The sequence below is a fragment of the Streptomyces bullii genome (genome assembly GCF_042657145.1).
GTDB lineage: Bacteria > Actinomycetota > Actinomycetes > Streptomycetales > Streptomycetaceae > Streptomyces > Streptomyces bullii.
On sequence record NZ_JBHSNY010000012.1, the window covers coordinates 1 to 113,385 of the forward strand.

A 113,385-nucleotide genomic window follows, 5' to 3' on the forward strand; every position below is an offset into this window, starting at 1 on the left:
TTCATAGTGTTTCGGTGGTCATAGCGTGAGGGAAACGCCCGGTTACATTCCGAACCCGGAAGCTAAGCCTTACAGCGCCGATGGTACTGCAGGGGGGACCCTGTGGGAGAGTAGGACGCCGCCGAACAATCATTGAGAAAGCCCCGCATCGTATGATGCGGGGCTTTCTGCATTTCTGTATGACAGCCGACGGGCATTTCATTGGCCGTATCCAACCGTTGACATGGCCAGGACGCCCCCCTACCTTCGAGGCGTTCGGAAAGCGCTTTCTATCCGGGGAGGTACCTCATGAGATCGTCCTCGTTGACCCTGGCGCTCGTCCTCCTGGTCAGTGCCCTGGGGCTCGGCGGCCAGGCTGCTGCGGACGGGTCTGCCGCGGCGCCGCTGGCCGAGACGGCTCCCACCGGCTTCGCCGCCGTCAACGCGCTGGGGCAGAACGGCACCACTGGTGGAGCCGGTGGGCCGACGGTCACCGCGACCACGTCCGAGCAGTTCCTGCGGTACATCGACACGGTCGGGCCGCTGGTCATCAAGGTGCAGGGCACCATCGACATCAGCAGCAAGCAAGGCGTGCGGCCGAACAAGACCATCATCGGGGTCGGTACGTCGGGCGTCATCAACGGTGGCGGACTGGACTTCTACCGCTCGTACAACGTCATCGTGCGCAACATCAAGTTCACCAACGCCGAGGACGACGCCGTCAACGTCGGGCGGGAATCGCATCACATCTGGATCGACCACAACGAGTTCGTCGCTCCCGTCGACGGTGCCCTCGACATCAACCGGGCCGCCGAGTACGTCACCGTGTCCTGGAACTGGTTCAACAAGACCGACAAGAACATGCTGATCGGGCACTCGGACGGCAACGGCGGTCAGGACGCGGGGAAGTTGAAGGTGAGCATCCACCACAACTTCTTCGACGGGTCGAAGCAGCGCAATCCGCGGGTGCGGTTCGGTGAACCCGTGCACGTGTACAACAACTACTACCGGAACAACGAGTTGTACGGGATCGCGTCGACGATGAACGCCGGCGTGCTGGTCGAGGGGAACTACTTCGAGAACGTCCCCCATCCCTGCTACTCGGCCAGTGGATACGCGGACTCCGGCCCGGGTCGGCTGGTGCAGCGCGGCAACCAGTTCGTCGGGTCCGGGACCTGTGAGGCCAACGGCAGTGTGACCGAACCGCGGACCTTCTACGCGTACACGCTCGATCCGGTGGCCAACGTGCCCTCGCTGGTGCGGGCCGGGGCCGGCGTCGGGAAGATCGGCGCCTGACGGTCGCGTGGTGCACAGCCCGGCCCGGGTCTGCCCGCGCCGGGCTCGTGGCGCCGTCTAGGGTCGGGGACATGCGCTACGACCTCGTGATCTTCGACAACGACGGGGTGCTCGTGGACAGCGAGCCCCTCGCCAACGCCGTACTGGCGGCGTACCTGACCGAGTTGGGCTACCCCACGTCGTACGAGGACTCCGTGCGCGACTACATGGGCGGGTCCGTCCACCGGATCCACGACACGATCCGCGAGCGGCACGGGGCGGAGCTGCCGGGCGAGTTCGACGAGGAGCTGCTGGTGCGGACTCTCGCCGCGTTCGAGCGGGAGCTGCGGCCGGTGGCCGGGGTCGCGGAGGTGCTCGGCGCGCTGCGGGACGGCGGTGTGGCGTACTGCGTGGCGTCGTCCTCGCGCCATGCGCGGATCCGGTTCGGCCACCGGACGACCGGGCTCGACCGGTGGTTCGACGACGGGCGTGTCTTCAGCGCCGAGGACGTCGGGCGGGGCAAGCCGGCGCCCGATCTCTTCCTCCACGCGGCCTCCGTCATGCAGGCCGCGCCCGAACGCTGTGTCGTCGTCGAGGACAGTCCGCTCGGCGTGCAGGCGGCGCTGGCGGCCGGCATGGACGTCTACGGGTTCACGGCGATGACGCCCGCGGCGCGGCTCGCCGGGGCCACGCGGCTCTTCTCCGACATGGGAGAACTGGGCACTCTTCTCAAAAGCTGAGCAGTATTCACCTTCCTCTACCGGGGAGTAGGCGTGGGCCCTACGCTGTGCCGCCATGACAGACGGGTTGGCCGGTCTGCCGGTCGGACTGCGGCGCGGCCGGGCGGCGCTGGCGTTCAGCTTCCTCGCGCAGGGTGTCGCCTTCGCGCTGCTCGTGACGCGGATTCCGGCCGTCCAGGACCGGTACGGCGTCTCCGACGCGCTGCTGCCCGTGTTCCTGGCGGCCGTGCCGATTCTCGCCGGTGCCGGGAGTGTGCTGACCGAGCGGCTGGTGAGGCGGGTGCGGCCGAGCCGGGTGCTGCGGTGGTCGCAGCCCGTCGTGCTGCTGGCGCTGCTCGGCGTCGGGGCCGGGGAGCGGATGGTGGAGCTGGGCGTGGCGCTCGCCGCCTTCGGGCTCGCGGTCGGGGCTCTGGACGCGTCGATGAACATGCTCGGGGTGAGCCTGCAGCGGTCGTACGGCCGCAGCATCATGCTGAGTTTCCACGCGGCGTACAGCCTGGGCGGGATCGGCGGGGCCTCGCTGGCGTGGGTCGGGGCGCACTGGGATATGGCGTTGTGGGTGTCGTACCTGCCGGTCGTCCTGGTGCTGCTGCCGGCCGCTCTGCTGGGGAGCCGGTGGTACGTCGACGGCGGCGGCGAGCCCCTGGGGCCGGGGGAGCCTGGGGCCGGCGGGGCCGTGGGGTTCCGGTGGCTGCTGCCCTTCTGCCTGGTGATGTGCTTCGCGTACATCGGGGACTCGACCGTGTCCAACTGGAGCGCGAAGTACTTGCAGGACGTGCTGGGGAGCTCGGAGCAGCTGGCGACGGTGCCGTACAACGTCTACATGGTCACCACGCTGCTGGGGCGGGTGATCGGGGACCTGGGAGTGCGGCGGTTCGGAGCCGCGGCGGTGGTGCGGGGCGGGGCGCTGGTGGCGGCGGCCGGGTTCGCGGTGGTGGCCGTCGCGCCCGGGGCGTGGGTGGGGATGCTCGGGTTCACGCTGCTGGGGGTGGGGCTGTGCGTGCTGGTGCCGCAGACCTTCGCGGCGGCCGGGCGGCACGCGGTCGACAGGTACGGCCCGGGGGCGTCGGACGCGGCGGTCGCGCGGCTCAACGTCTTCAATTATGTGGGGTTTTTGGTCGGTTCGCCGTTGGTCGGGGCGCTCGGGGACGCGTGGAGCTACCGCGGGGCGATGCTCGTGCCGATGGTGTTGGTGCTGGTGACGCTGGTGTACGCCAGGTCGTTCGCGGCTCAACCGGACCGATACGGTGGCGGGCATGAGCGGCCGCGCACAGCTGATGTGGGACGAGGCAGTAACGGGCTATGACTTCGGTCCGGGACATCCGATGGATCCGGTCCGGCTCGCCCTGACCCGGAAACTGGTCGACGCCTTCGGGCTGGACCGGGATGTGGAGGTCGTCGCCGCGAAGGCGGCCGGGGAGTCGACGCTGCGGCTCGTCCACCGGGAGGACTACATCGAGGCCGTGAAGGCGGCTTCCCTGGACCCGGGGTCGGCGGACCAGTCGTACGGGCTGGGCACGCTGGACGATCCGGCGTTCGCGGGGATGCACGAGGTGTCCTCGCTGATCGCCGGGCAGTCGGTGGGGGCGGCGGAGGCCGTGTGGCGCGGGGAGGTGCTGCACGCGGTGAACTTCGCGGGCGGGCTGCACCATGCGATGCCCGGCGGTGCCTCGGGGTTCTGCATCTACAACGACGCGTCGCTGGCCATCGCGCGGCTGCTGGAACTGGGGGCCGAGCGGGTCGCGTACGTGGACGTCGACGTGCACCACGGGGACGGTGTCCAGGCGGCGTTCTGGGACGATCCGCGGGTGCTGACGATCTCGTTGCACGAGCATCCCCGGACCCTGTTCCCGCAGACCGGGTGGCCGGAGGAGACGGGTGGCGACGCGGCCGAGGGGTCGGCGGTCAACGTCGCGCTGCCGGCGGGGACCGGGGACGCGGGGTGGGTGCGGGCGTTCCACGCCGTCGTGCCGGAGCTGCTCGCCGAGTTCCGGCCGCAGGTGCTGGTGACGCAGCACGGGGCCGACACGCATTTCGAGGATCCGCTGGCGCACCTGGCGGTGTCGCTGGACGCGCAGCGGGCCGTGCAGGTCGCCTGTCACGACCTGGCGCACGAGTACGCGGACGGGAAGTGGGTCGCGCTGGGCGGCGGTGGATACGCGGTGGTGGACGTCGTGCCGCGGTCATGGACGCATCTGGTGGGCATCGCCGCGGGGCGGGCCGTGGAGCCCGAGGCGATGATTCCCGAGGCGTGGCGGCAGGAGGTGTTCGCACGGACCCGGCAGTTGGCGCCGGCACGGATGACCGACGGGCGGTGGCCTGTGTCGTGGGCGTCGTGGGACGCGGGGTACGACCCCGCCGACCGCCTGGATCAGGCGGTGTTGGCGGCGAGGCGGGCGGTGTTCCCGCTGCGGGGGCTGCTGCCCTGAGGGGTCGGCGTCGGCGGTGCGACGCCGGCTGTGGCTGGGTCTCGGACGGGCGGACTGCCTGCGGCTGGGGCGGCGGGACTGCCGGCCGCTGGGTCGGTGGGGCTGCCTGCGGCGGGCGGTACGGCCGAGTGACTGGGTGGCTGGGCGGGACGGCGGTCGAAGGGCGGGGCGGGGGGACGACCGAGTAACTGGGCGGCTGGGCAGCTCAGCGGTCGAACGGCTTGGCGGCTTGGCGGCTTGGCGGCACGGCGGTCGAGCGACGGGACGACCGAGTAACTGGGCGGCTGGGCGGCAGGGGCGTCACGGCCGTAGAGCGGTGGGACGGTCGAGCGGCACGGCGGTCGGGCGGCGGGACGGCTGAGCGGCACGGCGGTGGAACCGGGTGGGCGAAGAGCGGGGCGGTCGAGCGGTTGGCGGCAGGGCAGCACGACGGTCGAGCGGCAAGGGGGCGGGACGGAGTGGCGCGACGGCCGAGCAGAGCGGCACGGCGGTCGAACGGCGGGACGGTCAGCGGCTGAGCGGCTGAGCGGCTGAGCGGCAGAGCGGCTGCGCCGCCGGACAGCAGTCCGACAGAGCCGCCGAGCCGCCGAGCCGCAGAACCGACGGGCGGTTGCGCTAGGCCGACCGTGCGCTGTCCCCGGGTTCTTGGGACACCCGCGCCGAGTGTCCCTCACCATCGACCTGTGCTCACCCCCCAAGCCCTTCGCGCCCATCTCCTGGCCGCCCGGCTCGCTGGGACCGTGGCGACACCGCGTGAGGAGAGCCTGCGCAGTTACCGGCTCTTCGCCGCCGGGGACCCCCGGGTGCGCATCGGCATCGATCCCGAACGGTCCTGGGGGCAGCGGGAGCTGATCGAGCTCATGGCGGACAGATGTGGGGTTTCGGCCGATCCTGGGCGGACTTCCGGCCAGGATGTGATCGATCCTGGTCGTACTTTGACCGCTCTGGACACCTTCGCGGAGCGGCTCGCGGAGGCCGCGGAACGCCGGGCGAGCATCCTGCTCGGTACCGGGCACCCCCATCGCCTGCTCGGCTTCTACGTCGCGTTGGCGGACGCGCTGTCGGCGGCGGGATGTACCGTCCTCACCCCGGCGCAGGGTCGCTGTGTCGACATAACGACCCGGTTCGGCCTACGTACGTACAACCTCGCCTACGTACGAGGAGTCGCGCTGGTGCGGGCTCCCGGCACTGAACGCCCCGGTTGTGAGCCCGGCGCACACAGCCACTCGCCGCTGCCGGTTCGTCTTGCGCTGGCCGCCGCGGCCGACGCCGGCGGGCCGCTGCCCGAGCTGGTGATCGGAGACCACGGCTGGGTCTGCGGAGCAGGTCAGCTGGGGTTCGAGGCCATCGGACTCGCCGATACGGACGACCCCGCGCCGTTCGTCGGAGAGGCCGAGGGGTCCGTGTCCCTCGTCGTTCCACTTGATGACGGGGTGCGGCCTGCTTACTACCGGCCGCTGACCCGCTACGTACTCAATCGGGCGTGTCTGTCACAGTAGGACGCCGATGGGTGCACCTCTTCCCCACTCGCATCACCCGCCCCTAGTCTGGGGAGTGAGCACGCAGCGACGAAGAGTCACCGGAAGGGGAAGCCGGTGGCCGTCGAGTGCGGAAGGTTCAGGTGTGTCATGGCTGGAGACCAGAGGCCTCTGAATGAGGTCGTGTTCCTGACCGTGGCGGAGGTCGCCACGGTGATGCGAGTGTCGAAGATGACCGTGTACCGCTTGGTGCACAGCGGTCATCTGCCCGCCATCCGAGTGGGGAGGTCGTTCCGCGTGCCGGAGCAGGCGGTCCACGACTACCTCCGCGAGTCGTATGTGGGGGTGGAGTCGGCCTGACCGGCGGCCCGGTGGGACCCCTCAGGGCACGCAGTGGGGTCTCTCCGGACCCTCGATTACGAGCTCGGCGCTCGGTTGGGTAGGCTAGCCCCTCGTAGGTCGTGTGGGCCCATGGCGCCCAAACAACCGAGTGATGAGAAGTGAGCGAGGGTAGTCGTGGGCTCTGTTATCAAGAAGCGGCGCAAGCGGATGGCCAAGAAGAAGCACCGCAAGCTGCTCAAGCGCACGCGTGTGCAGCGTCGTAACAAGAAGTAAGTTCTCGACGCGTCACCGCGAGAGCGTGCTGTGGCCCCCCACCACCGGTGGGGGGCCACACGTGTGTCCGGAGTCCTGGTGCGGCGGGTCGAATCCTGTGCGTCCCTCTGGACCGGCACCCTTGCTGATCTGGTCGTACGTCCCGCTGTTCCCGTCACTTGGTGCAGTGGGCGGTCATCACAGCGCAACATCAACCCGCTAAGTTGGCCCCACGGGGGAACGCGGCGGGATACGACGTTCTGGAAGGAAGGCGCTGATCTTGGGCAAGGTCGTGCTCGTGACCGGAGTGGCCCGCCAGCTGGGGGGCCGGTTCGTACGACGGATCCAGCGTGACCCCGAGGTGGACCGGGTCGTCGCCGTGGACGCGGTGCCGCCCGAGCACCATCTGGGCGGCGCCGACTTCGTCCACGCCGACATCCGGCAGCCGACCATCGCGCGGGTCCTCGCCGAGTCGGGCGCCGACACCGTGGTGCACCTGGACGTCACGGGCACGCCGCTGGGCAGCGGCAACCGGGCCTCCCTGAAGGAGACCAACGTCATCGGCACCATGCAGCTGCTCGGTGCCTGCCAGAAGTCCCCGAACGTGAAGCGGCTGGTGGTCAAGTCCAGTACGAACGTGTACGGGTCCGCGCCGCGCGACCCCGCCGTCTTCACCGAGACGACCCCGCCCAAGTCCCTGCCCAGCGGCGGCTTCGCCAAGGACACGGTCGAGGTCGAGGGGTATGTGCGCGGGTTCGCGCGGCGCCGGCCCGATGTCGCCGTGTGCGTCCTGCGGTTCGCCAACATCCTGGGCCCGGCCGCGGACACGCCGCTCGCCTCGTACTTCGCGCTGCCCGTCCTGCCGACCGTGTTCGGCTATGACCCGCGGCTGCAGTTCGTGCACGAGGACGACGTGATCGAGGTGCTGCGGATCGCCTCGCACGAGCCCCGGCGGGGCACGCTCAACAGCGGCACCTTCAACATCGCCGGCGACGGCGTCCTGCTGCTCTCGCAGTGCTCGCGGCGCCTGGGCCGCCCCACCGTGCCCCTGCTGCTGCCCGCGGTCACCTGGGCGGGCTCGCTGGTGCGTACGCTAGGAATGACGGACTTCTCGCCGGAACAGATCCGGCTGCTGACCCACGGTCGGGTGGTCGACACGACCCAGATGCGCGAGACGCTGGGATTCCAGCCGAAGTACACCACCGCGGAGACGTTCGCGGACTTCGCGCGCAGCCGCGGACCCGGACTCCTTCCGCCGGAGGCCCTTGCGGGGGCCGTCGACCGGATCGCCGCGCTGCCCGTGCTGGGCGGCAGCCACCCCCCGACGCAGAGCGCCAACTGAGGAGCGCATCAACGATGGCGGACGCCAAGGTCATTCCGTTCGACGACGACCGGTCCCGCGGGAGCGCCGTGCCGCGCCCGCCGCGGCGCCGGAGCGCGGGCAGCAGGCGCCAGGGGGCGGAACCCGCACGTGTACGTGACGTCCAGCCCCTGCCCGCCAGGGCTGTTCCGCAGGATGATGTTTCCGTGACACATGAGGAACCGCCGCCGGACGCGCCCCGGGAGGCCCGGGAGGACGGCGGCGGCCTGGAGCGGCGCGTCGCCGGCGGCCTGGCCTTCCTGCGTCGCCGCCTCACCGGGGACTACGAGGTCGACGACTTCGGCTACGACGAGGAACTCACCGACCAGGTCCTGATGTCGCTGCTGCGCCCGGTGTACGAGAAGTACTTCCGGGTCGAGGTGAAGGGCATCGAGAACATCCCGTCCGAGGGCGGCGCCCTGATCGTGGCGAACCACTCCGGGACGCTGCCGATGGACGGCCTGATGATGCAGGTCGCCGTCCACGACCACCACCCGGCCGGCCGCCATCTGCGCCTGCTCGCCGCCGACCTGGTGTTCATGCTGCCGGTGGTCAACGAGCTGGCCCGCAAGCTCGGCCACACCCTGGCGTGCGCGGAGGACGCGGCACGGCTGCTGGAGCAGGGCGAGCTGGTCGGGGTGATGCCGGAGGGCTTCAAGGGCCTGGGCAAGCCCTTCGCCGACCGCTACAAACTCCAGCGCTTCGGCCGCGGCGGCTTCGTCTCCACCGCCCTGCGCGCCGGGACACCGATCATTCCCTGCTCGATCGTCGGGGCCGAGGAGATCTACCCGATGATCGGGAACGCCAAGACGGTCGCGCGTCTGCTGGGATTCCCGTACTTCCCGATCACACCGACGTTCCCGTGGCTCGGTCCGCTGGGCGCGGTCCCGCTGCCCACCAAGTGGACGATCCAGTTCGGCGAGCCGATCCCGACGGACAGCTATCCGCCGGAGGCGGCCGAGGACCCGATGCTGATGTTCAACCTGACCGACCAGGTCAGGGAGCAGATCCAGCACACGCTGTACAAGCTGCTGGTGCAGCGCAGGTCGGTCTTCTTCTGACGGCCTTTTCTGGCGGCCCTCCACTGGCGGCCCTCTTGGAGGGGCTTCGCCTGGCGGTCTTGTGAGACGCCGCGCCTACGACAACGGCCGTGCGTACGGCAGCGGGGGCGCCCCTCGTGAGAAGGGGCGCCCCCGCTGCCGTACGGGCCCGTCGTCTAGTCGGTGTCCTGTTCCTCGATGCCCAGATCCGGCAGCAGGCCGGGGAGGAGCGGCGGGAGCGTGACGTCCGGCTGGGTTGTCGGTGTGCTGCCGCCCGTGGAAGGCGACGCGCTGACGTCGCTGTCCTTCGGCGGGTCGAGCAGTCCGCCGGTGTTGCCACCGAGCAGGCCGTCGCTGACGCCGCCGGATTCGGCCGACCGGCTCGGGGCGCCGCTGCTGGTGCCGCGGGTGTCGGTGCTGCCGGTGCTCGGGGCCTGGGAACGGTCCGTGGCGGACGAGTCGGTGGGCGCCGTTCCGGACTCGCCCTGCCGCCGGTCCTCTCGGCCGCCGTCCTGGGCCGGGGGCTGGGGGAGCAGGGACTGCAGGGGGGCGACGTCTTCGTCTATGGCGTCGAAGACCGACGACACCTGCTCGCTGACGTCCACGAGCTGGGCGGGCAGCCGCTCGCGCAGGGCGCCCCAGGTGTCGCGGTGGGAGCGCGAGAAGGTCGACAGCGTCTGGATCGGGCCCAGGGAACCCGGGTCGCGCTCGTACGCCTCACGCAACAGCCGGTGGCCCTCCGACGCGTCGTGCCCCATCCCGGACAGGGCGCGGCGGACCTCGCCGAGGGTCTCGTGGTCGAGGGAGCCGGTGCGGCCGCGCTCCATCAGCCGACGGGCTTCGTTCAGCCGCGTCGAGGCCTGGTCGAGGTAGACCCGGCCGCGCTCGTCGTCCCCGTCGGCCAGGCCGCGTTTGACGTCCTCGATGCCGAGCTTGAGGGCGTAGAGCGAGTCACCGGGCAGGGCGTCGGAGCTGGCGGCGGCGACTCCGCCGAGGGCGCCCGCGGCCACGCCGACGCTCAGTCCGCCCGCGGTGAGGCCCTTGGCCAGCCGCGACCGGGGCCGGAACCTGCCGAGCGGGCTCGCCCGGTGAGCGCCCCGCGCCCGGGTGGACCTCTGCCCGGGCACCGAAGGATCCGCCGCTCCGCCCGCCGCGGTGCCCTCCTGCAGCATGGCCTCGAACGCGGCGACCAGCTGCGCCCGCTGGACGACCTTGACCTCGGGGTCCAGCTCCGGTTTGGGCAGCGCGTCCAGACCGGAGGCGAGCGCCAGGAGACGCGTCTGCTCGGGCTGGTCCGCAGCGGCCGGGGCCGGTGCCGATCCTTCGGACTGCTCGGCCGCCGGGCCCCGATCGGACTGCTCCTCCAGGGCCTGGGCGAAGGCGTTCGCCCGCCGGTGCGCCGATACGTTCGCGATCACTGGCGGCACCTCCTCTCGTCATGACGGTCGACTCCCCAGGGGATCCTGAGGGTTGCACACCCTGACCGGATCCACACGATCGAGTGATCGAAGTAGGCCAGGGAGTGACCACAGGGAGCCTGCATCCCGCACAACGAGTGGCGCGGCACTTGGGTTACGGAGGTCCGTTGATCGGATCGGGAAGTCAATCGCCGTTCACGGAACGTGAGTTGGGTGTCGCTGTGCGTGGGTAGCGGTCAACGTGCGTCTTCCGGGAGGAGCCGGGCGAGGGTGCGGACGGCCCGGTACTGGAGGGTCTTGATGGCGCCCTCGTTCTTGCCCATCACGCGGGCGGTCTCGGCGACGGAGAGGCCCTGGAGGAAGCGGAGCGTGACGCATTCCTGCTGCTGGGGGTTGAGCCGCCGTACGGCGTCGAGCAGGGCGGCGTTGGAGAGGGACTCGAGGACCGAGTCCTCCGGGGAGCGCTCGACCTCGTTGGCGTCGAGCATCTCGCCGGTGGTGACCTCCAGCCGGAAGCGGCTGGACTTGAAGTGGTCGGCGACGAGGTTGCGGGCGATGGTGACGAGCCAGGCGCCGAAATCGCGGCCCTGCCAGGTGAAGGTGCCGATCCTGCGCAGGGCGCGCAGAAAGGTCTCACTGGTGAGGTCCTCGGCGGTCGCCTTCCCTCCCACTCGGTAGTAGATGTACCGGTACACGGTGTCGCTGTACTGGTCGTAAAGGCGGCCGAAGGCGTCGGCCTCGCCGGCTTGGGCGCGCTCGACGAGATCCATCATGCGGGCGCTGTCGCTGTCCGCGGCGGGGCGGCGGGCGGTGGCCGCTCCGGACGGGCGCCCTCGTCTGCCGACCGCGGCGCTGCCGTCGGCGAGTGCGTAGCACGGGCCGACGGGGGCGGCGGTGGCGAATGCGGGGACGGCGTACGCGGTGGGGACGAAGCCGCGCAACAGGTCGAGGACCGTTGCGCGCAGCGTAGCCAGGCCCGAGGCGTCAACCCCGACGTGTGGGTACACGGGACTCCCAGAGGCAGAGCTTCCATCACGTGCAGTGCGGGACCATTCACCCGTCGTAGCGACGGTCGGGTACCGGTTTGCGTCTGAGGAGAATAACGCTTCGTGCAGGCCCTGCTACACCGAGTTGCTCAAATCATCGATTACGTCGCTTCCGTAACCGATTGACGGTCGATCAAGTGCATGACGGTGACCGTTTGTTGATCGGAAAGGACCGGATCGGGGTGGAGTGCGGGGCAAGTTGTGGCCGTGTGCAGCCAACAGGACTGGACAGGGGGTTGTGGGGGTACGCCAGTTGGATTCGCCGGGTTCCGGCCGGGCGTGGCGATGTCCGTCCCGGGTGATCAGGTTGACCGGTATGACTAGTTGCGTGGGCGTGAGGGTGGGCGGGTGGTTGCGCACCCCGTGTCAGCGGCGGCGGCGGTGCAGGGCGATGGCCGCTGCGGTGCCGCCGGCCACCGCGCCCACGCCCGCCGCTGCCGGGATGCCCACCTTCGCCGCCTTGCGGCCCGTGCGGTAGTCGCGCAGGCGCCAGTCCATCTGGCGGGCGTGCCTGCGGAGCTTGGAGTCCGGGTTGATGGCGTACGGGTGGCCGACCAGCGACAGCATGGGGATGTCGTTGTGGGAGTCGCTGTACGCCGCGCAGCGGGACAGGTCCAGGCCCTCCGCCGCGGCCAGGGCCCGGACGGCCTCCGCCTTCGCCGGGCCGTGCAGCGGTTCGCCGACCAGTTTGCCCGTGTACACGCCGTCGACCGACTCGGCCACCGTGCCGAGTGCACCCGTCAGGCCCAGGCGGCGGGCGATGACCTGGGCGATCTCGACCGGTGCCGCGGTGACCAGCCACACCTTCTGGCCCGCGTCCAGGTGGGCCTGGGCCAGGGCGCGCGTACCGGGCCAGATGCGCTCGGCCATGTACTCGTCGTAGATCTCCTCGCCGATCGACTGCAGCTCGGAGACCCGGTGGCCCTTCACGATCGACAACGCCGAGTCGCGTGCCTCCTGCATGTGTTCGGGGTCCTCCACCCCGGCCAGCCGGAACCACGCCTGCTGCCACGCGAACCTGGCGAGGTCGCGCGTTTCGAAGAACTTCCGCTTGTACAGGCCCCGGCCGAAGTGGAACAGCGCGGCGCCCTGCATCACGGTGTTGTCCAGGTCGAAGAAGGCGGCGGCCTTGTCGTCGCCGTGCACCGGGAACTGCGGTTCCTCGGCGCCGCCGGCAGCCTCCTGCGAGGACTTGCGGGCTGCCTCCGCCGAGGCCTCGCCTGCCAACACGCTCCGCGCCGTGGCGGAGCGCCTACGGGGAGTGAGCCATCCGAGAGCGGCCATGGCGTGAGCATAGCCAGTCTGTTCGGTGGTTCCGGAGCCGAGAGGTTCGGAGGCTGTGAACTCTCCGCGACCGTGTCGTTAAAGGGAGCCCCGCGGGCGGCGTGTTGCCTGGCGGCTCCACGGGGTTCCGCTTCGCCGCAGGCGCGCGAGAATGGCGGACATGAGTCCCCTCTTCCGTCGTAGGCCTCCCCAGGACCGGCTCGTCACCCTCATCCGCAAGCCCGGCTGCCACCTGTGCGACGACGCGCAGGTCGTGATCGAGAAGGTGTGCGGTGACCTCGGCGTCCCCTGGGAGCAGAAGGACATCACCCAGGACCGGGAGCTGCACGACCGGTACTGGGAGCAGATCCCCGTCGTCCTCGTCGACGGTGAGCAGCACACGTTCTGGCGCGTGAACGAGGAGCGCCTGCGCAGGGCCCTGACTGACTGATCAGTCCAAAGGGGCCCGAACGTCGCTTAGGATCGACGGCGGCTTGGTCTCGGGGGCGGGATGCGTAAGGAGAGTGTGCGGTTTTGCCCCCAGAAGAGAAGGAACGGTGGCGCTCGTGCGCCGGTTCCCTGCGAATGCGCCGGGGGCGCGTGACCCCGGTCACTTTGGCCGGGCAAATCGGACACCATCTTTGTGCACGCGTTCACAAAGACATAGCCTGCATTCGACGGGGCGGTCATGTAGGGACGTATGACCGCCTACAGCCCCGCTCTACCCGCAGGAGCACCGTGGCAACTGGCCGAACTCACCGACCGGCGACCCGTAGCCGAGGGATTCCCGAGGCCACCGTCGCCCGGCTTCCGCTGTACCTCCGAGCCCTCACCGCGCTCTCGGAGCGCTCGGTGCCCACGGTCTCGTCCGAGGAGCTGGCGGCGGCCGCCGGGGTCAACTCCGCGAAGCTGCGCAAGGACTTCTCGTACCTCGGCTCCTACGGGACGCGGGGTGTGGGATACGACGTCGAGTATCTCGTCTACCAGATCTCCCGCGAACTGGGGCTGACCCAGGACTGGCCGGTTGTGATCGTCGGTATCGGTAACCTCGGCGCCGCGCTCGCCAACTACGGCGGCTTCGCCTCCCGCGGGTTCCGGGTGGCCGCGCTCATCGACGCCGACCACGCGCTGACCGGCAAGCCGGTCGCCGGGATCCCCGTGCAGCACACCGACGACCTGGAGAAGATCATCCAGGACAACGGCGTGTCCATCGGCGTCATCGCCACCCCGGCCGGTGCCGCCCAGCAGGTCTGCGACCGGCTCGTGGCCGCGGGTGTCACCTCCATCCTGAACTTCGCGCCGACCGTGCTGTCCGTCCCGGACGGCGTCGACGTACGCAAGGTCGATCTCTCCATCGAGCTGCAGATCCTCGCCTTCCACGAGCAGCGCAAGGCCGGCGAGGAGGCCGCCGGCGAGGCGGCCGTGCCGGCCGCCGCCCGCAAGCAGCCCGCCGCCGACCAGGGGCCCGACGGGGACGTACCCGCCGTGATGCCGGCATGAGTCTCCTCGTCGTCGGTCTGAGCCACCGCAGCGCTCCGGTCAGCGTGCTGGAGCGGGCCTCGCTGAGCGCGGACGCGCAGCACAAGCTCCTGCAGGACACGGTCGCCGCCGAACCGGCCGCCGAGGCCGCCGTGCTGGCCACCTGCAACCGCATCGAGCTCTACGCGGACGTGGACAAGTTCCACGCCGGTGTCGCCGAGCTGTCCACGCTGCTCGCCCAGCACAGCGGGGTCGGCCTGGAGGAGCTCACTCCTTATCTGTACGTGCACTACGAGGACCGGGCCGTCCACCACCTGTTCTCGGTGGCCTGCGGGCTGGACTCGATGGTCGTGGGCGAGGGGCAGATCCTCGGCCAGATCAAGGACTCGCTCGCGCGCGCCCAGGAGCTGCACACCGCCGGCCGGCTGCTGAACGACCTGTTCCAGCAGGCGCTCAGGGTCGGCAAGCGGGCCCACTCCGAGACCGGCATCGACCGGGCCGGGCAGTCGCTGGTCACCTTCGGCCTGGAGCAGCTGGCCCTGGGCACGGCGGTCGAACGCTGGGCCCGGGGCAAGAGGGCCCTGGTCATCGGTGCCGGTTCGATGTCCTCGCTGGCCGCCGCGACGCTCGCGCGCTCCGGTGTTGCCGAGGTCGTCATCGCCAACCGCACCTTCGACCGTGCGGAGCGCCTCGCGGAGATCCTCGCGGAGGGCGACGACCCGGACGTGCCGGCCCGCGCGGTACCGATGGAGGCGGTGCCGGTCGAGCTGACACGTGCCGACGTCGTCGTCTCCTGCACCGGCGCCACCGGGCTCGTGCTGGGCGCCGACGCGATCGCCGCCGCCGTCGAGGGCCGCACCGGGCAGCCGGTCGCGGAGATCGACGACGACCGCCGTACGGCGCCGCTGCCGCCCACCTCCGTCGGCACCGACGACGGCTGCCCGCTCGACCTGTCCGCCGTGCGGCCCGGCTTCTCCGTGGCGGGTGAGGCGGCCGTGGCCGGAATGGACGCGGCCACCCTGGAGCAGCACGCCGCGTGGGTCGCGGGCGCCACCGTGGACCGCCGCGAGGCGGCCCGCCGTACGCCCGAGGCGGACGCGGAACTGATCGGGGCGCTCGCCGCGACCGCGGCCAGCGCCGGCCGGATCCCCGAGCGGCGCCGGCCCGAGCCGGTCGAGGAGCCGCCGCGTCCGGCGCCCGTGCTCTTCCTGCTCGACCTCGCGATGCCGCGCGACATCGACGCGGCCGCGCACCGGCTGTCCGGGGTGCGGCTGGTCGACATCGAATCGCTCGCCGAGGCCTCCGCGGACGCTCCGATGGCTGCCGATGTGGACCAGGTCAGGCGTATCGTCTCCGACGAGGTCGCGGCCTTCGGGGCGGCGCAGCGGGCCGCGCACATCACGCCCACCGTGGTCGCGCTGCGCACGATGGCCGCGGACGTGGTCGCCAGCGAGATCGCTCGCCTGGAGGGCCGCCTGCCCGGCCTCGACGACAAGCATCGCGCGGAGATCACCCAGACCGTGCGGCGCGTGGTCGACAAGCTGCTGCACGCGCCGACCGTACGGGTCAAGCAGCTCGCGGCCGAGCCCGGCGGCGCCGGGTACGCGGACGCGCTGCGGACCCTGTTCGACCTCGACCCCGAGACGGTGGCCGCCGTCTCCCGGGCCGAGGACAGCACCGAGAAGAACCGAGGGCCGGCATGAACGACAAGGCACTACGGCTCGGTACCCGGCGCAGCAAGCTCGCCATGGCCCAGTCCGGGCAGGTGGCCGAGGCCGTGCGCCGGGTGACCGGACGGCCCGTCGAACTCGTCGAGATCACCACGTACGGCGACGTCTCCCGCGAGGCGCTCGCGCAGATCGGCGGCACGGGCGTCTTCGTGACCGCGCTGCGGGACGCGCTCCTCAGGGGCGAGGTCGACTTCGCGGTGCACTCGCTGAAGGACCTGCCGACCACGCAGCCCGAGGACCTGGTGCTGGCCGCCGTGCCGGAGCGCGAGGACCCGCGCGACGTGATCGTCGCCCGGGACGCGCTGAAGTTCGCCGACCTGCCGCGCGGGGCCCGCATCGGCACGGGTTCGCCGCGCCGCATGGCCCAGCTCAACGCGTACGCGCGCGGCCACGGCCTGGACATCGAGACAGTGCCGATCCGCGGGAACGTCGACACCCGGATCGGATACGTGCGCAAGGGCGAGCTCGACGCGGTCGTGCTGGCCGCGGCCGGACTGAACCGCATCGGCCGGAGCGACGAGGTGACCGACTTCCTGTCGGTCGACACGGTTTTGCCCGCCCCCGGCCAGGGGGCCCTGGCGATCGAGTGTGCCGCGGGTAACGCGGACCTGATCGCCGCGCTCGCCGAGCTCGACGACCCGTTCACGCGGGCCGCCGTGACGGCCGAGCGGTCACTGCTCGCCGCCCTGGAGGCCGGTTGCAGCGCCCCTGTGGGCGCGCTGGCCGACCTTCCCCCGGCTCCGCTCGAGCGGGGGGACACCCAGGCCGACCGGCAGATTGTCAAGGAAATGCGCCTGCGGGGCGTCGTCGGCACGACCGACGGCACCGCGCTGGTGCAGATGTCCACCACCGGTCCCGTGCCCGAGACGCACGACCAGGCGCTGGCGCTCGGTCGCGAACTCGCCACCGAGATGCTCGCCGCGGGCGCGGCCGGTCTGATGGGGGAGCGAGCACATTGAGCCCCACCACCCTTCCCGCCGGTCCGGAACACGGGCACGTCACCTTCCTGGGTGCCGGACCCGGAGATCCGGGACTGCTGACACTGCGCGCCGTAGAGGCGCTGGCGAACGCGGACGTCCTCGTCGCCGAGCACGAGGTGCTCGACGTCGTCCGACAGCACGCCAGGCAAGGCGTCGCCGAGGTGCACACGGACGCGGACCCGTCGGATCCGGCGCCGGGCACAGGCACGCCCCAGCTCACGGTCGTTGACGGCACGTCAACACCCGCTGCCGTCCCCGCTGTGCGGGATGCCGCACATCTTGTCATGGAGGCCGCGCGGGGCGGCAGGCGGGTCGTGCGCGCGGTGTCCGGGGACCCCGGGCTCGACGCGTACGCCGCCGAGGAGATGCTGGCGTGCGCCGCGGCCGGGGTGCCCTTCGAGGTCGTCCCCGGTATCGCGACCGCCGTCGGCGTGCCCGCGTACGCCGGTGTGCCCCTGCGTGACGCGCAGGGCGCGGACGTGCGGTTCGTGGACGCGCGCACCGCGTCGGACCGGTGCTGGACGGAGGTGGGAGCGTCGGACGGGACGGTGGTCGTGTCGACGACCCTGGACTCCGTGGCGGCGGCGGCCGGTGAACTGGTGTCCGCGGGCCGCAAGCCCGATACGCCGATGACGGTGACGATCGCCGGTACGACCACCCGGCAGCGCACCTGGACCGCCACCCTCGGCACCATCGCGCAGACGCTGAAGCAGGCCAAGGTGCTGCCGTCGCCGGACGGCGGCCGGCCGGTGATAGCCGTGGTCGGTGAGCGCAGCGCCGCCGCCCAGCGCGACCGGTTGTCGTGGTTCGAGTCCAAGCCGCTGTTCGGCTGGAAGGTGCTCGTGCCGCGGACCAAGGAGCAGGCGGCGTCGCTCTCCGACCAGCTGCGGTCCTACGGGGCAGTCCCGCACGAGGTGCCGACCATCGCCGTCGAGCCGCCGCGGACGCCCCAGCAGATGGAGCGGGCCGTGAAGGGGCTCGTGACCGGGCGGTACGAGTGGATCGCCTTCACCTCGGTGAACGCGGTCAGGGCCGTGCGGGAGAAGTTCGAGGAGTACGGGCTCGACGCGCGTGCCTTCGCGGGCATCAAGGTCGCGGCCGTGGGGGAACAGACCGCCAAGGCGCTGGTCGCCTTCGGTGTGAAGCCGGATCTGGTGCCGAGCGGGGAGCAGAGCGCGGCGGGGCTGCTGGAGGACTGGCCTCCGTACGACCCGGTCTTCGACCCCATCGACCGGGTGTTCCTGCCACGTGCGGACATCGCCACCGAGACGCTGGTGGCGGGCCTGATCGAGCTGGGCTGGGAGGTCGACGACGTCACGGCCTACCGGACCGTACGGGCCTCGCCGCCGCCGGCGGAGACGCGGGAGGCGATCAAGGGCGGCGGGTTCGACGCCGTGCTGTTCACGTCGTCCTCGACGGTACGCAACCTCGTGGGCATCGCGGGCAAGCCGCACAACGTGACGGTGATCGCCTGTATCGGTCCCGCCACGGCCAAGACCGCCGAGGAGCACGGGCTGCGGGTGGACGTGATGGCGCCCGAGCCGTCCGTGCACAAGCTGGCCGAGGCGCTGGCCGACTTCGGGATGAAGCGCAGACTGGCGGCGCTGGAGGCCGGGGATCCGGTGACCCGCCCGAGCGAGCGGCGGCCGGGGGGCCGGCGGCGGCGTACGACGACGTAGCGGGGCGGCTGTCCGCTCAGGTTGGTGCGGGCGGGTGCGCGGGCCGGTGCCCCAGGGCGCCCCGGGGTGCCGCTGCGGGGCGCCCTGCGCGATGCCACGGTGATCGGCTGTGCCGGGGCTGAGGGGCCGTGCCCTCCGGTGTCGGTGGCCCGCGGTCGGGGGCCGGGCCGTGGCGGGAGGACAGGCCTTACGCCGGGGTGACCGCGTGGCCGAAGCGGAGCAGGTTGTCCGGGTCGTACCGGGACTTGTCGCGGCGCAGGCGGTCGTAGGTCTCCGGGGTCCAGGCGCGGGCGCGGTCGTGCTCGTCGCCCGGCGTGCCGTGGACGTTGACCATCGTGCGGCCCGTGCCGTACGGGGCCATCGCGGTGTACAGGGCCCTCGTGGCCTGTTCGACGGCCTCGGCGGCCGGTGGGGCGGCGAGGACGCCGACCGCTTCCAGGAGGTAGTTCGCGTCCCGGCCGCAGATCGCGTCCGCCACGCGCGCGGGGCGGGACAGGGCGCCGCCCATGTGACGGAGTTCCACCATGAGCAGGGGGCAGTCGGTCACCGCGGGGCCGACCTGGTCGAGGAACGCCCGGACGGCGTCGGGGGGCAGGTCGCGCAGCAGGGTGCACGACTCGCGGACGGGCAGCGGGTCCTGCGGCTCCATGTGGATGCGGTCCAGGGCCGTGTACGGCATCTCCTCCACCGTGTCGACGGCCACCGGAGCGGCCGCGCGGATGGGGGCGAGGAGGCTTTCGCCCTCCGTGGGGTCGGCGGTGTAGGCGATGGCGACACGGGCCCAGAAGCCGCCCCGCAGCGGCTCGGGGATCTGGGGGATCGGTGGCAGGCGGAGCAGGGTGTAGGCGCTGCACATCTCCTCCGGGACGCGCCGCGTCCACTCGACCCAAACCTTCAGCAGCGCCTCGGCGTACTCACCGGGGCAGTAGACGCCGCCGCCGAGCAGGGTGGGCAGGGGCAGCAGTTCGCAGACCATCGAGGTCACGATGCCCACGTTGCCCTTGCCGCCGCGCAGGGCCCAGAACAGTTCGGGCTCGTGCCGGTCGTCCGTGTCGTGCAGGGTGCCGTCGGGGGTGGCGACCTGGCAGGAGCGGACGAGGTCGGTCGCGTAGCCGTAGGTCCGGCCCAGGACCGGCAGGCCGCCGCCGAGCGTGTAGCCGATGACGCCGGCGTCGGTGGACGTGCCGCAGAGCGCGGCGAGGCCGTGCGGGGCGGCGGCGTCCAGGACGTGCCGCCACTTGGCGCCCGCGGCGATGGTCGCGGTGCGCTCGGCCGGGTCGACGCGGACGTCGGTCATGCGGGAGGTGCTGATCAGCAGGCCGTGGTCGATGGGGAAGTTCGCGCCGTGGCCGGTGGCCTGTACGGCGACCGGGGTGCCGGTGGCCGACGCCCACCGCAGCGCGGTCACGATGTCGTCGGCGCCGGTCGCCACGACCACCACGTCCGGGGTGTGCAGGGCGGCCAGGTTGTAGCCGGTGACCTCCTCGGCGTAGCCGTCGTCGCCGGGGCGCAGGACCGGGCCGCGGATCTCCGACAGGGCGAAGAGGTCGGGGGTGTGGTGGGTGGCGGGCATCGCGTCCTCCGCGGGGCGGGTACGGAGGGACTGCGGCGGCGCGGGTGAGGGGCGAGGCCGTCGGGGTCCTTGTTCGTATGTCCAGGATGGACCTGGGGGGTGGGGGGACGCATGCCGGTCGGTGCGGGGTGTGTGGGGGTAGGGCTGATGGGGGCGGGACGGCGGCTCGGGGCGCGAGGCGCGGGCTGTCGGTACGGGGCGGGGGCGGTGCGCAGCCCGGCCCGGCGGGGTGCCGCTGTGCCCGCCCGTGCCGCCCCGGCGGCACGAGAGCCGCCGCTCGGTGGGTGAGCGGTGCGCCGACATCGCGTCGGCATCGGGGGTTCCGGGGCGGGCGTAGCGTAGGTGGCATGACGACGTACGGATCCTTTCCCGGCACGCGGCCGCGGCGTCTGCGGACCACCCCCGCCATGCGTCGGATGGTCGCCGAGACCAGGCTGCATCCCGCCGACCTCATCCTTCCGGCCTTCGTGCGCGAGGGGGTCAGTGAACCGGTGCCGATCGCGGCGATGCCGGGTGTCGTGCAGCACACGCGGGACAGCCTGAAGAAGGCGGCCGCGGAGGCGGTGGCGGCCGGGGTCTCCGGGATCATGCTGTTCGGCGTGCCGGAGGAGGAGAAGAAGGACGCCCTCGGGACGCCGGGCACCGATCCGGACGGGATTCTCCAGGTCGCGATCCGGGACGTGCGGGCCGAGGTCGGGGACGACCTGCTCGTCATGTCCGATCTGTGTCTCGACGAGACGACGGACCACGGGCACTGCGGCGTACTGGACGAGCAGGGGCGGGTCGACAACGACGCCACCCTGGAGCGGTACGCCGAGATGGCCCAGGTGCAGGCCGATGCCGGGGCCCATGTGGTGGGTCCCAGCGGGATGATGGACGGGCAGATCGGGGTCGTCCGCGACGCCCTCGACCAGATCGGGCGGGAGGACGTCGCCATCCTGGCCTACACCGCCAAGTACGCCTCCGCCTTCTACGGGCCGTTCCGGGAGGCCGTCGCCTCGTCGCTGAAGGGCGACCGGAAGACCTACCAGCAGGACCCGGCCAACGTGCGCGAGTCGATGCGGGAGCTGGCCCTCGACCTGGAGGAGGGGGCCGACATGGTGATGGTCAAGCCGGCCGGGCCGTACCTGGACATCCTCGCCCGGGTGGCGGACGCGGTGGACGTGCCCGTCGCCGCCTACCAGATCTCCGGCGAGTACTCGATGATCGAGGCCGCCGCCGAGAAGGGCTGGATCGACCGGGACCGGGCGATCCTGGAGACGCTGACCGGCATCAAGCGGGCCGGGGCACGCAACATCCTCACCTACTGGGCCACCGAGGTGGCCCAGAAGCTGGGCTGAACGTCAGAACCGCAGGGCCTCCGCCGCGCTCGACAGCCAGTACGTCACCGACAGCGAGCTGTCGTAGTACACGCCCCTGGCCGGCAGGGACGGGGTCGCGGCGGGGCCTCCCCCGCTGCCGGGCGTACGGCCGTGGAAACCGACCGTCAGCTTGCGGCCGGTGGTGCCGCCGTCGCCGCTGCCGTCGGCGGACGCGAGCAGCACGCCGGCGTAGCCGGACTCGCCGGGCGCGAGGGTGGTCACCGCCTGCGGCTTGGACTCCTCGAAGGGCTGCGGCACCCACTGCATCTCGCCGAACCGCAGGACCGGGTAGTACGTCAGGTCGCAGGTCTTCGAGCCGGTGTTCTTCACGGTGAGCAGCAGGTGGTTGAGGGGGCGGGGCACCGGCTGGGCCGTGACGGTGGTGTTGGAGCCGTTGCAGATGACGCGGTTCTCGGGGGCGTGCGGGTCGGTGGGCCTGGTCTTCTCGCCGGTTCCGGTTCCGGTCCCCTTCCCGGTTCCCGTTTCCGTCCCGGTCCCCGTTCCACCGCCGGTCCCCGTGCCGCTTCCGGTCCCCGTTCCCGTCCCGGTCGCCGTCGTCTTCGGGGCCTTGCCGGGATCGGCGTGCGTATCACTGTCCTCGGCGGCGGCCGAAGCGGTGGCGGGCTGTGACGCTCCCTCGTCCTTCGTGCCGGTGCCGTCCTGGCAGGCCGTCAGGGCGAGCGTGGCGAGGGTGATGCCGGTGGCGGCGAGCAGACCCGTACGGGAGCGGGCGGTGCGGGCGGAGCGGTACGTGCTCATGACGGTGTTCCTTTCGGACAAAGACCATGGGGAAGAGAGCCGAAGGCGTGCCGCTCGACCGGGGCGCCGGGAGCGGCGTGCTTGGATGAGCAGAGCTTGAGCGGTGAACCGTCCCGGCTGCCACACCCGATCGACCATCGGGGACGCTGGAACGCCCGCACCGGCTTCGACCAGGGGGAAAGGCCATTCCCTGGAACGGGGAGTGGGACACGGGGGAGTGGAGGAACAGTGTCGGAGGGCACTGCCGCGGCGGAATTCGCCGCGCTGTTGGGGGAATTGAAGGAACGTTCCGGGCTGAGCTACGGGGTGCTCGCGCGGCGGCTGCACCTGAGTACGTCGACGCTGCACCGGTACTGCAACGGGGACGCGGTGCCCACGGAGTACGCGCCCGTGGAGCGGCTGGCGCGGTTGTGCAAGGCGTCGCCGGACGAGCTCGTCGAGTTGCACCGGCGGTGGGTGCTGGCGGACGCGGTGCGCAGGCGGAAGGGGGCGGGGGCCGCCAGAGCGGCGGCGGAGCCCGCGGCCTCGGGACCGGCGGAGCCGCAGCCCGCGGGAGCGGACGGTCCGGCGGGGGGCGTCGTACCGCCCGGCGCGACGGGAACGCCGGTGGCGGAGCCGGTCGCGCCGCTCCCCGAAGCGGAGGCTGCGGGGGCGGTGCCCTCATGGGTGGCGTCCGGCGCCGAGGAGCCGCGTCGGTCGGGCCGTACCCGTCGTCGTACCGCTGTCGTCGCCGGGCTCGCCGTGGCCGTCGTCAGCGCCGTCACGCTCGCCGTGAGCCTCCCCTCGCGCGGGGCGGACCATGACGGCCGCCGGGGGTCCGCCGAGGCCGCCGGGTCCCCCGACGGCGGGACCGGCGATGTCGTCCCGGCCCCGCCGTCCCCGTCCCGGCAGGGCGCCGGGAAGAAGCCCGGGCAGGAGGCCGGGACGGAGTCCGGGGAGCCGACCGGGAAGCAGCAGGGCGACCGGGCCGGGAAGGCCGGGCCGTCCGCCGCCGTGAGCGCGAGCCCCTCCGGCGGAGGCAGGGGCGGGAACGCGGGGGTCGACAGCCACGCCAAGTCCGCTCCGCTGACCGTCCGCACCTCCCCGTACGTCTGGGAGGGCTCCTGCACCCAGCACTACCTGATCAACCGGCCGCCGACCGAGGTGGGCCCGCCGCCCCTGGAGCAGGACGCGCCCGCGTGGGTGGCGGTGACCCGGGCCGTCTCGTCCGGGGAGCAGTTCCTGGAGATCACCGTGCAGGGGACCGGGGAAGAGACGGTGCTGATCGAGGACCTGAAGGTCCGTACGGTCGGAAAACGCGCACCGCTGCCCTGGAACGACTACGCCATGGGCGTCGGCTGCGGCGGCGACGTGCGCACCCGGGCGTTCACCGTCGACCTCGACGCCCCCCGGCCCGACCTCGTGCCCAAGGCGGGCCAGGACGGCTTCCCGGCCAAGGTGAGCGAGTCCGACCCGGAGGTCTACCACGTCAAGGCGAAGGCGTCCGCCTACGACGTGAGCTGGTACCTGGAGCTGAAATGGTCCAGTGGCGGCCGGCACGGCACGGTCGAGCTGAACGACGCCGGCCGCCCGTTCCGCACGAGCGGCAACCAGGGGCGTCCGGCCTACGAGTTCCCCGTCGGCGGCCAGAAGTGGGACCCGGCCCCAGCCTTCGGCGCCCCCTAGCGAACCGTGGCGTCAGGCACCCTCGAGTCCCCTGGAGCGTTAGCTGGTTGACCATGGAAGCGGTTGCTCGCCGAAGCGCCGCCTCGCGCCGACTCTCCAGGGGAGACGCCCGTGTCCGGTGACGCCCTCAGCCAGGATCCCGCCGAGCTGAAAAGGAGGATCGACAGCACCAAGGCGCACCCGGCCCGGGTCTACGACGTCTTCCTCGGCGGCAAGGACCACTACCCGGTGGACCGGGAGGCGGCGGCCGCCGCGCTCGCCGCCAACCCGCGCGGCTACCTCGACGTCCGGCACAACCGCGACTTCCTGCGCCGCGCGGTGACCACGCTGGTGCGGGAGGACGGCATCCGACAGTTCCTCGACATCGGCACCGGACTGCCCACCGCGGCCAACGTCCACCAGATCGCGCAGCGCGTCGCGCCCGAGTCGCGGGTCGTGTACGTCGACAACGACCCCGTGGTGCTGGCGCACGCGCGTGCCCTGCTCACCAGCGGCCCCGAGGGACGTACGGACTACGTCGACGCCGACCTGCGGGAGCCCGCGCGGATCCTCGAACAGGCCGCCAAGACCCTGGACTTCGACCAGCCGGTCGCGCTGTGCCTGGTCGCGATCCTGCACTTCGTGGCGGACGAGGAGGCGTACCCGCTCGTGCGCGGGCTCGTCGACGCGCTGCCCGCCGGCAGCCGCCTGGTCCTCAGCCACCTCACCGAGGACCTCAACCCGGAGAACATCCGCGCGGTTAAGCGCACCTACACCGAGCGGGGGTTCACGTTCGTGCTCAGGTCCCGGGCGGACGTCGAGCGGTTCTTCACCGAGAACCGGCTCGCGCTCGCGGACCCGGGTGTCGTACCGGCGCACCGGTGGCGCCCCGACCACGACGCTCCCCGGCCCGAGCGGCCGGAGGCCGCCTACCTGGCGACCCTCGACGCCATCGACAAGGTCCGCTACCACGACATCGGCGACGTCACGGACGCGGACATCAACGTGTACGCGGCGCTCGGCGGCAAGGCCTGAACCGGGGCGGGGCGTCCGGATCCCGGAAACCTGCTTGTACGCGGCATGTAGTTTCCTAGGCTGCGGGCACGAGCCGTCACCGCAGCCGAAGGAGCCGTGCCTTGACCCTCGCCGATCCGGCGTCCGACCCTCTCGCCGTTCCCGCGTCCGCTCCCCTCACTGATCCCGCGTCCGACTCCCTCACCGCCCCCGCGGCCGCTCCTCTCACCGGCCCGTCGTCCGCCCCCGTGCCGCAGCTCGCCGCGCGCACCCGGTCCGTGGGCGGCTCGCCCGTCCGGGACATCCTGGCCGTCACCGCCCGCCCCGAGGTGATCAACTTCGCGGGCGGGCTGCCCGCTCCGGAACTGTTCGACGCGGACGGCATCGCCGCCGCGTACCGGGCGGTGCTCGCCGAGACGCCCGCGCAGGCCCTGCAGTACTCCACGACCGAGGGCGAGCCCGCGCTCCGGGCCGTGCTCGCCGACCGCACGACCGCCCGGGGCCTGGCGACCGGAGCCGACGACCTGCTCGTGACCACCGGCTCCCAGCAGGCCCTGTCCCTCCTCGCCACCGCGCTGCTCGAACCCGGTGACACCGTCCTCGTCGAAGACCCCTGCTATCTGGCGGTACTTCAGGCCTTCGGTCTCGCGGGGGCGCGGATCGTGCCCGTGCCCGGGGACGCGGACGGGCTCGACCCGCAGGCGCTGGAGGAACTCGTCGCCCGCGAACGCCCCAAGCTGCTCTACACCGTGCCCACCTTCCAGAACCCGACCGGTCGCACCCTGCCCGCCGAACGCCGTGCCGCCGTGGCCGCGGTCGCCGCCCGGCGCGGACTGTGGATCGTCGAGGACGACCCGTACGGGGAGCTCCGGTACGAGGGGGAGCGGGTGCCGTGGATCGCCGCCCAGCCGGGGGCCGAGGACCGCACGGTGCTGCTCGGCAGCCTCTCCAAGGTCATGGCGCCCGGAATGCGGCTGGGCTGGCTGCGCGCACCCGAACGGCTGCGCCGCGCCTGTGCCGTCGCCAAGCAGGCCGCCGACCTGCACACCCCGACGGTCAACCAGCTCGCCGCGGCCCGCTATCTGGCCGACCACGACCTGGACGCGCACGTCCGGCGGGTCGCGGACGTCTACCGGGAGCGCCGGGACGCCATGCTCGCCGGACTGCCCGGCGCGCTGCCCGAGGGCTCGACGTGGAACCGGCCCGAGGGCGGCATGTTCCTGTGGGCCCGCCTGCCCGACCCGTACGACACCACCGCCCTGCTCCCGCGGGTCGTACGGCAGGACGTGGCGTACGTCCCCGGCGCCCCCTTCCACGCCGGCGAGCCCGACCGCGCGACGCTGCGGCTGTGCTTCGTGACGCAGACACCGCGGGAGATCGGGGAGGGACTGCGCAGGCTCGGCCGGGGGCTGAGGGACTAGGACCAAGGAAGGACGGCGGCTCCGGCCGCGGGCCGCCGACGGGGAAGGGCGGGTCTGGTTACGGTGCGGTCATGTCCGAGTCACGACAGTTCACGCAGTCCGACCTCGACGCGTACTTCCGGCGGATCGGATGGGAGGGGGAGCGGCGGGCCGACACGGCGACGCTGCGCGACGTCCACCTGGCCCACGCGCGGGCCATCCCGTTCGAGAACCTCGACGCGCTGCGCCGTACGGCCCCCTCCCTCGATCCCGGTGACCTGACGGCCAAGCTGGTGCACAGCCGGCGCGGCGGCTACTGCTACGAGCACAACACCCTGTTCGCGGGCGCGCTGGAGGTGTTGGGCTTCGGGGTGACCCGGCTCGCCGCGCGCGTCGTCGTGGGCGCCGACCGCTTCGAGAGCCGCCCGCGCACCCACATGGCGCTGCTGGTCGCGGTGCCGGGCGATCCGCGGCCGTACCTGGCCGACGTCGGCTTCGGCGCCGTCGGCGCGCTGCTGGAGCCGGTGCCGCTGACCGCCGGTGTGGAGTTCCACGACGCCGGCCGCCGGCACCGGCTGGTGCACGCGCCGCACGCCGGTCCGCTGGAGCTGTGGGTGCTGGAGGCGTACGACCAGGACGCCTGGCAGGCGCAGTACGCTTTCACCGTCGAGCCCTTCGAGAAGCCCGACTTCGAGGTCGTCAACTGGCACGTCGGCACGAACCCGCGCTCCCCCTTCACCCAGCGCCTGCACGTGCAGCGCGTCACGCCCGACGCCCATCTGTCCCTCACGGAACGCCTCTTCACCGAGACCCGTACCGACGGCGCCGTCACCAAGCGGGAGGTGACGGAGGAGGCGGAGGTACGGCGCGTACTGGAGGAGCAGTTCGGGATCGTGGCGCCGCAGGGGATGACGCTGCTGCGCTGACCGCTGCGGCAGGCCGGGCTGCAGCGCGGTTCCAGCTCGGCTCGGGTGGCGGTGCGTGGCGAGGGTCTTCGGGCCGGTTCCGCACTTCATGTGCCTCGGGTCCCTGCCCTCGCGGGCCGCTCCGCGTCAGCGTGGTCCCGTCGCGGTGGGGGACGGGGGCGGGGAGGTGCGCGGTTCGCCGTCCTGGTGAGGGAGCAGGAACGGGGCCGTGGCGAACGACCGCGGCCCGTCCTCCCACGGGGGAGAGGACGGGCCGCGGCCTCGTCGGGTCAGAGCCGCTCGGGCGTGCGGATGCCCAGCAGAGCCATGCCCCGGTGCAGCGTGCCGGCCGTGATGTCGCACAGGAACAGGCGGTTCTCCACCTGCTGCGGCGTGTCCGCCTTCAGCACCGGGCACTTGTCGTAGAACGACGTGTACAGCGACGCCAGCTGGTACAGGTACGCGGCCAGCTTGTGCGGCGCGTACTCGGCGGCCGCCTCCGCCACCGTCTCCGCGAACGCGTCCACGTGCAGGCCCAGCGCGCGCTCCGCGTCGTGCAGCTCCAGCTCGGAGTGCGCGGACGGGCGTACCTCGCCGGCCTTGCGCAGGATCGACCGGATCCGGGCGTACGCGTACTGGAGGTACACGCTCGTGTCGCCGTTCAGCGAGACCATCTGGTCCAGGTCGAACTTGTAGTCCCGGTTCGCCGACGTCGACAGGTCCGCGTACTTCACCGCGCCGACGCCCACCTGGGCGCCCCGCTCGGCGATCTCCTCCTCCGACAGGTCCTGCGCCTTCTCGCGGACCACGGCCGAGGCGCGCTCGATCGCCTCGTCCAGCAGGTCGACCAGCCGCACCGTCTCGCCCTCACGGGTCTTGAACGGCTTGCCGTCCTTGCCGAGGACCGTGCCGAAGGCGAGCTGCACCGCGTGCACCTCGTCGTTGAGCCAGCCGGCCCGGCGGGCCGTCTCGAAGACCATCCGGAAGTGCAGCGACTGGCGCGCGTCGACGACGTACAGCAGCGTGTCCGCCTTCAGGTTGAACACGCGGTCCCTGATCGCCGACAGGTCGGTCGCCGCGTAGCCGTAGCCGCCGTCCGACTTCTTCACGATCAGCGGGACCGGCTTGCCGTCCGGGCCCTTGACGTCGTCGAAGAACACGCACAGCGCGCCCTCGGAGCGGACCGCGACGCCCGACTCCTCCAGCAGACGGCAGGTCTCGTCGAGCATGTCGTTGTAGCCGGACTCGCCGACGATGTCCGCGTCCTGGATCTCCATGTCCAGTTTCTCGAAGACGGAGAAGAAGTAGATCTTCGACTCGTCCACGAACTTCTGCCACATGGCGAGGGTGCGCGGGTCCCCGGCCTGGAGGTCGACCACCCGGCGGCGGGCCCGCGTCTTGAACTCCTCGTCGGAGTCGAACAGCTTGCGGGCGGCCTTGTAGAGGCGGTCGAGGTTCGACATCGCCTCCTCGCCGGTGACCTCGCCGGCCTTGTGGTCCAGCTCGTGCGGGTGCTCGTCCAGGTACTGGATGAGCATGCCGAACTGGGTGCCCCAGTCGCCGATGTGGTGCCGGCGGATCACCCTCTCGCCGGTGAACTCCATCAGCTGCCCGACGGCGTCGCCGATCACCGCGGACCGCAGATGACCGACGTGCATCTCCTTCGCCACGTTCGGCTGGGCGTAGTCGATGACCGTCGTGCCCGGGTTCTCCGCGTACGGCACGCCCAGGCGGCCCGTGTCGTCCGCGTACCGCGCGGCGAGGTTCTCCGTGATCGCCCGGTCGGTGACCGTGATGTTGAGGAAGCCGGGGCCGGAGACCTCGACGTCCTTGATCACGTCACCGGTGACGACCTGGGAGACGACCCGCGTCGCCAGCTCCCGCGGGTTCGCCTTCGCCTGCTTCGCCAGGGCCAGGATCCCGTTGGCCTGGAAATCCGCCCGGTCGCTTCGTCGCAGCAGCGGGTCCGCGCCGGTGGCCTCCGGCAGGGCTGCCGAGAGGGCGGACGCGAGGCGCTGGTGGACGGAAGCGGTGAGGGACGTGACCGAGGCCATAGGAATGGGTGCCGTTCTCCTCGTGGGGATGGATAGACACGGTCAGTATCCCACGGGGGGTAAAGCCGTTTTCCCGGGCGCGTGGTGGTCTGGGAGAATGGGGCGGTCAGTACCTTCAGAACAAGAGGACGTGCCGATCGTGGCTCAGAGCACCGAGACCACCGACTGGGTCTCCCGTTTCGCGGATGAGGTCATCGAGGAGTCGGAGCGTCGGGCCCCGGGCAAACCGGTCGTCGTAGCGTCCGGGCTGTCGCCGTCGGGCCCCATCCACCTGGGGAACCTGCGCGAGGTCATGACCCCGCACCTCGTCGCCGACGAGATCCGGCGTCGCGGGTACCAGGTGCGCCACCTGATCTCCTGGGACGACTACGACCGGTACCGCAAGGTGCCCGAGGGCATCGCCGGGGTCGACGACACCTGGAAGGAGCACATCGGCAAGCCGCTGACCTCCGTCCCGGCCCCGAAGGGCTCGCCGTACCCGAACTGGGCGGAGCACTTCAAGGCCGCGATGATCGAGTCCCTCGGTCAGCTGGGCGTGGAGTTCGACGGCATCAGCCAGACCGAGCAGTACACCTCCGGCGTCTACCGCGAGCAGATCCTGCACGCCATGAGGCACCGCGGCGACATCGACGCCGTCCTCGCCCAGTACCGGACCAAGCCCAAGCCCGCCGACCAGAAGAAGCAGCAGGCCAAGCAGAAGCCCATCGACGAGGCCGAGCTGGAGGCCGCCGAGGGCTCCGGCGCCGCCGCCGAGGACGACGGCTCCGGCTCCGCCGGGTACTTCCCGTACAAGCCGTACTGCGGCAACTGCGAGAAGGACTTCACCACCGTCACCGCCTACGACGACGACTCGACGGAGATGACGTACGCCTGCACCGCGTGCGGCTTCTCCGAGACGGTCCGGCTCAACGAGTTCAACCGCGGCAAGCTGGTCTGGAAGGTCGACTGGCCCATGCGGTGGGCGTACGAGGGCGTGGTCTTCGAGCCCAGCGGCGTCGACCACTCCTCGCCCGGGTCGAGCTTCCAGGTCGGCGGCCAGATCGTCGGCATCTTCGGCGGCGAGCAGCCGATCGGCCCCATGTACGCCTTCGTCGGCATCTCCGGCATGGCCAAGATGTCGTCGTCGCGCGGCGGCGTCCCCACCCCCGCCGACGCCCTGAAGATCATGGAGCCGCAGCTCCTGCGGTGGCTGTACGCCCGGCGCAAGCCCAACCAGTCCTTCAAGGTCGCCTTCGACCAGGAGATCCAGCGCCTGTACGACGAGTGGGACCGGCTGGCGGCCAAGGTCGCCGACGGCAGTGCCCTGCCGGCGGACGTGGCCGCGCACTCCCGCGCGGTGCGCACGGCCGCCGGTGAGCTGCCGACGACGCCCCGCCCGCTGCCGTACCGCACCCTCGCCTCCGTCGCCGACATCACCGCCGGCCACGAGGACCAGGCGCTGCGCATCCTCAGCGAGCTGGACCCGTCCAGGCCGCTGGCCTCCCTGGACGAAGCACGGCCGCGGTACGACAGGGCCGAGGCGTGGATCAACGCGCACGTGCCCGCCGACCAGCGGACGATCGTGCGCGAGGAGCCCGACACGGAGCTGCTGAAGTCGCTCGACGACCAGGGCCGGGAATCCATCCGGCTGCTGCTGGACGGGCTCGCCGAGCACTGGTCGCTGGACGGGCTCACCCACCTCGTCTACGGCGTCCCCAAGGTCCAGGCCGGGTTCTCCGCCGACGCGACCCCGAAGGAACTGCCGCCGGAGATCAAGACCGCCCAGCGGTCCTTCTTCGCGCTGCTGTACCACCTGCTCGTCGGCCGCGACACCGGGCCGCGCCTGCCCACGCTGCTGCTCGCCGTGGGGCAGGAGCGGGTGCGCAAGCTGCTCGGGGCGTGACGCGGTGACATGAGCGCCCGGTGCCGTGCGCACCGGGCGCTCACTCATGCGATGTGCTCTTCTTCCAGCTCCTGGTAGTGGCGGCCGCTGAAGCGCTCGACCATGCGCTTGGCCTCGGCGGCGTCGAGGTTGATGCCGAACTCCGCCTCCACGTTGTCGAGGAACTGGTTCGCGGTCGGGTAGCTGCCGTTGATCGACTGCTTGAAGACCTGGTAGTACGCGTCCTCGTCCGGAGCGGGCGGCTCCGGGACGCCGCCGCCCTCGCCCAGTTCCCGGGTACGGCCGGGGCCCGCCGGGACGGGGAAGCTGCCGGTGTCCTCCGGCGAGGGCTCCTGCGCCGGGGGTTCTTCCTGGTACTGGTCCTGGTACTGCTCGGCCTCGCGCTGCTCCGCGTACCACTGGGCGTACTGCTCGGCCGGGTCGTAGTCGGGGTCGTAGCCGCCCTGGTACTCGACCTCGCGCGGGGCGAACCAGGGGCTCTGGTCCGGCTCGGGCTCCGGCTCGGGAACGGGCCCGCGCCGCTCGGCGTACGGCTGGCCCTCGAGTTGCGGGCGCCGCCGGGCGGTCGGCGCCACCTGCTGCCGGGGCACCTCCCGCTGCGGTGCCGGCGGGATCAGCGCCGGTTCTATCCCCGCCGCCGCGAGGCCCGCCGGAGCGGTGTCCGCCAGCGGCACGCCGTACCGGGCCAGCCGCAGCGGCATGAGGGACTCCACCGGAGCCTTCCTGCGCCATGCGCGCCCGAAGCGGGAACGCAGCCGCGCCTGGTAGACGAGACGTTCCTGCTCCAGCTTGATGACCTGGTCGTAGGAGCGCAGCTCCCACAGCTTCATACGACGCCACAGCAGGAACGTCGGGACCGGCGACAGCAGCCACCGGGTCAGGCGGACGCCCTCCATGTGCTTGTCCGCCGTGATGTCGGCGATCCGGCCGATCGCGTGCCGGGCCGCCTCGACCGCCACCACGAACAGCACCGGGATCACCGCGTGCATGCCGACACCGAGCGGATCCGGCCAGGCCGCCGCGCCGTTGAACGCGATCGTCGCCGCCGTCAGCAGCCAGGCCGTCTGGCGCAGCAGCGGGAAGGGGATCCGGATCCAGGTCAGGAGCAGGTCCAGGGCGAGCAGCACGCAGATGCCCGCGTCGATGCCGATCGGGAAGACGTAGGAGAAGTTTCCGAAGCCCTTCTTCAGGGCCAGTTCCCGCACGGCCGCGTACGATCCCGCGAAGCCGATCCCGGCGATGATGACGGCACCGGTGACGACCACGCCGATGAGAACCCGGTGCATCCGTGTCAGCTGCAGTGGCGCGGCCACCCGTACTCCCCTCCCGTTGCGTGTTGTTGCGCGCAACAGGGTGGCACATGTGTGCGGAGGACGGGTGGCCGGTTCCGGTTGGTCAGCTCTTCTTCGCCGCGGACCGCGAGGCGGAGGCGCTCGCGGAGGCGTCCTTCGAGGGCGACTTCGAGGACGTGGAGGACGACTTCGAGGGCGACGCGGAGGGCGAACCGCTCGCCGTACCGCCGCCGTTGCCGCCGTCCTCGCCGTTCGCGGAGGCCACCGCGGCCACCGCCTCCTTGGCCGCCTTCTTCGCCGCCTTCATCAGGTCGTCGGCGTCCGGGGTCTTGTCGCCCGCCAGACCCGCGCCGTTGTAGTCGAGGGTGACGACCACGTTCTCGACGCGCGCCACCACCGTCTGCTGCTTGAAGGTGCCTTCCTTCTTCTTCAGGTCGTAGCGGACCGCCGTCGCCTCGTCACCCGTGCCGGACACCGGCTCGGCCTTGGCGTTCTTGGCGCCCTCCACGGACTGGACGTCCTGCACCTGCTTGGCGTAGTACTCCTGCGCGAGCTTGTCGCCCGCACCGCGTGTGACGTCCGACTCGAAGCGCAGCAGGGACACGCTCAGCCAGCGGAACTGCGAGCCCTTCACCCCGTTGTTGTCGAGGCTGCTCCACGAACAGCCGGCACGCGTCGACAGATCGTCCGACGTGCCCTCCTTGCCGGACTTGTTGCCCTTAGGTACGAGGTCGCCCAGCGTCTTCTTCGACAGCACCTCGCAGGGCTCCGGCAGCTTGTCGTACGCCGCCGCCTGCACCGTCGGCGACGGGCTCGCGGACACCGACGCGGCGGCCTTCGCGGGCTTGTCCCCGCCGTCACCGGAGCCGGAGTCCGAAGAGCAGCCGGCGGCGACCAGCATCACGGGGACGGCGGCCGCGCAGACAAGGACGCGGTTTAGGCGCTTCGCTCGCTGATCACGCTGATCACGCTGGTCTCGTCGCTGCATGGTTCCTTCACTCATGACACTCGTGGTTCCTGCGGTCCGGAACGGGTCCGAGTGGTCACGGTACGCGGTGCGGCAGAAGTGTGGTCTTGCTTCGGCGGCTTGGCGCGTGGGCGTGAAGGGTGCGTGAAGGGCGCTCAGCCGCTCAGCGAATCCGCCAGCTGTGAGGCCAGTTTCCGGGCCCTGTCCTGCATTTCCTTGCTGTCCGGGACGACGCCGACGGTCGTCGGCTGCTCCGCGTACTCGATCGTCACGATCACGTTCGACGTGCGGAACGCCACAGTCACCGTGCGCTGTTCGACCGTCGAGCCGGAGTTGCTCAGCTCGTCGTCGAGGAACGCCTCGTCGCCGAGGTCGTCCAGGACGCGGGGCTGGAGGTCGGCCGGAGTGGTGGAAGGGGACGAGGACGACGGGGAGGACGGAGCGGAGGAGGACGGCGAGGCCGAGCCCGACGGGGACGCGGACGTGGACGGCGAGGCGTCCGGGCCGGGCGAGGAGGCGGCGTCCGTGCCGCCCTCGGCGGTGCCGGGGCCGGTCGCGGAGTCCGTCACCGTCGGTTCGGGCAGGTGGGCGTCGGCCTCCTTCGCCGCGTACAGCTGCTCGGCCTGGGCGTCATCGCTGACGGCGCCGTCGTACGACACCACCCGCTCGAAGTCGATCAGCAGGTGGTCGGTCGCGCCGGGCGACTCCACCTTCCACTGGCAGCCGACCTTGCGGTCCGTGTCGAAGGTGACCGTCGCCTGACCCGCGTAGGCCTTCTCGCGCCGCTCCTCGTCGGTGATCTGACGGATGCCGGGCAGGAGTTCGTCGAGGGTGTCGCGGTCGACCGCGCCGCAGGGTTCCGGCAAGGTGCGGTACTTGCCCGGCTGGGCCGCCGGGGTGGCCGTACCGGCGTTGCCCGGGTGGGAGTCGTCCGCGGTGGCGCCGTCGCCGGAGCCGCCGGTGCAGCCCGCCAGCACAGCCGCGAGGAGCGCCGCGACGCCGGGTACGTACGCCTTCCGCTGCACGGTCAGGCTCCTCTCGACGGTGTGTCGTCCCTGGGTGTTCCAGTGTCCCCGCTGGTTATTCGCTTGCCGCACGGGGGCGCCCCCTGGAGACAATGTGTATCGCACGCACTGCCGTGGACGCCGGTCCGTCATCCCTTTTCGTCGACCTTGGCGCCGGTTTTGCGATTCGTTACTTCTGTTTGTTTTCCGGGGGATTGAGGCCGAAATGTCGTATGTCGAGGTGCCGGGCGCGAAGGTGCCCATCCGTATGTGGGCCGACCCGGCGACGGTCGAGGGTGGGGCGATGCAGCAGCTGCAGAACGTCGCCACGCTGCCGTGGATCAAGGGCCTGGCCGTGATGCCGGACGTGCACTACGGCAAGGGCGCGACGGTCGGTTCCGTCATCGCCATGCGGGGGGCCGTGTGCCCGGCGGCGGTCGGCGTCGACATCGGCTGCGGGATGTCGGCGGTGCGGACGTCCCTGACGGCGAACGACCTGCCCGGGGACCTCTCCCGGCTGAGGTCGAAGGTCGAGCAGGCGATTCCGGTGGGGCGCGGGATGCATGACGAACCCGTTGATCCGGGGCGGCTGCACGGGTTCGCGACCGGGGGGTGGGACGACTTCTGGGGGCGGTTCGGTGATGTCGCCGAAGCGGTCAAGTTTCGTCACGAGCGGGCAGAAAAGCAGATGGGAACCCTTGGGTCCGGGAATCACTTCGTAGAGATCTGCACGGATACGACCGGTTCTGTCTGGCTGATGCTTCACTCCGGTTCCCGGAACATCGGCAAGGAGCTCGCCGAGCACCACATCGGCGTCGCCCAGAAGCTGCCGCACAACCAGGGCCTGGTCGACCGCGACCTCGCCGTCTTCGTCGCGGACACCCCGCAGATGGCGGCCTACCGGAACGATCTCTTCTGGGCGCAGGAGTACGCCAGGTACAACCGCTCGATCATGATGGCGCTCCTGAAGGACGTGATCCGCAAGGAGTTCAAGAAGGCCAAGCCGACCTTCGAGCCGGAGATCTCCTGCCACCACAACTACGTGGCGGAGGAGCGCTACGACGGCATGGACCTGCTCGTGACCCGCAAGGGCGCGATCCGGGCCGGCTCCGGGGAGTACGGGATCATCCCCGGCTCCATGGGCACGGGTTCGTACATCGTGAAGGGCCTCGGGAACGCCAGGTCCTTCAACTCGGCGTCGCACGGCGCCGGCCGGCGCATGAGCCGCAACGCGGCCAAGCGCCGGTTCACGACGAAGGACCTGGAGGAGCAGACGCGGGGCGTGGAGTGCCGCAAGGACTCCGGCGTCGTGGACGAGATACCGGGCGCCTACAAGCCGATCGAGCAGGTCATCGACCAGCAGCGGGACCTGGTGGAGGTCGTGGCGAAGCTGAAGCAGGTCGTGTGCGTCAAGGGATGACGCGACTCACGCCGTGCCTCACCTCGCGCTCCGCGCGCTCCTAGGCCAGGCGGCGTCGGCCGCGCGCCGAGCTCGCGGTCCGTGCGGGCTCGTCCGGCATCACAGGTCGCGGTGGACCTTGGTGTTGGACGCCTGGGCGCGGGGACGGACGACGAGGAGGTCGACGTTGACGTGGCTGGGGCGGGTGACCGCCCAGGTGATGGTGTCGGCGACGTCGTCGGCGGTCAGGGGCTCGGAGACGCCCTCGTAGACCTTGGCCGCCTTCTCCGTGTCCCCGCCGAAGCGGGTGAGGGCGAACTCGTCCGTCCTGACCATGCCGGGCGCGATCTCGATGACGCGGACCGGCCGGCCGACGATCTCCAGGCGGAGCGTCTCGGCGAGGACGTGGGCGCCGTGCTTGGCGGCGACGTAGCCCGCGCCGCCCTCGTACGTGCCGTGACCCGCGGTCGAGGAGACCACGACCACCGTGCCGTCGCCGCTCGCGATCAGCTTGGGCAGCAGGGCCTGGGTGAGGTTCAGCGTGCCGATGACGTTGGTCTCGTACATCCGGCGCCAGTCCGCCGGGTCGCCGGTGGCGACCGGGTCGGCGCCCAGGGCGCCACCCGCGTTGTTGACGAGGACGCCGATCGTCTGGAACGCGGTGGCGAACTCGTCGACCGCCGCGCGGTCGGTGACGTCGAGCGGGTACGAAGTGGCCTGTCCGCCCGCCTCGTTGATCTCCTCCGCCAGGGCCTCGATGCGGTCCTTGCGGCGGGCGGTGAGGACGACGCGGTAACCGGCCGCGGCGAGTTGCCGGGCCGTGGCGGCGCCGATTCCGCTGCTCGCACCGGTGACGACGGCGATGCGGGAGGCGGCGGAGGGTGCGGCGGTGGCCATGGGCTGCTCCTCGGAAGGGCTCGTACGGTCGGCTGCCGTCCAGCGTAGGTGACCGGCCGCGGGCGTCCGGGGGCCCTGTAGCCGGGGCCCCTGGGGCGGCCCGCCGGGGCCCGCGGTGGGAGAATGAGGTGGGTGATCCTCCGGACCGGGAGGTGGACCATGGGACAGGCGCGTGAGGTGATGGACCGGCTCACCGAGGCGGTCACCGCCGAGCCGGACCTCAAGGCTCTCGCAGAGCTGTTCGCCGAGGACGCGGTCGCCGTCACGCCCGACGGCGGAGAGATCCACGGGCGCGACCACATCGTCGAGTGGTGGCGGCAGACGACGGAGGCGATTCCGGAGGCCACGTTCGAACCGCTGCACCAGTTCGAGGCCGGCGACACCGCCATCGACGAGGGGTTCTTCAGCGGCCGGAACACCGGGCCGCTGCAGATGCCGTCCGGGGAGTCGCTGCCGGCGACGCAGAGGGAGATCAGGATCCGCGGGGTGGACCTGGCGACCGTGCGGGACGGCCGGATCGTCAGCTACCGGCTCTACTTCGACCAGATGGACTTCCTCGGGCAGCTCGGGCTGCTGCCCGACGTGCCGCCCTGACAGCGCGGCACGACGTCTCAGCCGCCGTTGCGCGGCGCCCACATGATCAGCGCCATGCCGGCGAGGCAGACCAGCGCCCCGGCCACGTCCCAGCGGTCGGGGCGGTAGCCGTCCGCCACCACGCCCCACAGGATCGAGCCGGCGACGAAGATCCCGCCGTACGCGGCGAGGACTCGGCCGAAGTGGGCGTCGGGCTGGAAGGTGGCGACGAAGCCGTACGCGCCCAGGGCGAGGACGCCGCCGGCGGCCCAGAGCCAGCCGCGGTGTTCGCGTACGCCCTGCCAGACCAGCCAGGCGCCGCCGATCTCGAAGAGCGCGGCGACGGCGAACAGGGCGGCGGAGCGGAGGATCAGCATGCCGGCAGCTTCGCACGGCGCCGCACGGCCTTAGAGGCGCCCTGACCGGGCCCGGTCCGGCAGGCGGCCCGGGCCCGGACGTCACCTGCCGGACGTCACCTGCCGGACGTCACCTGCCGGACGTCACCTGTTGGAGGGCGCCTGGGGTTCGGGCGGCGTGGGATACATGCCTACGACCTCGGTGGAGTGAGGAGTGGGCGGTATGCGCAGGGTGCGAGGGCTCGCCGTGTGGGCCGCGGTCGCGCTGACGGCCGGCGGGGCGGCTCCGGCCGTGGGGGCCGGCGGCGGACCGGAGGCGGATCTGGCCTATCACGGGTCCGCGGTCCTGACCGGGGGCCTGGTCGACGTGCGGCTCACACCGCGCAACCACGGGCCGTCCGCGGTGCCGGACGCGACGGTGCGGCTGCGCTGGTCGGCGCCGCTGGAGAACCGGGCGGAGCTGCCGCAGGGGTGTGCGCGCTCGGGCCGGCAGGGGGTCCTGTGCCGGACGGGGCCGCTGGCGGCGGACGGGGTGGGGGAGCGGATCGATCTGCGGGTGCGGCTGCGGGGCGCGCCCGGGGAGGTGCTGCTGGAGCTCGACACGGTGTGGGGCGGCGGTGCGGTGGACCGCGACCGGCGAAACGACCGGCAGCGGGTGCTCGTGCTGGACACAGGGGACCCGTACCACTTCTGACGGCTGTCGCCCCGACGGGCTGTCGGCGGCTGTCGGCCTCACGGCCTCTGTCGGCCCCGTCGCCGGGGCGGCGGTGCGTGGTGCCGGGTCGTGTGCGTCCTACGATCCCTGCACGGTGCAGAGGAAGGTGGACGGTATGGAAGGCACGGCACGGGAGCGGCTGCTGGACGAGCTGTCCACCGTCTCCCGCCGCTACATGGCGGCGTACGCCCTGTTCAACCAGGCCGTCGCCGACCGCCTCGGCCTGCATCCGACCGATCTGCAGTGCCTGAACCTGCTCACACTGGAGGGCGGGCCGGTGACCACGGGCCGGGTCGCCGAGCTGACCGGGCTGACGACCGGGTCGGCGACGCGGCTGGTGGACCGGCTGGAGCGCGCCGGGTACGTCGTCCGGGAGCGGGACGTGGCCGACCGGCGCAGGGTGCTGGTGGCGACGGTGCCGGAGCGGATCGCCGAGTTCGGGCGGGTCTGGGACCGGCTGAGCGGCGGCTGGGTGGCGCTCTTCGACGACCTGGACGACTCCCAACTCGCCCTGTTCATCGACCACATGAGGCGTACGGCGGAGTTCAGCGCCGGTCAGGTGGCACGGCTGCGGGCCGGGGAGGTCTGACCGGGCCGGGCGTTGATCGCCGGGTGTCGCGTTCTCGGCGTCGTCGCGCTCGCGTGCCTGGTGCACCTCCTCGTCACGGGCTCCGCCCAGTCCTCCACCGCGCTGGGCGGCAGGCGGACGGGGCCGTCGCCGGGCGCGCTGAGGGTCATGCGGTGCGCGTCCCGCGATGGCTGCGTCACGCAGGTGCGTCTCCCCGGAGCGCGGGAGGCGAGGTCAACTGGATGTGAGGAGGGGCGCCTGGCATGGTTTAACCATCAACAAACGGGAGGGCGGGAGCGGGCATGCAGTTCGGGATCTTCAGCGTCGGTGACGTCACACCGGACCCCACCACGGGGCGGACACCGACCGAACGCGAGCGCATCAAGGCCATGGTCGCCATCGCGTTCAAGGCCGAGGAGGTGGGGCTCGACGTCTTCGCGACCGGCGAGCACCACAACCCGCCCTTCGTGCCGTCGTCCCCGACGACGATGCTCGGCTACATAGCGGCCCGCACCGAGCGGCTGATCCTCTCCACCGCCACGACCCTCATCACCACCAACGACCCGGTGAAGATCGCCGAGGACTTCGCGATGCTCCAGCACCTGGCCGACGGCCGGGTGGACCTCATGCTGGGCCGCGGCAACACCGCCCCCGTCTACCCCTGGTTCGGCCAGGACATCCGCCAGGGCATCCCGCTCGCGATCGAGAACTACGCCCTCCTGCACCGGCTGTGGCGCGAGGAGGCCGTCGACTGGGAAGGCAGGTTCCGTACGCCCCTGGAGGGCTTCACCGCCACGCCCCGCCCGCTGGACGGCGTACCGCCGTTCGTCTGGCACGGCTCGATCCGCTCACCGGAGATCGCCGAGCAGGCGGCGTACTACGGCGACGGCTTCTTCCACAACAACATCTTCTGGCCCGCCGAACACACCCGGCGCATGGTCGAGCTGTACCGCGCCCGGTACGCGCACCACGGCCACGGAACGCCCGAGCAGGCGATCGTCGGCCTCGGCGGGCACGTCTTCATGCGGAAGAACTCCCAGGACGCCGTCCGCGAGTTCCGGCCCTACTTCGACGTCGCGCCGGTGTACGGACACGGCCCGTCACTGGAGGAGTTCACGGCCCAGACGCCGCTGACCGTCGGCTCACCGCAGCAGGTCGTCGAGAAGACGCTGACCTTCCGCGAGTACGCCGGCGACTACCAGCGGCAGCTCTTCCTGATCGACCACGCCGGGCTGCCGCTGAAGACCGTCCTGGAACAGATCGACCTGCTCGGCGAGGAGGTCGTCCCCGTGCTGCGCAAGGAGTTCGCCGCCGTCCGCCCGGCCGGCGTGCCGGACGCCCCGACCCACGCGGGCCTGCTGGCGGCCCGGTGAGAAGACGGTAGGGGCTCGCTCCCGGTTGCGTCGCGGCAGGTGAGAGGCCAGTAAGAAGGACGGCCCCGGGCCCCTCGGCGCGTCCCGCGACCGGCGGATCTTGGCACTATGGACGCGTGCCCCACACTGTGCTGCTCGCCGAAGACGACCGCGCCATCCGCCACGCCCTGGAGCGCGCCCTGACCCTGGAGGGCTACCAGGTCACGGCGGTCGCCGACGGTGTCGAGGCGCTGGCGACGGCCCACCGGAACCGTCCGGACGTCCTGGTCCTGGACGTGATGATGCCCGGCATCGACGGGCTGCAGGTGTGCCGGGTGCTGCGCGCCGAGGGCGACCGCACGCCCATCCTGATGCTGACGGCGCTGGTGGAGACCGCCGACCGCATCGCCGGCCTGGACGCGGGCGCCGACGACTACGTCGTCAAACCCTTCGACGTCGAGGAGGTCTTCGCCCGGCTGCGCGCCCTGCTGCGCCGCACCAGCCCGGTGCCCGTGGGCGCCGCCGCGGCGGAGGCGCCGAAGCCGGCGCCGGAGCGGTTCATCGAGGCGGCCGGGATCCGCATGGACCCGCAGGCCCGCCGCGCCTGGCGCGGCGCCCGCGAGCTGGAGCTGACCCGTACCGAGTTCGAGCTGCTGGAGCTGCTGGTCCGCAACACCGGCATCGTCCTCGACCACTCCACGATCTACGACCGCATCTGGGGCTACGACTTCGGACCCGGCTCCAAGAACCTCGCCGTCTACGTCGGCTACCTGCGCCGCAAGCTCGACGAGCCGGACGCCCCGCAGCTGATCCACACGGTGCGCGGCGTGGGTTACGTGCTGCGGGAGGACTGAGTGGCTCCGGGCCGCCTCGGGCGGCTGACGGCGCGGCGGCGGCCCCACCTGGTGTCGCTGCGGACCACGTTCGCCGTGTCGTTCGCGGCGGTGACGGCGGCCGTCACCGTCCTCGTCGGCATCCTGTCGTACGGGGCCGCGGCCCGGCTGGTGCGCGTCGACCAGCAGTCGGTGTTCAACGAGGTGGTGCAGGACCTGCGCAACGAGGTCCGGGAGAACCGTATGACGCCCGGCGACTTCTCCTCCTCCGCGCCCGGCCACGACCTCGTACGGCCCGCCCGCACCGACGTCCAGGTGCTCGGCCCGGACGGCGGGATCCTCGACCCGGGCAGCCCCGGGCTGCCGGTCACGGACGCGGACCGCACGGTGGCGGGCGCCGCCGTCGCCGGGCGCGTCGCCGAGCACAAGGACGTCGACGTCGGCGACGACGTCTACCGCGTGGCGACCGTCGCGCTCGGCGGCGGCCGCGGTGCCGTGCAGGTCGCGCAGGAGTTCAGCGACACCGAGGACCTGCTGCGGGCCCTCCAGCGGTGGACGCTGCTCCTGATGATCGCCGTCGTGACCGCCGCCGGCCTGTTCGGCTGGTGGCTGGCCCGGCGCATCACCCGCCGCCTGATCCTGCTGACCACGGCGGCGGAGGACGTGGCCCGCACCCGTCGGCTCGGCATCCAGGTGCCCGTCGCCGGCCACGACGAGGTGGGGCGCCTCGGCCGCGCCTTCGACCGCATGCTGGGCCGGCTCGCCCAGTCCGAGGAGGACCAGCGCCGCCTGGTCCAGGACGCCGGCCACGAGCTGCGCACGCCGCTGACCTCGCTCCGTACGAACATCTCCCTGTTGCGGCGCATCGACGAACTCCCGCCCGGGACCCGTGAGGAACTCGTCGCGGACCTGGGCCAGGAGGCCCGTGAGCTCACCGACCTCGTCAACGAGCTCGTCGACCTCGCGGCCGGGCAGTCCGACACCGAACCGCCGCAGCGGGTCGATCTCGCCGACATCGCCGAGGACGTGGCCGGTCTCGCCCGGCGCCGCAGCGGCCGGCGGATCACGGTCCGCGCGAGCGGGGACACCACGACGGACGGGCGGCCGGGCATGCTGACGCGGGCGGTCTCCAACCTCGTCGAGAACGCGGTGAAGTTCGACCGTGACGGCTCGGCACCGATCGAGATCACCGTCACCGGTCCGGCCCGGCCCGGCACCATCCGCGTCGAGGTCCTCGACCGCGGCCCGGGCATCGCCGACGACGACCTGCTCCGCGTCTTCGACCGCTTCTACCGCGCCGCCGACGCCCGTTCCCTGCCCGGGTCCGGGCTGGGTCTGTCCATCGTCCGGGAGGTGGCCCTGGCACACGGCGGAGCACCGTTCGCGCTCCGGCGGGACGGGGGCGGGGCGGTGATCGGGTTCACGGTGGGGGGCGGGGCGTGAGGCCCGCGGACCGTTGATCCCCGCCACCCGGCGACCCGGCGGCGTACGACGAGCGGGATCACGCCTCCCGCGGGGCGTTCACGCCCCGGCCGGCGCGGTGGCCAGCAGTTTGCCCATCGCCGCCAGCACGGAGGGCTCGACCCGGTAGTACACCCAGGTGCCGCGCCGCTCGGAGGTGAGCAGGCCCGCGTCCTTGAGCTTCTTCAGGTGGTGGGAGACGGTCGGCTGGGAGACGCCGACGTCGGAGATGTCGCACACGCACGCCTCCCCGCCCTCGTGCGAGGCGACCGCGGAGAACAGCCGCAGTCGCACCGGGTCGCCGAGCGCCTTGAACATCCGCGCGGCCGTCTCCGCCTCCTCCGCGGTGAACGGGCGCTCCGTGAGCGGCGGACAGCACGGCACGACGGCCCCGGAGGCCTCGGATGCCTCGGGTTCGAGCAGCGGCAGCACCTTCGTGTTCGACATGCATCTATGTTGACATACGTCGAAGTAAATGGGGGAGGTGAACGCTTGGATTCGACAGGTGTCTATGTTGACGTACGTCAAATCAGGTGCCATGCTGGCCGCACAAGACATCGACAAATGTCGAAGCAAAGGGGAATCCCGTGGCTGTGTCCACCAGCAGCGTGCCGACCACCGACCAGCTGCCCGTCGTGGTCGTCGGAGCGGGCCCGGTCGGCCTGGCCGCCGCCGCCCACCTCGTCGAGCGCGGCCTGGAACCGCTGGTTGTGGAGGCCGGCCCTTCCGCCGCCACCGCCGTACGCGAGTGGGCGCATGTGCGGCTGTTCTCCCCGTGGGCCGAGATCACCGACCCGGCCGCCGAGAAGCTGCTCGCCCCCACCGGCTGGGTCCGCCCCGACGGCACCGCCTACCCGACCGGCGGCGACTGGGTCGAGCGGTACCTCCAGCCGCTCGCCGACGTCCTCGGCGACAAAATCCGCTATGGCTCCACCGTGACCGGCGTCGCCCGCGCGGGCCGCGACCGCATCGTCGACGCCGACCGCGACGAACAGCCCTTCACCGTCCACGTGCTGCGCGCGGACGGACACGAGGAGCGGATCACCGCCCGTGCCGTCATCGACGCCTCCGGCACCTGGTCCACGCCCGGGCCGATGGGCGCGAACGGCTTGCCCGCCATCGGCGAGAGGACGGTCGCCGACCGCGTCACCTACCGCGTCCCGGACTTCGACGACCCGGCCGTCCGGGCCCGTTACGCGGGCAGGCGCACCGCGGTCGTCGGATCGGGCGCGTCCGCCTTCACCGCGCTGGCGTCCCTGGCCGACCTGGCCGAGGCGGAGCCCGGCACGCACGTGACGTGGATCCTGCGCCGGGGGATCGGCGCGCACACCTTCGGCGGCGGTGAGGCCGACCAACTGCCCGCCCGCGGCGCCCTCGGCCTGCGCGCCAAGGCGGCGGTCGAGGCCGGCCACGCCGACGCGATCACCGGCTTCCGCACCCAGCGGGCGGAACGCGACGGCGACCGGGTCGTCCTGGTCGCCGAGGACGGCCGCCGTCTGGACCCGGTCGACGAGATCATCGTGCTCACCGGCTTCCGCCCCGACCTGAGCTTCCTCTCCGAGGTCCGCCTCGGCCTCGACGACCGCCTCCAGGCCCCCACGGCGCTCGCCCCGCTCATCGACCCCAACGTCCATTCCTGCGGCACCGTCTACCCGCACGGCGTGAACGAGCTCTCCCACCCGGAGAAGGACGTCTACCTGGTCGGCATGAAGTCCTACGGCCGCGCGCCCACGTTCCTCGCCCTGACCGGCTACGAGCAGGTCCGCTCCGTCACCGCCGCGATCGCCGGCGACCGCGAGGCGGCCGAGCGCGTCGAACTGACCCTGCCCGAGACGGGCGTCTGCGGCGGCGCGGGCCTGTACGACGACCCGAACGTCGCCCAGGGCACCGAAGGCGGCGGCTGCTGCGGCGCCCCCACCACCCTCCAGATCGGCACCGGCGCCCCGGCCGCCTCCTCCGGCGGCTGCTGACCGGCCCATCCACCCCGCCCACCAGGAGGTACGCCATGTCCCGCGTACAGCTCGCCCTGCGCGTCCCCGACCTCGACGCGTCCGTCGCCTTCTACAGCAAGCTGTTCGGCACCGAGCCCGCCAAACTCCGCGACGGCTACGCCAACTTCGCCCTCACCGAACCCCCGCTCAAGCTCGTCCTGATCGAGGGCACGGCGGAAGAGGCCACCCGCCTGGACCATCTCGGCGTCGAGGTCGAGTCGACCGAGACCGTCCAGGCCGCGACCGCCCGCCTGAGCGAGGCCGGCCTGGCCACCACCGAGGAGAACGACACCACCTGCTGCTACGCCCTCCAGGACAAGGTGTGGGTCCACGGCCCCGGCCGGGAGCCCTGGGAGGTGTACGTCGTCAAGGCCGACGCCCACACGCTCGCCAGGCAGCAGGACAGCACCTGCTGCACCGACCCGGCCACCACCGCCACCGCCACCGCCACCAAGGAACCCGCCACGGCGGGCGGTTGCTGCTGATCCCCTGCGGGGAGCCGCACCGCCGGGGCCGCGACCGGAACGGGGGACCGGTCGCGGCCACCGGGCTCACACGCGCGGCAGCGCCTTCACGGCGCGGCGTTCGTCCAGAGCCCTGTACGCGGAGACGCCCACGCAGCCGACGTACCCGCCGGGGCGGGTGTCACCGATGGCCCGCGGCATCGACCGCCGCGTGCCGACCGCCTCCCCCGACCGAGTGCGTGAACCCGCCGTGGCGGGCACGTGGCCCAGGCCCACCGGTCAGCTCTCCCGCGCGGATACGGAAGCCCGCTCGACCCTGGGGAAACGCCGACTCAGGGCCACACCAGGCAGTACGGCTGATGCCCCGCCTCATGCAGCCGATGGCTGAAGTCCTGCCACTCGTGCAGCAGCTGGTACACGTTGAACGCGTCCCGCGGCCCCCCGCGGTCCGGGACCGTCGACCAGATGAACGCCGCCGCGCCCACCGCCTCCTCGCCGATGCCGCGCAGGGGGTCGACGACCGTCATCGGGAGTTTCACGACCGCGTAGTCGGGGTGCAGGACGACCAGCTCCAGCGGGGGCACCTTGTGCAGGGGAACGCCCTCGATGCCCGTCAGCACCATGGCCGCCATGGTCTCCGGCTTGATCTTGGTGAACATGCCGTTCATGCCGAGCTCGTCGCCGCCGAGTTCCTCGGGGCGCATCGAGATCGGGACGCGGGCCGCCGTCGCGCCGTCGGGCGCGCCGAAGTACTTGTACGTCACCCCCACCCGACCACCATTCCTGCTCTCCGCCCGCAGACCGTCGCTCCGTCGGTCAATACGTCGGTCGAACCGCTCGGGTTCACTCGGTAGACCCTGTGACTGACGTGTCTCGTTCGTGTCCTCCGCGTCGCGCCGGTGCCTTCCCCGCCGGGCACGTCGAGGACCGAGGTCATCAGTCCCCTCGCCCAGTCCGCCACCGCGATGCATATCTCCACCCGACTGCTGTTCTAGGACGCGTGGTCCCCGCCGCGCAACCCGATCATCGTGTCAGTGACCTCCCCCGCGGCCGCTCGCCGAAACGTGCGGTGAAAACATCTGTCCGCGGGATCTTCGCAGCCGCTGACCACCGTGGGCCGTTCGAGCTGTGTGTATCAGGTCTCAGTTTCGCAGATGACGGCGGATCGGGGGGTGCTTCGCGGCCGGCGTCGCCCCTCACCGCCTCCTCGCCGCCCGTGCTGCGCCCCCGCACAGCGCCCCGCTGTCACCGCGTCCCCCTGGCCTACCCTGAACACGTCACTGGCAACCGGAGTCCGAGCAGTCGGAGAAGGTCGGAGAAGTCGCACGTCATGAGCGAACAGGCATATCCGTACGAAGCCCCAGCCTCGCAGGCTCTTTTCGACCGTGCGGCGGCCGTCACGCCCGGCGGCGTGAACTCCCCGGTGCGGGCCTTCCGCGCCGTGGGCGGCACACCCCGGTTCATGGTGTCCGGCTCCGGGCCGTACCTGACGGACGCCGACGGGCGCGAGTACGTCGACCTCGTCTGCTCCTGGGGGCCGATGATCCTCGGGCACGCGCACCCCGAGGTGATCGCCGCCGTGCAGGAGGCCGTGGCACGCGGTACGTCCTTCGGCACGCCCGGTGAGGGCGAGGTCGCGCTCGCCGAGGAGATGGTGGCCCGGATCGGGCCGCTGGACCAGGTGCGGCTGGTGTCCAGCGGGACCGAGGCGACCATGTCGGCGATCCGGCTCGCGCGCGGGTTCACCCAGCGCAGCAAGGTGATCAAGTTCGCCGGGTGTTACCACGGGCACGTCGACTCACTGCTCGCCTCGGCCGGCTCCGGCGTCGCGACCTTCGCGCTGCCCGACACCCCCGGCGTGACCGGCGCCCAGGCCGGCGACACGATCGTCCTGCCGTACAACGACCTCGACGCCGTGCACGCCGCCTTCGCCGCCCACCCCGGCGAGATCGCCTGTGTCATCACCGAGGCCTCGCCGGGCAACATGGGCGTGGTGCCGCCGCTGCCCGGGTTCAACCAGGGGCTCAAGGACGCCTGCCACGCGCACGGCGCCCTGTACATCTCCGACGAGGTCATGACCGGGTTCCGGACCAGCCGGGCCGGGTGGTACGGCGTCGACGGGGTCGCGCCCGACCTGATGACCTTCGGCAAGGTGGTGGGCGGTGGCTTCCCCGCCGCCGCCTTCGGGGGACGCGCGGACGTCATGGCGCACCTCGCCCCCGCCGGGCCCGTCTACCAGGCCGGCACCCTGTCCGGGAACCCGGTCGCCACCGCCGCCGGGCTCGCCCAGCTGCGGCTGCTCGACGACGCCGCGTACGAGAAGGTCGACGCCGTCTCGGCGCAGATCCAGGCGCTGGTCACCGAGGCGCTGACCAAGGAGGGCGTCGCGCACACCCTGCAGAACGCCTCCAACATGTTCTCCGTCTTCTTCACCGACCGACCGGTGCGCGACTACGAGGACGCCAAGGCGCAGGAGTCCTTCCGCTTCAACGCCTTCTTCCACTCGATGCTGGCCAGTGGCGTGTACCTGCCGCCGTCGTCCTTCGAGTCCTGGTTCGTCTCCACGGCGCACGACGAACGGGCCGTGCAGCGGATCGCCGACGCCCTCCCGGCGGCGGCCCGTGCCGCGGCGGAGGCCACCGCATGAGCGCCACGAACAGCGGCGACATCACCGTCGTCCACCTGATGCGGCACGGCGAGGTCGCCAACCCGGACGGGATCCTGTACGGGCGGCTGCCCGGCTACCACCTGTCCGAGCTGGGCCGCCGGATGGCCGACCGGGTCGCCGAGCACCTCGCCTCCCGTGACGTCACCTACGTCGTCGCCTCCCCGCTGGAGCGGGCACAGGAGACGGCCACGCCGATCGCCAAGGCGCACGGCCTGGACGTCGACACCGACGAGCGGCTCATCGAGGCCGACAACGTCTTCCAGGGCAAGACCTTCGGGGTGGGGGACGGCGCGCTGCGCAAGCCGGGCAACTGGAGGCACCTGACCAACCCGTTCCGGCCGTCCTGGGGTGAGCCGTACGTCGACCAGGTCGTGCGGATGATGAACGCGCTGAACTCGGCCAAGGACCGGGCGCGCGGGCACGAGGCGGTGCTGGTCAGCCACCAGCTGCCGATCTGGATCGTGCGCTCGTACGTCGAGCGGCGGCGGCTGTGGCACGACCCGCGCAAGCGGCAGTGCACGCTGGCGTCGCTGACGACCTTCACCTTCCAGGGCGACCGGATCGTGTCCGTCGGCTACACCGAACCGGCCCGCGACCTCGTCCCGGCCCACCTGCTCGCCGGTGCCCGGCCGGTGAAGGGGAAGGACAAGGCCTTCGGGGCGTAGAGCGGGGCCTGCGGCGCGGCGTGGAACGGCGCGTGCGGCGGGGCGGGAGCCGGCCCTATGACACCTTCGTGACATTTGTTGCGAAACATCTGCGACAGTGAGGAACCTCCCCGTTCGTCACGTCCTCTCACTGGGTGACCACCAGAGATCGTGACGAACGGGGATGCCATGCGCACTCTCACCCGCAGGGGAATGCTCGGGCTCGGCGCGGGCGCCGCGGCCGCCGTCTCACTGGCGGGCTGCGGCGGCCTCACGGGGTCAGATGACGCGAGCCACGCCTCGGGTTCCACCGGCTCCGGCGCGAAGCCCTCCGGCAGGCCGAAGCCCACCGCCCGCCCCCTCGGCGACGGCTCCACCGCCTACACCGGCAAGCAGCCCCACCAGCCGGACGAGCCCGTACCGCTGGAGCCGGGTCAGACCCCGCCGCAGTTCGTCGTCTTCTCCTGGGACGGTGCCGGTGAGGTGGGCAACGGGCTCTTCCCGCGCTTCCTGGACCTCGCCAAGGAGCACGGGGCGAGCATGACCTTCTTCCTCTCGGGGCTGTATCTGCTGCCCGAGTCGAAGAAGCGGCTCTACAACCCGCCGAACAATCCGCGCGGGGCCTCCGACATCGGCTACCTCACCGACGAGCACATCAAGGACACGCTGAAGAACGTCCGCCGTGCCTGGCTGGAGGGGCACGAGATCGGCACCCACTTCAACGGGCACTTCTGCGGCGAGACCCACGGCTCGGTCGCGCACTGGACGCCCGGGCAGTGGCGCAGCGAGATCGAGCAGGCCAAGTCCTTCGTGAAGCAGTGGCGCACCCACACCGGCTGGACCGATCTGCCGGCGCTGCCCTTCGACTACGACAAGGAACTCGTCGGCGGCCGTACGCCCTGCCTGCTCGGCCAGGACAACCTGTTGCCCACCGCCCGCGAGCTCGGCTGGCGCTACGACGCCTCCTCGCCCGGCGGCCGCCAGGTCTGGCCCGTGAAGCGGCAGGGCCTGTGGGATCTGCCGTTGCAGCAGATACCTTTCCCCGGCCGTCGTTTCGAGGTCCTGTCGATGGACTACAACATGCTCGCCAACCAGTCGATCAACTCGACCAAGGCGCCCGCCCACAACTACCCGGGCTGGCGGCAGCAGTCCGCCCAGGCGTACATCCAGGGCTTCAAACGAGCATACGAGACAAACCGCGCACCTTTCTTCGTCGGCAACCACTTCGAGCAGTGGAACGGCGGCATCTACATGGACGCCGTCGAGGAGGCCTTCCGGTACATCGCCCGGGAGAAGGAGAAGGGCGCTGACGTACGGCTCGTCTCCTTCCGGCAGTTCGTCGACTGGCTGGACGTGCAGAAGCCCGAGGTGCTCGCCGGGCTGCGCACCCTGGAGGTCGGGCAGCGGCCGGCCGGCGGCTGGAAGGAGTTCCTCAAGGACGCCAAGCGGTCCGAAGGGGCCGCCACAGGGGCCGAGGAGACCGCCGAGAGGGCCGGACAGGCCGCCTGAAATGCGGGTTTCCGCCCGCAAGGGGGGTGGGCGAGATCCCCAGAACGGACATGCGAAACTTTTCACATGAGTGCCGCCAGCCGCGCCCCCCTGCGCTCGAACCGCTCCTCGCGCCCGGACCGTACGACCCGTGTCCGCCGCCGCGCCGCCCTGGCCGCCGGTACCGCCGTGGCCGCACTGCTCGTCTCCGCGTGCGGCTCCGGCGGAACGTCCGGCGGGGGCGGCAACACCAACTTCGTCACCGGCGCCGACGGCATCGACACCGTCGCCCAGGGCAAGCGGAGCCCGGCACCCGACCTGGCGGGCAAGACCCTGGACGGCAAGTCCCTCGACGTCGCCGACTACAAGGGCAAGGTCGTCGTCCTCAACGTCTGGGGTTCGTGGTGCAACCCCTGCCGGGCGGAGGCGAAGTACTTCGCGAAGGTGTCCAAGGAGTACGCCGGCAAGGGCGTGCAGTTCGTCGGCATCAACACCCGGGACACCAACCTGCGCGCCGCCGTCGCCTTCGAGAAGGACTTCGGGATCCCCTACCCGAGCCTGTACGACCCGACCGGCAAGCTGATGCTCCGCTTCAAGAAGGGCACCCTGAACCCGCAGGCGGTTCCCTCCACGCTGGTCCTCGACCGGGACGGGAAGATCGCCTCCCGCTCGCTGTCCGCGCTCAGCGAGGAGCGGCTGCTGAAGATGCTCAAGCCGGTCGTCGCGGAGAAGTGACGTGACGGACGTCACCACCCTCGCCGCGGTCACGGACCCCAACGGCACGGTGCTCAACGGCGCCCTGCTGGTGGCCCTGCCCATCGCCCTGCTCGGCGGACTCGTCTCCTTCTTCTCGCCCTGCGTGCTCCCGCTCGTCCCGGGCTACCTGTCGTACGTCACCGGCGTCAGCGGCACCGACCTGGCCGAGGCCAGGCGGGGGCGGATGGTCGCCGGCGCCTCGCTGTTCGTGCTGGGCTTCACGGCCGTCTTCGTCTCCGGCGGGGCCTTCTTCGGCTACTTCGGACAGACGCTCCAGGAGGAGCGGGGCGTGCTGTCCAAGGTGCTGGGCGTCTTCATGATCCTCATGGGCGTCTTCTTCATGGGGCTGATGCCCTGGCTGACCCAGCGCGAGTTCCGCTTCCACCGGAAGCCGGCCGCCGGGCTGGTCGGCGCCCCGGTGCTGGGCGCGCTGTTCGGCATCGGCTGGACGCCCTGCATCGGCCCGACCCTGGCCGCCGTGCAGACCCTCGCCCTCAACCAGGGGAGTGCGGGACGCGGGGCCGTCCTGACCGTCGCGTACTGTCTGGGCCTGGGCGTGCCGTTCGTGCTCGCCGCGGTCGCCTTCCGCAAGGCGCTCGGCGCCTTCGGCTGGGTCAAGCGGCACTACGTCTGGGTGATGCGCATCGGCGGCACCATGATGATCGTGACCGGTCTGCTGCTGCTGACCGGTGCCTGGGACCGCATCGTGCAGGAGATGCAGGTCTGGTCCAACGGCTTCACTGTGGGGATCTGATCCATGAGCAAGACCACAACCAGCGACGCGACCCAGGCCGCCCCGGACGACCAGGACCTGGGCGCCGCTGGCTCCCAGCTCACCACCGCCCCCAGGGAGGATCCGCCGAACCTGCCCTCCCTGGGCCTCATCGGCTGGGCCCGCTGGTTCTGGCGGCAGCTGACCTCCATGCGGGTGGCGCTGCTGCTGCTCCTGCTGCTGTCGCTCGGCGCGATCCCCGGCTCGCTGATCCCGCAGTCCGGCGTCGACGAGACGAAGGTCGCCGACTTCCGCGAGAACCACCCCACCCTCGGTGACGTCTACGACAAGCTCGGCCTGTTCCACGTCTACAGCTCGGTGTGGTTCTCCGCGATCTACATCCTGCTGTTCGTCTCCCTCATCGGCTGCATCGTCCCGCGCACCTGGCAGTTCGTCGGCCAGCTGCGCGGCCGCCCCCCGGGCGCGCCCAAGCGGCTGAACCGGCTGCCCGCCCACACCACCTGGCGCACCGAGGCCGCCCCCGAGGAGGTCCGTGAGGCCGCCCTCGCCCTGCTGAGGAAGCGCCGCTTCCGCGCCCATCTCGCCGGTGACGCCGTCGCAGCGGAGAAGGGCTACCTGCGCGAGCTGGGCAACCTGGTCTTCCACATCGCCCTCATCGTGATGCTGGTCGCCTTCGCCTGGGGCCAGTTGTTCAAGTCCGAGGGCAACAAGCTGGTCGTCGAGGGCGACGGCTTCTCCAACACGCTCACCCAGTACGACGACTTCAAGTCCGGCAACCTCTTCACCACCGACGACCTGGTGCCCTTCAGCTTCGACCTGAAGAACTTCACGGGCACCTACGAGCGCACCGGCCCCAACCGGGGCACCCCGCGCCTCTACCAGGCCGACGTCGACTACAGCGCGGGCGCGTACGGCGCGGAGAAGAAGACCACCATCAAGGTCAACGAGCCGCTGGAGATCGGCGACGCGAAGGTCTACCTCGTCAGCCACGGCTACGCCCCCGTCGTCACCGTCCGCGACGGCAAGGGCAAGGTCGTCTACCACGACGCCGTGCCGCTGCTGCCGCTCGACGCCAACGTCACCTCCTCCGGTGTGGTCAAGGTGCTCGACGGCTACCGCAACCCGCAGGGCAAGAAGGAGCAGCTCGGCTTCAACGCCTTCTTCGTGCCGACCTTCGGCGGCTCGGCCAGCGGCACGATGCTCTCCCAGTTCCCCGCGCTGGACTATCCGGTCCTCGCGCTGTCCGCCTACCACGGCGACCTGGGTGCCGACTCCGGCATCCCGCAGAGCGTGTACCAGATGGACAAGACCAACATGAAGGAGTTCAAGGACTCCAAGGGGCAGCTGCTGAAGAAGCTGCTGCGGCCCGGCGAGAGCATGAAGCTCCCCGACGGCGCCGGCTCGGTCACCTTCGAGAAGGACATCAAGGAGTGGGCCGGCTTTCAGGTCGTCCAGGAGCCCGGTGGCGGCTGGGCCCTCGCGGGGGCCATCGCCGCCATCGGCGGTCTGGCCGCCTCCCTGTTCATCCAGCGCCGCCGCGTCTGGGTGCGTGCGGTCCGAGGCGCCGACGGCGTCACCGTCGTCGAGATGGCCGGCCTCGGCCGCAGCGAGTCCGCCAAGGTGCCCGAGGAGCTCGGCGACCTCGCCGGGATCCTGTACGAGCGGGCGCCCGGCGCGCCCGGACCCGACGACTCCTTTGACGAACCCGACCCCGCTTCGGAGCCGGGCGACGACACCCCCACCCCCGAACCCCAAGTCGTACCTGCCGAAGGGGCTGAGAAGCAGTGACTCTCGCCGCCGCAACCGATCTGGCCGCCGCCACCAACGAGAACCTCGCGAACATCAGCAACGTGCTGATCTACTCCGCGATGGCCGTCTACACCCTGGCCTTCTTCGCCTACATCGCCGAGTGGCTCTTCGGCAGCCGCAGCAAGGTCGCCCGCACCGCCGCCGCCCTCACCGCGAAACCGGAGCAGGGCGAGACCCCGGCGGTCACCGTCAAGAAGGCCGGCGGTACCGCCGTACTGGAGCGGCCGAAGGTCGTCGTCCGGTCCGCGTCCGGTCAGCGGGACCTGCCGGACGGGCCCGGGGCGCACGGCGGGGACGAACAGGGCGACCTGTACGGGCGCATCGCCATCTCCCTCACCGTGCTGGCCTTCCTGGTCGAGCTGGGCGGCGTCGTCGCCCGCGCGGCCTCGGTGGAGCGGGCGCCGTGGGGCAATATGTACGAGTTCAACATCACCTTCTCCACGGTCGCCGTCGGCGTGTACCTCCTGCTGCTGGCGCTGAAGAAGAACGTGCGCTGGCTCGGGCTGTTCCTGATCACCACGGTCCTCCTCGACCTCGGCCTGGCCGTCACCGTCCTGTACACCGCCAGCGACCAGTTGGTTCCCGCCCTGCACTCGTACTGGCTGTACATCCACGTCTCCACCGCGATCTTCTGCGGCGCGGTCTTCTACGTCGGCGCGGTCGCCACGATCCTGTACCTGTTCAAGGACGCGTACGAGAACAAGCTCGCGAGCGGCGGCACGCCCGGCACCTTCGCCACCTCCGTCCTGGAGCGGCTGCCGTCGTCCGCCTCCCTCGACAAGTTCGCCTACCGCGTCAACGCCGCCGTCTTCCCGCTGTGGACGTTCACGATCATCGCGGGCGCCATCTGGGCCGGCGACGCCTGGGGCCGCTACTGGGGCTGGGACCCCAAGGAGACCTGGTCCTTCATCACCTGGGTCGCCTACGCCTGCTACCTGCACGCCCGCGCCACCGCCGGTTGGAAGGGCCGCAAGGCCGCCTACCTGGCCCTCATCGCCTTCGGCTGCTGGCTGTTCAACTACTACGGCGTGAACATCTTCGTCTCCGGCAAGCACTCCTACGCGGGCGTGTGACCCCCGTGGTCGACGAGCCGGCCGGGCGGCCGTAACGCGTGCACCGGCGCCCGTCAGGGGTCAGGCTGGTGTCATGACCGGTTCCGTCGAACAGGGCACCAGCCAGACCCACGGGGACATCCGCATCCTGCACTTCCTGGTACGGCTTCCCCGGCCCATGGAGGCGGTCTGGCCGGCCCTGGCCACCGGGGAGGGGCTGGCGGCCTGGTTCACCGCGGCCGACGTGCTGGAACCCAGGCTCGGCGGTGAGGTCGCGCTGCGGGGCCTGGGCAGCGGGCGGATCACCGCGTGGGACGTGGACCGGGTCGCCGAGTACACCGTGGAGGACGGCGGCCGGATCCGCTTCCACCTGGAACGGGACGGCGACCAGGGCACCGCGTTGCGCTTCACCCACGAGTTCCGGGGCGAGACGGAGTCGGAGCAGCGCTGGCGGGACCGCTTCGAGCGGCTGATCGCCGTGCTGGAGGGCGGTTCCTAGCGCCGCCGCCGGGCCGGTGCGGCCCGTGCTGTGTCGCCCGTGCCGCCGGTGCGGTCGGTGCCGCGTGCCGCCGGTGCGTGGGTGGGGAGCCGGGTGTCAGTCGCCGATGTCCTCGCTCCACAGCTCCGGGCGGTCCTCGATGAAGTCGCGCATCAGGGCGACGCAGTCGGCGTCGTCCAACAGCACGATCTCCACGCCGTGTTCGGCCAGCCAGTCGTGCCCGCCGCGGAAGGTGACCGCCTCGCCGATCACCACCCGTGAGATGCCGAACTGCCGGACCAGGCCGGAGCAGTACCAGCACGGCGAGAGGGTGGTCACCATCGTCGTGCCCCGGTACGACCGCTGCCGTCCCGCCGCCCGGAAGGCCGCCGTCTCCGCGTGCGTGGAGGGATCGTCGTCCTGGACCCGGCGGTTGTGACCCCGGCCCAGCAGCGTGCCGTCGGCGCCGTACAGCGCGGCGCCGATCGGGATGCCGCCCTCGGCGAGGCCCGCCCGGGCCTCCTCGACGGCGGTGGCGAGCCATGCGCGTGCCTGTGCCTGGTCCATGCCCTCATCCATGACCTGCCCGGGCCCCTCTGTAACCTGGCCCGATCATCGCCGCGTCGGCGGCGGTCGGGCCCGGGTGTGGAGGAACGGTCATGGGTGCTGCTCCGGTTCTGGAGGAGCTGCGGGAGGTCTGCCAGCCGCAGGCCAAGCTGGCGAGCCGCAACGGTGAGCACTGGGCGGGCCGGCTGTACATGCGGAAGATCTCGCTGCGGGCCACCCGGCAGCTGGTGCGCACGCCCGTCACGCCCGACCAGCTGACCTGGACCATGGTCGTGTGCGGTGTCGCGTCCGGCGCGGCGCTGATGATCCCGGGCCTCACGGGCGCGGTACTGGCGGCGCTCCTGATGCAGCTCTTCCTCCTCTTCGACTGCGTGGACGGCGAGGTCGCCCGCTGGAAGGGGCAGAACAGCGCGACCGGCATCTACGTCGACCGGCTCGGGGCGTATCTCGCGGACGCCGCGCTGATGATCGGGGCCGGTTTCCGGGCGGCCGAGTCCGGCTTCGACGGCTGGGTGTCCCTCGGCCTCGCGACCGCCCTGGGCGTGGTCCTGCTGAAGGCGTCCACCGACCTGGTGGACGTGGCCCGGGCCCGACGCGGACTGGGCGTCGCCGACGACGAGGCGACCCGCCCCCGCTCGCAGGGCGTGGCCGCGGTGCGGCGACTGGCGGCCGCCTTCAAGATCCACCGCGTGACGAACGGCATCGAGGCGTCTCTCGTCCTGCTCGCCGTGGCGATCGCCGACGCCCTGACCGGCGGCACCGACCCGACCCGTTGGGCCCTGGCCGCACTGGCCGCGATCACGTGGCTGATGGTTCCGGCCCACCTGCTGTCGATCCTGTCGTCTTCCCGCCTGCGCTGAGGTACGCCGACGGAGATCGCCGCCTGAGGCACGCCCGCCGCGAGGTGCGCCGGGAGCGCGCAGCGCCCCCCGGCACGGCGCGCGTGCGGGCTGTCAGCGCCCGCCGCGTGCCGTGTGCCGCGAGCGCAGCGCCTCGTCGCGGTCTTCGCGTCGCGTGGCTTCAGACGCGGCCGGATGTGTCGAAGGAGACGGGGGCCGCGGCACGGGGGTCTGTTCTCCGCCGGCCGTGGCGGGCGGAGGCGCGCTGATCGCCCGTACCGGCCCGGCCCACCGACCGCAGCGGTCGCCGAGGCGCTGACCACCCGACCACCTGGCACCTGACCGGTCCTCCGGCCGTCAGCACGCCACCGGTCCTCCGGCCGTGATCACCTCCCGCGTGGTCCCGGCCCCTCCGCCCTGGATGCGTCGTCACCGCGCCCCGCTCAGGTACTCCGAGAGCGCCCCCGCGCTCGCCAGCATCGCTCGCGTCCGGGCCGTCAGTGTCCGGCCGCGTGCCTCGATCGCGGCGCGCAGGGCCTCGCTGGTGCCCTCGCGGCGCAGGCCCTCCAGGACCGGGCGGATCTGGTCGAACAGGTAGTGGCTGCGGCGCAGGGTGTGGATGAGCCGGGCGTCGCGTACGTCGGCGGGGGTGTAGACGCGGTAGCGCGTGCCGCGTTCCCGGGCGGGGGAGAGGAGTCCGGCCGTCTCCCACACCCGTAGCGCGGACGTCCGTACGCCGAGCAGCGCGGCCACCTCGCCGATGCGCAGGCCGCCGGAGCGGGGCAGTGGGGCCGGTTCCTCCCGGGCCAGTGCCTCCAGGGCCTGGCTCGTCGCTCGCAGAGAGACGCGCTCCTCGTGCAGCGCGGCGTGCGCGGCGTCCACGAGCGCGAGGGCGCCGGGAACGTCCCCGTCGTGCACGGTCCGCATGATGCGCGTCGCCGTCACCGGCCCGTACCCCTTCAGCAGTGCCCGGTACGCCAGCAGCGCACGCCGGTGCACGTCCGAGAAGGCGCGGTAGCCGGACTCCGTCCGGGCCGCCGGGGGCAGCACGCCGGCGTCCTCGTAGTTGCGGATCTGCTGCGTGGAGACACCGGCCAGCCGGGCCAGGTCCACCGGGCGCAGACGACGCTCATTGCTCACGGATTTGAAGGTTACGCCATCAACGAGCCACCGTACCGGTCTGCTTTGGCGCCAAAGTCTCAACACGGCACTTCAATGAAAAACTTGAAGGCATGGACGACTGCATCCGCGTCACCGGCGCCCGCCTGCACAACCTCCGGAACGTCACCCTGGAGATACCGAAGAACAAGCTGGTCGTGATGACCGGCCTGTCCGGCTCGGGCAAGTCCACGCTCGCCTTCGACACCCTGCACCAGGAGGGCCAGCGGCAGTACATGGAGTCGCTGGGCATGGTCACCGGCTTCGTCAGCAAGCCCGCCGTGGACTCGATCACCGGCCTGTCCCCGTCCATCAGCGTCGACCAGCACCTCACCAACCGCAGCCCCCGCTCCACCGTCGGCACGGTCACCGAGGTCTTCACCTACCTGCGCCTGCTGTGGTCCCGGATCGGCCGACGCCCGTGCCCGGGCTGCGGAAAGAGCATCCCGCCGTCGCACGCGTACGCCTACGACACCGAGGCCGACGAGGACGCCGAGGCCGAACACGCGCCCTGCCCGCACTGCGGCACCCTCGTGCCCGAACTCGTGATGGGCTCCTTCTCCTTCAACAAGCCCGCCGGTGCCTGCCCGTCCTGCACCGGCCTCGGCGAGGTGATCCGGCCCGACGTACGGCGGCTGGTCGACGGCGGCCGCTCGGTCGCCCAGGGCGCCGTACGGGGCTGGAACCCGAAGTCCACCGAGTGGAGCCTCTCCGTCCTGCACGCCGCCGCCCGCCACTACGGCCTCACCTTCGACGCGGACACTCCCGTCGGCGAACTGGACGACACACAGCGGGACTTGCTGCTGTACGGCGTCGAAAGCCCCGAGTTCCGGCGCCACTTCCCGGCCGTCGACCCGCCGGCGACCGTCACCACGGGCCGTTTCGAGGGGGTCGCCACGGCGGTGCTGCGCCGTTACACCGACCGGGCCGACGACCCCGAGTACCGCGAGCGGGCCGAGAAGCAGGGCCTCGCCAAGCAGGTCTGCCAGGACTGCGAGGGCACTCGGCTGCGGGCGGAGAGCCGGGCGGTGACCGTGCACGGGCTCACCATCGTCGAGGCGACGCGGCTGCCGCTGACCGAGCTCGCCGCCTGGCTGGCCGGCCTGCGGCGGCGGTCGGCCGGGGACGAGTGGCCGCTGGTCGAACCGGTCGTCGCCGACCTGGAGGAACGGGTGCGGCGGCTGGTGGACGTCGGCGTCGGCTACCTCACCCTGGGGCAGTCCACCCCGAGCCTCTCCGCCGGGGAGACCCAGCGGCTGCGGCTGGCCGCCCTGCTCGGCTCCGGACTGACGGGTGTGCTGTACGTCCTCGACGAGCCGACCATCGGCCTGCACCCCTCGGACACCGCCCGCCTGGTCGCCGTCCTGCGCCGCCTGCGCGACCTGGGCAACACCGTGCTGGTCATCGAGCACGATTTGGACGTGCTGCGGGCGGCGGACCACGTCGTGGACGTCGGCCCGGGCGCGGGCCGGGACGGCGGCCGGATCGTCGCGGCGGGGACACCGGAGGAGGTGGCGCGGACGGAGGCCTCGGTGACCGGCGCGTACCTGTCGGGCCGCCTGCCCGCACCCGTCTCCCGCGGACGCGGCTCCGGTGACACGGCACTGGTGATCCGCGGGGCCCGGGCCCACAACCTCAAGGACCTGACGGTACGCATCCCGCTCGGCCGCCTGGTGACGCTGACCGGTCCCTCCGGGTCGGGCAAGTCGACGCTGCTGCTGGACATCCTCGGCCGGGCCGCCCGCCGGCACTACCACGGCGCGGGGGACCGGCCCGCCGAGCACGACGGCATCGACGGCTGGCAGCACCTGTCCAAGGCCGTCCTGATCGACCAGGAGCCGATCAGCCGCGTCCCGCGCTCGAACGCGGCGACGTACGCGGACGTCTTCACCCCGATCAGAGAGGTCTTCGCGGCCCGCGCCGAGGGACGCCTGCCGGCGGGCCACTTCTCCTTCAACGTGCCGGGCGGGCGCTGCGAACGCTGCGAGGGCGCGGGCGTGCTCACCGTCCACATGCACTTCCTGCCGCCGGTCGAGGTCCGCTGCCCGGCGTGCCGGGGCCGCCGCTTCCGCCCGGAGGTGCTGTCCGTCCGCTACGAGGGCCACGACATCGCCGAGATCCTCCGGGCGACGGTGGACGAGGCCCTGACGGTGTTCAAGGACGTCCCGCCGGTGGCCTCCCGCCTGCGGCGGATGGCGGACGTCGGCCTCGGCTACCTGCCGCTCGGCCAGCCCGCCACCACCCTCTCCGGGGGCGAGGCCCAACGCCTCAAGCTGGCCAAGGAGCTGGGCCGGCGCACGACGGGCCGCGCGCTGTACCTGCTCGACGAGCCGACGACCGGCCTGCACGCCGCCGACACCGCCCGCCTCCTCGACGTCCTCCAGCGTCTCGTCGACGCCGGCCACTCCGTCGTCACCATCGAGCACAACCTGGATGTCATACGGGCCTCGGACTGGCTCATCGACCTGGGACCGGAGGGCGGCGCGGCCGGAGGGCGGCTCGTGTCGGAAGGAGCGCCCGCCACCTGAACCTTTCCGGACCCCGGCACGTCTTCGTTCCGTATCCACCGAGCCGGAGCCGAGGCTCCAGAAGGAGGCGTACCGATGAAGGCGTTGCCTGCGCGCGGCGGTCGCGGACCCGCCTGGGCCCTGGTGGCAGCGACCGTCGCCTCGCTGTCCGTGGGCTGCACGTCTCAGTCGGGCGACGAGCCCGGCGAGGCCGCCGCGTCCTGCGCGTACGTCGTCGATCACGACGGCCGCAGATACCTGGGCAGGGAGGAGACCGCCATCCCCGTGGGGGAGTCGCTCGGCGGCGCCACCCGCGCGGCGTGCGACGACACTCCCGGCGACGGCGACGACGGGGAGGGACCGGTGCTGATGACCGCGTTCACCGTGCGGGGCGTGGACCCCGCCGTCGCCATCGCCGTGGCGGAGGACACCGACCGGTTCCGGCTCGTCGTCGCCGACAGCCTCAAGGAGCTCCCTCCCGAGCTCAAGAAACTGACCGACCGCACCTGACGCCGGCCGCGCCGCCTCAGCCCTGCCGCTCCAGCACCGCGTAGTCGGCGAAACTGCGCCGGTAGCGGGTGTGCCGGGTGTCCTGTGTGTGCCTGCGCTGCCACTCCTCGACCTCTTCCGGCCCCGGGCACGGGCCGGAGGCGGCACCGCAGTCGGCCTCCTCGCCGGAGACGCAGCGCGCCTCGTACTCCGGCTCCGCCGACGGGTCCTGCACGATCGTGTACGGCACGTACCGGAACACACGGCGGCGCACCGGCACGTCCGTGGTGCCCTCGTGGTCGCGCCGCTGATGCCGGCGCAGCGGCACTTTCGCGTCGGTCTCGGCGGTCCCGTCGGCGTGGGCGCGGGCCTCCTCGCGCCGTACGGCGAGCTCCGTGCACGCCGCGCAGCCGGGCACGGGCAGCGGCGGCCTGCTCAGGTCCTCCACACCGTAACGCCCGCCCGCCGAGCGGGCGTTGGCCGCCTGTACACCCGCGCTCAGCCGTTCCTCCGTCGTCGCGGGCCGCACCAGGGCCGCGTCCGCCTCCCACTCCCGGCCCCCGCCGACCGGACGCAGCATCGCGTACCGGCCCGCCTGCCCCCGGTACTCGCCGACCCTGCCCGACTCGGGGTCATAGACGGGCGTTCCCCGGTCGATTTCCTTTGCGATCCGCTCAACCATGTTCTCTCCGTGCCCACTTCATCACTCTGGGTGTATCGAGCGTCGCGCACGGGAACCGTCGGTATCAACGCTTCACGCGTGCCACACGATCACTGTCACGGAGGGGGAGAGCGGCACCGTGAGCCGACGCAACGCCGAGCCGGGAGCGGGGGCGAGTACGGCTGCCGTGTTCGGCGAACTGCTTCGCCACTACCGAGAGGCCGCCCTGCTGACGCAGGACGCCCTCGCGTCCAGGATCCCGTGCGACCGTTCCCACGTCGCCCGCGTGGAGGCGGGCACGAGGGTGCCGCAGGACACGTTCGCGAAGAAGTGCGACGAGCTTCTGGGGACGGGTGGGGTGTTGCTCCGGCTGTGGGGGAAGATCGACTGGTATCCGCAGGTGGAACACCCCGATTGGTTTCGGCGCAGGGCCGAGATGGATGCGGTGGCTGTGGAGTTGTACGAGTACCAGGTGCAGGTCGTGCCCGGCTTGTTGCAGACTCCGGGCTACGCCCGGGCGTTGTTCTCTCGCCTCCCGTCGACGGCGGAAGAGGTGCAGGAACGCGTCCGTGCGCGACTCAGCCGACAGCGGCGCTTCTTGTCCGACGACGGCCCGTTGTACGTGGCGATTCTCGACGAGAGCTGTCTGCGTAACGTCATGGGCAACACGTCCGTGATGCGTGACCAGTGCGCGCACCTGCTGGCGATGGGTCGGCGTCCCAACGTCCGTATCCAGATCGCCCCGGCCGCCCGTGCCGAGCTTCGACGTCCCAAGACTTCCATGGCGCTGATCGCGATGCCCGACGGCGAGCGGTGGGTCTACTCGGAGTCGCTGGAGCGTGGCCACTTCAACAACGATCCGTCCGTCTACGCGCGGCACAACCGGACCTATGATGTGCTCAGGTCGGATGCTCCGTCACCTGGTGAGTCCGCCGCTCTGATCAGCGACGCGTTGGAGGGGTACGAGCAGCATGAGCAGGCACGAACTCGGCGCGATGACCTGGATCAAGAGCAGCTACAGCGACGACGACGGCGGCAACTGCATAGAAGTCGCCCCCCGTTTCCCCGACGCCGTCCCCGTCCGCGACAGCAAGACCCCTGACGGCCCGGTCCTGTTCCTCCGGCGTACGGCCTGGTCCGCCTTCGTCGCAGCGCTCAAGAGCTGAACCCCTGGCCCCTTCCTCGGGGCGCCGCCCGAGGGGGCCGAGCCGGTGCTCGGAGAGCGTCTCAGGGCTCGTCCCGCTTGGGGTCCTCGTCCTTCTTCTTCTCCTCGTCGAGGGACTTCAGGAAGTCGGGGTTGTCGTCGGGCGCGACCCACTGCCGCGAGCGACCGCCGCCGCGCACGCCGGACCAGCCCTCGGCGGCGGGGCTGCGCTTCTTGCCCGCGATGATCCAGGAGATCGAGCCGACCAGCGGGAACAGCAGCACGAGGATCGCCCACAGCGGCTTGGGCATGTGGCGGATGTCGTCGTCCTTCGTGCTGATGCAGTCGATGAACGCGTAGATGCTCAGTGCGAGCGGGATGAGGAACATCAGCACCCGGAGCATGTGGCCTCTCCAGCGAAGTGGTCGTCGGGGCCGCAGGCACAGCCCCCAGGTACAGGGCCAGGGTAGCCGCTCGGGGATACTTGACCCCATGGCTTACGACGATCTTCGCTCCCTGCTCAGGGCGCTGGAGCGCGAGGGAGACCTCAAGCGCATCAAGGCCGAGGTCGACCCGTATCTGGAGGTCGGTGAGATCGTCGACCGGGTGAACAAGGCCGGCGGCCCCGCCCTGCTCTTCGAGAACGTGAAGGGCTCGGACATGCCGCTGGCGATGAACGTCTTCGGCACCGACCGCCGGCTGCTGAAGGCGCTGGGGCTGAAGTCGTACGGGGACATCTCCGACAAGATCGGCGGGCTGCTCAGGCCCGAGCTGCCCCACGGGTTCGTCGGGGTGCGCGAGGCGTTCGGCAAGCTCGGCGCGATGACCCACGTACCGCCGAAGAAGGTCAAGGACGCCCCCGTCCAGGAGGTCGTGCTCACCGGCGACGACGTGGACCTCGACCGGCTCCCGGCGTTGTTCACCTGGCCGAAGGACGGCGGCTCCTTCTTCAACCTGGGCCTGACCCACACCAAGGACCCGGAGACCGGCATCCGCAACCTGGGCCTGTACCGGCTCCAGCGCCACGACCGGCGCACCATCGGCATGCACTGGCAGATCCACAAGGACAGCCGCAACCACTACCAGGTGGCCGCGAGGAGGGGGGAGCGGCTGCCGGTCGCGATCGCCTTCGGGTGCCCGCCCGCCGTGACGTACGCCTCCACGGCCCCCCTGCCCGGCGACATCGACGAGTACCTGTTCGCCGGGTTCGTCGCGGGCAAGCGGATCGAGATGGTCGAATGCAAGACGGTGCCGCTCCAGGTGCCGGCGCAGGCCGAGGTGGTGCTGGAGGGCTGGCTGGAGCCGGGCGAGATGCTGCCGGAGGGTCCGTTCGGCGACCACACCGGTTTCTACACGCCGCAGGAGCCCTTCCCGGCCCTGACCATCGACTGCGTGACGATGCGGAAGCGCCCGCTGCTCCAGTCGATCGTCGTCGGACGGCCCCCGACGGAGGACGGACCGCTGGGCCGGGCGACGGAACGCTTCTTCCTGCCGCTGCTGAAGATCATCGTTCCGGACATCGTGGACTACCACCTGCCCGAGGCCGGCGGCTTCCACAACTGCGCGATCGTCTCGATCGACAAGAAGTACCCCAAGCACGCGCAGAAGGTGATGCACGCCATCTGGGGCGCGCACATGATGTCGCTCACCAAACTGATCGTGGTGGTGGACTCCGACTGCGATGTGCACGACCTGCACGAGGTCGCCTGGCGGGCCCTCGGCAACACGGACTACGCCCGCGACCTCACCGTCGTCGAGGGCCCCGTCGACCATCTCGACCACGCCTCCTACCAGCAGTTCTGGGGAGGCAAGGCGGGCATCGACGCGACGAAGAAGTGGCCCGAGGAGGGCTACACCCGCGACGGCGGGTGGCCCGACATGGTGGAGTCCGATCCGGAGACGGCGGCGAAGGTGAGCCGCCGCTGGAAGGAGTACGGCCTGTGAGCCCCATCGCCGTGGGCGGCCCGGCCCTGTTCATCGGCACCGACACCGACTACGTGGCGCTCGTGCGGCCCGAGCTGGACCCGGCCGACCCGGGCGTCCGGCGGGCCGCCGAGCAGGCGGGCGTCGGACCCGAGGAGTTCGCGGGACCGGGGGACACCTGGGCCGTCCTCCTGGAGCACGACGGCGCGGGCGACGGCTTCGAGCTGCCCGGTGTCCGTGACACGGAACCGGCTGGCTTCGCGGAGCGGCTGCGCGCCGGGCTCGCCGCGGCGGAGGGGCCGTTCACGGTCGACGGCGGCGCGGTGCTGCGGCTGGACGCCCGTCCGGCCGGCGCTGACACGTACGCCTTCACGGCGCACGTCACTCCGCCCGACGACGCCGGGACAGCGCTGACCGTGGAGACGGGCCCGCTGCCCGTCGCCGCGCTGCTGGCCGACCTCGACGCGTTCCTCGGGAGCCTCGCATGATGACCACCGCCGACGGGGTCGTGGGCCCGGGCCCGGCACCGCAGCCGACCGGGAAGGTGAAGTCCTTCCTCCGCCTGGTGATGATCGAGCACTCGGTCTTCGCACTGCCCTTCGCCTACATCGCCTCGCTGACCGCGATGTTCGAGTGGGACAGGAACATCCACTGGGGCCGGCTGCTTCTGGTCACCCTCGCGATGGTCGGCCTGCGCACCTTCGCGATGGCGGTCAACCGGATCATCGACCGCGAGATCGACGCCCGTAACCCGCGTACGGCACAGCGCGAGCTGGTGACCGGCGCGGTGTCGGTTCGCCATGCCTGGACGGGCGCGCTGATCGCCCTGGTGGTCTTCCTCGGCGCGGCGGCCCTGCTGAACCCGCTGTGCCTGGCCCTGGCCCCCATCGCGGTGATCCCGATGGTGGTCTACCCGTACGGCAAGCGGTTCACGAACTTCCCGCAGGCCATCCTCGGCCTCGCCCAGGCGATGGGCCCGGTCGGCGGGTGGCTCGCCGTCACCGGCGCCTGGTCCTGGGACGCGGTGATCCTCGGCCTCGCGGTCGGCATCTGGATCGGCGGCTTCGACCTGATCTACGCCTGCCAGGACGTCGAGACCGACCGCGAGATCGGCGTCATGTCGGTCCCGGCCCGCTTCGGCGTACCGGCGGCCGTCTGGAGCGCCCGCGTCTGCCACGCGCTGACCACGGCCCTGTTCGTCTGGTACGCCCTGGCGACGGACGCCGGCGCCTTCTTCTGGCTGGGCCTGCTGATCGTGGCCGGTGCGTTCGTCTATGAGCACACCATCGTCCGCCCCCACGATCTGTCCCGCGTGAACAGGGCGTTCTTCAGCGTCAACGGCTTCATCGGCATCGCCTTGTTCGTGTGCGCGCTGCTGGATCTCCTGGTGCGCGGACTCACGGTCTGACCGCCGAGCGATTATTTTCGGCCACCCGATCGGCCGCGGCCGTCCGTTACGCAGGACCGGCCGGCCGGTCGCCGAGGGTCCGGCGCCGGAAGACGAACGCCGCCGCCACGCCCGCGCACAGGCCTATCAGGTGGCCCTGCCAGCTGACGCCCGTCTGCGTGGGGGCCAGGCCCGTGAGGATCGAGCCGCCCCAGACGGCGCCGACCAGCAGACCGGCCAGGATGCCGAGCGGGCGCCGCTCGACGAAGCCGCTGACCAGCAGGAAGCCGAAGAGGCCGAAGACCAGCCCGGAGGCGCCCGCGGTGTTGCTGTGCGCCGGGGCCACGAGCCACACACCCAGACCGTCCGCGACGACGATCAGCGCGCACACCGCCAGGAACCGGCGCAGGCCGCCGAGCGCGGCCAGGAAACCGAGCACCAGCAGCGGCACCGTGTTGGCGGCGAGGTGAGCGAAGCCGAAGTGGACGAAGGCGGCCGGGACGACATCGGCCAGCTCAGCGGGCGTGCGCGGCGTGATGCCGAGGCCGTCCAGCGCATGGCCGCCGGCCACGTCGGCCAGTTCCAGCAGCCACAGCAGCGCGACCCAGCCCACCATCAGCTTGGCCGCGGCCTTCGCGCGGTCGCCGCGCGACCACGCCAGGTCCGGATTCCGCATGGCAACCCCCAGCCTCGGCTCATCCCCTCCGGGGAACGGCCCGGACCCCTTGGCCGGTTCCCACCCTGCGAGGCCGGATAGGCTCGGTGTTGTGAACCCAGTCAAGCCAGGCGAGACGCCGCGTACGCCTTGGATCGTAGGGGTGTCCGGCGCTTCGGGTACCCCGTACGCCGCCGCCGTGCTGCGCGCACTGCTCGCCGCGGGCGAGAGCGTCGACCTCGTGGTGTCCCGGGCCTCCCGGCTCACCCTCCTCGACGAGACCGGGATCTCCTTCCGGGACGCGCACTGGCGGGACGACCTGCGGCAGTGGCTGTCGCGGGGCGCCGACGGGAAGCCGGACACCTTCGAGGCCGACCTCGACGGGGTGCGGTACTGGAACGCCGGGGACCTGGCGGCCGGGCCGTCCTCGGGCTCGTACCCGGTCAAGGGCATGCTCATCGTGCCCGCCTCGACGGCGTGCGTGGCCGGGGTCGCGCTCGGGCTGTCCAAGGACCTGTTGCAGCGGGCGGCGAGCGTCACCCTGAAAGAGGGACGCAAGCTGGTCGTGGCCGTGCGCGAGACCCCGCTGAACGGCCAGACCCTGCGGCACCTGGTCGCCCTCGACGACGCGGGCGCGACCGTGGTGCCCGCCTCCCCGGCCTTCTACGCGGGCGCGACGCACATCCAGGACCTGGTGGACTTCGTCGCCGGACGCGTACTCGACGCGGCGGGCGTGCCGCACCGGCTCTATCGCCGTTGGGAGGGTGAGCTCGGCGGCGGGTCCCGTACCACCTGAGCACCTCACCCTCACCCTCACTCTCCGGAACTTTCAGACCTCTTCAGCGGAAGGCTTCGATCGCATGGACGCGGTGGACAGGCAGCTCATCCAGGCCCTGAGGGAGAACGGCCGGGCCTCCTACGCGGAGCTGGGACGCCTCGTCGGCCTGTCGGGACCCAGCGTCACCGACCGCATCAACCGGCTGGAGGCGGCCGGCGTCATCACCGGCTACCGCGCCACCGTCGACGCCGCCTCGCTCGGCCTCGGCGTCACCGCCCTCATCGGCATCTCGCTCTCCGACGCCGCCGACCACGAGGACGTGGCCCGCCGGCTGAAGGACCTCCCCGAGATCGAGGACTGCTGGTTCATCGCCGGCGACGACTCGTTCATGCTCAAGGTCCGGGCGACCGACGTCGACGGGCTGGAGAAGATCATCCGGCGGCTCAGCGGGACGAAGGGCGTCTCCCGGACCCGTACCACCATCGTGCTCTCCACGAAGTGGGAGAACCGGGTGGGTGAGCTGCCGGAACCGGCGTAGGCGCGGAGCGTCGTTCGGGGTCCTCCGCCCGAAAGGCGGGGGAGTACGGTTGACGAGATCTGTCTCTAGGTGGAGGTAACGGCAATGGATGTCGGGCTCAAGCGCGAGCTGGAGGAGAAGGTCCGCTCCGGCGAGCGGCTGACCCGCGAGGACGGCATCGCGCTGTACGAGTCGGACGACCTGGCGTGGCTCGGCGGGCTCGCGCACGAGGTGCGGACGCGGAAGAACGGCGACGTCGTCCACTTCAACGTCAACCGCCACCTCAACATGACCAACGTGTGCACGGCCTCCTGCGCGTACTGCTCCTTCCAGCGCAAGCCGGGGGAGAAGGACGCGTACACGATGCGCATCGAGGAGGCCGTCAAGCTCGCCAAGGCGATGGAGTCGGAGAACCTCACCGAGCTGCACATCGTCAACGGCCTGCACCCGAACCTCCCCTGGCGCTACTACCCGCGCTCCCTGCGCGAGCTGAAGAAGGCCCTGCCGAACGTCTCCCTGAAGGCCTTCACCGCCACCGAGATCCACCACTTCGAGACGATCTCCGGGATGAGCGCGAGCGAGATCCTGGACGAGCTGATCGACGCGGGCCTGGAGTCGCTCACCGGCGGCGGCGCGGAGATCTTCGACTGGGAGGTGCGGCAGCACATCGTCGACCACCGCACCCACTGGGAGGACTGGTCGCGCATCCACCGCCTGGCGCACGAGAAGGGCCTGAAGACCCCGTGCACCATGCTGTACGGCCACATCGAGGAGCCCCGCCACCGCGTCGACCACGTGCTGCGGCTGCGTGAACTCCAGGACGAGACCGGCGGTTTCCAGGTCTTCATCCCGCTGCGCTACCAGCACGACTTCGTCGACATGAAGGACGGCAAGGTCCGCAACCGGCTCCAGGCCCGCACGCAGATGGCGACCGGGGCGGAGGCGCTGAAGACCTTCGCCGTCTCCCGGCTGCTGTTCGACAACGTGCCGCACGTGAAGGTCTTCTGGGTGATGCACGGCGTCAACACCGCGCAACTGGCCCTCCAGTTCGGCGCCGACGACATGGACGGCTCGGTCGTCGAGTACAAGATCACGCACGACGCGGACAACTTCGGCACACCCAGCAAGCTCACCCGCGAGGACCTGCTGGAGCTGATCCGCGACGCAGGCTTCCGGCCGGTGGAGCGCAACACCCGCTACGAGATCATCCGGGAGTACGACGGTCCGGACCCGGCCCGCCGGGAGTCGCCGCAGCCCATGCGCGTGTGAGCCGAGGAGCACGGGGCTGTGCCCGGCTTGCGGCTCCGCCGCGTGGGCCCGAGCGGTTTCCCCAGAGCTGCGGCCGGGCGACGCACGCCGCTGTTCGCCGTCGGCGACCGGGGTACCCGGGGGCCATGCCCAGCACGAAGGCTCCCGAGGATGCCTACACCGCAGAGCCCTTCGTCCCCGACGGCGCCGGGCTCGACCAGCTGCGCGAGGCGGCGGCCGGCTGCCGGGGCTGCCCCCTGCACCGGGACGCCACCCAGACCGTCTTCGGCACCGGCGACCCGCACGCCCGCGTCATGCTCGTCGGCGAGCAACCCGGCGACCAGGAGGACCGCCAGGGCAGACCGTTCGTCGGCCCGGCCGGGAAACTCCTGGACCGCGCCCTGGACGAAGCCGGCATCAGCCCGGCGGACACGTACGTCACCAACGCGGTCAAGCACTTCAAGTTCACCCAGGCCGAGCCCCGCAAGCGCCGTATCCACAAGGCGCCCAGCCTGCGGGAGACGACCGCGTGCGGGCCCTGGCTCGCCGCCGAGCTGGCGGTCGTCGAACCGGAGCTGATCGTCGTCCTGGGCGCGACCGCCGGGAAGGCCCTGCTGGGCTCCTCGTTCCGGGTCACGCAGGTGCGCGGCACGCTGCTGGAGGAGGAGATCCACGGGCGGCGGGAGCTGCTCGTGCCGACGGTGCACCCCTCGGCGGTGCTGCGGGCGGACGACCGGGAGGCGGCGTACCGGGGCCTGGTCGCGGATCTGAAAGTGGCGGCGCGAGCCCTGTCGTAATAGGTAGCATGCCTCCATGCCCCTTACTTTCACTCTCGATCCCGCCGTGACCCCCGACCTGCGCGACGGCCTGCTCGATCTGTGGACCGACGTGTCCAACGCGGGTGGCGCCGTCGGATTCGTGCCGCCGGTGGAGCGGGAGACGGTCCGCCCGGAGCTGCTGAAGCACTTCACGGCGATGGCGGAGGGGTGGACCCGGCTGCTCGTCGGGCACGACGAGCAGGGACGGGTGGCCGCGACCGCCTTCCTCACCTTCAACACCTACCGCCTGATGGCGCACTGGCTGTGGCTGTACACGGTGATGGTGCATCCCCGCCACCAGGGCAAGGGGTACGGGCGTGACCTGCTGGCCGCCGCCGCGGACGCGGCCCGCGGCATCGAGGGCATCGGGGCGGTACGGCTGACCTGTCGCGGCGGACTCGGACTGGAGCGGTTCTACGCTTCCTGCGGCTACAAGGAGGTCGGCCGGATCCCCGGCGCGATCCGGGTCGCCCCGGGCGACGACCGGGACGACGTCATCATGCTGCTGCCGCTGGACTGAGCCCGTACGCACGCTGCGAGCCCACAGGCGTCCCCGTGAGCCCCGTGCGCACCCCCGTGCAAGATCGGTGGTCCGGCGTGCTTCACTGGACGGTGCCCCTTTGGGAACGTTCCGGCCGATAGATACGGAAGAGTGGATTGAGATGCTCCGCTACACGCTGATGCGCCTCGGGATCTTCGTGGGCTGCCTCGTGGTCGTCTGGGGTCTCGTCTACTCCGGTCTCGCCCCGCGCGGCCTCGGCGACTCCAACGGCCTGTGGATCATCCTCCTCGCCCTGCTGCTCTCCGCGCCGATCAGCTTCGTCGCGCTGCGCAAGGAGCGCGACCGGGCCTCCGAGCAGATCGTCAGGCGGGTGGACCGGGTGAAGGCCAACCTGGAGGCCAACCGCAGCCAGGAGGACGTCGCCGACGACGCAGCCCGGACGCAGGGGCAGACCTCGTAAGGCGGACGTAAAGCCGACGTAAGCTCCGTCACACGCGAACAGCGCCCCGGTGCGCGCGGGTTGCCCAAACCCCCGCACACCGGGGCGATTTGCGTTTCTGGGGGTCCAGTCCCGCCTTCACCTCTCAAAGTAAGGCTTTGAGGCTCTCAAAGTTCAGGTGTTACGGTCGTGCGTGTGATGTCAGCAGCCTCGTCCCCCACGAAGTCCCTGAAGGTGCCCTTCTGGGCCCAGATACTCCTCGGTCTCGCCCTGGGCGTCCTCCTCGGCTGGGTCGCCCGCAGCCAGGACGTGTCCTGGCTCGTGACGACCCTGGAGAAGATCGGCGCCACCTTCGTCGGCCTGCTGAAGCTCGCCGTCGCCCCGCTCGTCTTCTTCGCGATCCTCGTCTCGATCACCAACCTGCGGAAGGTCAACAACGCGGCCCGCCTGGCCTCCCGCACCCTGCTCTGGTTCATGATCACGTCGCTGATCGCCGTGAGCATCGGCCTCGTCATCGGCCTGGTCACCAACCCCGGCGCCGGCACCGGCCTCACCCCCAAGGACGGTGAGCTGCCCAAGACGACCGGCTCCTGGATCGACTTCCTGACCGGCATCGTCCCGACCGACGTGATCACGCCGTTCACCGAGCTGAACGTCCTCCAGATCGTCTTCATGGCCGCCGTCGCCGGTATCGCCGCCCTCCAGCTCGGCGAGAAGGCCCAGCCGATCCTCACCCTGAGCGAGTCCGTCCTGGAACTGCTCCAGAAGGCGCTGTGGTGGGTCATCCGGCTCGCCCCGCTCGGCACCGTCGGCCTCATCGGCAACGCCATCGCCACCTACGGCTGGGACCTGATCGGCAAGTACGCCACCTTCACCGCCGACATCTACGTCGGCTGCCTGATCGTCCTGTTCGTGGTCTACCCGCTGCTGCTCGGCACCGTCGCCAAGGCCAACCCGGTGCAGTTCTTCAAGGGCGCCTGGCCCGCGATCCAGCTGGCCTTCGTCTCCCGCTCGTCGGTGGGCACCATGCCGCTGACCCAGAAGGTCACCGAGCGCCTCGGAGTGCCGCGCGAGTACGCCTCGTTCGCCGTGCCGTTCGGCGCCACGACCAAGATGGACGGCTGCGCCGCCATCTACCCCGCCATTGCCGCGATCTTCGTCGCCCAGATCTTCGACATCCAGCTCGGCGTCGGCGACTACCTTTTGATCGCGTTCGTGTCGGTGGTCGGCTCCGCCGCCACGGCCGGCCTGACGGGCGCGACGGTCATGCTGACCCTCACCCTGTCCACGCTCGGCCTGCCCATGGAGGGCGTCGGCCTGCTGCTCGCGATCGACCCGATCCTCGACATGATCCGCACGGCGACGAACGTCGCCGGGCAGGCCCTGGTGCCGGTCCTCGTCTCCGCCCGCGAGGGCCTGCTCGACCGCGACGCCTACGACCGCGTCGGCGGCTCCCCGGTGGACGAGCCGGCCGAGCCGGCGGACGAGCCGCGTCCCGTGGCCGCCACGGCCTGACCGACACCGGCGGAGATCTGACGAGGATCTGACCGGTCGCGCCGGACCGTACGCTAATCCGCATGGGTGCCGTGAAGAGCAAGCGGATGCCGCGTGCGGTCCGTGAGCAGCAGATGCTGGACGCCGCCGTACGCACCTTCGGGCAGCGCGGGTACATGGCCGCGTCGATGGACGAGATCGCCGAACTCGCGGGCGTCTCCAAGCCGTTGGTGTACCTGTACCTGAACTCGAAGGAAGACCTCTTCACGGCGTGCATCCGCCGGGAGGCCGCCGCGCTCACGGAGGCGGTCCGCGCGGGCGTCCACCCCGACCTGCCCGCCGACCGCCAACTCTGGGAAGGCCTGCGGGCCTTCTTCACCCACACCGCCCGCAACCCCGACGGCTGGGCGGTGCTGCACCTCCAGGCCCGGACGCACGGCGAGCCGTTCGCGGCCGAGTTCACCGCGATGCGCGAGGAGATCGCCGCGCTCGTGACGCAGCTGATCCTCGCCGCCGCACGCGAGGCCCATCGCGACCCCGACCTGCCGGAGCGCGAGGTCGCCGGGCTCGCCGAGGCCCTGGTGGGCGCCGCCGAGTCGCTGGCCGCCTGGGCCAACGCCACCCCGGGCGTCACGGCCAGGCAGGCGGCGGCGACCCTGATGAACTTCGCGTGGGCGGGGCTGGGCGACCTGATGGCGGGCCGCCCGTGGTCACCGCCCGAGGAGCCGGAGCGGGCTCAGGCGGGGTAGAGCTCGCTGGTCGGGTGGGGCCGGGCGTTGCTGCTGTGCACGGGACCAACCGTTGCCGCTGTGCCGTTCTCAGGCGGGGTGGACCTCGCCGGTCAGGTGGAGGCGGTCGTTTCCGTCGCGCAGTTCGAAGCGGCCGCCCTCCGCCGCGTACGTCACCGTCCCCGGCAGCGGCACGGGCGCCCGGAACTCCACCCGTACCACGGCCTGGTCCGGCGTGCCGTGCGCGGCGAGGCAGCGGGCCGCGGTCCACATGCCGTGCGCGATCGCGCGGGGGAAGCCGAACAGCCGGGCGGTCAGCGGGTGCAGGTGGATCGGGTTGCGGTCGCCGGACGCGGCACCGTAGCGCCGGCCGATGTCGCCGCCGAGCCGCCAGTCGGCGACGGCGGGCAGCGGCTTGCGCTCCTGCCCGGCGGGCCCTTCCGCCAGAGGCCCCTCCCCGGCGGGCCGCTGCCCCACAGGTTCCTGCCCGGCGGGCCCGTCGGCTCCGTGCCGGGTGCGGTGCCGGGCCAGGTACGTGCTGCGCGACTCCCACACCACCTCGTCGCCGGTCCGCATCTCGGTGACGACCGTCGCCTGCGTACCGCGCCGGTGCGGTGCCAACCCCTCGACGTGGACGGCGAGTTCGTACTCCCCGGTGGCCGTGAGGGCCCGGCGCCGGGTGATCGAGAGGGACGTGTGGACCAGGCCCAGCAGCGGCAGCGGGAAGTCCCGGCCGCTCATCAGCCGCATGGCCGCCGGGAAGCCGAGGACGTGCGGATAGGTCACCGGCAGGGCGTCCTCCCCGGTCGGGAACCCGCACACCCGCTCGTACGCGGCCAGCCGCGCGAGGTCGACGCGCAGGCCGGGCAGGACGAGCCGGGTGCGCGGGAACTCCGCGTCGGGGCCCGGCCGTTTCAAGGGGGACAGCAGGGCGCCCCGCGCGAGCAGGGGCGGAAGGGAGGGGGGCCCGGTGAGGACGAGGACGTCGGGGGACATCACGCTCCCAGCAGGCTCTGGCCGCAGACCCGGACGACCTGCCCGTTGACCGGCCCGGAGGCCGGGTGGGCGAGCCAGGCGGTGGTCTCGGCGACGTCGACGGGCAGCCCGCCCTGGGCGAGGGAGTTCATACGGCGGCCCGCCTCGCGGATGAACAGCGGGACGGCTGCCGTCATTCTCGTCTCGATGAACCCGGGCGCGACCGCGTTCACCGTCACCCCGTGCTCGTCCAGCGCTCGGGGCGCAAGGGAGCGGACCAGGCCGACGATGCCCGCCTTGGCGGCGCCGTAGTTCGTCTGGCCCGCGTTCCCGGCGAGCCCCGCGATGGAGGCGGTCGCCACGATCCGGCCGCCCGGCTTCAGCGTCCCGGACGCCAGCAGGGCGTCGGTCGTGCGCAGCACGCTCGCCAGGTTGACGTCCAGCACCGCACTCCAGCGTTCGGCGGGCATGTTGACCAGCCGCCGGTCGCGCGTGATGCCCGCGTTGTGGATCAGGATGTCCAGGCCGTCCGGCAGGGCCGCGGCGATCCGCTCGCCCGCGTCGCCGGCCGTGATGTCGAGGGCGAGCGCGGTGCCGGCGAGCCGCTCGGCGACGCGCCGGGCGTCCTGCTCGGCCTGCGGCACGTCGAGGACCACGACCCGGGCGCCGTCCCTGGCCAGCGTCTCGGCGACCGCCTCGCCGATGCCCCGCGCGGCGCCGGTCACCAGGGCGGTCCGGCCGGTCAGGGGACGGTCCCAGTCGCCGGGCGCCTCGGCCTCGCGGGAGCCGACCTCGATCACCTGGCCGCTGACGTAGGCCGACTTGGGGGAGAGCAGGAAGCGCAGGGTCGACTCGGCGGCGTGCGCGTCGGTGAGGCGGACCAGGTTCACGGTCCTGCCCCGGCCGATCTCCTTGCCGAGGGAGCGGGTGAAACCCTCCAGCGCCTGCTGGGCGGCGGCCTGGTGATGGTCGGCGAGGGCCGGCGGGGCGCCCAGCACCACCACGCGGCCGCTCGCGGCGACCGACCGCACGACGGGGTGCAGCGCGGCGTGCACCTCGGCCAGTCCCTCGACGTCCCGTACGCCGGTGGCGTCCAGGACGACGGCGGCAGGCCGGCCCGAGTCGGCCCCCAGCCCCGTACGGGCGAGGACGGGCGCGAGGTCCAGGTCGGACTTGCCCGCGGTGAGGTGGAGCAGACCGCCCTCGAGCACCGGCCGCTCCGGTGACCAGCGCCGCAGTGCCGCCGGCTGCGGAAGGCCCAGGCGGCGGGTGAGGAAACGGCCGGGCGCGGTGCCGGTGAAGCTCAGATAGCGGTCGGCCATGGGGTACTCCCAGCTGCGAGTGCTCCGAAAAGTCCTTACTCTGGAGTAAGGTTACCGGAGGTAATGCTACGTCACGGTGAGGAGCAGGTCGAGATGAGCCCCCTGGAGCCGCTGAAGCCGCCGCAGGCGCGGCGCGTCGCGATCATCGGCGGCAGCCGCATCCCGTTCGCCCGCTCCGACGGGCCCTACGCCACGGCCTCCAACCAGGAGATGCTCACCGCCGCGCTCGACGGCCTCGTCGAGCGGTACGGGCTCCAGGAGCCGGGCGCGGTGGGCGAGTTCGTCGCCGGGGCGGTCCTCAAGCACAGCCGCGACTTCAACCTCGCGCGTGAGACCGTCCTCGGCTCCCGGCTGGACGCCCGGACACCCGCGTACGACATCCAGCAGGCCTGCGGCACGGGGCTCCAGGCCGTGATCGCCGCCGCCAACAAGATCGCCCTCGGGCAGACCGAGTCGGCGATCGCGGGCGGCGCGGACACGGCGAGCGACGCACCGCTCGGTGTCAACGACCAGCTGCGGCGGATCCTGCTGGAGGCCCGCCGGGCCAGGTCGGCGGGCGCCCGGCTGAAGGCGCTCGCCCGCGTCAGGCCCGCCCAGCTGATCCCCGACATCCCGCGCAACGCCGAGCCGCGTACCGGCCTGTCGATGGGCGAGCACGCCGCCGTGACCGCCCGCGCCTGGGGCGTCGGCCGCCGGGCGCAGGACGAACTGGCGGCCGCCAGTCACCAGCGGCTGGCGGCCGCGTACGAACGCGGCTTCTTCCAGGACCTGGTCACCCCCTTCCGCGGCCTGGCCCGCGACCAGAACCTGCGCCCCGGTTCGACGGTGGAGAAACTGGCCGCCCTCAAGCCGGTGTTCGGCCTGGATCACCCCGACCCGACCATGACCGCGGGCAACTCGACACCGCTGACGGACGGGGCGGCGGTGGTGCTGCTGGCGAGCGAGGAGTGGGCCGAGGCGCGCGGCCTTGAGCCGCTGGCGTACCTCACGGCGTACGAGACGGCGGCGGTCGACTTCGTGCACGGCGACGTCGCCGACGGCGAGGACGGACTGCTGATGGCTCCCGCGTACGCGGTCCCGCGCATGCTGGAGCGCGCGGGCCTCGGCCTGGACGACTTCGATCTGGTCGAGATCCACGAGGCGTTCGCCTCCCAGGTACTGGCCACGCTCGCGGCCTGGGAGAAGCGGGGACTCGCCCCGGTGGACCGCGCCCGTCTGAACGTCGCGGGCTCCTCGCTCGCGACCGGTCACCCCTTCGCCGCCACCGGCGCCCGGATCGTGGCGACCCTGGCCAAGCTGCTCGCCGAACGGGGCGCGCCCGGCCGCGGGCTGATCTCGGTGTGCGCGGCGGGCGGGCAGGGGGTGACGGCGATCCTGGAGCGGGCGTGATCCGGCAGAGAACGTGAAACACCCTCACGTAACCCCCGAGATTGCACAGGCCTGGCTCCGAACCATCCCCGAACCCGCACAAACCCGCCACGCGGGCCCCGTACGATCCGGTTCCTGCCGTCAGAAGCCCGTTTCTGGGGATTCCGCCGGTTGAGCGCCTCGGCGTGCGAGGCACGTACGTATGCGCAAGCAGTTCTTCGCTGCACGCCCCAGGAGTCGCCCGTGTCCACTGACCTTCCCTCCTCCGCCTTCGGCGATGTGTACGGCGGGCCCGTCCTCGTCGAGCCCGAGACACGGCGGCTGGACGGGGTCGTGCGGGAGGCGTCCGTGCCGCCGCTGGCGCAGCCGGTACGGCACGGGTCGCTCGCCGACCTGCCGTTCGACAACGCGAGCGCGGCGCCGGGCTCCGTGGTCCTCAGCCGCAAGGGACCGGACGGGCGGTGGACGGACGTGACGGCGGCCCAGTTCGCCGACCAGGTGCTGGCCGTGGCGAAGGGACTCGTCTCCGAGGGCCTCATGCCGGGCGACCGGATCGCGGTGATGGCCCGCACCATCTACGAGTGGACGCTCCTCGACTTCGCCGCGTGGGCGGCGGGTCTGGTGACCGTCCCGATCTACCCCACCTCCTCCGTCTTCCAAACCCGCTGGATCCTCCAGGACTCGGGCGCGGTCGCCCTGATCACGGAGACGGTCGGCCAGGCCGCGGCCATCGGCCCCGAGCGCGAACGCCTGCCCGACCTGCGGTCCGTGTGGGTCGTCGAGAAGGGCCACGTCGAGCGGCTCGCGGAACTCGGCGCGCGCATCCCGGACGCGGAGGTGGACGTACGGCGCGGTGTGCTCATCCCCGAGACGCTGGCGACCCTCGTCTACACGTCGGGCACCACCGGCCGTCCCAAGGGCTGCGCCCTCACCCACGGCAACTTCTTCGCCGAGGTGGACAACGCCATCGAGCTGCTCTATCCGGTCTTCCGCGCGAGGACGAACGAGGAGGCGTCGGTCCTGCTGTTCCTGCCGATGTCGCACGTCTTCGGGCGGATGGTGGCGATCGCCTGCGTCCGCGCGCGGGTCCGGCTGGGCCACACGCCCAGCATCAAGGCCGACGACCTGCTCCCGGACCTGGCGAGTTTCCGGCCGACCTGTCTGCTGGCCATCCCGTACATGCTGGAGAAGGTCTTCAACACCGCCCGCGCCAAGGCGGAGGCCGGCGGGAAGGTGACGTCGTTCGACCGCGCGGCGGCGGTCGCCCGCCGCTACGGCGAGGCGGTGGAGGCCCAGCAGACCGGGACCGGGCCGGGCCCGTCCCGGTCCCTGAGGACCGCCCGCGCCTTCTACGACCCCCTGGTCTACCGCCGTATCCGCAGCGCCATGGGCGGCCGAGTCCGCTACGCCATCTGCGGCGGCTCCCCGCTCGGCCGCCCCCTGGCCGCGTTCTACGCCGGCGCCGGCATCGAGATTTTCGAGGGCTACGGCCTGACGGAGACCACCGGCGCGTCGACGGTGACCCCACCGCTCAAGCCCCGGCTCGGCACGGTGGGCTGGCCGCTGCCGGGCACGCGGGTCCGTATAGCGGCCGACGGCGAGATCCTGGTGGCGGGCGACCACGTACTCCGCGGCTACTGGGACCCGGCGGCGGGCGGAGTGGTCCCCGCGACCCCGGACGGCTGGCTCGCGACGGGCGACCTCGGCGAGCTGGACGACGAGGGATACCTGACGATCACCGGCCGGAAGAAGGAGATGCTGATCACGGCCGGAGGCAAGAGCGTCGCCCCGGCCCCGCTGGAGAACTGGCTCCGCTCCCACCCCCTGATCTCCCAGTGCGTCGTGCTGGGCGACGGCCGCCCCTACGTCTCCGCGCTGATCACCCTGGACCAGGACGGCATCACCCACTGGCGCCAGATGAACGGCAAGCACCCCGTGCCGCCCCGGCTCCTGGTCGACGACGAGGAGCTCAGAGCAGTCCTGCAACGGGCGATCGACGAGGCCAACAAGCTGGTGTCCAGGCCGGAGTCGATCCGCCGCTTCGCGATCCTGCCCGTCGACTTCACGATGGAGGCGGGCCATCTGACCCCGTCGATGAAGCTGCGCCGCGAGGCGATCATGCGCGACTTCGAGACGGAGGTGGAGAAGCTGTACCAACGCTAGGGGCGTGAGGGGCGTCACAGTCGACTGCCGGTCACACGCGGGCCGCGGGCGTCGTCAGGGTGATGAGACACCGACCCGACGCCGATCCGAGGAGGATCCCGCGATGTCCACCGCCTACGTCATCGTCACTGTGCTGGGTGCCCTGATGGCCGGTTTCTCGGCCGCGTCGACCCTCCGCCGCGCCGAGTGGGTGATCAAACCGCTGGCCGACTACGGCGTGCCGCTGTCGTGGCTGCCGTGGCTCGGCGCGGCCAAGGCGGCAGGCGCGGTCGGCCTGCTGGTCGGACTGGCCGTACCGGTGGTGGGGGTCCTGGCGGGCATCGGCCTGGTCCTGTACTTCGCCGGCGCGGTCGCCACGGTGATCCGGGCACGCTGGTTCACCCACGTCCCCTTCCCCCTGCTGTACATGGCCCCGGCGGTGGCGTCACTGGCGCTGGTGGGGTGAGACGCGCAGGTCGCGTCGGGGGCGGCGGGCCGTCGTCCCCGCGCCGGGTGTGGGCCGACCACCCCTCCCGGCCGAGCTGTTGCGGTCTCGTGACGTGCGTTGCTTGACGCCGCACACCGTCACCGCCTTGGCTTTCAGCCACCTCGGTCGCGCTGCTGCTCCCTCTTTCGGAAGGCACCTGAAGTGAACGCCCGTAACACCCGTCGGACCGCTGTGCGTCATCGTCTCGCCATAGCCCTGACCGCCTCCGCCTCGGCCCTCTCGCTCACCGCGTGCGGCGCCTTCGGCGGGGACGCAGGCGACAGCTCCGCCGCTCCGGAGAAGGACGACGCCATCACGGTGGGGTTGCTCCTGCCCGACAGGGACACGGCACGCTTCGAGAAGTTCGACTACCCCCTGATCAAGAAGGAGATCGCCTCCCTCACCAACGGCCGGGGCAAGGTCGTCTACGCCAACGCCGAGGCGAGCGTGGCCAGACAGAGCCGGCAGTTCCAGCAGATGATCGACGACAGGGTCGACGTCGTGCTGGTGGACGCGCTGGACGCCAAGGCCGTCGCGTCGGACGTGCGCAAGGCCAAGGACGCGGGCATCCCGGTCATCGCCTACGACCGGCTCGCCCAGGGCCCGATCGACGCGTACGTCTCCCACGACAACGAACTGGTCGGCGAGGTGCAGGCCCGCTCCCTCCTCGACGAGCTGGGCGGCAGGGCCTCCGCCGGAAAGGTCGTCATGATGAACGGCGACCCCGCCGACCCCAACACGGCACTGTTCAAGGCGGGCGCGCTCAGCGAACTCCAGGGCAAGGTGAACATCGTCCGGCAGTACGACACCGCGAAGTGGTCGCCCGCCATCGCCAAGGCGAACATGAAGAAGGCGATCGAGGCCGTCGGGCTGAACGACATCGCCGCCGTCTACTCGGCGAACGACGGCATGGCGGGCGCCGCCATCGAGGCGCTGGAGGAGGCGGGCGCCACCGAGATGCCGCCGGTGACGGGCCAGGACGCGAACCTGGACGCGGTGCAGCGGATCGTCGCGGGCCGGCAGTTCATGACCGTGTACAAGTCGTTCCTGCTGGAGGCGACCAACGCCGCGAAGATCGCGGTGGCCAAGGTCCAGGGCCGCTCGATCGAGTTCGACGCGCTCACCCGCGACCGGGTCGACAGCCCGACCCAGAAGGACATCCCGGCGATGCTGGTCCCCGTGGTGGCCCTCACGAAGGACAACATCGAGGCAACGGTGATCAAGGACGGCGTCTACACGGTCAAGGAGATCTGCACCACGAGGTACGCGGCGGCCTGCGCGGCGATCGGCCTCGACTAGCACGGTGGCCCTGATCAGCTCCGTCGACGTGCTGGAAGTGAGGGGAGTTCGCCGCCCCTCACTCCGTCCGGGCCGCCGGCGCGTCGCGACGGCAGCGCTCCACCACCGTGTCGGCGAACGCCCGCGCCGGCGGTGGCAGCGCGTCCCAGCGGCGGACCGCCCAGCCGACGGACAGGGGACGCAGGTCCCGGACGGGCGCCAGCCGCAGCGGGCCGTCCTCGCCCGGGATCGCGTGTCCGGGCAACGCGGGCACGACCGCCCGCCCCAGCCCCAGCTCCGCCAGCAGCAGCGCGGTGTCCCAGTCGGCGACGCCGGTGTCGAAGGCGAACCGCACCCCGGCCTCCGCGCAGGCGGCGTCCAGACGGGCCGCGGACGTCGAGTCGGGCGGCAGCCGGATCAGCCGCAGGTCCTGAAGCCGCGCGGGCTCCACGTACGGCCGTGACGCCAGCGGGCCGCCGGCCCGTACCGCCAGCACCCACGGCAGGTCGACCACCGGCCGCTGCTCGATGCCGCGCACGGGCGGACCGAGGGTGACCCAGGCCAGGTCCAGGTCGCTGTCGGCCAGCGCGTCGAAGCAGCCGCGGCTGGAGCTCTCCGTACGGAACTCCAGGCTGACGTTCGGGTGCCGCTGCCGGAAGGCGACGACGGCCTCCGCCATGAAGTGCCGAACGGTCGTCGCGCCCGTGGCGACGCGCACCGAACCGCTCGCGCCGTCGGCGAGTTCGCGCAGCCGCCGCAGCGCCAGGTCCAGCCCGGCGATCCCCTCGGCCGCGGCCGCCTCCAGCAGCCGGCCCGCCGGCGTCGGTACGACCCCGCGCGACTGCCGCTTCAGGAGGCTGACCCCCGTCTCGCGCTCCAGGCGCCTGACGTGCTGGCTCACCGCCGACTGGGTGCACGCCAGTGCCCGGGCCACCGCACTGAGGCTGCCGGCCCGGCACACGGCGACGAAGACCCGCAGGTCGTCCAGAGTCACAACGCGGTTTTCCCACCGCCCTGTTGTCCCTGGACCGCCGCGCCGACCTCGTGGCGGTGATCGGCCCCGAGGCCGAGGCGATCGTCCACCTCTACACGAGCTGCGACCGCACGGCCACCTACCCGTCGCTCAGCGACCTCGGCTGTCCCTTCCACGACCGTTTCATCGGCCGTGTCCACGTCCCGGCCCCGCAGCTCCGCAGGGACTTCGCCGAAATCACCGCCGCCAACGAACTCGACCTGGCCCGTACCGACCCGGCCTTTCGTGCCCGCTGGGGTCCCGAACTGCTCGCCCTGTTCACCCGGATCTCCGGCCCCTGTTGAGCCCGCCCGCCTGGCAGGACTGCCGCGCCGTACTGGGGGACCACGGCGCATCGGAAGGGCGGACCGGCTGACCCCGCCAGCCGCACCTCACCGGCCGCGCCTCACTCCACCCCAGCGCCCCCAGCACCGCCGTCGCTCCCGCCGCGCCCAGCACCAACGGGGCCGCCGGGCACGACATTCGTGCTGATCACGCAGCACGTCCGAGTCGGGCGTCCGGATCCGGCTCCGGAATCGGGCGTCCGGATGCGGCTCTGGAATCGGGCGTCTGGAGCAGGTCTGGATCGGGGGTCTTGACGGGGGTCTTGAGGGGCGTCCTGGCGGATGTCCGGATCGGACCGGGAATTCGTCGGGAATTCACCGGCCGTACAGATCACACGGCATCGCACCGGCCGTACGGGCCGCGCCGGTGCCCCAAAAGGGCAGGAGCCCCGTCGCCGGGTGGCGCGGGGCTCCTTGGGTACTGCTATCGATCAGACAGGGGTGACGTTCTCCGCCTGCGGGCCCTTCGGGCCCTGGGTGACGTCGAAGGACACCTGCTGGTTCTCCTCGAGCGAGCGGAAGCCGCTCGCGTTGATCGCGGAGTAGTGGACGAAGACGTCGGGGCCGCCGCCCTCCTGGGCGATGAAACCAAAGCCCTTTTCGGCGTTGAACCACTTCACGGTTCCGGTAGCCATAAGCCCTCCTTGGGCTCAAAAGGGTTGCCCTGCTCCAGAACCAGCAAGTGTGAAGATAAGTTCTGCACAACTGCATACGTCTGAGAATGACGAGAGCCCGCGGTCACATGCTCCGCAGGCTCTGTACTGCAAGGGAAACCAAACTGCAACTTGCGATGAGCCTAGCACGCGGGACGCCGAATGCAAGAGAGGTAAAGATCACGTCACCTGAACGTTTGAACCCCGCTGGTTCAAACGACGCAGGGGGCACAGGCCGGGTCCGGCTGCCCGAGGGCTAGCCTCACGATGTGGACAATCCTCGCACCCGGCCGCGCGTCGGCCACATCCAGTTCCTGAACTGCCTGCCCCTGTACTGGGGGCTTGCGAGAACAGGCACGCTCCTCGACTTCGAGCTCACGAAGGACACCCCTGAGAAGCTCAGCGAGAAGCTGGTGCAGGGCGAGCTCGACATCGGGCCGATCACCCTGGTCGAGTTCCTCAAGCACGCGGACCAGCTCGTCGCCTTCCCGGACATCGCGGTCGGCTGCGACGGCCCGGTGATGTCGTGCGTGATCGTCTCGCAGGCCCCGCTGGACCGCCTGGACGGCGCCCGGGTCGCCCTCGGCTCGACCTCGCGCACCTCCGTCCGCCTCGCCCAGCTGCTGTTGGCGGAACGCTTCGGCGTCCAGCCCGACTACTACACCTGCCCGCCCGACCTCGGCCTGATGATGCGGGAGGCGGAGGCGGCCGTCCTCATCGGCGACGCGGCGCTGCGCGCGAACATGCTCGACGGCCCGCGCTACGGCCTGGACGTCCACGACCTCGGCCTGCTGTGGAAGGAGTGGACGGGTCTGCCGTTCGTCTTCGCGGTCTGGGCGGCGCGCCGCGACTACCTGGAACGCGAGCCGGTCATCACCCGCCGGGTGCACGAGGCGTTCCTCGCCTCCCGCAACCTCTCCCTGGAGGAGGTCGGCAAGGTCGCCGAGCAGGCGGCACGTTGGGAGGCCTTCGACGAGCAGACGCTCGCGCAGTACTTCACGACCCTGGACTTCCGCTTCGGAGGCCCGCAGCTGGAGGCCGTGGCGGAGTTCGCGCGCCGCGTCGGCCCGACGACCGGCTTCCCGGCGGACGTGAAGGTGGATCTGCTGGAGCCCTGAGGCACGGGGGTCTGCCGGCACTACCCTGCTGGGGAGTGGTTCGGGCGCAGGAGGCGCTACGGGGGCCCGCGTGACGTACGGACTGCCGGGCCCACGGGATCCGCGGTGGCCGCGGGGCCTGCGGGGCGTACCGGCCTGCCGGACGTTGGGGGCCGGACGCCTGCGGATCATGCGGCGGTCCACGGACGCCCATGGGTACGGCGGTCCACGGAACGCCGACGGGTACGGCGGTCCACGGACGCCGACGGGGGAGGGTGACGCCATGCGGGCACTGGAAGCCGACGAACCCACGGCCGTCGGGCCCTACCGGCTGCTCGGCCGGCTCGGCTCGGGCGGTATGGGACGGGTCTACCTGGGCCGCAGCGCCGGGGGCCGCACGGTCGCCGTGAAGATCGTGCACCCGCACTTCGCGCTGGACGAGGAGTTCCGGGCCCGGTTCCGGCGCGAGGTGGAGGCCGCGCGCCGGGTGGGCGGCGCCTGGACGGCCCCCGTCCTGGACGCCGACCCCGAGGCGCCGGTGCCGTGGGTCGCCACGGCCTACGCGGCGGGCCCGTCCTTGGCCTCTGCGGTCGCGGACGGCGGCCCGCTGCCCGCCCCCACCGTACGGGTCCTGGGGGCGGGGCTCGCCGAGGCGCTGGCGGCGGTGCACGACCTGGGCCTCGTCCACCGGGACGTGAAGCCGTCCAACGTGCTGCTCACCCTGGACGGCCCGCTGCTGATCGACTTCGGCATCGCCCGGGCCACCGACGGCACGGCCTCCCTCACCTCCACCGGCGTCTCGATCGGCTCGCCCGGCTACATGTCGCCCGAACAGATCCTCGGCAAGGGCGTCACCGGCGCGGCGGACGTCTTCTCGCTGGGCGCGGTGCTGGTGTGCGCGGCGACCGGGGAGCCGCCGTTCGCCGGGGACTCCTCGGCGGCCCTGCTCTACAAGGTCGTCCACGAGGAGCCCGAACTCGGCCCGCTGGACGGCGAGCTGCGTGAACTGGCGGCGGCCTGCCTGGCCAAGGAACCGGGCGCCCGGCCGACTCCCACCGAGGTGGCCCGTCGGCTGGCTCCCGAGGGCACGGCCCGGCTGGTGGCGGGCGGATGGCTGCCGGGCGCACTCGTGGAGCAGGTCAGCCGCAGCGCCGTGCAGGTGCTGAACCTGGAGGCCGGGCAGGGAGAGGCCGCGGCGGCCGCTTCAGGGCCGGTCGGCTTCAGCAGCCCGTCGGTGGGGGAGACGGCGGGGCCCCTGAGGAGTGAGGCGGCGGGGCACCCGAGGGGCCAGGGAGCGGGAACGGGCGGCGAGGGGGCGAGGGCGGACGACGGTGACGGGGCGAGAGCGGACGACGGTGACGGGGCCGGGCAGTCGCCCGGGCCGCGAGGCGCCGGGCGATTCGGACCGCCGCCGGTGATGCCGGCGTCACCACCCGCTGCCCCGCCGTCCCCCGCGCCACCGACTGACGCCCCCGTACCGGACGCCGGCCCCTCCGCCGGCCGCCGCCCCGGCAAGGTGACCGTCAGCGTGTCCGCGACGTCCGCCCCGGAGGGCGGCGGGCGGGTGCGTCGGCTGAGCTGCACGGTCGCCCTGGCGGTCGCCGGGGCGATGGCGGCCGTGACCGTCGGATCGGTGTTCGTCCTCGACCTGCTGCCGGGCAGATCGGACGACGACACGAGCGGCGCAGGCGCCGAGCCACCTCCGTCCGCGAGTGCCGCCCCCACCGCGAGTGCGCCGGGCGACGCCCCGAGTGCGCCGGACGGCACCGCGCCCACCGCCGTGCCCGCCCGCTACCTCGGCACCTGGGAGGGCCGGGGCAGCGCCCTCGACGGCAGGCTGCCCGTGGGCACCTTCCGCCTCACCGTCCGAGGGACCGGGGTGGGTCAGGAGTTGGGGCGGCTCCGCCAGACGGACCCGCTCGGCGGCGTCTGCGTCGACGTACTGACCCTGAAGCACGTGACGGACGAGCAGCTCGTCGCGACATCGGTCGGCGCGGAGAGCAACCACGCAGGCTGCAGCCCCATCCCCACGACCGTCCGCCTCACCCCCGTCGGCGACGACCTCCAGTACCGGTCGGAGAGCGCGGAGTCGGGACGGCCCGAGGCGCGGATGTCGAAGGTCCGCTGACGCCCCGTCAGTCCGGTCGTCCCGGAAAATCCTGCGAACCTGCACACAGTTCACCGAGTGGTCGTGCGCAGAACCGGTGGAAAGGGATCGCCCCCGTCGGACACCGGCCGACCACTCTTCGGTGGCATACGGAAACCGGCGGGTAGCGTGAAGGATTCGGCCCGGTCGGTGACCGCGTTCACACACTGATGAATTGGACGGTCACAGGACGTCGGGCAGGGGTATCGCGCGACTGGTCGCCTCCTCTCCTGCGTGCTTTGATCGGTGCGCGCAGCTCGCCGATCATTACTCCCGGTTCCGGGAATCAGGTGAACTCCGCCGTCATCGTGCATGTTTGATACGAAGGGAAAGGCGCGCCATGAACCTCGTGCCCCAGGTCCACACGACCGAGATCTCCGACGCTGACCTGGACGGCATTGCCGGCGGCCAGGCGGGCGGCGCCGTCGCCGCCAACGCCGCCGGCGCCGGGGCTGCCGGTCTCTACGTCGAGGCCGGCCCCCTGTGCGCCGGTGCCGGTGTCGGCCTCGCCGCGTCGCCCGCGGGCATCGCGGCGGACGCGCACGTCCACGCCGGTCTGAACTGACCGAGCGAGCGCAACGGGCCCCGGATCCCTGGATCCGGGGCCTTTCGTCTGGTTTGTTCCCCTTCAGGAGAAGACCGTACGGCCGCTGGGGAAATCGGCTGCCTGCCGGGTGCAGGAAACGCATCCGGCGGGGCTTCGCAATACTCGCCTGCGAACGGGACGCAGGATTGGCGGTAGGGGTTCCCGGCGGCCTGCCCGACTTCGGGGACGGGGCAGCGAGTTCTCTGTAGGCTCGGTACACCTTTCACTCCGCCCCGTTCACACACCACCCGGGACACCCGCCATGCCGCGACGCCGCAGCCCCAGCCGGTCACGCTCGACGGGGCGCACGACAGGGACGTCGGCCGCGGGAACCGCGCCGGCCGACAAGCGGCTGTGGGACGAGCTGTCGCTGCCGACGTGGCGCGACGCCGTCACGGTCGCGGGATGAGCGAGCTGCCGCTGATCGCTGTCGCCGCGCTGTGGGGCGCGGTGACGGGCGCGCTGCTGCCGCGTGCCGCCTACCGCTTCTCCGCCCCGTCGGGGGAGCCGTGGCGCGACGCGTGCCCGGGTGGGCACGGCCTCGGGGGCTGGCTCGGGCGGGCCCGGTGCGGGCAGTGTGCGGCACCCGCCTCCCCCTACGGGCCCGGCACCCTGCCGCTCGCCGCCGCCACCGCACTCGTCTGCGCCGCCCTCGCCGCCGCCACCGGAACCCGGCCCGAGCTGGGTGTCTGGCTGCTGCTGGCACCCGTCGGGGTGCTGCTGACGGTCGTCGACCTGCGGGTACGGCGCCTGCCCGACCCCCTCACCCTGCCGCTCGCCGGCGCGGCGCTCGCCCTCCTCGGCCTCACCGCGCTCGTGCCCGAGCACGCCGGGCAGTGGACGACCGCCCTGCTGGGCTCCCTCGCCCTCGGCGCCGGCTACTTCGTGCTGTTCCTGATCAACCCGGCCGGCATGGGCTTCGGCGACGTGAAACTCGCCCTGGGGACCGGGGCGGTGCTCGGCTGGTACGGCTGGCCGACGGTGATGCTCGGCACGTTCGCCGGCTTCCTGCTCGGGGCGGTGTACGGCGGCGCCCTCCTCGTCGCCCGGAAGGCCGACCGCAAGACGGCCATCCCGTTCGGGCCGTTCCTCATCGCGGGGGCGTACCTCGGCCTTCTGGTCGGCGCGTACGCGGGTGTGTAGGAGACGACCACGCCCTCCCGGAGCGTCCTGGAGCGCCGCGACCCGGAGCACCGACCGCGCGACGGCGCGGCCCAACGGCTGGCGTAGGCTGGTTCGGTCCGTCCACACCCCTGACGAATCCTGCGAAAGGGACGCCGGTGACCGAGAAGGCCGACCTTCAGCCCATCCTCGACCGTGCAGCCGCCGGTGGACGGATCACCCCCGAAGAGGCGCTCGTCCTCTACCGCGACGCCCCGCTGCACGCGCTGGGCGCCGCCGCCGACGCCGTACGCCGCCGCCGGTACGCGGGCACCGAGCACATCGCGACGTACATCATCGAGCGCAACATCAACTACACCAACGTCTGCGTCACCGCCTGCAAGTTCTGCGCCTTCTACGCCCCGCCCAAGAGCGACAAGGGCTGGACGCGCGACCTGGAGGACATCCTGCGCCGGTGCGCGGAGACGGTGCAGCTGGGCGGCACCCAGATCATGTTCCAGGGCGGTCACCACCCGGACTTCGGCGTCGAGTACTACGAGCAGCACTTCGCCGCCATCAAGAAGGAGTTCCCGCAGCTCGTCATCCACAGCCTCGGGGCGAGCGAGGTCGAGCACATGGCCCGGATCTCCGGCGTCAGCGTCGAGGAGGCCATCACGCGGATCCGCGACGCCGGGCTCGACTCCTTCGCCGGCGCCGGCGCGGAGCTGCTGCCCGAGCGGCCGCGCAAGGCCATCGCGCCGCTGAAGGAGTCCGGCGAGCGCTGGCTGGAGATCATGGAGATCGCGCACCGGCTGGGTGTTGAGTCGACGTCCACCATGCTCATGGGCACCGGCGAGACCAACGCCGAGCGCATCGAGCACCTGCGCATGATCCGCGACGTCCAGGACCGCACGGGTGGCTTCCGCGCCTTCATCCCGTACACCTACCAGCCCGAGAACAACCATCTGAAGGGCCGTACGCAGGCGACCGTCTTCGAGTACCTGCGGATGATCGCGGTCGCCCGCCTGTTCCTCGACAACGTGGCCCACATCCAGGGCTCCTGGCTGACGACGGGCAAGGAGGTCGGCCAGCTGTCGCTGCACTACGGCGCCGACGACCTCGGCTCGATCATGCTCGAGGAGAACGTCGTCTCCTCGGCCGGCGCCAAGCACCGCTCCAACCTGCTGGAGATCATCGACCTGATCCGCAAGGCGGGGCGCGTCCCGGCGCAGCGTTCGACGACGTACGAGCACCTGGTCGTCCACGACGACCCGGCGAACGACCCCGTCGACGACCGCGTCGTCTCCCACATCTCCTCCACGGCGATCGAGGGCGGCACCGCCCACCCCGAGCTGAAGCTGCTCGCCTCCAACTAGGGCTTCCGTGCTGACGATCCACGCGGACTCCCGGGGCCGGGCGCTCGCCGTCGAGGGCGCCCGGATCGCGGACGCCGGACCGCTCGACGACCTCGTCGCCGCGTACCCGCACGCGCGCGTGCGCGAGTGGCCCGGCATCCTCACGCCCGGGATCGTCAACCTGTACGGCGACGAACTGCTGCAGGAGGCGTACCACCCGGATCCGCGCGAGGCCGACGAGCTGGGCACCGAGCCGCTGACCGGCGAGGCGCTGGCCGCGCTCGCCCTCGACGACGCCCGCTGGGGCGCCAGCGCCCGGCGCGGGGTGCAGCGGATGCTGGCGCACGGCACGGTCGCGGTGGCCTGCGAGAACCTGCGCAACCGAGCGGTGCGGGACGCCGTACGCCGCTCCGGCCTCGTGGTCGTGGGCCGGCTCGGGCCTCCCGGCGGTGTCCCCGCGCTCGATCCCTACGCCTCCGGGGAACCGGTGCGGTTCGCGCCCGTGAGAGAGCGCGGGTCCGCCGCCCGGTTCGCCGTGTTCGAGGTACGGGACGAGGCCGAACTGGCCGAACGCGGCTCCGGCGCCTGCGTGGCCACGGTGGTGGACGGGCGGCTGGTGTTCCGCCGCCGGTAGGGTCCGGCGCCGCGCCGTAGGCTCCGCCACGCTGGAAGCCGCGCCTCCTGCCGGGCGGCGGTGCTGCAAGAATGGGCCCGTGACCCGCGCATCCCTGGACAAGCAGCCGCACGAAGTCGCCTCGATGTTCGACGACGTGGCGGAACGGTACGACCTGACCAACGACGTGCTGTCCCTGGGCCAGGCCCGGCTGTGGCGCAGGGAGGTCGCCCGGGCCGTCGACGCCCGCCCGGCGCAGAAGGTCCTGGACCTGGCCGCCGGTACGGCGACCTCCTCGCTGCCCTTCGCCCGCACCGGCGCCTACGTCGTGCCCTGCGACTTCTCCCTCGGCATGCTCCAGGTCGGCAAGGGGCGGCACCCCTGGCTGCCGTTCACGGCGGGCGACGCCACCCGGCTGCCGTTCAGGGACGGCACCTTCGACGCCGTCACCATCTCCTTCGGGCTGCGCAACGTGCAGGACACGGACAGCGCCCTGCGCGAGATGCACCGGGTGACCCGGCCCGGCGGGCGGATCGTGATCTGCGAGTTCTCCCACCCGACGTGGGCGCCGTTCCGGACGGTCTACACCGAGTACCTGATGCGCGCGCTGCCGCCGGTCGCACGGGCCGTGTCCTCCAACCCCGACGCCTACGTCTACCTCGCCGAGTCCATCCGCGCCTGGCCCGACCAGCCCGCCCTCGCCGAGCGGCTCCAGAAGGCCGGCTGGACGAAGGTGGCCTGGCGGAACCTGACCGGCGGGGTGGTGGCCCTGCACCGGGGCTTCAAGGAGAGCTGAGGCACCGCTTCCGGGCCTGGGGCCTCGGGGCCTCCTGGCCCGGGCCGCCGGACCCGCGTGGCCTCGTGCCTGGGGGATTCAGGGGGCCAGGCCTCAGGGAGAGCTCAGCACGTACGGGTCGCCCGGCTGGTCCAGTTCCCGCTGGAGCCCGCCGCCCGGCGGCCGCGGCATCCGCGGCTCGCGCACGCCTCCGCCGCCCTCCCCCTCGCCGAAGTCGAACCAGACGTAGACCATGGAGTCCCGCGGCACCTCGGCGCCGGGCTGCGGGTACTGCCGTACGACGTAGTCGACGACGGCGTGGTGGAAGTCGGGCCGGTCGGGTGCGCTGAGGGACAGGCCCCGGGTCCGGGCCGCCTCCCGTGCGTCCACGGCCATCAGGCCGACCAGACGCGGTACGCGCACTTCGGGTGTCTTGCGGGACATGTGCACAGATGTCACCCCCAGCGGTACAGGCAGGGTAACTCCGTGGCCGCGGCGGCCGGAAGCCACAAGTCGCTATCTGTGACAGTCGATTACGAACGGTTACAGATCGAGTCGGTAGCAGTGCCCCAGCCGCCGGGAGACCGGAGCGGTGAAGGTCTCGGCGAGGCGCATGCCCAGCCGCTGGGTGACCGCGACGGATCTCTTGTTCTCCGCGGCCACCATCGCCACCACGCTCGGCACACCGGCCGCCCGCAACCGCTCCAGCGTCTGGAGCGCGGCCGCGGTGACATACCCCTTGCCCCAGGCCGGCCTTGCGAGCCGCCAGCCGATCTCGATCTGCCCCGCGGGGCCCCAGTCGTGCTCCCACGGCTGGGCGCCGGTGAAGCCGATGACCTGTTCGTCCTCGTCGAGCATCGTCCACAGGCAGAAGCCGAGTTCGGCGTCGTGCCGGCGCTGGCGTGCGGTGAGCTCCTCGTACACCGACAGTTCCGCGGCTCTGCCGCCCTGGTGCTCCATGACCTCCGGGTCGTCGAAGATCCGGTGCCAGGCGACCGCGTCCTCGTCGGTGGGGACGCGCAGCCGTACATCGGGGAGAGCTCGGTTCACGGGGCAGCCCTTCAGCCGGTGATCGGTGACGCTGAATAGACTGCCCATGTCCAGTGCCGGTCGGCACGCAGATTTCGAACTTGGGGAGATCCCGCCGTGACCGTCGTGACCGAGCCGCTCTCCGAGAACACCGCCGATGTCATCGTCGTGGGCGCGGGGCCGGCCGGCTCCACGACCGCGTACCACCTGGCCCGGGCCGGACTCGACGTACTGCTGCTGGAGAAGACCGAGTTCCCGCGGGAGAAGGTGTGCGGCGACGGACTGACGCCCCGCGCCGTCAAGCAGCTCGTGGCGATGGGCATCGACGTCTCCGAGGAGGCGGGCTGGCTGCGCAACAAGGGCCTGCGCATCATCGGCGGCGGGGTGCGCCTGCAGCTGGACTGGCCGGAACTCGCCTCCTTCCCCGACTACGGCCTGGTGCGCAAGCGCGACGACTTCGACGAGCAGCTCGCCCGGCAGGCCCAGAAGGCGGGCGCCCGGCTGTACGAGCGCTGCAACGTCTCCGGCCCGATCGTCGACGACCGCACCGGCCGCATCACCGGCGTGACCGCCAAGCTGGGCGAGGAGAAGCGCGAAGTCACCTTCCGCGCACCCCTGGTGGTGGCCGCCGACGGCAACTCCACCCGGCTGTCCCTGGCGATGGGCCTGCACCGCCGCGAGGACCGTCCGATGGGCGTCGCGGTCCGCACGTACTTCACCTCCCCGCGTCATGAGGACGACTACCTGGAGTCCTGGCTGGAACTGTGGGACCGCCGCGGCCCCCAGGACCGTCTCCTCCCCGGATACGGCTGGATCTTCGGCATGGGCGACGGCACGTCGAACGTCGGCCTGGGCGTGCTGAACACCTCCGACTCCTTCAAGGAGCTGGACTGGCGCGAGGTCCTCAAGGCCTGGTGCGCCTCCATGCCGGAGGACTGGGGCTACACCCCCGAGAACATGACCGGGCCCATTCGTGGGGCGGCGCTGCCGATGGCTTTCAACCGCCAGCCGCACTACACCCGCGGTCTCCTCCTGGTGGGCGACGCCGGCGGCCTGGTGAACCCCTTCAACGGCGAGGGCATCGCCTACGCCATGGAGTCCGGCCAGCTCGCCGCCGACGTCATCGTCCAGGCTCACGCGCGCTCGACCCCGGCCCGGCGCGAGACCGCCCTCCAGCGCTACCCGCGTGTCCTGAAGGACACCTACGGCGGCTACTACACGCTCGGCCGGGCCTTCGTGAAGCTCATCGGCAACCCGAAGGTCATGCAGATCGCGGCCCAGCGCGGCCTGACCCACCCGCTGCTGATGAAGTTCACCCTCAAGCTCCTGGCCAACCTCACCGACCCGACGGGCGGCGACGCGATGGACCGCATCATCAACGGGCTGAGCAAGGTGGCACCGAAGGCGTGAGGCCACGAGGGCGGAGGGTCACCAGGGCGTGACCCTCAGGGAGTTCGGTGGCTGAGGCCCTCTCGCCGCGTGGTTGTGAGGATGCTGTGGGTGGCCGGGATACGGCCTTCCCGCCCCGGGCGCCCCTCCCTACCCTCCGGGTCTCATGACAACAGCACACACACGGGAGTCCCAGGCGCCCTCCGGCCACACCCGCAGACGCTTCCTCGCAGCCACCGGGGGAGCGGCCGGAGCCGCCGCCTTAGGACCCGGCACCGCCTCCGCCGCCCCGGTCTCAGGCCCGGGCTCCGGCCCGCGCGTCGCCGTCCTCGGAGGCGGCGTCTCCGGCCTCAGCGCGGCCCACGAACTCGCCGAGCGCGGCTACGCCGTCACCGTCTACGAGTACTACGACGCCCTCGGCGGCAAGGCCCGCTCCATGGACGTCCCCGGAACCGCCGCGGGCGGACGCCGGCCGCTGCCCGCCGAGCACGGCTTCCGCTTCTTCCCCGGCTTCTACCGGAACCTCCCGGACACCATGCGCCGCATCCCCTTCCCGGGCAACGCGGACGGCGTCCGCGGCAACCTCCGCGCCGGCACCGAGGCGCTGTTCGCCCGTGGCTCGGGCCGCCCCGACCTGCACTTCCCCCTCCGCCGGGTCACCACCCCGCCCGGGCCCGGCGACCTCACCCCGTCATGGCTGCGCGACCAGATCCTGTCCGTCCTCGACCTCGGCACCCGCCTGCCCGCCCACGAGGCCGCCTACTTCGCGAACCGCGTCCTCGTCCACCTCACCAGCTGCGAGGCCCGCCGTGAGGACCAGTGGGAGAAGACGGCGTGGTGGGACTTCATCCGCGCCGAGGAGATGAGCGAGGAGTACCGGACGGTCCTCGGCGTCGGCCAGACCCGCAACCTCGTCGCCACCCGCGCCGAGGTGGCGTCGACCAGGACCGTCGGCCGGGTCATCATCGAGGCCCTGCTGCTGTGGGGACTGCTGGGCCGGGGGATGGACGGGCCGGACGCCGACATCGACAGGGTCCTGAACGCCCCCACCAGCGAGGCGTGGATCGACCCCTGGGAGGCGTACCTGCGCTCCCTGGGCGTCGAGTTCGTACTCGGGACGCGGGTCAAGGAGGTCCTCTACGCCGGCGGCCGGGTGACCGGCGTACGGGTCTCGGCCCGCGACGGCAGCCGGGAGCGCGTCGTCACCGCCGACCACTACCTCTCCGCCCTGCCCGTCGAACACGCCCGCCCCACCTGGGGCCGGGCCCTGCGCGCCGCCGATCCGCAGCTCGCCCGGTGCGACGCATTGGAGACGGACTGGATGACCGGCGTGATGTTCTACCTGCGCACGCCCACTCCCGTCGTGCACGGCCACATCAACTGCCTCGACTCCCCGTGGTCGGTGACCGCCGTCGGCCAGGCCCAGTTCTGGGACGGACGGGACTTCGCGCGCGACTACGGCGACGGCCGGGCGCGCGACTGCCTCTCGGCGATCATCTCGGAGTGGGACAAGCCCGGCATCCTGTACGGCAAGACGGCCAAGGAGTGCACCAAGGAGGAGGTCGTCGCCGAACTCTGGGCGCAGCTGAAGGACGGGCTGAACGACGCCGGCCGGGCGACCCTGCGGGACGAGGACCGCCTCGGCTGGTTCATGGACCCCGCGGTGACGGGCCTGGGCGGCCCCGACCCGCAGAACCGCGAACAGCTCCTCGTCCACCCCACGGGCACCCTCCACAACCGACCGACCGCCCGCACCAGGGTGCCCAACTTCTTCCTCGCGGGCGACTACGTCCGCACCGACGTCGACCTCGCGACGATGGAGGGCGCCAACGAGTCCGCGCGACGCGCCGTCAACGCCCTGCTGGACGCCGACGCTTCGGACGCCGAGCGGTGCCGGGTCCAGGAGCTGTACCGGCCGCCCGAGATGGAGCCGCTGAAACGCGTCGACGAACTGCGCTACCGGCTCGGCCTGCCCAACACCTTCGACCTGGGCTGAGCCGGTACCGCTAGAAGTGCCCCGGACTGTCCGGGCGTGCACCGGAAGGGCCGCTGCCCCTGAGCGGCTGCGGCCCTTCCTCCCTGCGTCGTGACGGCGGTGTGCTCAGAGCACCCGCACCGCACCGGTCGGCGGGTCGTACGACAGCGGCTTCTCGGCGACGCCCGTGGAGGGGTTCTGCGCGCCGATGAACATGCCGTCACCGACGTAGACCGCCACGTGGTACGCGCTGCCCGCGCTGCCCCAGTACAGGATGTCGCCCGGCTGCAGGTTGCTCAGCGACACCGGAGTACCGGCGGTCGACTGGTCCTGCGAGACGCGCGGCAGGCTGATGCCCACCTGCTTGAAGGCGGCACCCACCAGGCCGGAGCAGTCGTAGGCGGAGGGGCCGGTGGCGCCCAGGACGTAGGCCTTGCCGACCTGCGCCTTGAGGAAGGACACCACGGCCGCGGCCGAACCCGTCGCCGTGCTCGTGGAGACGTCGGCGCTCGCCGTCGCCGTCAGGGTGGGTCGCTCGGCGTCGCGCGCGGCACGCTCGGCGGCGGCCTTGCGGGCGGCCTCGGCGGCCTTCTTCTTCGCCTCGGCCTTCTTCTTGGCCTCGGCGAGGTCCGCCTTGGCCTCCTTGGCGGCCTTGGCGGCGGCCGCGTCACGCTCGGCCTGCAGCTGGTAGTTCGCGGCCGCCAGTTCCGTAGCGCTCGCGGACTCGGCGACCTGGGCGGACAGGTCGGCGGTCAGGGTGGGCAGCTCCAGGGTCTGCGTCACCGGCTCGGCGGCGTTCGCCGAACCCGACGCCCCGGCCACTGCCAGGGTGCTGAGGACGCCACCGGCAACTCCGGCACGCATCGCGATTTTCGACGCGCTGCGGCGGGGCTTCCGGTGGCTGCGTATGTGAGCGGTGTGGGACATGGGAACAACCGGTACCAGGGGCTCCTTCATATCTTCAAGAAACGTGTGCTGCGCCACATTTACTCAATCGGAGCCCCGAACGCCTGGTCTGTCGCCCTTTATTGACGCCGTAACGGACATTACGGACGGCGTGTAACCGGGCTGTGATCTCGCTGTTTGATCAATTCGCCCGAATTGCCCCGCGCTTACCACTGGTTGGGGCGGTTGGCCAACCCTCGCTCTTGAGTGATCTTCGCCGGTGTGGCGGAGGTCACGGAACGGTCACCGGAGAAGCCGCGTCTCGCGCGCAAGATCACGGCCGGATCACGGCCGCGCGAAGATCGTGAAACCGTGCACGCGTCCACACCCCGCCCCGCACTTCCTCTCGGGTGTGAACGCGTGCCTCTACCAAGAGATCAAGTCCACCGCCAATTTGCATGCGCGGGAACCCTCTTGATATTGAGACGCACCTTGCCTGCTGCTGTGACGAGCCAAAATGTCACCTTTGGTGATCGCCTGGACGCTTCGCGTACCAAGATCGACGCCGGTCTGACGTCATGATCGATCGTCAGGTGGTAGAGATCACAAAGCTTGTGCAATACCCCGTGTCGCAGATCACAGAGCGACGGGCATAAGATGCACGCGGTTGGGCTTGTGACCTGCTTCACATGTTCCCGATCTCCGCCGGGGCGGGCGGGGTTCGCGGGACTGGTGGGGCGGATGTGAGCTCGACGCAAACCGCCAGCAGTCAGTGCCGACTGAGAGGAGCGAGGAGCGGTGAACGCGTATGCGCCCATCCTCGTACTGGGAGCCCTCGGGGCAGGCTTTGCGATCTTCTCCGTGGTCATGGCCACGTTGATCGGACCAAAGCGGTACAACCGGGCCAAGCTCGAGGCCTACGAGTGCGGTATCGAGCCGACCCCCACGCCGGCCGGCGGCGGGCGCTTCCCGATCAAGTACTACCTGACGGCGATGCTCTTCATCATCTTCGATATCGAGATCGTCTTCCTCTACCCCTGGGCCGTCAGCTTCGACGCCCTGGGTCTTTTCGGGCTCGTGGAGATGCTGCTCTTCGTGCTCACCGTCTTCGTCGCCTACGCGTACGTCTGGCGGCGCGGCGGCCTGGAATGGGACTGAGGGGCCTTTAAGTCATGGGACTCGAAGAAAAGCTGCCGAGCGGTTTCCTGCTGACCACCGTCGAGCAGGCCGCGGGCTGGGTGCGCAAGGCGTCGGTCTTCCCCGCCACGTTCGGCCTCGCCTGCTGCGCCATCGAGATGATGACCACCGGCGCCGGCCGCTACGACCTGGCGCGCTTCGGCATGGAGGTCTTCCGCGGCTCGCCGCGCCAGGCCGACCTGATGATCGTCGCCGGCCGGGTCAGCCAGAAGATGGCGCCGGTGCTGCGGCAGGTCTACGACCAGATGCCGAACCCCAAGTGGGTGATCTCCATGGGGGTCTGCGCCTCCTCGGGCGGCATGTTCAACAACTACGCCATCGTCCAGGGCGTCGACCACATCGTGCCGGTCGACATCTACCTCCCCGGCTGCCCGCCACGGCCCGAGATGCTGATGGACGCCATCCTCAAGCTCCACCAGAAGATCCAGAACTCCAAGCTCGGCGTGAACGCCGAGGAGGCGGCCCGTGAGGCGGAGGAGGCGGCGCTGAAGGCCCTGCCCACCATCGAGATGAAGGGGCTGCTGCGGTGAGCGACGCGAACCACCACGGGGTCAACCCCGAGAAGGACCTCAGCGCCTCCAATCTCCCCGGCCAGCGCGGCCAGGGCGGCGAGGAGATCCGCGTCCAGCGCGGCATGTTCGGCGCGAACAACGGCGGCGACACCTCCGGCTACGGCGGCCTGGTCCGCTCGGTCCGGCTCCCGGGACCGGCGAGCCGTCCCTACGGCGGCTGGTTCGACGAGGTCGCCGACGAACTCGAGGGCGCGCTGGAGGAGCAGGGCCTGCTCCCCGACAACGCCATCGAGAAGACGGTCGTCGACCGCGACGAGATCACCTTCCACATCGAACGCGAGCACCTGGTCCGCGTCGCCCGCACCCTGCGCGACGACCCGGCCCTGCGCTTCGAGCTGTGCACCGGCGTCAGCGGCGTCCACTACCCGAACGACAAGGGCCGCGAGCTGCACGCCGTCTACCACCTGCGCTCGATCACCCACAACCGGCTGATCCGCCTGGACGTCAGCTGCCCCGACAGCGACCCGCACATCCCGTCGCTGTTCTCCGTGTATCCGACGAACGACTGGCACGAGCGCGAGACGTACGACTTCTTCGGCATCGTCTTCGACGGTCACCCGGCCCTGACGCGGATCATGATGCCGGACGACTGGCAGGGCCATCCGCAGCGCAAGGACTACCCCCTCGGCGGCATTCCCGTCGAGTACAAGGGCGCCCAGATCCCGGCTCCGGACCAGCGGAGGTCGTACTCATGAGCACGTCGCACGCGTCCGCATCCGACGCCGCCGCCTCGGCCGCTTCGGCACGCGAGACCACCGAGGGCACCGTCTACACGGTCACCGGCGGGGACTGGGACGAGGTCGTCCAGTCCGCGGCCCGCGCCGACGACGAACGCATCGTCGTCAACATGGGCCCGCAGCACCCCTCCACGCACGGTGTGCTCCGCCTGATCCTGGAGATCGAGGGCGAGACGGTCACCGAGGCCCGCTGCGGCATCGGCTACCTGCACACCGGCATCGAGAAGAACCTCGAGTACCGGACGTGGACCCAGGGCACCACGTTCGTGACGCGCATGGACTACCTGACGCCGTTCTTCAACGAGACGGCGTACTGCCTGGGCGTCGAGAAGCTCCTCGGCATCGAGGACGACATCCCGGACCGGGCGTCGATCATCCGGGTGCTGCTGATGGAGCTGAACCGGCTGTCATCGCACCTGGTGTGCATCGCCACCGGCGGCATGGAGCTCGGCGCCACGACGATCATGATCTACGGATTCCGTGATCGTGAACTCATTCTCGACATCTACGAGCTGATCACCGGCCTGCGGATGAACCACGCGTACATCCGCCCCGGCGGACTTGCCCAGGACCTGCCGCCCGGCGCGGTGGACCAGATCCGCGAGTTCGTGAAGAAGATGAAGAAGAACCTCCCGGAGTACGACAAGCTCGCCACCGGGAACCCCATCTTCAAGGCGCGCATGCAGGACATCGGCTACCTCGACCTGGCCGGCTGCATGGCCCTCGGCGCGACGGGCCCGATCCTGCGCTCTACGGGCCTGCCGCACGACCTGCGCAAGGCCCAGCCGTACTGCGGCTACGAGACGTACGACTTCGACGTCCCGACCGCCGACACCTGCGACGCCTACGGCCGCTTCCTGATCCGTCTGGAGGAGATGCGCCAGTCGCTCAGGATCATCGAGCAGTGCCTGGACCGGCTCCAGCCCGGCCCCGTCATGGTCGCCGACAAGAAGATCGCCTGGCCCGCCCAGCTCGCCCTGGGACCGGACGGCCTCGGCAACTCCCTCGACCACATCAAGAAGATCATGGGCACCTCCATGGAGGCCCTGATCCACCACTTCAAGCTGGTCACCGAGGGCTTCCGCGTCCCGCCGGGACAGGCGTACGCGGCGGTCGAGTCGCCCAAGGGCGAACTAGGGGTGCACGTCGTCTCCGACGGCGGCACCCGCCCCTACCGGGTCCACTTCCGCGACCCGTCCTTCACCAACCTGCAGGCCATGGCGGCGATGTGCGAGGGCGGCCAGGTCGCCGACGTCATCGTCGCCGTGGCGTCCATCGACCCCGTGATGGGAGGCGTCGACCGGTGACCACCTCTTCTTCCGAGCGGGGCGTCAGCCTGGGCATGCCCGAACTGCCCGCGCCCGCCTACCCGGACGACGTCCGGGCCCGTCTGGAGACGGACGCGCGCCAGATCATCGCCCGCTACCCGGACTCCCGGTCCGCCCTCCTGCCCCTGCTGCACCTCGTGCAGTCGGAGGAGGGGCACGTCACGCGCACCGGGATGCGGTTCTGCGCGGACGTGCTCGGCCTGACCACGGCCGAGGTCACCGCGGTCGCGACCTTCTACACCATGTACCGGCGCAGGCCGAGCGGTGACTACCAGGTCGGGGTCTGCACCAACACCTTGTGCGCGGTGATGGGCGGCGACGCGATCTTCGAGGAGCTCCAGGAGCACCTCGGCGTCGGCAACGGCGAGACGACCGACGACGGCAAGGTCACCCTGGAGCACATCGAGTGCAACGCGGCCTGCGACTTCGCCCCGGTCGTGATGGTCAACTGGGAGTTCTTCGACAACCAGACCCCGGCCAGTGCCAAGCGCCTCGTCGACGACCTGCGCGCGGGACGGCCGGTCACGCCCACGCGCGGGGCGCCGCTGTGCACCTTCAAGGAGACCGCCCGGATCCTGGCGGGCTTCCCCGACGAGCGCGAGGGCGCCGTCGAGGCGGGAGGAAGCGCGGGACCCGCTTCCCTGGTGGGCCTGAAGCTGGCCAAGGGGGAGGCCGCTCCCGCGCGCGTGGTGCACCCGCGCGGGGAAGCGCCTCGGGACGAGCCGCCGCACGACCCGTCACCGACGGAGCACCTGAGCTCGCACGACGCGCCGCAGGACACATCGGCATCCGATCCTGCCCACCCGGCCGGACCTGTCGCCGAGGAGGGGGAGTGATGACCTTGGCACCCGAACTGAAGGACATGAGCCCCGAGAAGCTGCTCGCACCCGTGCTGTCGTCCTTCTGGGACGAGGACAGGTCCTGGACGCTGGACGTGTACCGAAGGCACGACGGGTACGAGGGGCTGCGCAAGGCGCTCGCCATGTCGCCGGACGACGTGATCGCGTACGTCAAGGACTCCGGCCTGCGCGGGCGCGGCGGCGCGGGCTTCCCCACGGGAATGAAGTGGCAGTTCATCCCCCAGGGAGATGGAAAGCCGCACTATCTGGTTGTCAACGCCGACGAGTCGGAGCCCGGGACGTGCAAGGACATCCCGCTCCTCTTCGCGAACCCGCACAGCCTCATCGAGGGCATCGTCATCGCGTGCTACGCCATCAGGTCGTCGCACGCCTTCATCTATCTGCGCGGGGAAGTCGTCCCCGTGCTGCGGCGGTTGCACTCGGCCGTCGCCGAGGCGTACGCGGCGGGCTTCCTCGGCAAGGACGTCCTCGGCAGCGGACTCGACCTCGACGTCACCGTGCACGCGGGCGCGGGCGCGTACATCTGCGGTGAGGAGACCGCGCTGCTGGACTCGCTCGAAGGCCGCCGGGGTCAACCGCGGCTCCGTCCCCCCTTCCCTGCTGTCGCGGGCCTCTACGCGTGCCCGACTGTGGTGAACAACGTCGAATCGATCGCGTCGGTTCCCGCGATCATGAACCGGGGCAAGGACTGGTTCCGGTCGATGGGCAGCGAGAAGTCCCCGGGCTTCACGCTGTACTCGCTGTCCGGCCACGTCGCCAACCCCGGCCAGTACGAGGCGCCGCTCGGGATCACCCTCCGCCAGCTCCTCGAGATGAGCGGCGGCATGCGGCCCGGGCACCGCCTGAAGTTCTGGACGCCGGGCGGCTCCTCGACCCCGATGTTCACCGACGAGCACCTCGACGTCCCTCTTGATTACGAAGGAGTGGGCGCCGCGGGTTCCATGCTCGGCACGAAAGCTCTGCAGTGCTTCGACGAGACGACCTGCGTGGTGCGGGCCGTCACCCGCTGGACCGAGTTCTACGCCCACGAGTCCTGCGGCAAGTGCACGCCCTGCCGCGAAGGGACCTACTGGCTCGTGCAGCTGCTGCGCGACATCGAGGCCGGCAAGGGACAGATGTCCGACCTCGACAAGCTGAACGACATCGCCGACAACATCAACGGCAAGTCCTTCTGCGCCCTCGGCGACGGTGCCGCCTCGCCGATCTTCTCCTCGCTCAAGTACTTCCGCGAGGAGTACGAGCAGCACATCACGGGCCGGGGCTGCCCCTTCGACCCGGCCAAGTCGACGGCCTGGGCCGACCGCACGGAGGTGAACGCATGACCGTGACCACCAGCGCTCCCTCGGGCGGGGGAGAGGCGGCGGTCCCGAGGGAAGACCTCGTGACGCTGACGATCGACGGCATCGAGATCAGCGTGCCCAAGGGCACCCTGGTCATCCGGGCCGCCGAGCAGCTCGGCATCGAGATCCCCCGGTTCTGCGACCACCCCCTCCTCGACCCGGCCGGCGCGTGCCGCCAGTGCATCGTCGAGGTCGAGGGGCAGCGCAAGCCCATGGCGTCCTGCACCATCACCTGCACCGACGGGATGGTGGTCAAGACCCACCTCACCTCGCCGGTCGCCGAGAAGGCCCAGAAGGGTGTGATGGAGCTCCTGCTCATCAACCACCCGCTGGACTGCCCGGTCTGCGACAAGGGCGGCGAGTGCCCTCTGCAGAACCAGGCGATGTCGCACGGCGACGCCGAGTCCCGCTTCGACGGCAGGAAGCGCACCTACGAGAAGCCCGTCCCCATCTCCACGCAGGTGCTGCTGGACCGGGAGCGGTGCGTGCTGTGCGCCCGCTGCACCCGGTTCTCCAACCAGATCGCCGGCGACCCGATGATCGAGCTGGTCGAGCGGGGCGCGCTCCAGCAGGTCGGCACCGGTGAGGGCGACCCCTTCGAGTCGTACTTCTCCGGCAACACCATCCAGATCTGCCCGGTCGGCGCGCTGACCTCGGCGGCGTACCGATTCCGCTCCCGCCCCTTCGACCTCGTCTCCTCGCCGTCCGTCTGCGAGCACTGCTCCGGCGGCTGCGCCACGCGCACCGACCACCGGCGCGGCAAGGTCATGCGGCGCCTCGCGAGCTACGACCCCGAGGTCAACGAGGAGTGGATCTGCGACAAGGGACGGTTCGCGTTCCGGTACGCGCAGCTGCGGGACCGGCTCACCACGCCGCTCGTGCGCAACGCCGAGGGCGAGCTGGAGCCGGCCTCCTGGCCGGAGGCCCTGCAGATCGCGGCCCAGGGGCTCCTCGCCTCCCGGGGCCGCACCGGAGTGCTGACCGGTGGCCGGCTCACCGTCGAGGACGCCTACGCCTACAGCAAGTTCGCGCGCGTGGCGCTCGACACCAACGACATCGACTTCCGCGCGCGCGTGCACAGCGGTGAGGAGGCCGACTTCCTCGCCGCGCAGATCGCGGGCCGGGGCCGTGACCTCGACGGTACGGGCGTCACGTACACCTCCCTGGAGAAGGCGCCGGCCGTCCTGCTGGCCGGCTTCGAGGCCGAGGAGGAGGCGCCCGGGGTCTTCCTGAGGCTGCGCAAGGCCTGGCGCAAGCACGGGCAGAAGGTGTTCGCCCTGGCCACGCACGCCACGCGCGGTCTTCACAAGGCCGGCGGAACGCTGCTGCCGGCCGCTCCCGGCACCGAGACCGAGTGGCTGGACGCGCTCGCGAGCGGTGTCGGCCTGGAGGGTGACGGTGCCAGGGCCGCGGAGGGGCTGCGCACCGAGGGCGCCGTGATCGTGGTCGGTGAGCGGCTGGCCGCGGTGGAGGGCGGTCTCACCGCCGCCGTACGCGCCGCCTCCGCGACCGGTGCCCGGCTGGCGTGGATCCCGCGCCGGGCCGGGGAGCGCGGTGCCGTCGAGGCCGGCGCGCTGCCGTCGCTGCTGCCGGGCGGACGCCCGGCGACCGACCCGCGCGCCCGGGAGGAGGTCGCCACCGTCTGGGGCGTCGCCGACCTCCCGCACCGCTACGGCCGGGACACCGGCCAGATCGTCGAGGCCGCCGCGGCCGGCGAACTCCAGGCGCTGCTGGTGGCGGGCGTGGAGGTCGCCGACCTGCCCGACCCGGCACGCGCGCGTGAGGCCCTCGACGAGGTGGGCTTCCTGGTGTCGCTGGAGCTGCGGCCCAGTGAGATCACCGAGAAGGCCGACGTCGTCCTGCCCGTCGCCACGGTCGCCGAGAAGGCCGGCACCTTCCTCAACTGGGAAGGCCGGATCCGCTTCTTCGAGGCCGCGCTCAAGCCCGACCAGATGACCCGCCCGGTGGCGCCCACCGACGGACGCGTGCTGCAGATGCTCGCCGACGCCATGGACGTCCACCTGGGACTGCCGGACCTGCGCACCACGCGCGCGGAGATCGACCGGCTCGGCGCCTGGGACGGCCCGCGCGCCACCGAACCCCTGGAGACCGCGAGCGCGCTGCCGCGCCCGGCCGCCGGAGAGGCCGTGCTCGCCGGGCACCGCCTGCTCCTCGACCAGGGCGTCCTCCAGGAGGGCGACGAGGCGCTCGCAGGCACCCGGCACGCCGCGTACGCGCGCGTGTCGGCCGCCACGGCCGCCGAGGCGGGGGTTGACGACGGCGACCTCATCGCGGTGACAGCGAGCACCGGAACGGTGGAACTCCCGCTCCGCATCACCGAGATGCCGGACCGGGTGGTGTGGCTGCCGCTGAACTCCACCGGCGGGGGCGTCGCCTCCGACACCGGCGCGCGTCCCGGCTCCCTCGTCCGCATCGGCCCGGCGACGCTCGTCGGCGAGGCCCCCAAGGAGGTGGAGGCATGAGCCCGTACCTCGCCGCAGAAGACCTCTCCGTGTTCGGCCACGACCCGTGGTGGCTGGTCGTCATCAAGGCGGTGTTCTGCTTCGCCTTCCTGATGGTGACCGTGCTGATCTCCATCGTCATGGAGCGCAAGGTCGTCGCCTGGATGCAGCTGCGCATCGGCCCCAACCGGCACGGCCCCTGGGGCATGCTCCAGTCGCTCGCCGACGGCATCAAGCTGATGCTCAAGGAGGACGTCGTCGTCAAGCGCGCGGACAAGGTGGTGTACGTCCTCGCGCCGATCGTCGCGGCCATCCCGGCCTTCATGGCGATCGCGGTGATCCCCTTCGGCCCGGCCGGCAACGAGATCTCGATCTTCGGCCAGCGCACCACGATGCAGCTCACCGACCTGCCGATCGCGATGCTCTACATCCTCGCGGTGGCCTCGGTCGGCATCTACGGCATCGTGCTGGCCGGCTGGAGCTCCGGATCGACGTATCCCCTGCTCGGCGGTCTGCGGTCGTGCGCGCAGATGATCTCGTACGAGATCGCCATGGGCGCCGCCTTCGCCTCCGTGTTCCTGTACTCGGGGTCGATGTCGACGTCGGCGATCGTCGAGGCGCAGAGCGACCGCTGGTACATCGTCCTGCTGCCGCTGTCCTTCCTGATCTACATCGTGACGATGGTCGGCGAGGTCAACCGGGCCCCCTTCGACATGCCGGAGTCCGAGGGCGACCTGGTCGGCGGCTTCAACACGGAGTACTCGTCGATCAAGTTCGCGATGTTCATGCTCGCCGAGTACGTCAACATGGTCACCGTCTCGGCCGTCGCCACCACGCTGTTCCTCGGCGGCTGGCGCGCCCCGTGGCCGGTCAGCACCTTCTGGGAGGGCGCCAACCACGGCTGGTGGCCGCTGCTCTGGTTCACCGTGAAGGTGCAGCTGCTGCTGTTCTTCTTCGTCTGGATCCGCGGCACTCTCCCGAGGGTCCGCTACGACCAGCTGATGAAGCTCGGCTGGAAGGTGCTCATCCCGGTCTCGCTGGTGTGGCTGATGCTCGTCGCCAGCGTGCGCGCCCTGCGCAACGAGGGCTACGACTTCACCGACATCGCCCTCTACATCGGCGGCGGCGTCCTCGCCCTGCTCCTGCTCTCCTTCGTCGCGGACATGTTCCGCGAGAGGACGAGGACGGCCGAGAAGGCCGCCGAGGCGCCGGCCGCCTTCGACCCGATGGCGGGCGGATTCCCCGTACCGCCGCTGCCCGGACAGGAGATGCCGCCCGTGCCGCGGCGCCGCCCCCGCCGTGAGCGGGAGCTGATTGTCAGTGGTGGGCCCGATACTCAGAGTGACGGACCTGTGGGCGGACCTACGGATGGAAAGGAGGCGTCCGATGGCTGAGGAGCCCCAGGAGGCCGGGCAGTCGAAGCCTGGCTTCCAGAACCCCGTGGCCGGCTTCGGCGTGACCTTCAAGGCCATGTTCAAGAAGCGGCTCACCGAGCAGTACCCAGAGCAGCACAAGACCACGGCTCCGCGCTTCCACGGACGGCACCAGCTCAACCGCCATCCGGACGGCCTGGAGAAGTGCGTCGGCTGTGAACTGTGCGCCTGGGCCTGCCCGGCCGACGCGATCTACGTCGAGGGCGCGGACAACACGGAGGAGGAGCGCTACTCGCCGGGCGAGCGGTACGGCCGCGTCTACCAGATCAACTACGCCCGCTGCATCCTGTGCGGCCTGTGCATCGAGGCGTGCCCCACGCGCGCGCTGACGATGACCAACGAGTTCGAGCTGGCCGACTCCAGCCGCGCCAACCTCATCTACACCAAGGAGCAGTTGCTCGCCGGTCTGGAGGAGGGCATGGTCGAGCCTCCCCACGCCATGTACCCGGGCACGGACGAACAGGACTACTACCGGGGCCTGGTGACCGAGGCCGCGCCCGGCACGGAACGGCAGGTCGCCCACTCCGAGGGCGAGGTCGTCCAGGAGGCCGACTCCACCTTCGGAGGGACCGAGCCGGCGTCGGAGAAGGTGATCGGCCGATGACCACGCCACTCGCCGCCTACACCACCTCCACCGGAGAGGCGGTCCAGTTCTGGATCCTCGGCACCATTGCCGTGATCGGCGCCCTGTGCACCGTCTTCATGAAGAGGGCCGTGCACAGCGCGCTCTGCCTGGCCGGGACCATGATCGTCCTCGCGGTGTTCTACCTCGCCAACGGTGCCTATTTCCTGGGCGTCGTCCAGATCATCGTCTACACCGGCGCGATCATGATGCTGTTCCTGTTCGTGGTGATGCTCGTCGGTGTCACCGCGGCGGACTCCCTGAAGGAGACCATCAAGGGGCAGCGCTGGCTGGCCCTGCTGTGCGGGCTCGGCTTCGGCGTCCTGCTGATCGCGGGCATCGGCAACGCCGCCCTCACGGAGTTCAACGGCATCGGCCAGGCCAACGCGAACGGCAACGTGGAGGGCATCGCGGCCCTGCTGTTCACCAAGTACGTCTTCGCGTTCGAGATCACCGGTGCCCTGCTCATCACGGCCGCCGTCGGTGCCATGGTGCTCACCCACCGGGAGCGCACGGAGCGCACCAGGACACAGCGCGAGATGGCCGAACAGCGCATCCGGGAGGGCACGTACATCCCGCCGCTGCCCGCGCCCGGCGTGTACGCCCGGCACAACGCGGTGGACATCGCCGGTCTGCTGCCGGACGGCACCCCGTCCGAGCTCACCGTCAGCAAGACGCTGCGCGAGCGCGGCCAGATCCGTGACGTGTCGCAGGAGGCGCTCAACGACCTGCGGGCCCTGGAGCAGCGGGCCGAGGAGCGCCTGGAGCGCAAGGCCATCGAGCCGGCGACCTTCAAGCGGCCCGAGGAGGCGTCGAAGTGAACCCGGTCAACTACCTCTATCTCGCGGCCCTGTTGTTCACGATCGGCGCCACCGGCGTGCTGATCAGGCGCAACGCGATTGTCGTGTTCATGTGCGTCGAGCTCATGCTCAACGCCTGCAACCTCGCGTTCGTCGCCTTCTCCCGGATGCACGGCAACCTCGACGGCCAGATCATCGCGTTCTTCACGATGGTCGTCGCCGCCGCGGAGGTCGTGGTCGGGCTCGCGATCATCGTGTCCCTGTTCCGTTCCCGCCACTCGGCCTCGGTCGACGACGCCAGCCTGATGAAGCTGTGAGGGGTCGCTGAACCGTGACTAACGCAGAGAACCTGATTGCGCTGCTGGTGGCGGCGCCCCTGCTCGGAGCGGCGGTCCTGCTGTGCGGCGGCCGCAGACTGGACGCCGTCGGCCACTGGATCGGCACGCTGCTCGCGGGCGTGTCCTTCGTGCTCGGCCTCGTCCTGTTCACCGACATGCTCGGCGCGGACGCCGCCGACCGCACCCTGACGCAGCACCTGTTCAGCTGGGTCCCGGTCGAGGGCTTCCAGGCCGACGTGGCCTTCCGCCTCGACCAGCTGTCGATGACGTTCGTGCTGCTGATCACGGGCGTCGGCTCGCTGATCCACCTGTACTCGGTCGGGTACATGGAGCACGACGAGCGGCGCCGCCGCTTCTTCGGCTACCTGAACCTGTTCCTCGCGGCGATGCTGCTGCTCGTCCTCGCCGACAACTACCTGCTGCTGTACGTCGGCTGGGAGGGCGTCGGTCTAGCCTCCTACCTGCTGATCGGCTTCTGGCAGCACAAGCCCAGCGCCGCGACGGCCGCGAAGAAGGCCTTCCTGGTCAACCGCGTCGGCGACATGGGCCTGTCGATCGCGATCATGCTGATGTTCCTCTGGTTCGGCACCTTCGCCTTCGGGCCGGTCCTCGGCACCCACGAGGAGGCCGGACTCGCCGGCGCGGCCGGCGAGGACAAGCTCACCGCGATCGCCCTGATGCTGCTGCTCGCCGCCTGCGGCAAGTCCGCCCAGGTGCCGCTGCAGTCCTGGCTCGGGGACGCGATGGAGGGCCCGACCCCGGTCTCCGCCCTCATCCACGCGGCCACCATGGTGACCGCCGGCGTCTACCTGATCGTCCGCTCCGCCGCCGTCTTCAACGGGGCGCCGGACGCGCAACTGGTCGTCACCATCGTCGGCGCGGTCACGCTCCTGTTCGGTGCGATCGTGGGTTGCGCGAAGGACGACATCAAGAAGGCGCTGGCCGGTTCGACCATGTCGCAGATCGGCTACATGGTGCTGGCCGCGGGCCTCGGCCCCATCGGCTACGTATTCGCGATCATGCACCTGGTGACGCACGGCTTCTTCAAGGCCGGGCTGTTCCTCGGCGCCGGTTCGGTCATGCACGGCATGAACGACGAGGTGGACATGAGGAGGTACGGCGGCCTGAGGAAGTACATGCCGATCACCTTCGTGACCTTCGGCCTCGGCTACCTCGCCATCATCGGCTTCCCGGGCCTGTCCGGCTTCTTCTCCAAGGACAAGATCATCGAGGCGGCGTTCGCCAAGGGCGGCACCGAGGGCTGGATCCTCGGCGGCTGCGCCCTGCTCGGCGCGGCCATCACCGCGTACTACATGACGCGCGTGATGCTGATGACGTTCTTCGGCGAGGAGCGCTGGCGCCACGCCCCGACGCCGTCCCCGGCCGAGCCCAGCGTGGAGCCGGCGGCCGAGACGCGCGGCGAGTACGCCGAGCCGCACCCGCACGAGTCGCCCAAGGTCATGACGCTCCCGATGATCGTGCTGGCGGTGGGATCGGTGGCGGGCGGCGCGTTCTTCAGCATCGGTGACCGCTTCCTGCACTGGCTGGAGCCGATCACCGGGCACGACCACGGCCACGCCCCGATCAGCGCCCTGACGGTCACGCTGTCCACGGTGGCCGTGATGGTCCTCGGCGTCGCCCTCGCCTGGGCGCAGTACGGGCGCCGCCCGGTGCCGGCGGTCGCCCCGCGCGGGTCGCTGCTCACCCGGGCCGCCCGCCGCGACCTGCTGCAGGACGACTTCAACCACGTCGTCCTGGTACGCGGCGGTGAGCACCTGACGCGCTCCCTGGTGTACGTCGACCACACCCTGGTCGACGGGGTCGTCAACGGCACGGCGGCCTCGGTCGGCGGCCTGTCCGGGCGGATGCGCAGGCTGCAGAACGGCTTCGCCCGCTCCTACGCGGTCTCGATGTTCGGCGGCGCGGCGATCCTCGTCGCCGCGACCCTGCTGATGAGGGCGGTCTGATACCGATGTCCTTTCCCCTGCTGACAGCGACGGCGGTCCTCCCGGCCGTCGGGGCGATCGCCACGGCCGCCGTACCGGCCGCGAAGCGCACCGTCGCCAAGTGGCTGGCGCTGCTCTTCTCGCTGGCCACGCTCGCGCTGGCCATCACGGTACTGGTCCGCTTCGACCCGGGCGGCGACCGCTACCAGCTCACCGAGTCCCACGCCTGGATCAAGGACTTCGGGGTCCGGTACGAGCTGGGCGTGGACGGCATCGCGGTGGCGCTGATCGCGCTCACGGCGGTCCTGATCCCGTTCATCATCCTCGCGGGGTGGCACGACGCCGACCCGCTGGAGACCGGCAGCAAGCGGTGGCGGCCCACTCAGGGCTTCTTCGCCCTGATCCTGGCCGTCGAGGCGATGGTGATCCTCTCCTTCGAGGCCACCGACGTCTTCCTCTTCTACATCTTCTTCGAAGCCATGCTGATCCCGATGTACTTCCTCATCGGCGGCTTCGGGGACCGTGCCCACGAGCACGGCGAGCAGGCGGCCTCCACGCAACGGTCGTACGCGGCGGTGAAGTTCCTGCTCTACAACCTGGTCGGCGGTCTGATCATGCTGGCCGCGGTGATCGGCCTGTACGTGGTCGCCGGGAACTTCAGCCTCCAGGAGATCGCCGAGGCCCGCGCCAACGGCTCGCTCGACATGGCGACCAGCACGGAACGCTGGCTGTTCCTCGGCTTCTTCTTCGCCTTCGCGGTGAAGGCGCCGCTGTGGCCGCTGCACACCTGGCTGCCCAACGCCATGCAGGAGTCGACCGCCCCGGTCGCCGTGCTCATCACGGCGGTCGTCGACAAGGTGGGCACCTTCGCGATGCTCCGCTTCTGTCTCCAGCTGTTCCCGGAGGCGAGCACGTGGGCGACGCCGGCCATCCTCGTCCTCGCCCTGATCAGCATCATCTACGGGGCGCTGCTCGCCGTCGGCCAGCGCGACATCAAGCGCCTGATCGCCTACGCGTCGATCTCGCACTTCGGCTTCATCATCATGGGCATCTTCGCGATGACCAGCCAGGGCCAGTCGGGCGCGACGCTCTACATGGTCAACCACGGCATCTCGACCGCCGCGCTGATGCTGGTGGCCGGCTTCCTGATCTCCCGGCGCGGCTCGCGGCTCATCGCCGACTACGGCGGGGTGCAGAAGGTCGCACCAGTGCTCGCCGGCACGTTCCTGATCGGCGGCCTGGCGACCCTGTCGCTGCCGGGACTGGCGCCGTTCGTCAGTGAGTTCCTGGTCCTGGTCGGCACGTTCACGCGCTACCCGGTGATCGGCATCATCGCCACCTTCGGCATCGTCCTCGCCGCGCTCTACACCCTCGTCCTCTACCAGCGGACGATGACGGGCCCGGTGAAGCCCGAGGTGGCCGCGATGCCGGACCTGCGTGTGCGCGAGCTCGTGGTCGTCGCCCCGCTGGTCGCGCTCCTGATCTTCCTGGGCGTCTACCCGAAGCCCGTCACGGACATCGTCAACCCGGCGGTGAAGCAGACCATGTCCGACGTTCAGAAGAAGGACCCCCAGCCCGAGGTGGAGGCGGCCAAGTGAGCGCATCAGTCGTCCACAGCCTGTGGACAACCGCGGCCGATCCGATCTCGAAGATCGACGCACCGAAGTTCGAGTACGGGCAGATGTCGCCCACCCTGATCGTCGTCGGCGCGGCGATCGTCGGGGTGCTGGTCGAGGCGCTCGTGCCGCGCAAGTCCCGTTACTACGTCCAGATGTTCGTGTCCGTCGTCGCACTGGCCGCCGCCTTCGCCGCGGTCGTCGCGCTCGCGGCCGACGGGTACGGCACGACCAAGGCGCGCATCGCGGCGATGGGCGCGATCGCCGTCGACGGACCGGCGCTCTTCCTGCAGGGCACGATCCTGCTGGCGGGCCTGGTCGGCCTGTTCACCTTCGCCGAGCGGCGGCTGGACCCGCTGGTGCACGGCAACCGCGTCGACTCCTTCGCCGCGCAGGCCGCGTCCGTACCGGGCAGCGACAGCGAGAAGGCGGCCGTGAAGGCCGGGTTCACCACCACCGAGGTGTTCCCGCTGCTGCTCTTCGCGGTCGCCGGAATGCTGATCTTCCCGGCGGCCAACGACCTGCTGACGCTGTTCGTGGCGCTGGAGGTCTTCTCGCTCCCGCTGTACCTGATGTGCGCGCTGGCCCGCCGCAAGCGGCTGATGTCGCAGGAGGCGGCGGTCAAGTACTTCCTGCTCGGCGCGTTCGCCTCGGCGTTCACGCTGTTCGGCATCGCGCTGCTGTACGGCTACGCGGGCTCGATGTCGTACGCCACGATCGCACAGGTCGTCGACGGCACCGTCCAGGACGTCACCCCGGCGCTCGCCGCCACCATGGGCAACGACGCGCTGCTGCTGGTCGGCGCGGGGCTGCTGGTCATGGGCCTGCTGTTCAAGGTGGGTGCCGTGCCGTTCCACATGTGGACCCCGGACGTGTACCAGGGTGCCCCGACGCCGGTGACCGGCTTCATGGCGGCCGCGACCAAGGTGGCGGCGTTCGGCGCGCTGCTGCGGATCCTGTACGTCGTGCTCCCCGGTCTGCGCTGGGACTGGCGGCCGGTCATGTGGGGCGTCGCGATCGTCACCATGCTGGGCGGTGCGATCGTCGCGATCACGCAGACCGACATCAAGCGGCTGCTGGCGTACTCGTCGATCGCGCACGCGGGCTTCATCCTCGCGGGTGTCATCGCGACCACGCCGGACGGTGTGTCGTCGGTCCTGTTCTACCTGGCCGCGTACTCGTTCGTGACGATCGGCGCCTTCGCCGTGGTCACGCTGGTGCGGGACGCGGGCGGCGAGGCGACCCACCTGTCCAAGTGGGCCGGGCTGGGGCGCAGGTCCCCGCTGGTGGCGGCCGTGTTCGCGGTGTTCCTGCTGGCCTTCGCGGGCATCCCGCTGACCTCCGGCTTCGCCGGGAAGTTCGCCGTGTTCAAGGCGGCGGCGGAGGGCGGGGCGGCCCCGCTGGTCGTGATCGGCGTGATCTCGTCGGCCATCGCGGCGTTCTTCTACATCCGTGTGATCGTCCTGATGTTCTTCAGCGAGCCGAAGCCCGAGGGACCGACGGTGGCGGTGCCGTCGCCGCTGACCATGACGGCGATCGGGGTCGGCGTTGCGGTCACGCTGGTGCTGGGTGTGGCGCCGCAGTACTTCCTGGATCTGGCGGGTCAGGCGGGGGTGTTCGTGCGCTGACGCGGCGCTTTCCCGTGCGGAGCGGCCCGGCACCCCCTGGTGGGGTGCCGGGCCGCTCCGTCGCTGGGGGGATTACTCGCCGCTGCCGCGGCGCGGTTTGATCCCGGTGAGATCCAGGTCCACGGGGAACGGTGCGCTCACCTTCATCCGCTCGCGGAAGATGCCCACGCTGACGTAGGCGCCGGTGGTGGGTTCCAGCTCGAAGGCGTGCACGGCGGCGAGGCCCTTCTCGTTCTCCACGCGCCAGTAGTGGGGGATGCCGGCCCAGGCGTACTTCAGCGGCTTGGTCTCGCGGTCCCGGGACACCGAGTCCGCCGAGACGACCTCGATGGTCAGCACCACCGCCGCAGCGGGATACCGGGTCTGCTCCGGGTCCTCCACCACATCCCCGCGCACCACGATCACAACCGGCTCGGGCCGGTTCTGGCGGTCGATGTCGATGGTGAACTCACGGATGACCTCGAACTCCGCCGGGGCCAGGGACTGGAGCTGCCAGTGGAAGAAGGTCGACAGCGCGTGAGTGGAAGAGAGTCTGCGGACTGACGAAGACGAGGCTCCCGTCGATCAGTTCCGTGTGCGGAGGCAGGTTCGGAAGCCGGTCCAGATCGTCGGCGGTCCAGCCGCCCTCCGGCGGGATCGGCCAGGTGGGCGGGGACGCCTTCGATGCGCCGCCCATCAGTGCTCCCATGGGACGGAGTCTCGCCGGTGCGTTCAGACTATCCGCCGGAAACGGACAGGTCTCCCGGGAACGTGTGAACGGTGATCGTGTCCTTGACGCAGGCGGTACGGATGGCCTGTGGACAACTCGGGGCGCTGTCGGCGCCGCCCCCTATCGTGGACGCAGTGGTCGAGGGACGACGTACGGGGGACACGACGATGGGTGGGACGGGCGGTATCGCCGAGATGGCAGTGACGCAGAGCGAGGCGCTGGCCACGCTGCACCGGGTCTTCGGATACGAGGCCTTCCGGGGTGAGTAGGAGGCCGTCGTCGAGCACGTGGTGGCCGGTGGCGATGCCGTCGTGCTCATGCCCACCGGCGCCGGCAAGTCGCTGTGCTACCAGATCCCGGCCCTGGTCAGACCGGGCACGGGCGTCGTCGTCTCGCCCCTCATCGCGCTGATGCAGGACCAGGTGGACGCCCTGCGGGCGCTCGGCGTGCGGGCCGGGTTCGTGAACTCCACGCAGGACTTCGACGAGCGGCGGACGGTCGAGGCCGAGTTCCTGGCCGGGGAGCTGGACCTGCTGTATCTGGCGCCGGAGCGGCTCCGGCTCGACTCCACGCTCGACCTGCTCGCGCGTGGGAAGATCTCCGTCTTCGCCATCGACGAGGCGCACTGCGTCTCGCAATGGGGGCACGACTTCCGGCCCGACTACCTCACACTGTCGCTGCTGGGTGAGCGCTGGCCGGACGTGCCGAGGATCGCGCTCACGGCGACGGCCACCCGGGCCACGCACCGGGAGATCACCGAGCGGCTGAACATGCCGAGTGCCCGGCACTTCGTGGCGAGCTTCGACCGGCCCAACATCCAGTACCGGAT

General features: G+C 71.4%; 106 protein-coding genes, 1 rRNA gene and 2 pseudogenes (1 of these 109 only partly in view). 83 read left to right on the forward strand and 26 right to left on the reverse strand.

The features are described 5' to 3' along the window. Nucleotides 1–10 precede the first annotated feature (10 nt). From rrf to ACFPZJ_RS30700, 10 genes are all read left to right on the forward strand, one after another. A 5S ribosomal RNA gene (rrf, locus tag ACFPZJ_RS30655) occupies nt 11–127 on the forward strand. A 161-nt stretch (nt 128–288) separates the two neighbouring features. Continuing rightward, nucleotides 289–1,275 carry a pectate lyase family protein gene (locus ACFPZJ_RS30660; protein WP_381028373.1) on the forward strand — a complete coding sequence of 329 codons (987 nt, stop codon included), beginning with the start codon at nt 289–291 and terminating at the stop codon, nt 1,273–1,275. 71 nt (nt 1,276–1,346) lie between these two features. Next, nucleotides 1,347–1,994: an HAD family hydrolase gene (locus ACFPZJ_RS30665; RefSeq protein WP_381028376.1), complete on the forward strand. Its 648-nt coding sequence runs from the start codon at nt 1,347–1,349 to the stop codon at nt 1,992–1,994. Nucleotides 1,995–2,049: 55 nt separating this feature from the next. Beyond that, nucleotides 2,050–3,300, forward strand: coding sequence for an MFS transporter (locus ACFPZJ_RS30670; RefSeq protein ID WP_381028379.1), 1,251 nt, complete (start codon nt 2,050–2,052; stop codon nt 3,298–3,300). Continuing rightward, the gene (locus tag ACFPZJ_RS30675) at nt 3,251–4,423 is read left to right on the forward strand and encodes an acetoin utilization protein AcuC (RefSeq protein WP_381028382.1); all 1,173 of its coding nucleotides are present in this window, start codon (nt 3,251–3,253) and stop codon (nt 4,421–4,423) included. Before ACFPZJ_RS30670 ends, ACFPZJ_RS30675 begins: the two co-directional genes overlap by 50 nt. Nucleotides 4,424–5,106: 683 nt before the next feature. Further along, entirely contained in the window at nt 5,107–5,922 is an 816-nt protein-coding gene (locus tag ACFPZJ_RS30680; RefSeq protein WP_381028385.1) for a phosphatase, read from the forward strand. A gap of 129 nt (nt 5,923–6,051) precedes the next feature. Continuing rightward, entirely contained in the window at nt 6,052–6,261 is a 210-nt protein-coding gene (locus tag ACFPZJ_RS30685; protein ID WP_030067109.1) for a helix-turn-helix domain-containing protein, read from the forward strand. Nucleotides 6,262–6,417: 156 nt separating this feature from the next. Next, nucleotides 6,418–6,516 carry a 30S ribosomal protein bS22 gene (locus ACFPZJ_RS30690; RefSeq protein WP_003948845.1) on the forward strand — a complete coding sequence of 33 codons (99 nt, stop codon included), beginning with the start codon at nt 6,418–6,420 and terminating at the stop codon, nt 6,514–6,516. Nucleotides 6,517–6,775: 259 nt separating this feature from the next. Beyond that, nucleotides 6,776–7,837, forward strand: coding sequence for an NAD-dependent epimerase/dehydratase family protein (locus tag ACFPZJ_RS30695; protein ID WP_381028388.1), 1,062 nt, complete (start codon nt 6,776–6,778; stop codon nt 7,835–7,837). Between the two features lie 14 nt (nt 7,838–7,851). Continuing rightward, entirely contained in the window at nt 7,852–8,916 is a 1,065-nt protein-coding gene (locus tag ACFPZJ_RS30700) for a lysophospholipid acyltransferase family protein (RefSeq protein ID WP_381028391.1), read from the forward strand. A 155-nt stretch (nt 8,917–9,071) separates the two neighbouring features. Here ACFPZJ_RS30700 and ACFPZJ_RS30705 read toward each other — a convergent pair whose 3' ends face one another. The 3 genes from ACFPZJ_RS30705 to ACFPZJ_RS30715 all read right to left on the reverse strand — a co-directional run bounded on the left by ACFPZJ_RS30705 (nt 9,072) and on the right by ACFPZJ_RS30715 (nt 12,643). Beyond that, nucleotides 9,072–10,313 (reverse strand): DUF5667 domain-containing protein, encoded by a 1,242-nt coding sequence (locus ACFPZJ_RS30705; protein WP_381028394.1) that lies wholly within the window; start codon nt 10,311–10,313, stop codon nt 9,072–9,074. 236 nt (nt 10,314–10,549) lie between these two features. Next, a complete protein-coding gene (locus ACFPZJ_RS30710; protein ID WP_031117141.1) occupies nt 10,550–11,320 on the reverse strand; it encodes an ECF subfamily RNA polymerase sigma factor, BldN family in 771 nt (256 codons plus the stop codon). Nucleotides 11,321–11,725: 405 nt separating this feature from the next. After that, nucleotides 11,726–12,643 carry an HAD family hydrolase gene (locus ACFPZJ_RS30715; RefSeq protein WP_381028397.1) on the reverse strand — a complete coding sequence of 306 codons (918 nt, stop codon included), beginning with the start codon at nt 12,641–12,643 and terminating at the stop codon, nt 11,726–11,728. 151 nt (nt 12,644–12,794) lie between these two features. Between ACFPZJ_RS30715 and ACFPZJ_RS30720 the strand changes: the two genes are divergently transcribed. From ACFPZJ_RS30720 to ACFPZJ_RS30740, 5 genes are all read left to right on the forward strand, one after another. Beyond that, complete coding sequence (locus ACFPZJ_RS30720) at nt 12,795–13,073, forward strand: glutaredoxin family protein (protein WP_381028400.1); 279 nt, start codon at nt 12,795–12,797, stop codon at nt 13,071–13,073. 287 nt (nt 13,074–13,360) lie between these two features. Next, nucleotides 13,361–14,122 carry a redox-sensing transcriptional repressor Rex gene (locus ACFPZJ_RS30725; RefSeq protein WP_381028403.1) on the forward strand — a complete coding sequence of 254 codons (762 nt, stop codon included), beginning with the start codon at nt 13,361–13,363 and terminating at the stop codon, nt 14,120–14,122. Beyond that, nucleotides 14,119–15,804 carry a glutamyl-tRNA reductase gene (locus ACFPZJ_RS30730; RefSeq protein WP_381028406.1) on the forward strand — a complete coding sequence of 562 codons (1,686 nt, stop codon included), beginning with the start codon at nt 14,119–14,121 and terminating at the stop codon, nt 15,802–15,804. Before ACFPZJ_RS30725 ends, ACFPZJ_RS30730 begins: the two co-directional genes overlap by 4 nt. After that, nucleotides 15,801–16,790, forward strand: a complete 990-nt coding sequence (gene hemC, locus ACFPZJ_RS30735) for a hydroxymethylbilane synthase (RefSeq protein WP_381028409.1) — start codon at nt 15,801–15,803, stop codon at nt 16,788–16,790. Before ACFPZJ_RS30730 ends, hemC begins: the two co-directional genes overlap by 4 nt. After that, the gene (locus ACFPZJ_RS30740) at nt 16,787–18,490 is read left to right on the forward strand and encodes a bifunctional uroporphyrinogen-III C-methyltransferase/uroporphyrinogen-III synthase (protein ID WP_381028412.1); all 1,704 of its coding nucleotides are present in this window, start codon (nt 16,787–16,789) and stop codon (nt 18,488–18,490) included. Before hemC ends, ACFPZJ_RS30740 begins: the two co-directional genes overlap by 4 nt. A 187-nt stretch (nt 18,491–18,677) precedes the next feature. Here ACFPZJ_RS30740 and ACFPZJ_RS30745 read toward each other — a convergent pair whose 3' ends face one another. Then, complete coding sequence (locus ACFPZJ_RS30745) at nt 18,678–20,063, reverse strand: FAD-binding oxidoreductase (protein WP_381028415.1); 1,386 nt, start codon at nt 20,061–20,063, stop codon at nt 18,678–18,680. Between the two features lie 347 nt (nt 20,064–20,410). Between ACFPZJ_RS30745 and hemB the strand changes: the two genes are divergently transcribed. Further along, on the forward strand, nt 20,411–21,403 hold the full coding sequence (gene hemB / locus ACFPZJ_RS30750; RefSeq protein WP_381028418.1) for a porphobilinogen synthase: 993 nt from the start codon (nt 20,411–20,413) through the stop codon (nt 21,401–21,403). Nucleotides 21,404–21,406: 3 nt separating this feature from the next. Here the strand turns inward: hemB and ACFPZJ_RS30755 are convergent, their stop codons facing one another. Next, nucleotides 21,407–22,183: a DUF4232 domain-containing protein gene (locus tag ACFPZJ_RS30755; protein ID WP_381028421.1), complete on the reverse strand. Its 777-nt coding sequence runs from the start codon at nt 22,181–22,183 to the stop codon at nt 21,407–21,409. A gap of 228 nt (nt 22,184–22,411) precedes the next feature. Between ACFPZJ_RS30755 and ACFPZJ_RS30760 the strand changes: the two genes are divergently transcribed. From ACFPZJ_RS30760 to ACFPZJ_RS30775, 4 genes are all read left to right on the forward strand, one after another. Next, nucleotides 22,412–23,848 carry a helix-turn-helix domain-containing protein gene (locus tag ACFPZJ_RS30760; RefSeq protein ID WP_381028423.1) on the forward strand — a complete coding sequence of 479 codons (1,437 nt, stop codon included), beginning with the start codon at nt 22,412–22,414 and terminating at the stop codon, nt 23,846–23,848. A 111-nt stretch (nt 23,849–23,959) separates the two neighbouring features. Further along, the gene (locus ACFPZJ_RS30765; RefSeq protein WP_381028426.1) at nt 23,960–24,862 is read left to right on the forward strand and encodes an SAM-dependent methyltransferase; all 903 of its coding nucleotides are present in this window, start codon (nt 23,960–23,962) and stop codon (nt 24,860–24,862) included. Nucleotides 24,863–25,089: 227 nt separating this feature from the next. Continuing rightward, the gene (locus tag ACFPZJ_RS30770; protein WP_381028978.1) at nt 25,090–26,262 is read left to right on the forward strand and encodes an aminotransferase-like domain-containing protein; all 1,173 of its coding nucleotides are present in this window, start codon (nt 25,090–25,092) and stop codon (nt 26,260–26,262) included. 71 nt (nt 26,263–26,333) lie between these two features. Further along, the gene (locus ACFPZJ_RS30775; protein WP_381028429.1) at nt 26,334–27,167 is read left to right on the forward strand and encodes an arylamine N-acetyltransferase family protein; all 834 of its coding nucleotides are present in this window, start codon (nt 26,334–26,336) and stop codon (nt 27,165–27,167) included. A 269-nt stretch (nt 27,168–27,436) separates the two neighbouring features. Here the strand turns inward: ACFPZJ_RS30775 and argS are convergent, their stop codons facing one another. Beyond that, nucleotides 27,437–29,200: an arginine--tRNA ligase gene (argS, locus tag ACFPZJ_RS30780; RefSeq protein ID WP_381028432.1), complete on the reverse strand. Its 1,764-nt coding sequence runs from the start codon at nt 29,198–29,200 to the stop codon at nt 27,437–27,439. A gap of 130 nt (nt 29,201–29,330) precedes the next feature. On the opposite strand from argS, the gene lysS reads away from it, so the two are divergent. Then, on the forward strand, nt 29,331–31,082 hold the full coding sequence (lysS, locus tag ACFPZJ_RS30785) for a lysine--tRNA ligase (RefSeq protein WP_381028435.1): 1,752 nt from the start codon (nt 29,331–29,333) through the stop codon (nt 31,080–31,082). Nucleotides 31,083–31,126: 44 nt separating this feature from the next. Here lysS and ACFPZJ_RS30790 read toward each other — a convergent pair whose 3' ends face one another. The 3 genes from ACFPZJ_RS30790 to ACFPZJ_RS30800 form a co-directional block, all read right to left on the reverse strand. Beyond that, a complete protein-coding gene (locus ACFPZJ_RS30790) occupies nt 31,127–32,395 on the reverse strand; it encodes a DUF2637 domain-containing protein (RefSeq protein WP_381028438.1) in 1,269 nt (422 codons plus the stop codon). Between the two features lie 82 nt (nt 32,396–32,477). Then, entirely contained in the window at nt 32,478–33,377 is a 900-nt protein-coding gene (locus ACFPZJ_RS30795; RefSeq protein ID WP_381028441.1) for a DUF3558 family protein, read from the reverse strand. Nucleotides 33,378–33,496: 119 nt separating this feature from the next. Continuing rightward, the gene (locus ACFPZJ_RS30800; protein WP_381028444.1) at nt 33,497–34,366 is read right to left on the reverse strand and encodes a DUF3558 domain-containing protein; all 870 of its coding nucleotides are present in this window, start codon (nt 34,364–34,366) and stop codon (nt 33,497–33,499) included. 205 nt (nt 34,367–34,571) lie between these two features. On the opposite strand from ACFPZJ_RS30800, the gene ACFPZJ_RS30805 reads away from it, so the two are divergent. Then, nucleotides 34,572–35,765, forward strand: coding sequence for an RtcB family protein (locus ACFPZJ_RS30805; RefSeq protein WP_381028447.1), 1,194 nt, complete (start codon nt 34,572–34,574; stop codon nt 35,763–35,765). Nucleotides 35,766–35,864: 99 nt separating this feature from the next. Here ACFPZJ_RS30805 and ACFPZJ_RS30810 read toward each other — a convergent pair whose 3' ends face one another. Beyond that, nucleotides 35,865–36,641 carry an SDR family NAD(P)-dependent oxidoreductase gene (locus ACFPZJ_RS30810; protein WP_381028450.1) on the reverse strand — a complete coding sequence of 259 codons (777 nt, stop codon included), beginning with the start codon at nt 36,639–36,641 and terminating at the stop codon, nt 35,865–35,867. A gap of 159 nt (nt 36,642–36,800) precedes the next feature. Between ACFPZJ_RS30810 and ACFPZJ_RS30815 the strand changes: the two genes are divergently transcribed. Beyond that, a complete protein-coding gene (locus tag ACFPZJ_RS30815; RefSeq protein WP_381028453.1) occupies nt 36,801–37,235 on the forward strand; it encodes an ester cyclase in 435 nt (144 codons plus the stop codon). 17 nt (nt 37,236–37,252) lie between these two features. Here ACFPZJ_RS30815 and ACFPZJ_RS30820 read toward each other — a convergent pair whose 3' ends face one another. Then, nucleotides 37,253–37,591 carry a YnfA family protein gene (locus ACFPZJ_RS30820; RefSeq protein WP_381028456.1) on the reverse strand — a complete coding sequence of 113 codons (339 nt, stop codon included), beginning with the start codon at nt 37,589–37,591 and terminating at the stop codon, nt 37,253–37,255. Nucleotides 37,592–37,793: 202 nt separating this feature from the next. On the opposite strand from ACFPZJ_RS30820, the gene ACFPZJ_RS30825 reads away from it, so the two are divergent. The 5 genes from ACFPZJ_RS30825 (at nt 37,794) to ACFPZJ_RS30845 (ending at nt 42,481) form a co-directional block, all read left to right on the forward strand. Next, nucleotides 37,794–38,264, forward strand: a complete 471-nt coding sequence (locus tag ACFPZJ_RS30825) for a hypothetical protein (protein ID WP_381028459.1) — start codon at nt 37,794–37,796, stop codon at nt 38,262–38,264. Nucleotides 38,265–38,400: 136 nt separating this feature from the next. Beyond that, a complete protein-coding gene (locus tag ACFPZJ_RS30830) occupies nt 38,401–38,874 on the forward strand; it encodes a MarR family winged helix-turn-helix transcriptional regulator (RefSeq protein ID WP_381028461.1) in 474 nt (157 codons plus the stop codon). Nucleotides 38,875–39,155: 281 nt separating this feature from the next. Continuing rightward, nucleotides 39,156–40,226 (forward strand): LLM class flavin-dependent oxidoreductase, encoded by a 1,071-nt coding sequence (locus ACFPZJ_RS30835; RefSeq protein WP_381028464.1) that lies wholly within the window; start codon nt 39,156–39,158, stop codon nt 40,224–40,226. 116 nt (nt 40,227–40,342) lie between these two features. Beyond that, complete coding sequence (locus ACFPZJ_RS30840; protein ID WP_381028467.1) at nt 40,343–41,059, forward strand: response regulator transcription factor; 717 nt, start codon at nt 40,343–40,345, stop codon at nt 41,057–41,059. Beyond that, entirely contained in the window at nt 41,060–42,481 is a 1,422-nt protein-coding gene (locus ACFPZJ_RS30845) for a HAMP domain-containing sensor histidine kinase (protein ID WP_381028470.1), read from the forward strand. 78 nt (nt 42,482–42,559) lie between these two features. Here the strand turns inward: ACFPZJ_RS30845 and ACFPZJ_RS30850 are convergent, their stop codons facing one another. Beyond that, nucleotides 42,560–42,946, reverse strand: a complete 387-nt coding sequence (locus ACFPZJ_RS30850; RefSeq protein WP_381028473.1) for an ArsR/SmtB family transcription factor — start codon at nt 42,944–42,946, stop codon at nt 42,560–42,562. Between the two features lie 146 nt (nt 42,947–43,092). Between ACFPZJ_RS30850 and ACFPZJ_RS30855 the strand changes: the two genes are divergently transcribed. Together ACFPZJ_RS30855 and ACFPZJ_RS30860 are read left to right on the forward strand one after the other, a co-directional pair. Further along, nucleotides 43,093–44,469 (forward strand): NAD(P)-binding domain-containing protein, encoded by a 1,377-nt coding sequence (locus tag ACFPZJ_RS30855; RefSeq protein ID WP_381028980.1) that lies wholly within the window; start codon nt 43,093–43,095, stop codon nt 44,467–44,469. A gap of 35 nt (nt 44,470–44,504) precedes the next feature. Then, a complete protein-coding gene (locus ACFPZJ_RS30860) occupies nt 44,505–44,975 on the forward strand; it encodes an ArsI/CadI family heavy metal resistance metalloenzyme (protein ID WP_381028476.1) in 471 nt (156 codons plus the stop codon). 311 nt (nt 44,976–45,286) lie between these two features. On the opposite strand, the gene ACFPZJ_RS30865 is transcribed toward ACFPZJ_RS30860, so the two are convergent. After that, nucleotides 45,287–45,925 (reverse strand): hypothetical protein, encoded by a 639-nt coding sequence (locus ACFPZJ_RS30865; RefSeq protein ID WP_381028479.1) that lies wholly within the window; start codon nt 45,923–45,925, stop codon nt 45,287–45,289. 359 nt (nt 45,926–46,284) lie between these two features. On the opposite strand from ACFPZJ_RS30865, the gene hemL reads away from it, so the two are divergent. The 8 genes from hemL to ACFPZJ_RS30905 all read left to right on the forward strand — a co-directional run bounded on the left by hemL (nt 46,285) and on the right by ACFPZJ_RS30905 (nt 54,603). After that, on the forward strand, nt 46,285–47,601 hold the full coding sequence (hemL, locus tag ACFPZJ_RS30870) for a glutamate-1-semialdehyde 2,1-aminomutase (protein ID WP_381028481.1): 1,317 nt from the start codon (nt 46,285–46,287) through the stop codon (nt 47,599–47,601). After that, nucleotides 47,598–48,287, forward strand: coding sequence for a histidine phosphatase family protein (locus ACFPZJ_RS30875; protein WP_381028484.1), 690 nt, complete (start codon nt 47,598–47,600; stop codon nt 48,285–48,287). Before hemL ends, ACFPZJ_RS30875 begins: the two co-directional genes overlap by 4 nt. Nucleotides 48,288–48,455: 168 nt before the next feature. Further along, nucleotides 48,456–49,775: a polysaccharide deacetylase family protein gene (locus tag ACFPZJ_RS30880; RefSeq protein ID WP_381028487.1), complete on the forward strand. Its 1,320-nt coding sequence runs from the start codon at nt 48,456–48,458 to the stop codon at nt 49,773–49,775. 66 nt (nt 49,776–49,841) lie between these two features. Beyond that, nucleotides 49,842–50,489, forward strand: a complete 648-nt coding sequence (locus ACFPZJ_RS30885; protein ID WP_381028490.1) for a TlpA family protein disulfide reductase — start codon at nt 49,842–49,844, stop codon at nt 50,487–50,489. Nucleotide 50,490: 1 nt separating this feature from the next. Beyond that, on the forward strand, nt 50,491–51,264 hold the full coding sequence (locus tag ACFPZJ_RS30890; protein ID WP_381028493.1) for a cytochrome c biogenesis CcdA family protein: 774 nt from the start codon (nt 50,491–50,493) through the stop codon (nt 51,262–51,264). Nucleotides 51,265–51,267: 3 nt separating this feature from the next. Continuing rightward, nucleotides 51,268–53,031, forward strand: coding sequence for a cytochrome c biogenesis protein ResB (resB, locus tag ACFPZJ_RS30895; RefSeq protein WP_381028496.1), 1,764 nt, complete (start codon nt 51,268–51,270; stop codon nt 53,029–53,031). Beyond that, nucleotides 53,028–54,125 carry a c-type cytochrome biogenesis protein CcsB gene (gene ccsB, locus ACFPZJ_RS30900; RefSeq protein WP_381028498.1) on the forward strand — a complete coding sequence of 366 codons (1,098 nt, stop codon included), beginning with the start codon at nt 53,028–53,030 and terminating at the stop codon, nt 54,123–54,125. Before resB ends, ccsB begins: the two co-directional genes overlap by 4 nt. Nucleotides 54,126–54,198: 73 nt before the next feature. Continuing rightward, nucleotides 54,199–54,603 (forward strand): SRPBCC domain-containing protein, encoded by a 405-nt coding sequence (locus ACFPZJ_RS30905; protein WP_381028501.1) that lies wholly within the window; start codon nt 54,199–54,201, stop codon nt 54,601–54,603. Between the two features lie 96 nt (nt 54,604–54,699). Here ACFPZJ_RS30905 and ACFPZJ_RS30910 read toward each other — a convergent pair whose 3' ends face one another. Further along, nucleotides 54,700–55,149, reverse strand: a complete 450-nt coding sequence (locus ACFPZJ_RS30910; RefSeq protein WP_381028504.1) for a nucleoside deaminase — start codon at nt 55,147–55,149, stop codon at nt 54,700–54,702. 92 nt (nt 55,150–55,241) lie between these two features. Here ACFPZJ_RS30910 and ACFPZJ_RS30915 point away from each other — a divergent pair, with 92 nt between their 5' ends. Beyond that, complete coding sequence (locus tag ACFPZJ_RS30915) at nt 55,242–56,009, forward strand: CDP-alcohol phosphatidyltransferase family protein (protein ID WP_381028507.1); 768 nt, start codon at nt 55,242–55,244, stop codon at nt 56,007–56,009. A gap of 408 nt (nt 56,010–56,417) precedes the next feature. Here ACFPZJ_RS30915 and ACFPZJ_RS30920 read toward each other — a convergent pair whose 3' ends face one another. After that, on the reverse strand, nt 56,418–57,128 hold the full coding sequence (locus ACFPZJ_RS30920; RefSeq protein WP_381028510.1) for a MerR family transcriptional regulator: 711 nt from the start codon (nt 57,126–57,128) through the stop codon (nt 56,418–56,420). Nucleotides 57,129–57,220: 92 nt separating this feature from the next. Between ACFPZJ_RS30920 and uvrA the strand changes: the two genes are divergently transcribed. Both uvrA and ACFPZJ_RS30930 read left to right on the forward strand, forming a co-directional pair. After that, nucleotides 57,221–59,674, forward strand: a complete 2,454-nt coding sequence (gene uvrA / locus ACFPZJ_RS30925; RefSeq protein ID WP_381028513.1) for an excinuclease ABC subunit UvrA — start codon at nt 57,221–57,223, stop codon at nt 59,672–59,674. 75 nt (nt 59,675–59,749) lie between these two features. Continuing rightward, on the forward strand, nt 59,750–60,163 hold the full coding sequence (locus tag ACFPZJ_RS30930) for a DUF6281 family protein (RefSeq protein WP_381028516.1): 414 nt from the start codon (nt 59,750–59,752) through the stop codon (nt 60,161–60,163). A 16-nt stretch (nt 60,164–60,179) separates the two neighbouring features. On the opposite strand, the gene ACFPZJ_RS30935 is transcribed toward ACFPZJ_RS30930, so the two are convergent. Continuing rightward, nucleotides 60,180–60,824 carry a DUF7848 domain-containing protein gene (locus ACFPZJ_RS30935; RefSeq protein WP_381028519.1) on the reverse strand — a complete coding sequence of 215 codons (645 nt, stop codon included), beginning with the start codon at nt 60,822–60,824 and terminating at the stop codon, nt 60,180–60,182. 118 nt (nt 60,825–60,942) lie between these two features. Here ACFPZJ_RS30935 and ACFPZJ_RS30940 point away from each other — a divergent pair, with 118 nt between their 5' ends. Together ACFPZJ_RS30940 and ACFPZJ_RS30945 are read left to right on the forward strand one after the other, a co-directional pair. Beyond that, a complete protein-coding gene (locus ACFPZJ_RS30940) occupies nt 60,943–61,905 on the forward strand; it encodes a helix-turn-helix domain-containing protein (RefSeq protein WP_381028522.1) in 963 nt (320 codons plus the stop codon). Continuing rightward, nucleotides 61,847–61,969 (forward strand): DUF397 domain-containing protein, encoded by a 123-nt coding sequence (locus ACFPZJ_RS30945; RefSeq protein WP_381028984.1) that lies wholly within the window; start codon nt 61,847–61,849, stop codon nt 61,967–61,969. The genes ACFPZJ_RS30940 and ACFPZJ_RS30945 overlap by 59 nt, the downstream gene beginning before the upstream one ends. Nucleotides 61,970–62,030: 61 nt before the next feature. Here ACFPZJ_RS30945 and ACFPZJ_RS30950 read toward each other — a convergent pair whose 3' ends face one another. Further along, nucleotides 62,031–62,351: a PLD nuclease N-terminal domain-containing protein gene (locus ACFPZJ_RS30950; protein ID WP_381028525.1), complete on the reverse strand. Its 321-nt coding sequence runs from the start codon at nt 62,349–62,351 to the stop codon at nt 62,031–62,033. Nucleotides 62,352–62,439: 88 nt separating this feature from the next. On the opposite strand from ACFPZJ_RS30950, the gene ACFPZJ_RS30955 reads away from it, so the two are divergent. The 3 genes from ACFPZJ_RS30955 to mqnP are packed head-to-tail and all read left to right on the forward strand — an operon-like array spanning nt 62,440 to nt 65,278. Further along, entirely contained in the window at nt 62,440–63,891 is a 1,452-nt protein-coding gene (locus ACFPZJ_RS30955) for a menaquinone biosynthesis decarboxylase (protein ID WP_381028528.1), read from the forward strand. Beyond that, nucleotides 63,888–64,358, forward strand: coding sequence for a hypothetical protein (locus ACFPZJ_RS30960; RefSeq protein WP_381028531.1), 471 nt, complete (start codon nt 63,888–63,890; stop codon nt 64,356–64,358). Before ACFPZJ_RS30955 ends, ACFPZJ_RS30960 begins: the two co-directional genes overlap by 4 nt. Beyond that, a complete protein-coding gene (gene mqnP, locus ACFPZJ_RS30965) occupies nt 64,355–65,278 on the forward strand; it encodes a menaquinone biosynthesis prenyltransferase MqnP (RefSeq protein WP_381028534.1) in 924 nt (307 codons plus the stop codon). Before ACFPZJ_RS30960 ends, mqnP begins: the two co-directional genes overlap by 4 nt. 46 nt (nt 65,279–65,324) lie before the next feature. On the opposite strand, the gene ACFPZJ_RS30970 is transcribed toward mqnP, so the two are convergent. Then, the gene (locus tag ACFPZJ_RS30970) at nt 65,325–65,933 is read right to left on the reverse strand and encodes a rhomboid family intramembrane serine protease (protein WP_381028537.1); all 609 of its coding nucleotides are present in this window, start codon (nt 65,931–65,933) and stop codon (nt 65,325–65,327) included. Between the two features lie 91 nt (nt 65,934–66,024). Here ACFPZJ_RS30970 and ACFPZJ_RS30975 point away from each other — a divergent pair, with 91 nt between their 5' ends. From ACFPZJ_RS30975 to ACFPZJ_RS31010, 8 genes are all read left to right on the forward strand, one after another. Further along, nucleotides 66,025–66,708: a UbiX family flavin prenyltransferase gene (locus tag ACFPZJ_RS30975; RefSeq protein ID WP_381028540.1), complete on the forward strand. Its 684-nt coding sequence runs from the start codon at nt 66,025–66,027 to the stop codon at nt 66,706–66,708. 64 nt (nt 66,709–66,772) lie between these two features. Further along, nucleotides 66,773–67,228, forward strand: coding sequence for an Lrp/AsnC family transcriptional regulator (locus tag ACFPZJ_RS30980; protein WP_381028543.1), 456 nt, complete (start codon nt 66,773–66,775; stop codon nt 67,226–67,228). An 84-nt stretch (nt 67,229–67,312) separates the two neighbouring features. Next, the gene (gene mqnE, locus ACFPZJ_RS30985; RefSeq protein ID WP_381028545.1) at nt 67,313–68,476 is read left to right on the forward strand and encodes an aminofutalosine synthase MqnE; all 1,164 of its coding nucleotides are present in this window, start codon (nt 67,313–67,315) and stop codon (nt 68,474–68,476) included. A gap of 125 nt (nt 68,477–68,601) precedes the next feature. Next, complete coding sequence (locus tag ACFPZJ_RS30990; protein ID WP_381028547.1) at nt 68,602–69,252, forward strand: UdgX family uracil-DNA binding protein; 651 nt, start codon at nt 68,602–68,604, stop codon at nt 69,250–69,252. Between the two features lie 16 nt (nt 69,253–69,268). Further along, nucleotides 69,269–69,793 (forward strand): GNAT family N-acetyltransferase, encoded by a 525-nt coding sequence (locus ACFPZJ_RS30995; RefSeq protein ID WP_381028550.1) that lies wholly within the window; start codon nt 69,269–69,271, stop codon nt 69,791–69,793. Between the two features lie 142 nt (nt 69,794–69,935). Then, nucleotides 69,936–70,235, forward strand: coding sequence for a DUF4229 domain-containing protein (locus ACFPZJ_RS31000; RefSeq protein WP_381028552.1), 300 nt, complete (start codon nt 69,936–69,938; stop codon nt 70,233–70,235). Nucleotides 70,236–70,412: 177 nt separating this feature from the next. Further along, complete coding sequence (locus ACFPZJ_RS31005) at nt 70,413–71,729, forward strand: dicarboxylate/amino acid:cation symporter (protein WP_381028554.1); 1,317 nt, start codon at nt 70,413–70,415, stop codon at nt 71,727–71,729. A 62-nt stretch (nt 71,730–71,791) separates the two neighbouring features. Continuing rightward, nucleotides 71,792–72,457 (forward strand): TetR/AcrR family transcriptional regulator, encoded by a 666-nt coding sequence (locus ACFPZJ_RS31010; protein ID WP_381028556.1) that lies wholly within the window; start codon nt 71,792–71,794, stop codon nt 72,455–72,457. A gap of 69 nt (nt 72,458–72,526) precedes the next feature. On the opposite strand, the gene ACFPZJ_RS31015 is transcribed toward ACFPZJ_RS31010, so the two are convergent. Both ACFPZJ_RS31015 and ACFPZJ_RS31020 read right to left on the reverse strand, forming a co-directional pair. After that, the gene (locus ACFPZJ_RS31015) at nt 72,527–73,432 is read right to left on the reverse strand and encodes a MaoC family dehydratase (protein WP_381028559.1); all 906 of its coding nucleotides are present in this window, start codon (nt 73,430–73,432) and stop codon (nt 72,527–72,529) included. Continuing rightward, on the reverse strand, nt 73,432–74,733 hold the full coding sequence (locus tag ACFPZJ_RS31020) for a 3-oxoacyl-ACP reductase (RefSeq protein WP_381028562.1): 1,302 nt from the start codon (nt 74,731–74,733) through the stop codon (nt 73,432–73,434). The genes ACFPZJ_RS31015 and ACFPZJ_RS31020 overlap by 1 nt, the downstream gene beginning before the upstream one ends. Nucleotides 74,734–74,835: 102 nt before the next feature. On the opposite strand from ACFPZJ_RS31020, the gene ACFPZJ_RS31025 reads away from it, so the two are divergent. The 4 genes from ACFPZJ_RS31025 (at nt 74,836) to ACFPZJ_RS31040 (ending at nt 80,029) form a co-directional block, all read left to right on the forward strand. Then, nucleotides 74,836–76,122, forward strand: a complete 1,287-nt coding sequence (locus tag ACFPZJ_RS31025; protein WP_381028987.1) for an acetyl-CoA C-acetyltransferase — start codon at nt 74,836–74,838, stop codon at nt 76,120–76,122. 222 nt (nt 76,123–76,344) lie between these two features. Then, nucleotides 76,345–78,264 (forward strand): AMP-dependent synthetase/ligase, encoded by a 1,920-nt coding sequence (locus ACFPZJ_RS31030; RefSeq protein WP_381028565.1) that lies wholly within the window; start codon nt 76,345–76,347, stop codon nt 78,262–78,264. A 103-nt stretch (nt 78,265–78,367) separates the two neighbouring features. Then, complete coding sequence (locus ACFPZJ_RS31035) at nt 78,368–78,709, forward strand: DoxX family protein (protein WP_381028569.1); 342 nt, start codon at nt 78,368–78,370, stop codon at nt 78,707–78,709. A 213-nt stretch (nt 78,710–78,922) separates the two neighbouring features. Next, entirely contained in the window at nt 78,923–80,029 is a 1,107-nt protein-coding gene (locus tag ACFPZJ_RS31040; RefSeq protein ID WP_381028571.1) for a sugar ABC transporter substrate-binding protein, read from the forward strand. Nucleotides 80,030–80,087: 58 nt separating this feature from the next. Here ACFPZJ_RS31040 and ACFPZJ_RS31045 read toward each other — a convergent pair whose 3' ends face one another. Continuing rightward, nucleotides 80,088–81,002: a LysR family transcriptional regulator gene (locus ACFPZJ_RS31045; RefSeq protein ID WP_381028573.1), complete on the reverse strand. Its 915-nt coding sequence runs from the start codon at nt 81,000–81,002 to the stop codon at nt 80,088–80,090. 23 nt (nt 81,003–81,025) lie between these two features. Here ACFPZJ_RS31045 and ACFPZJ_RS31050 point away from each other — a divergent pair, with 23 nt between their 5' ends. Next, the gene (locus ACFPZJ_RS31050) at nt 81,026–81,325 is read left to right on the forward strand and encodes a DUF6817 domain-containing protein (RefSeq protein WP_381028575.1); all 300 of its coding nucleotides are present in this window, start codon (nt 81,026–81,028) and stop codon (nt 81,323–81,325) included. A gap of 470 nt (nt 81,326–81,795) precedes the next feature. Here the strand turns inward: ACFPZJ_RS31050 and ACFPZJ_RS31055 are convergent, their stop codons facing one another. Then, a complete protein-coding gene (locus ACFPZJ_RS31055; protein WP_003992177.1) occupies nt 81,796–81,999 on the reverse strand; it encodes a cold-shock protein in 204 nt (67 codons plus the stop codon). Between the two features lie 287 nt (nt 82,000–82,286). On the opposite strand from ACFPZJ_RS31055, the gene ACFPZJ_RS31060 reads away from it, so the two are divergent. The 7 genes from ACFPZJ_RS31060 (at nt 82,287) to ACFPZJ_RS31090 (ending at nt 89,711) form a co-directional block, all read left to right on the forward strand. Further along, on the forward strand, nt 82,287–83,135 hold the full coding sequence (locus tag ACFPZJ_RS31060; RefSeq protein WP_381028577.1) for a menaquinone biosynthetic enzyme MqnA/MqnD family protein: 849 nt from the start codon (nt 82,287–82,289) through the stop codon (nt 83,133–83,135). A 262-nt stretch (nt 83,136–83,397) separates the two neighbouring features. Then, nucleotides 83,398–85,242, forward strand: a complete 1,845-nt coding sequence (locus ACFPZJ_RS31065) for a serine/threonine-protein kinase (protein WP_381028579.1) — start codon at nt 83,398–83,400, stop codon at nt 85,240–85,242. 358 nt (nt 85,243–85,600) lie between these two features. Next, complete coding sequence (locus tag ACFPZJ_RS31070; RefSeq protein ID WP_381028582.1) at nt 85,601–85,825, forward strand: hypothetical protein; 225 nt, start codon at nt 85,601–85,603, stop codon at nt 85,823–85,825. 426 nt (nt 85,826–86,251) lie between these two features. After that, nucleotides 86,252–86,989 carry a prepilin peptidase gene (locus tag ACFPZJ_RS31075; protein WP_381028585.1) on the forward strand — a complete coding sequence of 246 codons (738 nt, stop codon included), beginning with the start codon at nt 86,252–86,254 and terminating at the stop codon, nt 86,987–86,989. A 137-nt stretch (nt 86,990–87,126) separates the two neighbouring features. Further along, nucleotides 87,127–88,323 (forward strand): cyclic dehypoxanthinyl futalosine synthase, encoded by a 1,197-nt coding sequence (gene mqnC, locus ACFPZJ_RS31080; RefSeq protein WP_381028588.1) that lies wholly within the window; start codon nt 87,127–87,129, stop codon nt 88,321–88,323. Nucleotides 88,324–88,330: 7 nt separating this feature from the next. Further along, the gene (locus ACFPZJ_RS31085; protein WP_381028590.1) at nt 88,331–88,936 is read left to right on the forward strand and encodes an imidazolonepropionase-like domain-containing protein; all 606 of its coding nucleotides are present in this window, start codon (nt 88,331–88,333) and stop codon (nt 88,934–88,936) included. Nucleotides 88,937–89,015: 79 nt separating this feature from the next. Beyond that, nucleotides 89,016–89,711 (forward strand): demethylmenaquinone methyltransferase, encoded by a 696-nt coding sequence (locus ACFPZJ_RS31090; protein WP_381028593.1) that lies wholly within the window; start codon nt 89,016–89,018, stop codon nt 89,709–89,711. A gap of 93 nt (nt 89,712–89,804) precedes the next feature. Here ACFPZJ_RS31090 and ACFPZJ_RS31095 read toward each other — a convergent pair whose 3' ends face one another. Beyond that, nucleotides 89,805–90,134, reverse strand: a complete 330-nt coding sequence (locus tag ACFPZJ_RS31095; protein WP_381028595.1) for a PASTA domain-containing protein — start codon at nt 90,132–90,134, stop codon at nt 89,805–89,807. A gap of 99 nt (nt 90,135–90,233) precedes the next feature. Beyond that, nucleotides 90,234–90,740 (reverse strand): GNAT family N-acetyltransferase, encoded by a 507-nt coding sequence (locus ACFPZJ_RS31100; RefSeq protein WP_381028598.1) that lies wholly within the window; start codon nt 90,738–90,740, stop codon nt 90,234–90,236. 96 nt (nt 90,741–90,836) lie between these two features. On the opposite strand from ACFPZJ_RS31100, the gene ACFPZJ_RS31105 reads away from it, so the two are divergent. Both ACFPZJ_RS31105 and ACFPZJ_RS31110 read left to right on the forward strand, forming a co-directional pair. Beyond that, complete coding sequence (locus ACFPZJ_RS31105) at nt 90,837–92,129, forward strand: geranylgeranyl reductase family protein (protein ID WP_381028600.1); 1,293 nt, start codon at nt 90,837–90,839, stop codon at nt 92,127–92,129. Between the two features lie 145 nt (nt 92,130–92,274). Next, nucleotides 92,275–94,104, forward strand: coding sequence for a hydroxysqualene dehydroxylase (locus tag ACFPZJ_RS31110; RefSeq protein WP_381028602.1), 1,830 nt, complete (start codon nt 92,275–92,277; stop codon nt 94,102–94,104). Between the two features lie 105 nt (nt 94,105–94,209). On the opposite strand, the gene ACFPZJ_RS31115 is transcribed toward ACFPZJ_RS31110, so the two are convergent. After that, the gene (locus ACFPZJ_RS31115; protein WP_381028605.1) at nt 94,210–95,010 is read right to left on the reverse strand and encodes a C40 family peptidase; all 801 of its coding nucleotides are present in this window, start codon (nt 95,008–95,010) and stop codon (nt 94,210–94,212) included. Nucleotides 95,011–95,766: 756 nt separating this feature from the next. Here ACFPZJ_RS31115 and ACFPZJ_RS31120 point away from each other — a divergent pair. Genes ACFPZJ_RS31120 through nuoN form a run of 14 tightly spaced genes read left to right on the forward strand, consistent with a single transcriptional unit; the run spans nt 95,767 to nt 111,847 of the window. Next, nucleotides 95,767–96,126: an NADH-quinone oxidoreductase subunit A gene (locus tag ACFPZJ_RS31120; protein WP_073792966.1), complete on the forward strand. Its 360-nt coding sequence runs from the start codon at nt 95,767–95,769 to the stop codon at nt 96,124–96,126. Nucleotides 96,127–96,140: 14 nt separating this feature from the next. Then, complete coding sequence (locus ACFPZJ_RS31125) at nt 96,141–96,695, forward strand: NuoB/complex I 20 kDa subunit family protein (protein ID WP_009310345.1); 555 nt, start codon at nt 96,141–96,143, stop codon at nt 96,693–96,695. Then, entirely contained in the window at nt 96,692–97,432 is a 741-nt protein-coding gene (locus tag ACFPZJ_RS31130) for an NADH-quinone oxidoreductase subunit C (protein ID WP_381028606.1), read from the forward strand. Before ACFPZJ_RS31125 ends, ACFPZJ_RS31130 begins: the two co-directional genes overlap by 4 nt. Beyond that, complete coding sequence (locus tag ACFPZJ_RS31135; protein ID WP_381028608.1) at nt 97,429–98,781, forward strand: NADH-quinone oxidoreductase subunit D; 1,353 nt, start codon at nt 97,429–97,431, stop codon at nt 98,779–98,781. Before ACFPZJ_RS31130 ends, ACFPZJ_RS31135 begins: the two co-directional genes overlap by 4 nt. Then, nucleotides 98,778–99,638 (forward strand): NADH-quinone oxidoreductase subunit NuoE, encoded by an 861-nt coding sequence (gene nuoE / locus ACFPZJ_RS31140; protein WP_381028611.1) that lies wholly within the window; start codon nt 98,778–98,780, stop codon nt 99,636–99,638. The genes ACFPZJ_RS31135 and nuoE overlap by 4 nt, the downstream gene beginning before the upstream one ends. Further along, nucleotides 99,638–100,984 (forward strand): NADH-quinone oxidoreductase subunit NuoF, encoded by a 1,347-nt coding sequence (gene nuoF, locus ACFPZJ_RS31145; protein ID WP_381028612.1) that lies wholly within the window; start codon nt 99,638–99,640, stop codon nt 100,982–100,984. The genes nuoE and nuoF overlap by 1 nt, the downstream gene beginning before the upstream one ends. Then, nucleotides 100,981–103,485 carry an NADH-quinone oxidoreductase subunit G gene (locus ACFPZJ_RS31150; protein WP_381028614.1) on the forward strand — a complete coding sequence of 835 codons (2,505 nt, stop codon included), beginning with the start codon at nt 100,981–100,983 and terminating at the stop codon, nt 103,483–103,485. Before nuoF ends, ACFPZJ_RS31150 begins: the two co-directional genes overlap by 4 nt. Next, nucleotides 103,482–104,858 (forward strand): NADH-quinone oxidoreductase subunit NuoH, encoded by a 1,377-nt coding sequence (nuoH, locus tag ACFPZJ_RS31155; RefSeq protein WP_381028616.1) that lies wholly within the window; start codon nt 103,482–103,484, stop codon nt 104,856–104,858. The genes ACFPZJ_RS31150 and nuoH overlap by 4 nt, the downstream gene beginning before the upstream one ends. Beyond that, a complete protein-coding gene (gene nuoI, locus ACFPZJ_RS31160) occupies nt 104,851–105,501 on the forward strand; it encodes an NADH-quinone oxidoreductase subunit NuoI (RefSeq protein ID WP_381028618.1) in 651 nt (216 codons plus the stop codon). The genes nuoH and nuoI overlap by 8 nt, the downstream gene beginning before the upstream one ends. Next, nucleotides 105,498–106,340 carry an NADH-quinone oxidoreductase subunit J gene (locus ACFPZJ_RS31165; RefSeq protein ID WP_381028620.1) on the forward strand — a complete coding sequence of 281 codons (843 nt, stop codon included), beginning with the start codon at nt 105,498–105,500 and terminating at the stop codon, nt 106,338–106,340. Before nuoI ends, ACFPZJ_RS31165 begins: the two co-directional genes overlap by 4 nt. Further along, on the forward strand, nt 106,337–106,636 hold the full coding sequence (gene nuoK / locus ACFPZJ_RS31170) for an NADH-quinone oxidoreductase subunit NuoK (RefSeq protein ID WP_004927567.1): 300 nt from the start codon (nt 106,337–106,339) through the stop codon (nt 106,634–106,636). The genes ACFPZJ_RS31165 and nuoK overlap by 4 nt, the downstream gene beginning before the upstream one ends. A gap of 14 nt (nt 106,637–106,650) precedes the next feature. Beyond that, nucleotides 106,651–108,624 carry an NADH-quinone oxidoreductase subunit L gene (nuoL, locus tag ACFPZJ_RS31175; RefSeq protein WP_381028622.1) on the forward strand — a complete coding sequence of 658 codons (1,974 nt, stop codon included), beginning with the start codon at nt 106,651–106,653 and terminating at the stop codon, nt 108,622–108,624. 5 nt (nt 108,625–108,629) lie between these two features. Further along, nucleotides 108,630–110,201, forward strand: coding sequence for an NADH-quinone oxidoreductase subunit M (locus tag ACFPZJ_RS31180; RefSeq protein WP_381028625.1), 1,572 nt, complete (start codon nt 108,630–108,632; stop codon nt 110,199–110,201). After that, nucleotides 110,198–111,847, forward strand: a complete 1,650-nt coding sequence (gene nuoN / locus ACFPZJ_RS31185; RefSeq protein WP_381028627.1) for an NADH-quinone oxidoreductase subunit NuoN — start codon at nt 110,198–110,200, stop codon at nt 111,845–111,847. Before ACFPZJ_RS31180 ends, nuoN begins: the two co-directional genes overlap by 4 nt. A 72-nt stretch (nt 111,848–111,919) precedes the next feature. Here the strand turns inward: nuoN and ACFPZJ_RS31190 are convergent. Beyond that, a pseudogene (locus ACFPZJ_RS31190) lies at nt 111,920–112,523 on the reverse strand (Uma2 family endonuclease). Between the two features lie 200 nt (nt 112,524–112,723). Here ACFPZJ_RS31190 and recQ point away from each other — a divergent pair. Next, nucleotides 112,724–113,385, forward strand: a pseudogene (gene recQ, locus ACFPZJ_RS31195) (DNA helicase RecQ); it runs 1,354 nt beyond the window's last position.

Coding starts and splice junctions, on each gene's coding strand:
- ACFPZJ_RS30660 (WP_381028373.1), top strand. CDS start 289: ATGAGATCGTCCTCGTTGACCCTGGCGCTCGTCCTCCTGGTCAGTGCC.
- ACFPZJ_RS30665 (WP_381028376.1), top strand. CDS start 1,347: ATGCGCTACGACCTCGTGATCTTCGACAACGACGGGGTGCTCGTGGAC.
- ACFPZJ_RS30670 (WP_381028379.1), top strand. CDS start 2,050: ATGACAGACGGGTTGGCCGGTCTGCCGGTCGGACTGCGGCGCGGCCGG.
- ACFPZJ_RS30675 (WP_381028382.1), top strand. CDS start 3,251: ATGAGCGGCCGCGCACAGCTGATGTGGGACGAGGCAGTAACGGGCTAT.
- ACFPZJ_RS30685 (WP_030067109.1), top strand. CDS start 6,052: ATGGCTGGAGACCAGAGGCCTCTGAATGAGGTCGTGTTCCTGACCGTG.
- ACFPZJ_RS30700 (WP_381028391.1), top strand. CDS start 7,852: ATGGCGGACGCCAAGGTCATTCCGTTCGACGACGACCGGTCCCGCGGG.
- ACFPZJ_RS30715 (WP_381028397.1), bottom strand. CDS start 12,643: ATGGCCGCTCTCGGATGGCTCACTCCCCGTAGGCGCTCCGCCACGGCG.
- ACFPZJ_RS30720 (WP_381028400.1), top strand. CDS start 12,795: ATGGCGGACATGAGTCCCCTCTTCCGTCGTAGGCCTCCCCAGGACCGG.
- ACFPZJ_RS30730 (WP_381028406.1), top strand. CDS start 14,119: ATGAGTCTCCTCGTCGTCGGTCTGAGCCACCGCAGCGCTCCGGTCAGC.
- hemC (WP_381028409.1), top strand. CDS start 15,801: ATGAACGACAAGGCACTACGGCTCGGTACCCGGCGCAGCAAGCTCGCC.
- ACFPZJ_RS30745 (WP_381028415.1), bottom strand. CDS start 20,063: ATGCCCGCCACCCACCACACCCCCGACCTCTTCGCCCTGTCGGAGATC.
- hemB (WP_381028418.1), top strand. CDS start 20,411: ATGACGACGTACGGATCCTTTCCCGGCACGCGGCCGCGGCGTCTGCGG.
- ACFPZJ_RS30755 (WP_381028421.1), bottom strand. CDS start 22,183: ATGAGCACGTACCGCTCCGCCCGCACCGCCCGCTCCCGTACGGGTCTG.
- ACFPZJ_RS30775 (WP_381028429.1), top strand. CDS start 26,334: ATGTCCGAGTCACGACAGTTCACGCAGTCCGACCTCGACGCGTACTTC.
- argS (WP_381028432.1), bottom strand. CDS start 29,200: ATGGCCTCGGTCACGTCCCTCACCGCTTCCGTCCACCAGCGCCTCGCG.
- ACFPZJ_RS30795 (WP_381028441.1), bottom strand. CDS start 33,377: ATGAGTGAAGGAACCATGCAGCGACGAGACCAGCGTGATCAGCGTGAT.
- ACFPZJ_RS30805 (WP_381028447.1), top strand. CDS start 34,572: ATGTCGTATGTCGAGGTGCCGGGCGCGAAGGTGCCCATCCGTATGTGG.
- ACFPZJ_RS30810 (WP_381028450.1), bottom strand. CDS start 36,641: ATGGCCACCGCCGCACCCTCCGCCGCCTCCCGCATCGCCGTCGTCACC.
- ACFPZJ_RS30815 (WP_381028453.1), top strand. CDS start 36,801: ATGGGACAGGCGCGTGAGGTGATGGACCGGCTCACCGAGGCGGTCACC.
- ACFPZJ_RS30820 (WP_381028456.1), bottom strand. CDS start 37,591: ATGCTGATCCTCCGCTCCGCCGCCCTGTTCGCCGTCGCCGCGCTCTTC.
- ACFPZJ_RS30825 (WP_381028459.1), top strand. CDS start 37,794: ATGCGCAGGGTGCGAGGGCTCGCCGTGTGGGCCGCGGTCGCGCTGACG.
- ACFPZJ_RS30830 (WP_381028461.1), top strand. CDS start 38,401: ATGGAAGGCACGGCACGGGAGCGGCTGCTGGACGAGCTGTCCACCGTC.
- ACFPZJ_RS30835 (WP_381028464.1), top strand. CDS start 39,156: ATGCAGTTCGGGATCTTCAGCGTCGGTGACGTCACACCGGACCCCACC.
- ACFPZJ_RS30850 (WP_381028473.1), bottom strand. CDS start 42,946: ATGTCGAACACGAAGGTGCTGCCGCTGCTCGAACCCGAGGCATCCGAG.
- ACFPZJ_RS30860 (WP_381028476.1), top strand. CDS start 44,505: ATGTCCCGCGTACAGCTCGCCCTGCGCGTCCCCGACCTCGACGCGTCC.
- ACFPZJ_RS30865 (WP_381028479.1), bottom strand. CDS start 45,925: ATGCATCGCGGTGGCGGACTGGGCGAGGGGACTGATGACCTCGGTCCT.
- hemL (WP_381028481.1), top strand. CDS start 46,285: ATGAGCGAACAGGCATATCCGTACGAAGCCCCAGCCTCGCAGGCTCTT.
- ACFPZJ_RS30875 (WP_381028484.1), top strand. CDS start 47,598: ATGAGCGCCACGAACAGCGGCGACATCACCGTCGTCCACCTGATGCGG.
- ACFPZJ_RS30880 (WP_381028487.1), top strand. CDS start 48,456: ATGCGCACTCTCACCCGCAGGGGAATGCTCGGGCTCGGCGCGGGCGCC.
- ACFPZJ_RS30885 (WP_381028490.1), top strand. CDS start 49,842: ATGAGTGCCGCCAGCCGCGCCCCCCTGCGCTCGAACCGCTCCTCGCGC.
- resB (WP_381028496.1), top strand. CDS start 51,268: ATGAGCAAGACCACAACCAGCGACGCGACCCAGGCCGCCCCGGACGAC.
- ACFPZJ_RS30905 (WP_381028501.1), top strand. CDS start 54,199: ATGACCGGTTCCGTCGAACAGGGCACCAGCCAGACCCACGGGGACATC.
- ACFPZJ_RS30910 (WP_381028504.1), bottom strand. CDS start 55,149: ATGGACCAGGCACAGGCACGCGCATGGCTCGCCACCGCCGTCGAGGAG.
- ACFPZJ_RS30915 (WP_381028507.1), top strand. CDS start 55,242: ATGGGTGCTGCTCCGGTTCTGGAGGAGCTGCGGGAGGTCTGCCAGCCG.
- uvrA (WP_381028513.1), top strand. CDS start 57,221: ATGGACGACTGCATCCGCGTCACCGGCGCCCGCCTGCACAACCTCCGG.
- ACFPZJ_RS30930 (WP_381028516.1), top strand. CDS start 59,750: ATGAAGGCGTTGCCTGCGCGCGGCGGTCGCGGACCCGCCTGGGCCCTG.
- ACFPZJ_RS30935 (WP_381028519.1), bottom strand. CDS start 60,824: ATGGTTGAGCGGATCGCAAAGGAAATCGACCGGGGAACGCCCGTCTAT.
- ACFPZJ_RS30950 (WP_381028525.1), bottom strand. CDS start 62,351: ATGCTCCGGGTGCTGATGTTCCTCATCCCGCTCGCACTGAGCATCTAC.
- ACFPZJ_RS30955 (WP_381028528.1), top strand. CDS start 62,440: ATGGCTTACGACGATCTTCGCTCCCTGCTCAGGGCGCTGGAGCGCGAG.
- mqnP (WP_381028534.1), top strand. CDS start 64,355: ATGATGACCACCGCCGACGGGGTCGTGGGCCCGGGCCCGGCACCGCAG.
- ACFPZJ_RS30970 (WP_381028537.1), bottom strand. CDS start 65,933: ATGCGGAATCCGGACCTGGCGTGGTCGCGCGGCGACCGCGCGAAGGCC.
- ACFPZJ_RS30980 (WP_381028543.1), top strand. CDS start 66,773: ATGGACGCGGTGGACAGGCAGCTCATCCAGGCCCTGAGGGAGAACGGC.
- mqnE (WP_381028545.1), top strand. CDS start 67,313: ATGGATGTCGGGCTCAAGCGCGAGCTGGAGGAGAAGGTCCGCTCCGGC.
- ACFPZJ_RS30990 (WP_381028547.1), top strand. CDS start 68,602: ATGCCCAGCACGAAGGCTCCCGAGGATGCCTACACCGCAGAGCCCTTC.
- ACFPZJ_RS30995 (WP_381028550.1), top strand. CDS start 69,269: ATGCCCCTTACTTTCACTCTCGATCCCGCCGTGACCCCCGACCTGCGC.
- ACFPZJ_RS31000 (WP_381028552.1), top strand. CDS start 69,936: ATGCTCCGCTACACGCTGATGCGCCTCGGGATCTTCGTGGGCTGCCTC.
- ACFPZJ_RS31005 (WP_381028554.1), top strand. CDS start 70,413: ATGTCAGCAGCCTCGTCCCCCACGAAGTCCCTGAAGGTGCCCTTCTGG.
- ACFPZJ_RS31010 (WP_381028556.1), top strand. CDS start 71,792: ATGGGTGCCGTGAAGAGCAAGCGGATGCCGCGTGCGGTCCGTGAGCAG.
- ACFPZJ_RS31015 (WP_381028559.1), bottom strand. CDS start 73,432: ATGTCCCCCGACGTCCTCGTCCTCACCGGGCCCCCCTCCCTTCCGCCC.
- ACFPZJ_RS31020 (WP_381028562.1), bottom strand. CDS start 74,733: ATGGCCGACCGCTATCTGAGCTTCACCGGCACCGCGCCCGGCCGTTTC.
- ACFPZJ_RS31035 (WP_381028569.1), top strand. CDS start 78,368: ATGTCCACCGCCTACGTCATCGTCACTGTGCTGGGTGCCCTGATGGCC.
- ACFPZJ_RS31055 (WP_003992177.1), bottom strand. CDS start 81,999: ATGGCTACCGGAACCGTGAAGTGGTTCAACGCCGAAAAGGGCTTTGGT.
- ACFPZJ_RS31065 (WP_381028579.1), top strand. CDS start 83,398: ATGCGGGCACTGGAAGCCGACGAACCCACGGCCGTCGGGCCCTACCGG.
- ACFPZJ_RS31070 (WP_381028582.1), top strand. CDS start 85,601: ATGAACCTCGTGCCCCAGGTCCACACGACCGAGATCTCCGACGCTGAC.
- ACFPZJ_RS31075 (WP_381028585.1), top strand. CDS start 86,252: ATGAGCGAGCTGCCGCTGATCGCTGTCGCCGCGCTGTGGGGCGCGGTG.
- ACFPZJ_RS31095 (WP_381028595.1), bottom strand. CDS start 90,134: ATGTCCCGCAAGACACCCGAAGTGCGCGTACCGCGTCTGGTCGGCCTG.
- ACFPZJ_RS31110 (WP_381028602.1), top strand. CDS start 92,275: ATGACAACAGCACACACACGGGAGTCCCAGGCGCCCTCCGGCCACACC.
- ACFPZJ_RS31115 (WP_381028605.1), bottom strand. CDS start 95,010: ATGTCCCACACCGCTCACATACGCAGCCACCGGAAGCCCCGCCGCAGC.
- ACFPZJ_RS31125 (WP_009310345.1), top strand. CDS start 96,141: ATGGGACTCGAAGAAAAGCTGCCGAGCGGTTTCCTGCTGACCACCGTC.
- ACFPZJ_RS31135 (WP_381028608.1), top strand. CDS start 97,429: ATGAGCACGTCGCACGCGTCCGCATCCGACGCCGCCGCCTCGGCCGCT.
- nuoF (WP_381028612.1), top strand. CDS start 99,638: ATGACCTTGGCACCCGAACTGAAGGACATGAGCCCCGAGAAGCTGCTC.
- ACFPZJ_RS31150 (WP_381028614.1), top strand. CDS start 100,981: ATGACCGTGACCACCAGCGCTCCCTCGGGCGGGGGAGAGGCGGCGGTC.
- nuoH (WP_381028616.1), top strand. CDS start 103,482: ATGAGCCCGTACCTCGCCGCAGAAGACCTCTCCGTGTTCGGCCACGAC.
- nuoI (WP_381028618.1), top strand. CDS start 104,851: ATGGCTGAGGAGCCCCAGGAGGCCGGGCAGTCGAAGCCTGGCTTCCAG.
- ACFPZJ_RS31165 (WP_381028620.1), top strand. CDS start 105,498: ATGACCACGCCACTCGCCGCCTACACCACCTCCACCGGAGAGGCGGTC.
- ACFPZJ_RS31180 (WP_381028625.1), top strand. CDS start 108,630: ATGTCCTTTCCCCTGCTGACAGCGACGGCGGTCCTCCCGGCCGTCGGG.